Here is a 96,393-nt window from a genome sequence, read left to right on the forward strand (position 1 = left end):
GCGCTGTTGTCTGGCCCTGCGCGTAAGCGGGTTTGTAGCCGACCTGCACGCCGGCATTGCGCTTCAGCTCCCGGGAGACAGTCGATGGCGCGCGATCCAGAGCTGCCGCGATTTGCCGGATCGAGCGCCCTTCGGCGTAAAGCTGGGCAATCCTGTAGCGGTCATCCAGCGATAGCTGGGCGTAGGTTCCGTCCATCGCAACACCCTAATCTGGTGTTGCACTTCGTTTGAGAACTCAGGGGATCCATAGCGACGATCTAATTTGTTTCGCTCTGGATTAGACACGACCACCTTTCCGCATCATAACCCTCCCGTGTATGGATCCCCGCCTTCGCGGGGATGACGCCTGAGATTTATGAGCCGCGCTATGACCAAACCCCTCGCCTCCCGCATCGCCCTCGTCACCGGCGCCTCGCGCGGCATCGGCTATGCCACTGCGCTGGCGCTGGCCAAGGCCGGCGCGCACATCGTCGCCGTGGCGCGCACCCAGGGTGGCCTTGAAGAACTCGACGACGCGATCCGTGCCGAGGGCAGCAGCGCCACGCTGGTGCCGCTGAACATCACCGACCTCGACGGCCTGTCGCGCCTCGGCGCCGCGCTGCATGAGCGCCATGGCAAGCTCGACATTCTGGTCGGCAATGCCGGCGTCGCAGGCCCCTCGTCGCCGCTCGGCCATATCGAGCTGAAGGCCTGGAACGACACCATGGCCACCAACCTCACCGCCAACTTCCAGCTCATTCGCTGCATGGAACCGCTGCTGCAGCAGTCCGATGCGGGCCGCGCCGTGTTCGTCACATCCGGCACCGCCAGCAAGGCCTCCGCCTATCGCGGCCCCTATGCCGTCTCCAAGGCTGCGCTGGAAACGCTGGTGCGCGTCTGGGCCAATGAGACCGCCACAACCAATATCCGCGTCAACCTGTTCAATCCCGGCCCGGTGCGCACGCATATGCGCGCCATCGTGATGCCCGGCGAGGATCCCGAAACGCTCGACACGCCGGCGCAAGTTGCAGAGACCATCGTGCCGCTTTGCCTGCCGTCATGGACGGAGACCGGGAAGTTCGTCGACTACAAGACCGGCAAGGTGATGGGCTTCCACGCACCTGCCCCATAACTGCTTGCTGCGATCGAGGACCGGGCGCTCGCATTTCCTCAAAGATGCGTAGAACCTATAAGGTGAGAGACCCCGCAAACTGAGACGACATGGATCATCGCTTATGATCGAACTAGTGATCTTTGATTGCGACGGTGTTCTGGTCGATAGCGAGAGGATCGCTCTTGCGGTACTCGCTCAAGCAGCTACTGCTGAGGGGGCTGCGATTAGTGCGGAAGAAGCAATTCGGCTGTTTCGCGGAATGAAAATGGCAGACTGCGTCGCCGAAATTGAACGCAGATCGGGGCGCCGCGTTCGCAATCACTTTGTCGCGGACTTGAGGGAAGCCATAGCGATTGCGTTCGAGGCAAATTTGCAGGCTGTGGAAGGGATTCACGCGGCATTAGCATCAATCACGCTTCCAGTCTGCGTCGCATCAAACGGGCCAATGTCCAAACCTACGCACACTCTCGGATTGACCAAGCTTCTTCCACACTTCGAGGGACGCATATTCAGCGCCTATGAGGTTGGTTCATGGAAGCCGGACCCTGGGCTTTTTCTGCACTCCGCACGATCGCTGGGGGTCAACCCGTCGCGCTGCATCGTCGTTGAAGATTCACTGCCCGGAATTTGGGCGGCCAAGGCCGCCGGAATGCGCGTGCTCGGCTTTACAGCTGGTGACGCCGAAGTGGCGTTGGAACTGGGTACAGATTGCTCCGAACTGTTCGATAGCATGAGCGAGCTTCCGGCCCTGCTGGCAGGCTAGCGTCCTTTTGGGGAATTCGAACTGAGACACCAGCAATCACTGCCTCTCGGTTGACTCATAGCTAGCCGCGTTATTCACTCCCTCCCAAGCGGGACAACCCGCACCGACAATCAGGGAGGTCGTCATGGCGTCGCCAACTCATCGCGCGCGGTCACTGCGTGCACTTGCAACAGCAGCCCTCGCTTTCGCCACGCTGTCCCTCGCACCTCCCTCCTCCCGCGCCGCCGATATCCCCCGCTTCGAGGTCGACGCGTCCTGGCCGAAGCCGCTGCCGAACAACTGGATCCTCGGCCAGGTCGGCGGCATCACCACCGACAAGGACGGCCATATCTGGGTGATCCATCGCCCGCGCTCGCTGACCGATGACGAGAAAGGCGCGGCACTCAATCCGCCGCGTTCGAAGTGCTGCGTCTCAGCGCCGCCGGTGCTGGAGTTCGATGCCGCCGGCAATCTGTTGCGCTCATGGGGCGGTCCTGGCGAAGGCTATGAATGGGTCGGCCGCGAGCATGGCATCGAAGTCGACGAGAAAGGCTTCGTCTGGGTCGGTGGCAATCTCGACAACGACAATGCGATCCTGAAATTCACCACCGACGGCAAGTTCGTGATGCAGATCGGCAAGATCGCGCCGAGCAAGGGCAGCAACGACACCACCCAGCTCGGCAAGCCCGCCGAGACCGCCATCGACAAGGATGCCAACGAGATCTATGTCGCAGACGGCTACGGCAATCGCCGCGTCATCGTGTTCGACGCCACCACCGGCGCCTACAAGCGGCACTGGGGCGCCTATGGCAACAAGCCGAATGACGACAAGCAGGCGGCTTACGATCCGAACGCGCCGGTGGCACAGCAATTCGGCAATCCCGTGCATTGCGTGAAGCTCGCCAATGACGGCCTCGTCTATGTCTGCGACCGCATCAACAACCGCGTGCAGGTGTTCAAGAAGGACGGCAGCTTCGTGAAGGAGTGGTTCTACGAGAAGGCCACCCTCGGCAACGGCGCGGTGTGGGATCTCGCGGTGTGGCCCGATCCTAAGCAGAGCTGGCTGCTAACAGCGGATGGTGAGAACAACGAGATCCGCGTCATCAATCGCGACGACGGCAAGGTCGTCGGCACCTTCGGCCGTAATGGCCGTCAGGCCGGCCAGTTCCACTGGATTCACGCCATGGCAGTCGATACCAAGGGCAACGTCTACACGGCCGAAGTCGACACCGGAAAGCGCATCCAGAAGTTCAGGCTTGTCTCGGATGCGCTGAAGTAGCTGTCGCTACGAGTTATAGCCAGATCGTCTGTTTCCGGTCCCGACGATGCACGCCCCATGCTGGTGCATGCGAACAATGGAGCCGTCCATCATCTGGACAGCTCCATCGTTCGAGCGCCCGGTTGGAGAATTTGAATCACTGACGTTCGGCCAGGCGCAATGGCCCTGGCTCGGCTCTCGCCCTTCGGGACGACGCCGACAATACATGCTAGTCTCGCGCGCCATCAAACGGACGACGGGTGATAGCAATGCTGGAAACGGACAAGTTATTCGCGGGCTCGATTCCGGAAAACTACGACCACTATATGGTGCCGTTGATTTTCGAGCCCTACGCCGCAGATCTCGCACAACGCGCAGCGTCTTTCGCGCCAGGCGCCGTTCTGGAAATCGCCGCGGGCACCGGAGTTGTCACCCGCGCGTTGGCGCCAAGATTATCCCCCGGCGCAAGCTATATTGTCACCGACCTCAACCAGCCGATGCTCGACTACGCCGCGTCGCAACAAGCTCCGGACAATCGCATCACGTGGCGACAAGCGGATGCTCTGGCGCTCCCGTTTGAAAATGCGGCCTTCGATCTCGTGTGTTGTCAGTTCGGCGCGATGTTCTTTCCCGACCGCCCAGCCGCCTACCGCGAAGCAAAGCGAGTTCTGAAGCCCGGAGGGCATCTTTTATTCAATGTATGGGATCGCATCGAGGACAATGTATTTGCTGACGATGTGACGAATGCTCTCGCGAATATTTTTCCGGAAGATCCACCGCGCTTTCTGGCGCGCACGCCGCACGGTTACCACGATACGGCACTGATCCGTCGCGAGCTGGAGGACGCAGGTTTCTTCTACGTGACGATCGAGACGAGAGCCGAACAAAGCCGTGCATCCTCGCCGCACCTTCCGGCCGTTGCTTATTGTCAGGGAACTGTTCTTCGCACCGAAATCGAAGCCAGAGACGCGGGAAAACTGGAAGCTGCAACTGACTACGCAGCATCTGAAATTGCGCGCAGACATGGCAACGGCGAGGTTGCTGCTAAAATTCAGGCACACGTGATCGTGGCTGCGGCCTGAGTGTCGGAATATCCCGTGCCGGCACTTGGCATGGCCGGGCTTCCGTGAATTTCGAACCGTTCTATATCACGTCCTCATCAATAACTTGAGCTGGACAGTGGTACCGTCTATCTCTGCCGGACAATCAGGAATATCCTGACTACAGGAACCGGTGATGAGCGAGATTTCCGATAGCGACATTGGCGCCGTCGGTGACATGGTCGACGATCTCGTCATACAGACAACATATCGTTTGTATGGGTCAGCTATTGCCACGTTCTCAATGATCGCCGCAACGCATCGAAGCCCGTCTTGTTCGAACGCGTGACATCATGACCCTCTGGAAGAGCACAATCGCGAGGCTCTTTACGTCACATCGCGCTCATCTCGAAACGCTCGTGCGTCGCCGGGTCCGTGATCGTGAAGTGGCTTCGGAGATCGTCCAGGATGTCTTCGCCCGGGTGCTTGCCGCCGGGACTAACGGCTCGGATGAAGACAACAAGCGCGTACTCTACGCTGCAGCCCGGAACGCCGCGATCGACCATAACCTGACGGCATCGCGGCGGCATCATATGCTCGCCGACGTACTGCCTGAACAGCTCAGCCCCGGGCAGCCATCGGAAGATGCAGCATTGCAGGCGCGCGAAGCCGTCGCTGCACTGGATCGCGCGCTCGCGCAGCTCCCCACCCGAACCCGCGAGATTTTCATTCGCCGACGTGTCAATGGCGAATCCAATGCCGAGATCGGACAGCGGTTCGGCATTTCCGTGAGTGCCGTCGAAAAACATCTGCTACGCGCCATGCAACACTGCCGCGCCGCTGTGGATGATCATCTCAACCTCGCCAGCAAAGATTTCCGCTAAAATGGATGTGGGTTCTTTCTCGTCGCTCGTTGTAAAGGTAGGAGTAGCTGGAACGCTTCTAACGGCAGGAGCATTCCCGCGTCGCCTTTTCGATCGATCGAAGGAATTGCTGATGAAACCTGGCGACCGGCCAACGAAAGCACAGTGCGCCGCCGCTGATCTCTGGCTCATCCGACGCGACGGGACGACAACTGAGGCCGACGAAGCGTCCTTTCGGCAATGGCTCGATGAGGATCATCGTCATCAACTGGCCTATCGCGAAGCCGCGACGATCTGGCAGCAGCTTGAGGAGCCTGCCATTCGGCTGGCTGCATCCGGCCATCGTCGCGGCAACATCGCGGCCCGGCGCCAGATGAGATGGTGGCCGGCATTGCCCGCAGCGATCGCTGCAGCCTGCGTCATCTGGTTCGTCAATCCATCGATGGTCGAGAACTGGCAGGCAGATATTGTCACGGCGCGAGGTCAGGTGGTCGCCCGCGACCTGCCGGACGGCTCCCGCCTGAACATCGGTGCCGACACTGCCCTGGACCTAGACTTCAAGGATGGTCGACGCCGGGTCGTTCTGCGCCGTGGCCAGGCCTTTTTCGATGTAAAGCCCGACCAGACCGCCTTTACGGTCGACAGCGGCGCAGGCGAAATCCGCGTGCTCGGGACTGCCTTCAATATCGACCGGACGGCTGATGGTGTCGAGGTGACAGTTCAGCGCGGACTGGTGTCGGTCGCCGGCCAGGACCGCGATGCGACCGTCAAGCTATCGGCAAACCAGCATGTGCGCGTGTCCGACGGAAAACTCGGCACCGTGGAAACCGGAGACATTGACGCCAGGCTCGCGTGGATATCCGGCCGCCTGGTCTTCGACCGCGTTCCGCTATATCGGGTCGTCGAAGCGCTGCAGCGCCAGACATCAAGCCGCATCGTCATCCGCGGCCGCTTCAGCGATCTGCTCGTCTCCGGCACGTTTCCGACCACGAATGTTGATGAAAGCCTCACAGCCATTGCCGGCATGGTCGAGGGCAACGTGGCCCATCTCACCCCCTGGGTGACTGTGATCTACTGAACTCCTCCGCTTTTTACCGGAATTCTAAACCGCAACACCCACGGACCTGATGTGGGTTTGATTTCGTGACTCGTTGAACTGGATGAAGAGCAGAAGCTCTTCGCGGCGCTGGGGCGGCGCACAGCAAACAACGAGACAACGGAGTTCGTGCGTAATGCGGTTCGGGGGTAGACGGGGCGTCGCTCGCCATGTGGCGAGCGGGCTGATCGGCATGTTGCCGTTGATCACGACAATACCGGCCTTTGGCCAAGACAGTATCGAAGCAACAGCGACTGCCCGCACGACCTACCCGTTCAATATTCCCGCCAAGCCTCTTGCCACGGCAATTGCGGATCTCGGCGCCAGCAGCGGATGGCGTATTCTCTACACAATCCAGCTCGCGCCAGACATCCGCAGCCGGCCGTTGAACGGCAATTATACAGTGGCACAGGCGCTCGCACAGCTCCTGGCCGGCACCGGAATTACGTATCGCATCACCAGCCCGAAAGCAGCGCTGCTGATCGATCCGTCGCAGAGCCGTGCAGGTCCCGTCCCCTCCGGCGACGGCGTCCAGCTCGATACGATCGTCGTCGACGCGGCCAGAACCGATGGTGTTGGCTCCGGCTATCAGGGAACGCCGGACTGGGTCTATCAGCGCCCCGCAGCCGTCAGCGTGATTTCCCGGGAGGCGATCGAGAGCAGTCCGACGCGCAACGCGCGCGATCTCCTGGACAATGTGGCCGGCGTCTATGCCAATCGCTCGGCGGCGCAGAACCCCGGCATCAGCGTCAATATCCGCGGCCTGCAGGATCAGGACCGCATCGCCACCATGATCGACGGCGCGCGGCAGAACTTCCAGCGCAGCGGCCACGGTGCGACGCAGCGGACCTATGTCGACACCGCCTTCCTGCGCCAGATCGACGTGGAGAAGAGCACGACATCGGGCGTTGGAAGCGCCGGCGCGCTCGGCGGCCTTGTCAATTTCCGCACCTTCATCGCCGACGACCTGATCAAGCCCGGCAATCAATATGGCGGCATGGTGAATGCCACTACGGGTACCAATGCGTACAATTTCGACGGTTCGACGGCCGCAGCCGTCCGCGTGTCGGAGCGTTTCTCGGTGCTCGGCGGCGTCAGCTACAAGAACATCGGCGCCTACGATATCGGCAAGAACGGCACGATCGGTGGCGGCACCACGGCCTATGACGGCAATGTCTTCCTGTTCTCCGGCCAGGAGGTGTTCTCGACGATCCTCAAGGCCGAGGCACTGACGACCGAAGACGTCAAGATCACGATCGGCTGGCTGCATAACGATTCCCGGTACAATACCGGAAACTACGATGACACGATCGCACGCGGGGGCATCCTCAAGTCCAGCGAACAGGTCGCCAACGACACATTCACGTCAGCGCTCGACTGGAATCCGGGCAATGACATCGTCAATCTGAAAGCAAAGCTCTACTACAACCACCTCAAGAACGACACGGTCTCCGACGGCGCGTTTGCGCTGACCGGGCCTTCGAACTTCGTATTCTCGACGCTGGGCGGCAGCGTCGAGAACACCAGTCGCTTCGAGACGGGAATCGGCGCGCTGGCGCTCAATTACGGCCTGGAAGCGTTCAGTGACACCGGCAAGACGAAGCTGCAACGCGGCTTCACCGACGCCAACGGCGTCGACTATTCCAGCACCCTGACCGGCGGCACACCGAGCGGAGATCGCGACGTCGCCAGTGGCTTCGGCACGGCCACTCTCAAGCCAACGGAATGGGTGACCCTGATCGGCGGTGTCCGCTACGACTGGTATCATATCGCTGGCAATGCGACGATTTATGGCGATCCGAAGCCGCCGGTCATCGGTCAGAAGATGACCGACCCCGGTAAGCCGGCCGGCTGTAACCGGCGCGGCTGCTGGGACACTATTCTGCCGAAATATGAGCCGATCTACGGTCCCCCTGTCTATCCGAGCTATGATGTGGAGATCGATAAATCCGGCGGCGCCTGGTTACCGAGCTTCACGGTTGCCTTTCAGCCCACCGATTGGCTGCAGCCCTTCGCCAAATATTCCAAGAGCTATCGGCCCCCGACAATCATGGAATCGTTCCTGAATGGCGGCCACGACGCAAATGAAATCAATGGCTACGCGCCGAACCCGTTCCTGCGTCCGGAACGCGGCGACACCTACGAAGCCGGCTTCAATGTCCTGGCCAACGGCATCCTAACCGAGCGCGACACCGTCCGCTTCAAGACCGTCGGCTTCTATCGCGAGATCACGGATTATATCAGCTTCGGCCAGATCCGGAATGCGGAAGCCGCCAAACAATACCAGACCTACGTCAATCTGAATGGCGTCACCCGGATGAAGGGCGTCGAGATCGAGGCCAATTACGACGCGCGATTCCTCTATATCGGCGGGACAGTGACCCGCATCGACACCGATTTCGCCGACAGCTTCACGACCCCGTCGGGCAGAAACATGCCTATCAATAGCGGTCTCGGCGCCGCCGTCATCTTCGAACAGCCGAAGCTGCGCGTAACGCTTGATGCCGGCATCCGGCTGTTCGACGAGAAGTTGACGCTGGGCACACGCATCGTCGACGTCTCGAAGACCGTCCCTGCCCTCGGTTCGCTGCGCAGCGGCTACGAGATGCCGGGCTACCGCGTCTACGACATCTACGGATCCTACAGCTTCGACGAAGCGACCAAGCTGCGCTTCGCCGTGAACAACGTCACCGACCTTGCTTATGCGCCGGCGGTCGGCGCCAATTTCTACGCCGCGCCGGGCCGCACTGCGACGGTGTCGCTGAACTACAAATTTTAGGAATCCCCAAGCTCCCTCGCCGGGGATAGGTCGCTCGTCACACGACGGGCATAACAGCAGAGAAGGATATCCAGAATGACCTTAAATATTCAGCTCACGGCTGCGAGTAGCAATCTCGCGACTTATCTGGCGTCATACGATGCCAATTTCACCTACAACGGAAACGGCTGGTTCTCCACCTCGTTCACCGGCCAGGATCAGTGGTCGGCCGGCGTCGATACCGAAGGCACCGACAACAATCTGCCTTCCGTCATCATGAACATTCATGACTACACCTATTCGCCCGGTGCATTCAACGGTGACGTGGAATCGCTCACGCTTGGCCATAATCTTGAATATGTGCCGGCCACGGATCTGTGGGTGCAAGATCAGGAACTGATCATCACCAATAGCAGCGGCTACATGCCCGTCACCACCACCTTCAATCAGGCGATCTATTCGCTATCGCATGGCGGCCTGGTCGATGGTGGGACGTTCTTCGGTCAGTCGTTCGCGGGATTGACGGACTACTTCGCCGAGCAGGGAACGAACCAGACGGGCACCACGGGCGACGACGTTCTCCTCAGCTTTGCGGGCAACGACGTGCTGAGCGGCAACGGCGCCGTATCGGTGGATACATTCCGCTGGAGCGCTGATTATTACGACACTGCCGCGGGCACCACTGCCCAGGGCTGGGGCAACGACGTCATCACCGACTTCTTCGACGACGCCGATCAGATCCAGTTCTCAGGTTTCGGCTGGGCAAATGCCGCGGCATTCCAGAGTGCAGGCGGCAGCCTGTCCGGCAATGTCATCACCTATGCCGATGCAACGAACGGGCTGACCAGCACCATCACCGTGAACTTCGACGGCGGCGGCACACTGGACTGGAGCGATATTGCCTTCGTCTAACAGGCTTCGCTGCAACTCGCGGCCACGCGACCTGCTGACGCGACACTGATGTCGCGTCAGCCCCTTGCATCGGGATCGCCTGCAAGCTGGTCACGACGCGCCGCCGGATCACGACGTCCCGACAACCCAAATCTTGAGGAACGACAATGGCACTGACCGTCACCTACAGCGAAGCAAGCAGCAACCTGCCCGCTTATCTGGACAACTGGATCGACAATTTCGAATATCGCGGCACCGGAAATTTCAACGCCGTGAAGAACACCACCGACCAATGGTATGCCGGCACACGCATCGTCGGCGGCGTCGACAATGATAAATCGTCCATCATCGTGAGCGGCGATGACTTCTCCTATACGCCGGGCATCGTCGATGGCACGGTCACCAACCTGACACTCGGCAGCAATCTGGCTTATGTCTCATCGACCGACCTGTGGGTCCAGGATCCCGGTCTGTCGATCGGATTCAGCGGCGCAACGCTGACGTCGGCCTTCGATGCCGCGATCACCGATCTGTCGCAGAATGGCAGCCTGAACGGCCTTTACGGCTACTTTGCCGAACAGGGCACCATCCAGACCGGCACGGCCGGCGACGATGTCATGCTGAGCTTCGGTGGCAATGACAGCTTCACTGGCGGTCTTGGCAACGATACGCTCGTTTTCGCCGACGGGTGGGCCAATGACGTCGTGCTGGATTTTCACGCGGCCACCGGCGATTTCGACGTCCTCGACCTGCAGGGCGTGACCAACATCTCGAACTATGTCGACCTGTTCTTCAACCACAGCAACTGGTGGGACAATAGCAACGTGCTCACCATCACCGACGGCGCCAACTCGATCCAGCTCGATGGCTATGTCGGGACAGACATGCTTGGTCTGATCCTGGACGGCCACTTCACCGTCTGAGCAGAGCTGTCGTGGTGAAAGCTCCACAGCGTGTTCCGTCGCAGCCATTAGCTGCGGCGGCCATCTCGCCACTCAAGCCCGCGATCGCGGGGATCGCCGTGATCAGCGGCATCGTGAACGTGCTCGCGCTGACCGCGCCGCTGTTCATGCTGCAGGTCTATGACCGCGTGCTGGCCAGCCGCAGCGTTTCGACGCTGATCGGCCTCGGTGTGCTGGCGGCCACGCTCTACGCCTTTCAGTCCCTTTTCGACATCATTCGATCGCGCATTCTGCTGCGCATCGGCGAGCGCTTCGATCATCAGTTGTCCGGCCGCGTGCATGATGCCGTCGTCGGCCTGCCGCTTGAGATGCCTTTGCCCGGCGATGGCCTGCAGCCCTTGCGCGATCTCGACAATGTACGCGGCTTCCTGTCCAGCCCCGGTCCCACCGCCTTCTTCGACCTGCCGTGGATGCCATTCTACCTCGCCATCTGCTTCGTGTTTCATGTCTGGATCGGCATTACGGCCCTCGTAGGTGCCGTCATCCTCGTATCCCTCACCCTTCTCACCAATGCCCGCTCCAGGGGACCCGCCCGCGAGACCATCCAGCATGGCATGTTTCGCAACGCCCTGATGGAGGCCAGCCGTCGCAACGCCGAAGTGGTGCGCGCGATGGGCCTCGGCGGCCGGATGACCGCGCGCTGGCATCGTACCAACTCGGATTATCTGGCGGCCAATCGCCGGGCTGGCGATGTGGCGGGAGGCCTAGGCGGTGTAGCCCGCGCGCTGCGTGCGCTGCTGCAGTCGACCATGCTCGGTGTCGGCGCCTATCTCGTGATTAGGCAGGAAGCCAGCGCCGGCGTGATGGTGGCGAGTTCGATCATGATGGGCCGCGCGCTCGCGCCCGTGGATCTGGCCATCTCGACATGGAAGCCGTTCCTGATGGCACGGCAGAGCTGGGCACGGCTCGATGAATTGCTGACGTGCATGCCGGAAGCCACCAAGACGATGGCACTGCCGCGTGCCCATATCGATCTGCGCGTCGAAGCGATGACCATCGCGCCGCCCGGAGAGAAACGGCCGACGGTCACGGGGCTGAGCTTTGCCGTCTCCGCCGGAAGCGCTCTTGGCATCATCGGCCATAGTGGCAGCGGCAAGTCCACACTGGCACGCGCACTGGTCGGGGCCTGGCGACCCGCCAATGGCAAGGTGCGCATCGACGGCGCCAGCTTCGACCAGTGGGACCGCGAGATGCTCGGTCGCGATATCGGTTATCTGCCGCAGGGCGTCGAACTGTTCGATGGCACCATTGCCGAGAATATCTCCCGCTTCGAAGATGACCCGGACTCGGAGGCCATCGTCGCTGCCGCCAAGGCTGCCGGCGTGCACGATCTCATCCTGCGGCTGGAACATGGCTACCAGACGCGGATCGGCGAAGCCGGCTCCGCCCTGTCCGCCGGCCAGCGTCAGCGCATCGGGCTGGCACGCGCACTCTATGGCGATCCATTCCTGGTCGTGCTCGACGAGCCCAATGCCAATCTCGACGTCGAGGGCGAAGCGGCGGTCATCCGCGCCATCGCCGCTATCCGCGAGCGCAAGGGCATTGCCATTGTCATCGCTCATCGTCCGAGCGCAATCGGCGCCGTTGACCTCGTCCTGGTGATGGAAGGGGGTCGTGCCAAGGCATTCGGTCCGCGTGCGGACGTCCTCAGCAAAGCGCTGAAGGCTCCCGCCCCCGCAGCACACGGCAGCGGCACGATGACGGGCCATGCGGCCACCGCGCGGTCTCCGGCGCCGCTACGGGTGATCGCCAATCCCGCCGACAAGTCGGGAATGAGCACACATCCTCACGACGATATGGAAGATCGCGATGTCCGATAGCAATGTCTCGGCGGTCTCCCACTCGATCCTGCGCCACCTCGGCATCGCCACGCTGGCGGGTGTTGTGCTGGTGGGCGGCATCGGCGGATGGGCAGCGGCAACCAATCTGGCCGGTGCGGTCGTCGCCGCAGGACACTTCGTCGTGGATACCAACGTCAAGAAGGTCCAGCACCCGACCGGCGGCGTGGTCGGCGAAATTCTGGTCCGCGAAGGACAGCGCGTGACTGCAGGCGACATTGTAATGCGCCTCGACGCGACGCAGACGCGCGCCAATCTCGCCATCGTTACCAAACGGCTCGACGAATTCGCGGTCCGACGGGCCCGGCTCCGCGCCGAGCGCGACGAGGTCGGCGTCATCGCCTTCCCCGACGAAATCAGATCACGCGCCGCCGATCCGGAGATCGCACAGCTCATGGCAGGCGAAAGCAGACTGTTCGAACTGCGCCGCGACGCCCGGCTCGGCCAGAAGGCGCAGCTTCGCGAGCGCGGCCTTCAATACGGCAAGGAAGTGCGCGGCCTCGTGGCTCAGGAAGAAGCGAAAATTCGCGGCATCGGCCTGATCCAACGCGAACTGACAGGCGTGCGCGAACTCTGGGAGAAAGGGCTGGTGCCCATTCAGCGGATGATGGCGCTGGAACGCGAAGCGGTAAACCTCGACGGCGAACGCGGCCGGCTCGTTGAAGCTCAGGCGCAATCCGGCGGCAAGATTTCCGAAACACAGTTGCAGATGATTCAGATCGACCAGGATCTCCGCAGCGAGGTCGCCAGCAGCCTGCGCGACATCGAGGGCCAGACAGCGGAATATGTCGAACGGAAGGTGACTGCAGAAGATCAGCTCAAGCGGATCGATATTGTCGCGCCGCAAAGCGGACTGGTCCATGAGCTCGCGGTGCACACCGTTGGCGGCGTGATTTCGCCAGCCGACACCGTCATGCTGATCGTACCCGACAGCGACAGGCTGGCACTTGAAGTACAAATCAACCCGCAGGATATCGACCAGATACGGCTCGGCCAGCCTGCCGTGCTGCGCATGTCGGCCTTCAACCAGCGTACCACTCCCGAACTGAACGGCAGCGTCAGCCGCATCGCCGCCGACCTCACGCTGGATCAGAAGTCCGGGCTTTCCCATTACATCGTGCGGATCACCATCCCGCCGCAGCAACTGGCGCGCCTCGGCAAACTCGCTTTGGTTCCGGGGATGCCTGCGGAAGCCTTCATTCAGACCGGCGAACGCACAGTCCTGTCTTTTCTAGTCAAGCCCATCGGCGACCAGATCGCACGATCATTTCGCGAGGAGTAGCCGGTGTCGAGGTCAGCCGCTGCGCATGGGGCTCGGATACGGCTTCGCCGACTTCGCGCCGTCACGCCAGCGACCCGGCGCTATTCCGGTCACGCGCTTGAAGGCGCGATTGAAGGCCGCCTCGGAGTCGTAGCCGACATCGCTGGCGATGACAGCAAGACTGTCGCCACCCGTTCGCATGCGCTCCGCTGCCAACTGCATCCGCCAGCTGGTGACATATTCGATCGGAGCTTGGCCCAACACCTCGTTGAAGCGCTCGGCGAGCACCGTGCGCGACGTGCCGCATTCGCGGGCCAGATCGTCAACCGTCCAGCGATGACCGGGATTTCCGTGGACATGCCACATCGCACGTCCGAGCACGGGATCGTTCAGTGCTGCGAACCAGCCATGCGCGCTGGGCGGCAATCCCGCAGCGTAGCGACGCAGCACCTCGACGAATAGCAGCTCCATCAGTCGGCCGAGCATGATCTCGCTGCCGGGCGTCGCATCTTCGGTCAGTGAGAGAATTTCGCGCACCGTCGTGGCGAGAATCGCGCTCACCTTGTCGTCGCCGGCGCGATCGATGAGCATCGGCGGCAGGGTCCGAAAGACCGGAGAATGCAGCAGCTCCGACGATTCGATGAAGCCGCAGACCATGCGGGTCTCCCGCCCTCCGCCGCCATGCTCGATCGTCCACATGCCGGATAGTGGACCGGCCCGCACCAGTTCCATCGCGGAACACAACTCCGCGCCGTCGCCGCTGTAGAACCTGTGCGTGTCGGCAAACGGCATCAGCAGAACGTCGCCCGCAGCAATGGTGCCTCGCTCGCCACTGGCGAGTTCGACGGTGCATTCGCCCGCCGCGATCAAATGAAAAATGCTGACATGGCGCAAATGCGCCATCGGAGTGCGTTCGTCGAAATGTTTTGGGCTAATGAGGCCGAAGGGCTCGGTCAGGCTGGCGTTCAGAAATACCGATCCGCTGAGCCGGATCGACCGCAGCATATCTGCGAGCAAATCCCCACCGCGATCAATATCCGGCGTCGCTGCAAATGATGGCGGTGTCTCGATCATGCGAGGTCCTGAACCTCCGATCATCGTCCGCAGCCCCAACCATGCGCGGCATGTGGCGCATTGTATCCGATGGAGACGATGATGATCAAGAAACGGCTGTCCAAAGCCGCCGATCGTAGCTTCCGGTTGATTGCAGCACTGTTGATGCGGCGCGCCATTGCGCGGCTGATCAGCATCGACGACAACTCGCTATCCAAGGCAGGATTATCACGCGCCGCGGTGGCCGAGTTCCTCGAGAGTCCGCTTCAAACCGACCCGCACCGCTTCTTTGGTAGCAAGCATGCGCAGCGCGATGTGCAAGACGTCGATACCGCTCTTGAGTCGGGTCAAGTGTCGCTGCCCCAACCGGACCCGACTCAAAATCTCGCAGATGAATCGATCGCTTTCGACAGCCATCGCGCGCAGATCGATACGCTGCACCGGGAAACCATCATGCGTGCGATCCGACAAATGGTGAGCTTCCGCATTCGGATACTTACAGCTGGCGTGCTCGTCGCCGTCGGCGCCCTGAGCGCTTGCTCCGGCAGCCTGCCCGATCACAATGCGGCACAAATCCGCCGTGATCACCCCGCGCGTTGTCGGCTGCAGCCCGATGCCATTCCGTTAGCGCCGATCATGCGGCCGATCGTGCGCGTGGCCGAGGCATCCCTTCTCCCCGGGAAGCCGCGCGCCAAGCAACCCGAAGCGCGCGCGGGTCCTCCCGGACGGGCCAGCTGAGACAACGCTTACGCTTGGTTCAAATCGACAAGACAACCAGCAAAGGATAGTTCCATGACCCGCATCATTGCACTCCTCTACGGGCTCGCGTCCTACGCGATCTTCTTCATCACGATCCTCTATGCCATCGGTTTCGTCGACGGAATGATAGTACCAAAAGACATCAACACCGGAACGCAGGTTCCGTGGCTGGAAGCTGTGCTCGTCAATCTCGCTCTGATGTCGCTGTTTGCAATCCAGCACAGCGTCATGGCGCGGAAGTCGTTCAAACAGTGGTGGACGCAATATGTCCCGGCTTCGGTCGAGCGTAGCACCTATGTGCTGTTCGCCAGTCTGAGCCTTCTGCTGCTGTTCTGGCAGTGGCGCCCGATGCCGGCGATCGTCTGGCAGATCAGTAATCCACAACTGGTCATGGCGATGACAGGGCTTTCCCTGTTCGGATGGGTTCTCGTCTTCACCAGCACGTTCCTGATCAACCATTTCGAGTTGTTCGGCGTGCAGCAGGTGGTGCAGAATCTGTCTGACCAGAAGCCATCTGCGCCGGTGTTTCGCACGCCGCTCTACTACAAGTTCGTGCGTCATCCGATCTATCTCGGCTTCATCATCGCCTTCTGGGCGACGCCGCTCATGACGGTCGGACATCTGTTGTTTGCAGCCGTCACCACCGCCTACATCTTCGTCGGGATCTTTCTGGAAGAGCGCGATCTGGTCGAGCTGTTCGGCGACGACTATCGCCGCTACCGCGATCGGGTGTCGATGATCCTGCCGTGGCGCAAATCAGAGCGTCCGCCTACGCAGAGGCACGCCAATCCGTTCGGGCTCACCGGCGAGCGATAGGACACAAAATAAAAACGCCGGATCGCGTGCACTGCGATCCGGCGTTTTTTTGCTAGCTGATCAGTTCGGCCGCTTGCGCTTATGCGCGAACGGGTTCGCCTTCTCGCGCAACGTGATGCGGATCGGCGTGCCCGGCAGGTCGAAGGCTTCGCGCAGCGTATTGGTGAGATAGCGCAGATAGCTCGTCGGCACCGCATCGGCGCGCGAGCAGAACACCACGAAGCTTGGCGGCCGTGCCTTGTTCTGGGTGACGTAGTTCAGTTTCAGCCGGCGACCCGATACCGACGGCGGCGGATTCTTGTCGATTGCATCCTCGAACCAGCGATTGAGGCCGGCGGTGGGAATGCGGCGATTCCAGACCGCGTAGGCATCCTGTATCGCCTTCATCAGCCGTTCCACGCCCTCGCCCATCAGGCCGGAGATCGCAACGACCGGCACCCCCCTGATCTGCGGCAACAAGTGATCGGCATCGGTGCGCAGCGCGCCAATCTGGCCGCCCTGCTTCTCGACCAGATCCCATTTGTTGACCGCAAGCACCAGCGCGCGTCCCTCACGCTCGACCAGATCGGCGATGCGCAGATCCTGTTCCTCGAACTTGTTCTGCGAGTCCATCATCAGCACGACGACTTCGGCGAAACGCACCGCGCGCAGCGTATCGGCGACGGAGAGCTTCTCCAGCTTCTCCTCGATGCGCGAACGGCGGCGTAGACCCGCGGTATCGAAGATGCGGAAGTCGCGGCCCTTGTAGTTGAGCTCGACCGAAATGCTGTCGCGTGTGGTGCCGGCTTCCGGCGAGGTCAGCAGGCGCTCTTCGCCGAGCAGATAGTTGATGGTGGTCGATTTGCCGGCATTGGGGCGCCCGACGATGGCGACGCGGATCGGCCGCGTCTCGATCTCTTCTTCGGGAATGATGACGTCGTCGTCGTCGAATTCTTCCGGCTCTTCGACCGGCTCCGGCATCAGCACGCGCAGCGCGTCATAGAGCTCGCCGAGGCCTTCGCCGTGTTCGGCGGAGACCTGGATGGGATCACCGAGGCCCAGGGCATAGGATTCCATCGCGCCGACTTCGCCGTGCTTGCCCTCGCTCTTGTTGGCGAGCAGCAGCACCGGCTTGTTGGCGCGGCGTGCGAAATCCGCGAAGGCGCGGTCGTTCGGCGTCAAGCCCATGCGCGCATCGATGACGAAGAACAGCGCGTCTGCCAGCGCGATCGCCGTCTCGGTCTGTTCCTGCATGCGCGCGGTCAGTGAGCCCTTCGGGCCTTCATCGAGACCGGCGGTGTCGACCAGCGTGAATTCGAGATCGCCAAGCTTGCCCTCGCCCTCGCGGCGGTCGCGGGTGACGCCCGGGGTGTCATCGACCAGCGCAAGCTTTTGCCCGACCAGACGGTTGAACAGCGTGGACTTGCCGACATTGGGTCGGCCGATGATGGCAATGGTATAGGACATAGGTGATCCGTGCGCCCTTTACGGACAGCCTGTCAATGAGAGGGCGCGCGAACTCAGCGCGAGAAACTGCCCGACGGCACTGGTGCCGGGAATGGTGTGGTGGCCTGCTGGGCCGGCGCGGCTGCTGCCGGCTCATCCGGCGGCGGCGCGGTAGTGCTGCGACGGCGGGCGACCTTCTTGCCTTGCGGCGGAGGCGGTGCGGCAGCCGTGCTGCCTTCCTCTGTCGGCGCGGCATCCGGATCGGCGGGAGCTGCGCTGTCCTGACGGACGGTGCCGACCTGAACAGAGCCACGGCTCTTCGCCTTGCGGCCCTTCGGCTCCGGCGCGCCCGGCGGCGGCTGCAGTGGGGCGGCTGCGACGGGCGCAGCCTCCTGCGCGCGCTGGCGCTCGACATTCTCCTTGTAGAGATCGCGCGGCACACCCTGCTCAAGACCGGGGACGCCATCGGGGAATACCGGCTTGCGGTCGCCGGGCAGCTTCTTCTTGGTGTCCAGGAAGTCGAGCATGTCGGACGGGTCCCAGCCGGTCATGCTGCCGCAGCCCGTGAGCGCGCTGGACAGCGCGATCAGGACGGCGGCGGAAACGAGGCGTTGCATCGGGCGCATGGACGACTTCTCACTCAACTCGTGATCTGAACGATCGGCTTCAGGTCAACTCTAATTCGGCTCTTGTCTTGCTTAGCTTTTCGCGGCGGGCGGCAGCAGCGCCTGCAGTGCTTCGGCGCGGGTGCGCAGGCTCGCCGGCGTCTCCGCATCGTTGGACATCATGTCCAGCCACTGCCGCGTCGCCACGGCGTTGTTGGCCTTCCATGCCGACAGCGCCAGCAGCTCGCGCGCCGAATGGCGATAGGTGCTGGTATTGGTCGTCGCCGGCTCCAGGCGCGTCTGCATCGCCTCATAAGGCGTGGTCTCCAGCAGCAGGCTGCCAGCGCGGATGCGCGCGAGATCCTGCTCGGGTGCTGGAACGGTGCGGTCGGCGATGATGTCGTCATAGAGCTTCACCGCGGCCTGCGGGTCGCGCGAAGCAGCCTCAGCAGCGGCGCGCAGACGCGCCAGCGTGCGGTAGCCGGACGGCGCCTCGGCAGCGAGCTTGGTGAAGGCGGCTTCCGCCTCGGCATGCTTGTTCTGCTCGGCAAGCTCGACCGCGCGGTCGAACGCCGCACCGGCCACGGCGGCCTTCTTGGCCTCGAGATAACTGTAGCCACGCCAGCCGCCGACGCCGACCACGATCAGAATCGCGACTGCGATGATCAGGAGCGAATACTTCTCCCAGATCTTCTTGAGCTGCTCGCGACGCAGGTCTTCGTCGACTTCATTAAATAATTCAGACACTTAAAGGTATCCTGTCCCCGATGGGCCGCGCTCACCCCGAGCGGCGCCGGGCATATACGCTCCGGCATGGCGGCGGCGATACCCTAGCGTTATGGCGCTGGCAAGGCAAAGCCAGCGCGATCAAAGCGTTATCCCGAAATGCTTAATTTCGAACCGATGCCTTTTAGGCCCGTCAGTTCATGCCGCCAGCGCCGCCGCTGGTGCGGCCATTGGCATTGGACCCGGCGCTGTTGTCGCCAAAGGCTGAGTTGGCGTTGTTGCCGCCCAGCGCCGCATTGCCGCGGGTGTCGTTAAGCGGGTTTGCGACCGGACGCGGCTCCTCGACGCGATAATGGGGCTTCCGCTCCTTTTTGGCCGGCTCCGCGTGCGAAACCGCGGGAAGCAGCGCCAAAACGGCGACAAAGCTCAGGAATTTCAAGGCCTTCATCATCAACATCCTTCGCATTGCCCCTGCATTTCAACCCCGACCGGGCCGCAAAATTCCTGCGGAAATCCTGCGGCCGTCTTGCGTCAAACTTGCGTCAGCCCTTCGGCTTGCCGCCATAGACATGTTCCGGCCCCGGAAACGCGCGCGAACGCACATCGGTTGCGTAACCCTCGATGGCGGCCTCGATCATCGGTCCAAGATTGCCGTAGCGCTTGACGAATTTCGGCACCCGCGCCGACAGGCCGAGCATGTCTTCGAGCACCAGCACCTGACCGTCACAAGCCGGGCTCGCGCCGATGCCGATGGTCGGGATCGGAATCGTCTCGGTGATCTTTCGCGCGAGTGGTTCGGCGACTGCTTCAATGACGACGGAGAACGCGCCGGCTTGCGCGATAGCAATCGCATCGTTCTGAATCGGACCCGGCGCGTTATCGCCCCGCGCCAGTGCCTCGGCCTCGGCCTTACCTTGCGAACGGAACGAACCGAGCGCTGCGATCGACTGCGGCGTCAGGCCGATATGCGCCATCACCGGGATGCCGCGCTCGGTGAGGAAGGCGATGGTCTCGGCCATGCGCGCTCCGCCTTCCAGCTTCACGGCGCCGCAATGGGTCTCTTTCAGGATGCGCGCGGCAGAATGAAACGCCTGCTCTTTCGAGGCTTCATAGGAGCCGAACGGCATATCGACGACGACCAGCGACTGCTTGGAGCCGCGCATCACCGCATGACCCTGCAGGATCATCATCTCCAGCGTCACGGGGATTGTGGTCTCGAAGCCGTGCATCACATTGCCGAGCGAGTCGCCGACGAGGATCACGTCGCAATAGCGATCGACCAATGAGGCCGTATGCGCATGATACGAGGTGAGCATCACGATCGGCTCGCCGTTCTTGCGCGCGAGAATATCCGGTGCGGTCTTGCGCTTAATGGCCGACTGAACTGACATGAACTTAAGCTCCGAACACGGGAACGCCGATCACCACCGGATGGAAGGCGAAACCCAAAGCGAGATACGCGACGACGCCGACCGCGACCGCAATCGCATCATTCATCGGACCGCCCACCGGGATCGGCGGACCGCCGGCGTCAGCGCGATGTTTCATCGAGATGCGATCGATCACCGCCCAGGCCAGGAATGATCCGAACAGGATGATCGAGCCGAGATCGCCATTGGCGAGCAGATGCGCGGCGGCCCACAGCTTGATGCCGGCGAGCATCGGATGTTTCAGCGTGGTGTAGATGCGGCCGCGGATATAGGACGCAGTGACCATGATCACCGCCGGCAGCATCAGGGCGACGGTGATGTGCTTCATCGCCAGCGGCGGCGTCCAGACATTGATCCAGCCGGTCGCGCGATATTGCGCGAAGCCCCAGATGATCAGCGCGAGGCCGACGGCGGAGATCAGCGCAAAGCCGAGCTTGTAGACGCTCTCGCCCAGACGCGCGATCAACTGCGCGCGCGCCTCGCGCCTGATAATGAACAGGTGAATGCCGAGAAACAGCACGAGGCCGAGGATCATCACACTCAGTCCCATGATGTTCAGTCCTCTCGCCCGGGCGGTTGCGTGCCGGATGGGTTGCCCGCCCTGAAATTCCCACTATGGTCCCGCCCGGCCAGCGGATTTTAACCGCCTTTGGCGCCGGTCAGAGGGTTTCCGGGTATCACTTTTCAGGGGACGCACGCAATGCTGCGAAACGACACGACACCTACCCGCCTTCACCTTGCGCTCGCAGCGCTGTTGTTCGCGACGCTGCCCTTCGCAGCGCACGCGCAGGCGCCCGTCTGGCCGCCCAAGCTTGTTCGCATCATCGTGCCGTTCGGCGCAGGCGCGAGCCCGGACATCGTGGGTCGCGTGCTCGCCGACAGTCTGCAGACGCGGCATCCCGGCACCAATTTCGTCGTGGAGAATAAGCCCGGCGCCTCCGGCAATATCGGCACCGACGCCATCGCCAAATCCACGCCGGATGGTTCGACCATCGGCATCTCGCTCGGCGGCCCGCTCGCCATCAACACGCTGCTGTTTGCCAAGCTGCCCTACAATCCCGACACCGACATCGCACCGATCACTTTGCTGACGCAGCTCCCCAGCGTGCTCGCAGTGCCGACCAGCCTCGGCGTCAATACGGTCGCGGAATTCCTCGCCAAGGCCAAAGCCGATCCGAAGGGCCTCGGCTACGGCTCGATCGGCGTCGGCACGCTGTCGCAGCTCTGCATGGAAGCGATCGCGCAGAAGGCCGGCGCCAATATGGTGCACATCCCCTATCCGTCGTCACCCGCGGCGACCACCGCGCTGATCCGCGGCGATGTGCAGGTCGCATGCCTCCCCGCCATCGGCGTCACGCCGCAGCTCGCCACCGGCGCCGTGAAGATCCTCGCCGTCACCACCGCGAAGCGCTCGCCGTTCCTGCCGGATGTGCCGACACTCACCGAGAGCGGCATCGACGTGCAGTCCGACGCCTGGAATGCGCTGGTCGGCCCGGGCGGGCTATCGAAGGATGTGGTGGCGACGATCAATGCCGAAGTGACGCAGACGCTCGCCGAGCCTGCCGTGATCGAGAAGCTGAAGCTGCAGCTCATCACGCCCTCGCCGACCACGCCGGATCAGCTCCGCAGGCGCATGGCCGACGAGAAGGCGCTGTGGGCCGAGGTGATCAAAGCGGCGAAGATCAGGATCGATTGAGGTCTAACCTCTCCCCGTTCTTTACGGGGAGAGGTCGCCGCGTCTTCGCGGCGGGTGAGGGGCATGGCTCGAGGCCTGCCACAAACACGCTCCCTCAGGTTCCGCTGACCGACCCGCGAGTCCACGCTTGCCTTAACACCGTACAAGGCCCCTCACCCGCGCGCTGAGATGCGCGCGACCTCTCCCCGCAAATGCGGGGCGAGGTAAGAAGCACCGTCACACGAACCGGCAGTTTCGCGCGGTTTGCGCCATGCCGGACGACGACGAGGTCGGAATGCTGTAGCTCGCCTCGCTCGGCGTTTGGCCGCGTGCAGGCATGATCACCATGCCGTGGTCCTTCACCGAGCCCTTGGCGTTGGTTACCGTGACGTCGATGCCGCAGGCGATCTTGCGGGCGCAGTTGTTCTCGAAATCCATCTTGAACGAATACTTGCCGTTGTCCTGCCAGAACCCGACATACTTGTCGCCGACACAGGCCTTGGCTTCCTCGGTCCAGTTGTCGGGCTCGGGCCAGAACAACAAGGCGCTGCCGCCCGTGAGCGCGCCGACAGCGCAAACAATTGTCGCAATCAACACGAACCTGCGTCCAAACATCGCCGCCTCCGGAGTGGTTTCCCCTTCGTCGCGGCGGGTGGCGCAGTGGTTCACTCTCTTAACCTCTCCCCGCTCTGCGCGGGGAGAGGTCGAAACGCGTGCGCAGCGCGTGTTTCGGGTGAGGGGCATGGCACAAAGCCAGCCACGAAGAAGCACCCTCGGATCTCGATACTGCAGACCCGAGATTCCGCGTCCTCCCCCCGCCATTCAAGGCCCCTCACCCGGAGCCGTCGCTACGCGCCGACTCCGACCTCTCCCCGCAAATGCGGGGCGAGGTTAGGAAGCAGCTTACTTCCCGGACTGCTTCTCCAACTCCCGGTTATCGACATAGCGGATCATGATCGGCCGGCCGGCGATCGCGCCGCCGAGGCCTTTGGTCAGCCTTAGCGGCAAGCAGCTATGGAGCGAGGCATTGATGGCCTTGAGATAGGTGTCGCGCATGTCCTGCGGCACATCCTTGCTGGCAAAGGTCACGCGCGGCGGCGCGATGGGCGTACCGGCCGTGTTGAACGAGAACATCACCGACATCTGCATGCCTGCACGCGCAACGTCCGTCGCGGGCGGTGACCAGCACGACCGCAAGGCAGCGAACAGGTCGCCGATCGTATCGAGATCATGATCGGGCCGGCGATAGAGAGCCTGCTGATCGCCCGGCGGCACGCTCAGCACCGTGACCTGCAGGTTCTGGCCGATCGGATAATCGATCTCGGGAATGCACGGCCCGTGATCGAACACGCTGCAGGTGGACGGCGTACACGGCTCGCCATCGAGCACGCTGCACGGCCTGTGCGAGAAAGGTACTGCATCGCCCGCGCGCAGCCGCCGCGCCTCCGCCTGGCCAGCGAACGCCACCAACACGCTGACGATCAACAGTAACGTGAGGTTCCGTGTCATTCGGACACCCTTGCAAATGCGCCCTCACCTGAAATGATACAGGCGTGTGGCGTCATCAAGATCGGGATGGGTCACAACCGCACGAGCGGACCAACAAGCGGAACGCCGGCCAAACGACCGATTGCAGACATTGTTGCGCCTGCGCGCAGCCCGGCACCACACGTCGTCATCATTACACCCCGACCTCAGGAGACCGACATGAGCAGTCCCCAGGTGCATCGTGATACGTCCGTCACCATGAAGCTCGAAATCGTCGTCATTCCCGTGTCGAATGTCGACACGGCCAAAAGTTTTTACGCAAGCCTCGGCTGGAGGCTCGATGCCGACTTCGTGGTCGGCGACGACTATCGCGTGATCCAGTTCACGCCGCCGGGGTCGGATTGCTCGGTCATCTTCGGCAAGAACGTCACTGCTGCAGCGCCCGGTTCGGCGCAGGGCCTGTATCTGATCGTCTCCGACATCGAGGCCGCCCGCGCAGACCTGCTCAGCCGCGGAGTCAAGGTGAGCGACGCCTTCCACGCCGGAGATGTCAATGTCGGGCCGGACGAGCCTTATTTGTTCGGACGGCTTCGGGTGAATGGCCCGGATCCCGCGCGGGCCAGCTATCGCTCCTTCGCATCATTCAGCGACCCGGACGGCAACGGCTGGCTGTTTCAGGAGATCACCGCGCGACTGCCCGGACGCATCGATGCCAGTGCCACGACGTTCAACTCATCCACTGACCTCGCAGCCGCATTGCGGCGGGCGGCCGTCGCCCATGGCGCGCACGAGAAGCGCACCGGCGGCCAGCATGACGAGAACTGGCCGGACTGGTATGCTGATTACCTGGTGCGTGAGCAGACCGGCGAGCCGTTACCGACATAGTGACGCCATCGCGCTGCACATGGAATACGTTGCAACTGAATCGTCTGACGCAAAGCTGGATAACCCCCCCCCATCCTTGCGGAACCGAACTCGACGTCAGAGGCGGGCGCTATCCTGGCTCTGCAGCTGCGGGAGTGCGTATCCGGATCCGGCGACAGACGCGTCGGCAGAGGCGCTCAATAGCGCATGGGAAATCGTGCGGTTGCGGCCGGTCCGCTTCGCTTCGTAAAGTCGCCCATCGACCCGCTTGTACAGGCTCGGCCAGCTATCTCCCGGCCGCAGCGTCCCCACGCCGAAGCTCGCAGTGACCTGCCTCGCTCCACCCGGGACGGCAAAGCTGTTCTGCTCGATCGCGATCCTCAACCGTTCGGCATAATCAACCGCTTCCTGTTCGTCCGTATCCGGAAGGAACACCGCAAATTCCTCGCCGCCCAGCCGCCCGACGATGTCGCGTTTGCGCGACGCGTTGCGCAGCATGCGCCCCACCTCCCCAAGGACATCGTCCCCGACGTCATGACCGAGGGTGTCGTTGATGCTCTTGAAGTTGTCGATGTCGCACAAGGCGAGCGCAGCACGGCTCGGTCCGTGTTTGCGCAGATGGGCGGATACCCGTTCTTGAAAGCCGCGCCGGTTCAGGATGCCGGTCAACAGATCGAGATCGCGTTCGCGACGAAGATCGTCGATCATGTCGGACACCGCCGCGGCGAGGATGGCCAGCGCCAGGCCGGCGCCGAGCACGGCGAGCGAAAGCTGAAGTGCTTGCCAAAACATCGAATTGCTGAACGCGGTTCTGTCGACCGGCGCGGCAAATCCGACCGTGAGCAGGGTTCGCGGAAAAAAATGCAACCCGAACAGCAACAGCACCCAGAACAGAGCCCGATCGACATAAGGCCCGCGCGCCAATGCGGTGAGCCGCCCCGCTGCGATCAGCATCAGGAGGCCGTAGCCGAAATTCTGGATGTAGACCCGGGCGATGAGACTACGATCGATATAAAAGAAATAGGCGAGCAGAAGAACGAAGCCGGCAAGGATTGCCATGTCGATGACCGGGCCGAGCCCCTTCCCCGAACGCACCAGGATGCCCTCCACAGCGGCTATAACCGCCGACGTGTAGAGCGCGCCCGAGACGATGGCATTGGGCCCCGCGCCGGGCGGCCAACCCAAAATCTGCGACATCGCGCCGAGGGCAAACAGGACGCACGCGCCGGCCAGTAAGAGCAGGTAGTTGCGCTTCTTCTCGACGAGCCACGCGCAGACGAAGGCAGCCCCGAAGACGAACAATATTCCGGGCGTGATCAGTTGGAGCGTAGTTCTGACGATGACCCCATTCATCTCGCTCAAACTTTCCAAAAGGCCCAGGTCGTCGTGACGCACGGCTTGGGCACCGGTACCTCGTAGCCAGAGAACACTATCAAATTTGACCGGAAATGCCTCAAATGCGAGTCGATGACGGGAACCGGGTTCGTCACGCCCGATGTCAAAGGCCGCGAATACATCGTCAGTCGCCCGGCTCACAAGGGAAGATGGATGGCCGGGTCATCTCGCGAAGCCGCGCTTCGCGCTTTGCACAGCCAAGACGTGGGGAGAGTCTACCGCCCAACTCATACGTCATACACGGGCTTGACCCGCGTACCCATCTTCCCCGACAAAGCCTCCACACAATACGCAGCGCCGTTGCGCACTCATCAAGAACAAGACCGTTCACAACTGCGCGAACAGACCGCGGAGGAACTGCCAGCTATGACCACACCCAAGACACCGACGCATCCGTTCGAGCGCAGCCACTCCATCGTGATTGCGGCTGCGCCCGAAGCTGTGTTCGACTACGTCACCAATCCGAAAACATGGCCACAATGGCTGCCCTCCTCGCACGACATCGACTGCGAGGATCGCCCGATGCGGTTCGGCGACACGTTTCACGAACACTGGTCGACGCGGTCGGGCCCGGTTGCGCTGGACTGGCTGGTGATCGCCTGCGAACGTCCGCGGCTCTGGATCGGCCTGACACATATGAGCATCACCGGCCCGATTGTCGTGCAATATGTCTGCGATGTCGTGGATGGCGGGACGAAGTTCACGCGCACGGTGCGCAACCCGGCGCGGCCGAAGGCACCAACAGCGGAAATGATTGCGCGGATCGACGAGGAAGCGGAGTTGGGATTAGGGAACATCAAAAGGATTGTGGAATCCGGCACCTGAGGCTGTGCCTCAAGGTCGTACGAATTTCGTATCCAGTCCGCGACAACTATATTGGGGGCAGCGACCGATTGCGTTGCTTCATCCCACAAGATTTTCTGACACGCCTAGCGCGCAGGAATCTTTCTTTAAGAGTTCAGCGATACGGTTCTCTCAAGCGGTTCATGTATTGCGTACCGCTAGCAGGTCAAGATCCGCCGGAGCGACCCGGCGGATCGTCCTGATTCTGTCGGGAGACAACTGCGTCGGCCTACGAAAGGCCGAGGTCCAGCGCGCCGCCTCACCCCTGCTTCTTCACGTCCTTGATATCAGAGAACACAATCCCCTCGGCGCGTTCCTTGGTGTAGTTCAGATAGAAGTCGTTCTTCGCCAGGAACACCGGATCGCCGTCGACGTCGTCCGCGACGCCGGAATTGTTGTTGGACATGAAGGTCTCGAGCTTCTTCTTGTCCTCGGACGAGATCCAGCGCGCCAGCGAGAATTCCGAGACTTCGAAACTCACCGGCAACTGATACTCCGCATCGAGCCGTGCCTTGAGCACGTCGAGCTGCAGCGGGCCGACGACGCCGACCAGGGCCGGCGCACCGTCGCGCGGGCGAAACACCTGCACGACGCCCTCTTCCGACATCTGCTGCAAGGCTTCCTTCAGTTTCTTGGCCTTCATCGCATCGCCGAGACGCACACGACGCACGATTTCCGGCGCGAAGCTGGGCACGCCGATGAAGGTGATGTCCTCGCCGTCGGTCAGCGTGTCGCCGATGCGCAACGTGCCGTGATTGGGAATGCCGACCACGTCGCCGGCATAGGCCTCGTCCGCGATGGCACGGTCCTGCGCGAAGAAGAATTGCGGCGACGACAGCGACATGTTCTTGCCGGTGCGCACCAGCTTGGCCTTCATGCCCCTTGTCAACTTACCCGAGCACAGCCGCGCAAAGGCGATGCGGTCGCGGTGGTTGGGATCCATGTTCGCCTGGATCTTGAACACGAAGGCCGACATCCGGGGCTCGTCGGCCTCGACCTTGCGCAGGTTCGACTCCTGCGCGCGCGGCGACGGCGCGAAACGGCCGAGGCCTTCCAAGAGATCGCCAACGCCGAAATTGCGCAACGCGCTGCCGAAATAGACCGGCGTCATATGGCCTTCGCGGAACGACTGCAGGTCGAACGGCTTGGAGGCTTCCTTCACCAGTTCGAGTTCGTCGGCGACCTCGCTGGCGTCGAGATTCGGATTGCGACCGGCCAGATCGGCAATCTTGATCTTCTCGGCGGCACCCGTCTTGGCGCCGCCGCCCTCTAACAGGCGGATGCCGCCAGTCTCGATGTCATAAGTGCCCATGAAATCGCGGCCGCGGCCGACCGGCCAGTTGATCGGCGTGGTGTCGAGCGCCAGCGTCTTCTCGATCTCGTCGAGGAGATCGAACACGTCGCGGCTCTCGCGGTCCATCTTGTTGACGAAGGTGATGATCGGGATGTCGCGGAGGCGACAGACCTCGATCAGCTTCAGCGTGCGCGCTTCGATGCCCTTGGCGGCGTCGATCACCATGACAGCCGAGTCGACGGCGGTGAGCGTGCGATAGGTGTCTTCCGAGAAGTCCTCGTGGCCCGGCGTGTCGAGCAGGTTGAAGACGTGGCCCTGGAATTCGAAGGTCATCACCGAGGTGACGACGGAGATGCCGCGGTCGCGCTCGATCTTCATCCAGTCAGAACGCGTGTTGCGGCGCTCGCCCTTGGCCTTGACCTGGCCAGCCAGATTGATGGCACCGCCGAACAGCAGCAGCTTTTCGGTCAGCGTGGTCTTGCCGGCGTCAGGATGCGAGATGATCGCGAAAGTGCGGCGGCGGGCGACCTCAGTGGCAAGCGGGGAACGCGCGGCTGAGTCGGCGGAAAGGGCGATATCGGACATAAACGTGCCTGTGGCAGGGAAAACGGGCGCAATCAAGGGATTTTGGGCGGGAAACTGGCCGAAGTGGCGACCATCGGCCGCGTTGCGATCCGGCTGTGTGGGTCCCATATAACCCTTGCGAGGACGACCTCCAAATCATCATCATCCGGCAAAGGGAGACCTTTGCTTGCAGGGACGGCCCTGTATTTTTACCAGGAGGCCGTTCCATGGCTTGGTTGTTGCTGTTCATCGCGGGTTTGCTTGAAGTCGGCTGGGCCGTCGGGCTCAAATATACCGAAGGCTTCACCCGCCTCGTCCCCTCCGTCCTGACCCTGATCAGCATGACCGCGTCCGTCGGCATGCTCGCCCTCGCCCTCAAGGAACTGCCGATGGGAACCGCCTATGCGGTGTGGACCGGCATCGGCGCGGTCGGCACCGCAGCGCTGGGCATGTACCTGTTCGGCGACCCGGCCACCGTCGCGCGGATCACCTGTATCGGGTTGATCGTGGCGGGCATCGCCGGGCTGAAGCTGGTGTCCTGACCTGCGTCAGATAAAGCTCAGATGCAGCAGCTTCACGATCCACCAGGTCGCCGCGGCGACGATCGCCGCGGCCGGGATCGTGATCACCCAGGCATAGACGATCGAACTTGCCACGTTCCAGCGCACCGCTGATACGCGACGGGCTGCGCCGACGCCGACGATCGCGCCGGTGATGGTATGTGTGGTCGAGACGGGAACGCCGAGGAACGTCGCCGCGAATAGCGTCGCCGCACCGCCGGTCTCGGCGCAGAAGCCCTGCATCGGCGTGAGCTTGGTGATGCGCAGACCCATGGTGCGGACGATGCGCCAGCCGCCCATCAGCGTGCCCAGCGCCATCGCCGCCTGACATGACAGCACGACCCAGAACGGCACGGAAAACTCCGTGCCGAGATGGCCCTGCGAATAGAGCAGCACCGCGATGATGCCCATGGTCTTCTGCGCATCATTGCCGCCATGGCCGAGCGAATACAGCGAGGCCGAGACGAACTGCAGAATGCGGAAGGCGCGGTCCACGGCGAAAGGCGTCGAGCGCACCGAGGCCCATGACACGATGGCCACCAGCACCAGCGCCAGCAGGAAGCCCACCAGCGGCGACAGCACGATCGCCAGCAGCGCCTTGGACAGCCCGGTCCATAAGGCTGCCGAGAGTCCTGCCTTGGCGACACCTGCCCCGAGCAAACCACCAATTAGCGCATGCGACGAGCTCGAGGGAATGCCGAGGCCCCAGGTGATCACGTTCCAGACGATGGCGCCCATCAGGGCCGCAAAGATCACCGCGGGATCGATGACGCTGGGCTCGATGATCCCGGTGCCGATTGTGTTGGCGACATGCAGACCGAACACCAGGAAGGCGATGAAGTTGAAGAATGCGGCCCACAGCACCGCATATTGCGGCCGCAGCACGCGCGTCGAGACGATCGTCGCGATCGAATTGGCAGCGTCATGCAAGCCGTTGAGAAAGTCGAACAGCAATGCGATGGCGATGAGGCCGATCAGCACCGGAAAGGCGAGCGTGGCGTCCACCTGATGGCCCTGCCTTATACTTGTTCGATGACGATGCTGTTGATCTCGTTCGCGACGTCGTCGAAGCGGTCGGCCACCTTTTCAAGGTGCTTGTAGATCTCGGCGCCGACCACGAAATCCATGGTGTTGGCGTCGCGATGCTTGAGAAAGAGCTCCTTGAGCCCGATGTCGTGCAGATCGTCGACGCGGCCTTCGAGCTTGCCGACTTCCTCGGTGATCGCGGTGAGCAGGCCGACATTGTCGCCGATGGCGCTCATCAGCGGCACGGCGCGACCGACAAGGTTGGCGCATTCCACCAGCAGCGTGCCGATCTCGCGCATCGGCGGCTCGAACTGGCGCACCTCGAACAGCATCACCGCTTTCGCCGTCTGCTGCATCTGGTCGATGGAATCATCCATCGCCGTGATGAGGTTCTTGATGTCGACGCGATCGAACGGCGTGATGAAAGTGCGGCGAACGGCGGTCAGCACCTCGCGGGTGATGGCGTCGGCGTCGTTCTCGAACTGGTTGACGCGCTGACAGTAGACCGGCGTCTCGTCGCCGCCTTCCAGCATCCCCGCAAGCGCCTTGGAGCCCTCGACCACGGTCACTGAATGGCGGGCGAACAGGTCGAAAAACCTTTCCTCCCGGGGCAGAAAGGACCGGAACCAACGCAGCATCATCTCATCCAACTGTCAGGAAAACGCAGCGACCGGACCGCCAGATGGCGGACATGGTCCCGCGGGGCCACCGCCGGGCGGCCCTGTGTCACACGGATGTCATAAAGCATTTCCGGTCAAGGCGGGCAATCGCGCACCTTTTAGACCCGGTCATCCACCGCTTTATGACAGCCTGCTTTTCCTGAGGCAGTGCCTGGATTTAGAGCGACCGCTTGAAGTAATGCGCGATTTCGCCGATGACGCCGCGGCGGAAGGTCAGCACGCAGACCACAAAGATCACACCCTGGATCACCGTCACCCACTGGCCGAAGCCGGCGAGATATTGCTGCATGGCGATGATCACAAAGGCGCCCACCACCGGCCCGAACAGCGTGCCGAGGCCGCCAACCAGCGTGATCAGCACGATTTCACCGGACATGCTCCAATGCACGTCGGTGAGCGAGGCGTTCTGTGCCACGAACACCTTCAGCGCGCCGGCGAAGCCCGCAAGCGTGCCGGACAGGATATAGGCCAGCAGCTTGTATTGATCGGTCTTGTAGCCCAGCGACACCGCACGCGGCTCGTTCTCACGGATCGCCTTGAGCACCTCGCCGAACGGCGAGTTGATGGCGCGGTAGATAATCAGGAAGCCCAGCGTGAAGCCGGCGAGGATCACGTAATACAGCGTGATCGGCTTCGAGAGATTGAACAGGCCGAACAGCGTGCCCTGCGGAATGCCCTGGATACCGTCTTCACCATGGGTGAACGGCGTCTGCAGATAGACGAAGTACAGGAGCTGCGACAGCGCCAGCGTGATCATGGCGAAGTAGATGCCCTGACGACGGATCGCGATCAGGCCGGTGACGACGCTGAGCGCAGCGGCGGCGACGACACCGACGACGATGCCAAGTTCGGGCGTGAGGCCCCACACTTTCAGCGCATGCGCCGTGCAGTAGCCGGCGGTGCCCAGGAACATCGCGTGGCCGAAGGACAGCAGACCGCCATAGCCGATCAAAAGGTTGAAGGCACAGGCGAGTAGCGCGAAGCAGAGCGCCTGCATCACGAAGAACGGATAGACGCCAGTGAGCGGCACGACCAGCAACAGTGCGGTCATGATCGCAAAGGCGACCATCTCGTCTTTGACGGTGCGGCGGGGTGACGGAATGGCGTTTTCAGTGATCGTTGTCATATCAGGCAGCCCGTCCCGTCAGTCCGGAAGGTTTCACAAGGAGCACCAGCACCATCAGCACGAAGACGACGGTGTTGGAGGCCTCGGGGTAAAAATACTTGGTCAGACCCTCGATGATGCCGAGGGCGAAACCGGTGATGATGGAGCCCATGATCGAGCCCATGCCGCCGATCACGACGACCGCGAACACGACGATGATCAGGTCCGCGCCCATCAGCGGGCGCACCTGGTTGATCGGCGCCGACAGCACGCCGGCGAGTGCCGCCAGACCGACGCCGAGACCATAGGTCAGCGTGATCATCAGCGGCACATTGATGCCGAAGGCGCGGACCAGCGTGGGGTTTTCGGTGGCAGCGCGCAGATAGGCGCCGAGCCGTGTACGCTCGATCAGGAACCAGGTCGCAATACAGACCACCAGCGAGAAGATAACGACCCAGCCGCGATAGATCGGCAGGAACATGAAGCCGAGGTTCATGCCGCCCTTGAGCGCATCCGGAATCGCGTAAGGCAGACCCGACGAGCCGAAGTAATTCTGGAACACGCCCTGGATGATCAGCGCCAGACCGAAGGTCAGCAACAGGCCATAGAGATGGTCGAGATTGGCGATCCATTTCAGCATGGTGCGTTCCATCACCATGCCGAACAGGCCGACCGCCAGCGGCGCCAGGATCAGCGCCGGCCAGTAGCCGATGCCGGCCAGATTGAGCAGGAAATATGCCGCAAACGCGCCCATCATATAGACGGCGCCATGGGCGAAATTGATGATGTTCAGCATGCCGAAGATCACGGCGAGGCCGAGACTTAACAGCGCATAGAACGAGCCGTTGATGAGTCCGACCAGCAATTGCGCAGACAGGGCCTGTAGATTGATCGACATGTTGTTCTCAACTCTTATCGCAGGAAAGTCTTGGCCCGGCAGCGTGACGCCGCCGGGCCAACGATCTTATTTCTTCAGCAGCGCACAAGTGCTCTTCTCGATCGGTGTAAAGGCCTGATCGGCTGGCACCGTACCGGCAAGCTTGTAGAAATCCCACGGCGCCTTCGATTCCGACGGCTTCTTCACCTCGAACAGATAGCCTGGGTGAATCTTGCGGCCATTGGCTTCAATCTTGCCCTGCCCGAACAGCGGATCGTCGGTCGGCAATTCCTTCATCTTGGCAACGATCTTCGCGCCATCATGCGGATTGCTGCCGAGCGCTTCCAGCGCCTTGAAGTAGTGGATGAGGCCGGCATACACGCCCGCCTGCACCATCGACGGCGGAGCGCCGTTCTTCATGCGCGCTGCGAACTTCTTGGAGAAGTCGCGGGTCTTGTCGTTCAGGTCCCAGTAGAAAGTCTCGGTGAAGCTGAGGCCCTGCGCGGTTTCGAGACCGATCGCCTTGACGTCGGTGATGAACAGCAGCAATGCCGCAAGCTTCTGACCACCCTTGGCGATGCCGAATTCAGCCGCCTGCTTGATCGAGTTGGTGGTGTCGCCGCCGGCATTGGCCAGACCGATGACCTTGGCCTTCGACGACTGCGCCTGCAGCAGGAAGGAGGAGAAGTCCGCGGTGTTGAGCGGATGCTTGACGCCGCCGACCACCTTGCCGCCCGAGGATTTGACGACTTCCGAGGTATCGCGCTCCAGCGCGGCACCGAAGGCGTAGTCGGCGGTGAGGAAGAACCAGCTGTCACCGCCGGCCTTGACCATCGCCTGCCCGGTCGAATGCGCGAGCATGTAGGTGTCATAGGTCCAGTGCACGGTGTTCGGCGAACACTGCGCATTGGTGAGATCCGACGTCGCGGCGCCCGAATTGATGTAGACGCCGTTCTTCTCCTTGACGATGTTGTTCACCGCCAGTGCCACGCCGGAATTCGGCACGTCGACGATGGTGTCGACCTTGTCGACGTCGAACCACTGCCGCGCGATGTTGGAGCCGATGTCCGGCTTGTTCTGGTGATCGCCGGAGATGATGTCGATCTTCCAGCCCTTGGCCATCAGACCGGAATCCTCCGCCGCCATCTGCGCAGCCAGGGTCGAGCCCGGGCCGCCGAGATCGGCATAGAGACCGGACTGATCGCTGAGCGCGCCGATCTTGACAGTCTTGTCCTGGGCCATGACGACGCCCGCCATGGCCAGCGAAAGCGCCGTGCCGAGAAGTGCGGTCGAAATCTTGTTTTTCATGACTTCCTCTCAATGATTTGGACGACGGGCTTCTAAATTAGGTCTTCTTCAAAAGCGGACAAGCACTCTTGTCGAGCGGCGTGAAGGCCTGATCGGCGGGAATGGTCGCCACCAGCTTGTAGTAGTCCCACGGCCCCTTCGACTCCTCAGGCTTCTTGACCTCGAACAGATAGGCCGGGTGCAGCTTGCGGCCGTTCGGCTGGATCGTACCCTTGCCGAAGATGATGTCGTCGGTCGGGGTCGCCTTCATCTTGTCGACGATCTTCAACCCGTCATGGGAGTTGCCGCCCATCGCGTCGAGGGTCTTGAAGTAGTGGATCAGCGACGAATACACGCCGGCCTGCACCGTGGTCGGCATGGCCTTGTTCTTCATGCGCTCCTGGAAGCGCTTGGAGAACGACCGCGTGCCGTCATTGAGGTCCCAATAGAAGGTCTCGGTGAAGCTCAGTCCCTGCGCAACCGGCAGGCCCAGGGCATGGACGTCCGAAATGAACATCAGCAAGCCGGCAAGTTTCTGGCCACCCTTGATGATGCCGAATTCGGAGGCCTGCTTGATCGAGTTGATGGTGTCGCCGCCGGCATTCGCCAGGCCGATCACCTTCGCCTTCGAGGTCTGCGCCTGCAGCAGGAACGACGAGAAGTCGGCGGTGTTCAGCGGCGGCCGCACGCTGCCCAGCACCTTGCCGCCCATGGCGGTCACGGCGTTGGTGGTGTCGCGCTCAAGCGCCGAGCCGAAAGCATAGTCCGCGGTCAGGAAGAACCAGGTATCGCCGCCGCTCTTGACCATCGCCGAGCCGGTGCCGTTGGCAAGCTGATAGGTGTCATAGGCCCAGTGAATGGTGTTGGGCGAGCACTGTGCATTGGAGAGATCGGATGTGCCGGAGCCGGAGTTCAGATAGACGCCGTTCTTTTCCTTGACGACGTTGTTGACGGCGAGACCGACAGAGGACGTCGGCACGTCAACGATCACGTCGACCTTGTCGCGGTCGAACCACTGGCGCACAATGTTGACGCCGATATCCGGCTTGTTCTGGTGGTCGCCGACCACGACCTCGATCTTCCACCCTTTGGCGGCAAGCCCCGAATCCTCGACGGCCATCTGCGCGGCCAGCGTCGAACCGACACCGGTTACGTCGGCATAGAGGCCCGACTGATCGTTCAGCACGCCGATCTTGGCGGTCTTGTCCTGGGCGAACACAAGCGAGCTTGCGCTCATCATCAGCGTAAAACCCAGCAGCGACGTCGAAACGACTTTTTTCATTCTGTGCTCCCTACCCGTATTGATGGTTGTGTCTATCGTCGGACCGTTGGCTCGGTCCGTTATTCGATATTAGACGCCGAGATACGTATGCAGCTTGTCCATATTCGCCGAGAGCTCGGAATTGGCGAAGCCATCGATGATCTTGCCGTGCTCGACGATGTAGTAGCGATCCGCCACCGTGGCAGCGAAACGGAAGTTCTGCTCGACCAGCAGGATGGTGAAGCCTTCCGACTTCAGCCGCGCAATGGTGTGACCGATCTGCTGGATGATGACGGGCGCCAGCCCCTCGGTTGGCTCGTCCAGCATCAGGAAGCGCGCGCCGGTGCGCAGAATGCGCCCGATCGCCAGCATCTGCTGCTCACCGCCGGAGAGTTTTGTCCCTTGGCTGTTGAGACGCTCTTTCAGATTTGGAAACAGCTCGAAGATCTGATCCAGAGACAACCCGCCCGGCCGGATCGTCGGCGGCAGCATCAGATTCTCTTTCACGTCGAGGCTGGAAAAGATGCCACGTTCTTCCGGACAGAATGCGATGCCCTGCTTCGCGATCTTGTCCGACGAGGTCTTGATGATCTCGTTGCCTTCGAACTTTATCGAGCCGGTGCGCTTGCCGATGATGCCCATGATGGACTTCAGCGTCGTGGTCTTGCCGGCGCCGTTGCGACCGAGCAGCGTGACGACCTCGCCCGGCTTCACGTTGAAATTGATGCCGTGAAGAATGTGCGACTCGCCATACCAAGCTTCGAGATTCTCGATGCTGAGAATTGGATTGGCGGTTGCTGCAGTCGTTGCCGGTGCGGCCATTGTGATCTCAGCCATGCCCGGCTCCCAGATAAGCTTCCTTGACGCGCTCGTCCTTGGTCAGATCGGCGTAGCTGCCTTCCGCAAGAACCTTTCCGCGAGTCAGAACGGTAATGATGTCCGACAGATTGGACACGACGCTGAGGTTATGTTCGACCATCAGGATGGTATACTTCGCCGAGATGCGCTTGATCAGCGCTGCGATCTTGTCGATGTCCTCGTGGCCCATGCCGGCCATCGGCTCGTCAAGCAGCATCATCTCGGGGTCGAGCGCCAGCGTGGTGGCGATCTCCAATGCCCGCTTGCGGCCATAGGGCATTTCCACGGCGGGCGTATTGGCAAATTCGCTGAGGCCGACATCGTCGAGCAGTTCGGCCGCGCGTTGATTGTACTGATCCAGCACGCTCTTGGACCGCCAGAAGTCAAACGACGATCCATGCTGACGCTGCAGTGCAACACGGACATTCTCCAGCGCCGTCAGATGCGGAAACACCGCGGAGATCTGGAACGAACGTACCAGGCCAAGGCGCGCCACGTCGGCGGGCGCCGTCGCGGTGATATCCTTGCCCTTGTAGAAAATCTGGCCAGCGGACGGCTGCATGAACTTGGTCAGCAGATTGAAACACGTCGTCTTGCCGGCGCCGTTAGGGCCGATCAATGCGTGAATGGTGCCGCGGCGAACTTTGAGACTGACATCGCGGACTGCGAAAAAGCCCGCAAATTCCTTGGTCAATCCGTTGGTTTCGAGAATGAACTCATCGGTCAAGCAAATTTCCCCCATCGACCTTCCCAGCGCGTGTCTTCGCCAGTGGCCAACTTTTTGCGCAGCCGCATTTCGGGGAAAACTGAAAGTCATCCCCGCACGGCCACATCGAGTGGCGCGAATATGCCGTCAACGCGACGGCGAACGCAAGGTGCAATGCGGCAGAATTGGGTGGACTGCCTGTCGCACCGACTTCGCCCTTAGTCGTAGGCAGTTAGCCCCCTGCGCATGCAGAAAGCAGAGTCCGCCTGCGACCGGTCCACCGTGCAGAACGCACCATCCGTTTGCGCCGCAAGGAGCTCTGAAAATCGCTCGTTAATTGTATTGCGAGGCGACTTCCCGCGTTCATTGATTATTTGCTTGCTGTACTCATACTACCCTCGATCGATATCAGGGGGATCATTGCCGTGGACTTCCAGAGCGCCGACGCGTCCGTGGTGAAGTCCATTCGGCAGCGCGATCTGCTGAACTGCTGGCTACGGCTCTATGCGCCGCAACAGGCCCTGCCCGATATCACCAACTATCGCCCGGATCGGATGGACGACGAACGTCCCGATCTCGTCGACTACATTGTTGATCACAGCACCGCACCGCCGCGGCTCATCATCGACAGTAACGGCACCCGCATGGCGAGCGCCTATGGTACCACCGGCAAGGGACGCTATCTCGACGACTATCTCGGCCCGATCCTCGGCCCGGTCGTGCTGCCGGCCTATCATGAATGTATCGCACGCGAGCTGCCGACTTATACCGTCTCGATGATCGACGATGTCAACGGTCGTGTTGTCGCCTATGAGCGGATGCTGATGCCGTTCTCATCAGGCGATGGCGTCACCCATATCATCGCGTCGCTCAAGACGATCAGCGAGGACGGTGGATTCGAAATCAAAAATCTGATGCGCGGCCATCACAGCGTGCCGGTGCCGAAACTCCGCGCGGTGATCGATCGCAGCCTGTCCTATCGTGCGCCGCACCGGCTCGCAGCCGGCGACGTCGTCGAGATCGACTGATCGCTATTTTACGTCTTTTGCGTAAATCTCCGGCTTGAAGCCAACCACAAGCTTGCCGCCAAGATCGAGCACAGGCCGCTTGATCATCGAGGGCTGCTCGAGCATCAGCGCGATTGCCTTGCTCTCGTTCAGACCTTCCTTGGCAGCGTCATCCAGCTTGCGAAACGTGGTGCCGGCGCGATTGAGCAGCGTCTCCCAGCCGACCTCCTTGGCCCAGCGCTGCAGCCGCGCCTTGTCGATGCCCTCGGCCTTGTAGTCGTGGAAGCTGTAGGCGACGCCATGGCTATCGAGCCAGACGCGCGCCTTCTTCATCGTATCGCAATTCTTGATGCCGTAGATGGTGATGGCCATGAGATGTCGCCGTGCCTGCCAGGAGTGATCGTCGTTCTCACCTGACTAGCAGATCAGGCAGCAGCGGCTGACAGCAAATCCGCGATCATCCACAGAGGCGGCCGATGATGCCGGGGCCGACATCATCGGTTTGTCCTCAGATCTCAGGCCGTACGCCCGCGGTTCGCGAAGATCAACCACAGCGCCGACACCAGGAAATAGAAGGCGCCGAAACCGGCATAGGGCGCGATATCCACGATCGTCGGCACTGTGGCGCCGCCCGCCTGCTTGACAAAGAACAGGCCGGCCGCGGTCGACTGCGCGCCGCTCAGGATCATCGCCCACTGCGCACCGAATGCGCGCCAGCGTCGAACGCCGGTCACGAGTTGCGCGAGGCCCGCCAATGCCGCCCAGACGCCGAACACCGCGAGTACGGCATTCATCCCCGTGCGCAAGGCGATGGCCACGGCCAGTGCGGCAATGAGGCTCACCCCCACATTCAGCGCCTGCGAGGGATTGGCCAGCAAGCCGCCGCTGCCCTGGGCATCGAACCAGTTCGCAAGTGCATCCCAGGCGGGGTAACTGACCAGCAGGATGGCCGCCGCTCCCGGAGATGACGCGCCGATGGTGAAGGCGGCTGCCACCCAGGCTGCCGCGACGATGCCGCGCACAAGGTAATAACGTGCGAGGTCTCCGCTCGCTACGGCCGGCAGGCTGGCGGTTCCCTGTGGGACGGTCATGCTGGTCTCCATCGAAGCTTGCGCCGGGCGCTCTCCACCGGGCTGGCGGAAGGACCTCGGTCATATTACATATTACGATAATTAATATCGCGATATGGTTATTGGCTCGAGCAGATCGCCTTGTCGAGATTTATTTATCGCGATATACGTTATTGTGATATTGACTTGAGGAGAATTGCCGTGGTGCCCGCCGACATTCCGCTGGATCACCAGCTCTGTTTTTCGCTCTACAGCGCCAGCATGGCCATCGGCCGCGCCTACAAGCCGCTGCTCGACGCGCTTGAGATCACCTACCCGCAATATCTCGTGCTGAGCACATTGTGGGAGGGCGGCGCACAGAGCGTCGGCGGCATCGCCGACCGGCTGGCGCTGGAATCGAGCACGGTCACGCCGCTGGTGAAGCGGCTCGAACTGGCCGGCTTCGTCGCGCGCAAGCGCAATCCGGACGATGAGCGGCAGGTCGTCGTCAGCCTCACTGCCAAAGGCATGGGTCTGCGCGAAAAATCCCGCTGCCTTGGCGAGACGTTGTTCGCCGCGGCCGGCATGACGCCGGAACGGCTGATCGCCCTGAACAGCGAGGTCCATGCCTTTCGCGATGCCGTGACCAATTATACTGGCAAGACAAGTGTGACCGTGGCGGAGACCGCCGACTGACGCAGAAGACACACGACAGGGCGCCAGCGAATCTGTCGTAAGGTACCGGACACATTCAGCGCCGGAGCGACCATGGAGTTCACCGCACTTTTCCTGGCGATCGCCATCACCATGCTCGTCGCATGGTATGGCAGCCGCACGCTCGCGCTGTCGCTGTTCGCCGTGGTGCTGATCGCCTGCGTGGCGACCTTCCTGCACCACGCCACCGACGCGCTGAAACTGTCGTTCTGAGGCCATCATGACCCCACAGCGCGCTATCGCCCTCAACGTCCTCGCACTCTACGCCCTCGCCGCGCTGCTGGCGGCCGCCTTTGCCGCGCAGTTCATTTTGGGCGAACTGCCCTGCCCGCTATGCCTACTGCAGCGGATCATGTTCGCGCTGCTCGCCATCGGCCCGATCCTCAACATCCGCTTTGGCCCGCGTCCCAGCCATTACGCGTTGTCGCTGCTCGCCGCCGTGGTCGGCGCCATCGTCTCGACGCGGCAGGTTCTGCTGCACATCATGCCCGGCGATCCCGGCTTCGGCACCGCGCTGTTCGGCTATCGCTATTACACCTGGGCACTGATCGGCTTCATCGCAGCCATCGTTCTATTGTCGCTAGTGCTGCTGTTCGACCGGCAATTCGAGAAGGACCCCGCTGCCCACTCGGCGCCCGGTGTCATCGCGCATGTTGCCGTCTGGCTCGTGATCGGCCTCACGGCTGCGAACGTCGCATCGACCTTGCTCGAATGCGGCTTCAAGGCCTGTGCGGATGATCCCGTGGTGTATGAGCTACTGAAGCGATAGCGGCGTCCCGCGGGTGCGAGCGACCTTACAAATGCGTTGAGCTGGCACGTCAGGACGACCAACCCGCATTGTCGTAAATCTCTCCGAACGTCTGAACCGCGATACAGTTGACTCCCATCGACTCCAAGAAAAAGAGCTTTCCGGCCTGCCTCTCGTCGGACATATCGTTTTTGTAAACATACCAAGCTGGATGAAAGCGCTCGCGAAACTTCTTGAAGTACTTGGCACGCTCAATCAGAAGCCAGCGGAGAAAGACTTCGTTTTCTTCAAGAGCCAAACCAAAGATGAGCAAGGGTTTATTGAATACAACATGAATCCAGGTATTCGCACCTGCCCAAATGCGACGATCCTTTGCTCCAAAGAGAGGGGCGGCGCCGCTGCGATGAAGCCAAGTCCGGGCTCGCTGAACCGACCCCATATAGTGGCTAAGTCCCAAGCGAATGCTTCGCTTGTATTTTACCATCCCGTTAATGTGCCAAACGCCGAAAGAAGCGCACGGATCAGTGATAGCTGTTTGGCTAAAGTGACACTCCCACGGGTAGTAGCTCGTAAATTTCGGATTTTGCGGACGCCAGAACTGTGCATTGACGGCATCGCTCAACACTTGATCGAAGTTCGTCGTGAGCACTGGAGTACAGTGTCGTACTGCCCAGTTCATGATCTTCCGGTGATGTGGGAGTACATCCCAACCGTCCAGGAGCGCACAAAATTGCTCCTGCAGAGCACCGATCTTACTCCCAGACAAGAGCTCCAGCACATCATAAAATTCTGTAAGCGTCGTGCCAGGTGGCACCTCGACAAGCCCGGGCGAGCACTCTTGAGCAATCTCGACGAGCAGCTGATCCCAGGAATTTACACGTTTCGATTCTACGTATCGGTGGATGCCGTTTCCGATGATCAGAGCCAAATTATCGCTGCTCTGCTCAAGCAAGGCGCTAAGGCTGTTGACGGGGTTATTGGCCACAATTCCTCATGATGCTGCTTCGGCGATAAAACGGCATACACACTCAGCCTTGCCGCCTGAGTTCTACCCGTTCGCAATCCGAATCTAATGACATCAAAACACGCTTGGCAACGCCCGGCGGCCAATCTAACAACGACGCCATGACTGAGATCACCGGTATCGCTGCCGCCTTCGCTCCGTTCGAAACGCTGGCCTCTTCACTTCTGCATCACGTCAAGACCGATGATGGATCGCATGACGTCGCGCATCTGGCGCGCGTCTGGTCCAACGTCCGCACCATCCAGCAAGCCGAAGGCGGCGATCCCGAGATCCTGGCGGCAGCGACGCTACTGCACGACTGCGTCGCCGTCGAGAAGAGCTCACCGCTCCGCGCCAATGCCTCGCGCCTCGCCGCCGAACATGCGGTCACCTTGCTGGCGCCGCTGGGCTGGGCGAGCGATCGCCTGGACCGTATCGCCCATGCCATCGCGGCCCACAGTTTCTCGGCAAAGATCGCGCCAGAGACGGTCGAGGCGAAGATCCTGCAGGATGCCGACCGGTTGGATGCCATCGGTGCCGTGGGCATCGCGCGCTGTTTTTACACCGCCGGGCGGATGCAGTCCTTTCTGTACGATCCCGAAGATCCCGCTGCGCGCCATCGCGCGTTTGACGATCGCAATTTCGCGATCGACCATCTGCCAGCGAAACTGCTGACGCTCGCGGAAGGCTTCAACACCGTCACCGGCCGACGCATGGCGCAAGAACGCCACGCGCGGACCGAGGCTTTCCTGACGGCGTTTCTGGCCGAGGTCGGCGTCTCGTGAAGTGGGCGCTTATGGCGCCCACTTCGTAAACACGTAATCCCGCTCCTTCACGCGTGCCTCGTGACACGCAAAGCAGGTTTCGTGCTGTGCCTGATCCACCGGCTTGCCGTTAATGAAGCGGCCGAACCCCCAGCCGCCTGACGCGGCATACTTCTTCGAATCCTTCACCATCACCTGAACCGTTGTGGCGGCACCGGGGATCGAGGCGGATTCGAATTCAGGCAACTGGGTGTGCTTCCAGGCGAGTTTCACCAGCACCGTGCCATCGGGGAACGGCAGCTTGCTATCCCGATAGGCCTTGACCGCGATGTCGTTGCCGACCACCGCGCGCAGCTCATTCAGAGGCTCGGCCTCCTGCGCCGGCGCGATCAGCTCCCATTTGCGGTAGCCATCGGGAATCGTGACGCCGTAGATCGGCGACGCATTCACCGGATTGGCGGTGTTGGCGGCAAAGGCCGCCACCACCACGGATGACACCACACCTGCCGCGAGGCTCGCTGCAAGAATCCATCGCATCGCGGATCTCCCTCAGCGTGCCATCGCGTCGGCGTCGATGATGGCCTGGGCGAATTCACGCGGCGCTTCCTGCGGCAGGTTGTGACCGATGCCACCATTCACCGTGCGATGCTCGTACTTGCCGGAGAACTTCTTCGCATAGGCCTTGGGGTCAGGATGCGGCGCGCCGTTGGCGTCGCCTTCCATCGTAATGGTCGGCACCGAAATTACCGGCCCCTGCGCCAGCCGCTTCTCCAACTCATCATATTTCGCCTCGCCCTGGGCGCGTTCGAGCCGCCAGCGATAGTTATGGATGGTAATGGCGACGTGATCGGGATTCTCGAACGCCTTGGCCGAGCGGTCATAGGTGGCGTCGTCGAAATTCCACTTCGGCGAGGCCAGCTTCCAGATCAGCTTGGCGAAGTCGTGCCGGTACTTGTCGTAGCCCAGCCGGCCGCGCTCCGTGGTAAAGTAGAACTGGTACCACCATTCCAGTTCAGCCTTCGGCGGCAGCGGCATGCGGTTGCCCTCCTGGCTGCCGATCAGATAGCCGCTGACGGCGACCAGCGCCTTGACGCGCTCGGGCCAGATCGCAGCCAGAATGTCGGCGGTGCGGCCGCCCCAGTCATAGCCGCCGACCACCGCCTTCTCGATCTTCAGTGCGTCCATGAACGCGACGATGTCGGTGGCGAGCGCCGCCGGCTGGCCATTGCGCACCGTCGCGTCGGACAGGAAGCGCGTGCCGCCATAGCCGCGCAGATACGGGATGATGACGCGGTAGCCGGCGGAGGCCAGCAGCGGCGCGACATCCACATAGCTATAGATGTCATAGGGCCAGCCGTGCAGCAGCAGCACAACGGGGCCGTTGGCCGGGCCGTCCTCGGCATAGGCGACGCTGAGGTCGCCGGCATTGATCTGCTTCAGCGGCTTGAACGACGTATGCGTGCCGCGCTTGATGGCCGGGAGCTGCTTGCCGGCCTTGGCGGCCTGCGCCGCGGCGGAGCCGATGCCGCCGAACTGAGCCGCGGCGATGCCCATGAGCGCCGCGCCCAGCAGGCTGCGGCGGTTGAAGTGACTGGTGTCGCGCTTGTCATTCGTCATGGTGCAGGTCCTCCGGGCAATGACGGTTGAGGCCGTCGATGTGCGGACCATGCCGCGGTACCGGCATCCTCGCTTGAAGATTTCTCCGATTTTCTCTTGAGAAGGCCATGATTTATCGTTGAGACGGGGTGTGCTAGGGGACGCTCCTGCGCACAAAGCCTTGGCGCGACAACAGGTATTGGACCCCCTATCTTGCTGTTCCGGTTCGACGAATTCGTCCTCGACACTGACCGGCGGGAGCTAAGGCGGGGCACGGACACGGTGGCGGTGGAGCCGCAGGTGTTCGATGTGCTGGAATTCCTGATCCGCGCGCGGGACAAGGTCGTCAGCCGTGACGATCTGCTGGCCGAAGTCTGGCACGGCCGCATCGTGTCCGAGGCGACGCTCAGCAGCCGGGTCAACGCGGCCCGCACGGCCATCGGCGACAATGGCGAGCAGCAGCGGCTGATCCGCACTTTACCGCGGAAGGGGTTTCGCTTCGTCGGCGAGGTCATCGAACAGACCGACAGCCCCTCTCCGCCCGTGGTGACAACGCCCGCAACTGCACTCCTGCCCGCTACCGCCGATCCCGCAGGTCTGTCGATCGCGGTGCTGCCCTTCACCAATATGAGCGTCGACCCCGAGCAGGATTATTTCGGCGATGGTATCGCCGAGGAGATCATCACGGCGCTGTCGCGCTGCAGCGGGCTGTTCGTGATCGCGCGCAACTCGTCCTTCACCTACAAGTCCAAGCCGGTCGACATCCGCGAGGTCGGCCGCACGCTTGGCGTCAACTACGTGCTCGAAGGCAGCGTCCGCCGTGCCGGCGAGCGGCTGCGCATCATCGCGCAATTGATCGACGCCCGTTCCGGTGCGCATCTATGGGCCGACAAATTCGACGGCGATCGCAGCGATGTATTCGACCTGCAGGACCACATCACCGAACAAGCCGTCGCCGCCATCGAGCCGACGCTACGCATCGCTGAAATCGAACGGCGCAGGCACAGCCGTCCGAACAAGCCCGATGCCTACGACCTGCTGCTGCGCGCCTCCGGCTACCAACACGATTTCACGCCCGAAAGCATGACCGCGGCGCTGGATTGCCTACGTCAGGCTCTGGCCATCGATCCGACTTACGCGCCCGCGATGGCAGCAGCGGCCTATTGCCATGCGCAGCGACACTTCCAGGGCTGGATCACCCCGGACGATACCCATCGCGGCGAAGGCCTGGCACTCGCACAGCGCGCCATTGAGCGGATGCCGAACGATCCGCAGATCCTCTGGATGGCTGCGTTTGCGATCTGGAATCTCGCCGAGCCACAGACGGCGAAGGACGCGGCCATCGAATTGTTCAGCCGCTCCCTCGCGATCAATCCAAACTCCGCCACTGCACTCGCACTGGCTGGATGGATCGAGACCATGCGCGGCCAGCAGCAGGCCGGCCGCTCTCTGCTCGACCGTGCGCGTCGCCTGAACCCGCTCGATCCACACGGCTGGTTCGTCTCCGGTGCGCTGGCCATCGCCGCGATCATCGACGAGAACTATCCCGAAGCGATCAACTGGGCCGACAAGGCGCTGCTGCAGAATCGGCGTTTCGCCGTCGCGCTGCGCGCGCTTGCCGTGGCGCTCGTCAAAACCGGCGCGCACGAACGCGCCGCGCAGGTGGTCGAGGAACTGCTCACCATCGAGCCGGAGCTGACGGTGTCTGCGTTCTTCGCGCGCATCCCGGTCCCCGTCGAATCCATGGCGAAGACCTATGCGGATGCGCTGAAGGCCGCGGGGCTGCCGGAATGACCATCCGCCCGATCGTCCGCTATCCCGACCTGCGCCTCACGCAGCCGGCCGCACCCGTCACAGTGTTCGACGATGCGCTGCGCGCGCTCACCGACGATCTCCGCGACACCATGCATGCCGCTCCCGGCATCGGCATCACCGCGCCGCATATCGGCGTGCTGCTGCGCGTGGTCGTGCTCGATCTCGATCCCGTCAATGGCGCCCACACCTACGTCAATCCGGAGATCGCATGGGCCTCGCCCGAACTGATCATGCATCAGGAAGGCAGTGTTTCGATGCCTGGCGTGACTGACGACATCCAGCGCCACGCCCGCGTACGGATCAGCTATCAGGATCTCGACGGCAATACGCAGACAGAAGAGTCCGACGGCCTGCGTGCGGTTTGCCACCAGCACGAGATCGACCAGCTCAACGGCATGTTCTGGATCCAGCGCCTGTCGCGCCTCAAGCGCGAGCGGCTGATCAAGCGGTTCGAGAAGTTGTCGCGCGCCTGAAGCGCGCGACGACCGTCACGTCCGCCACTGCGATTGGCGACATCGGCCGGATATCAGCCTGAGCCAAGGCACGGTATGGAACAAGCTCATGAAGGTATACATCACCGCCATTCCACTCCACGGCGATGCGCGCGACGCCGAACAGAGCAGGTCCGGCGAACTGCCATCGAGCACACCCGTCAGCAGCGCCATCAATGCGAAGGCCGGTGCGGCCGCAAGGCATAGCCAGTCGGCGGCCGGCGCAAGACCACCCATTTTCCAGCGATAGGCCTTCGCACGATCCATGATATCGTCGATGGCGCTACTCATCGGTCTTCCGAAACGTGGCCTCTCCGGCGGCCGAGACCTCGACCCATTTCTTGTCGGGTGCAGCGCCAGCGACATAGTTGTCGTGCCAGTTCCACCATTTGTAGGTCGGAGTCTGCGGATAGCCTTCGGGCGAATCCTCCCAGACCTCCTGGCGGCCGAGCGGCGTCGCGTCGAGATAGCTCCAGGTGGTCCCCATCGCCTCGTCGCCGCGACTGTTGATGAAATAGGTGCGGAACACGCGGTCGCCCTCGCGGAAGAACACGTTGTGGCCGTGCCACTCGTCGACACCGAAGTCGGCGTCGAAACTGTCTGTGATGGTGACCCAGGGCATCTCCCAGCCCATCCGCGCCTTCAAACGCGCGATATCCGCCTGCGGTGCCCGCGAGGCATAGACGAGCGTAGTATCGCGGGCATTCAGATGCGCGAGGTGGGCAACCTGATCAGCCCCTAGCGAACAGCCGCGGCAGGCGTGATCGGGCCAACCGAACACACCGGGCTCAAAGAAAGCGCGGTAGACGATCAACTGGCGGCGACCGTCGAACAGGTCGCGCAGGCTTGCCGTTCCATCAGGCCCCTCGAATGCATAGGTCTTCTTCACTTCCATCCATGGCATCCGCCGGCGCTCGGCAGCGAGCGCGTCGCGCGCCCGCATGACAGCCTTCTCCTTCACGAGCATGTCCGTTCGCGCCGCCTCCCATGCCTGCGGTGACACAATCGGTGGTGTTTTCATCGGTGCCGTCATGGTCTTCTCTCCACTTTCGTCCATCGTCATGCGCTGCCGACACGACTTGCCGGTTGATCGTCGTGAGGTAGATTAGGATCCGGCAATGGGCGGGTGGGAGTGACAAGTGTGGCGGGATTTGAATGGACTCCCKGATCACCGCCGCAGGTCATGCGCTCGCGGCGGGTGATCCGCTGGGTGCGTTGAAGCGTGTTGCGTTGCGTGATGACGCGCCGGCACTCGCGCTGCGCGGCATCGCAATGGCGCAGCTCGGCGATTTCGCACGCGCGAAGGAGCTCGTGAAACGGGCCGCGCGCGCCTTCGGTGCGAAGGAACCCGTGGCGCGTGCGCGGTGTATCGTCGCCGAGGCCGAGATCGCCCTCGTCTCGCGCGATCTGAACTGGCCCAGCAAGGCGCTCGACGCCGCGCGGCTCGCACTCGCCGCCCATGGCGACCATGTGAATGCGGCCTATGGCGGCTATCTCGACGTCAGGCGCCTTCTGCTCATCGGGCGTCTTGACGAAGCCGAGCGAAAGCTCGGCGCGCTCGATCCCGCGCCTCTGCCGCCCGCCTTGCGTACAGCTCATGCGCTGGTCGTCGCCGGCATCGCGATGCGCCGCCTGCAGGCGAAAAAGTCCCGCGCCGCCCTTGCCGACGCGCAGCGCGCCGCCAAGCTCGCTGCAATCCCGGCACTCACTGCCGAGGTCGACATGGCGTCCCGACTTCTCGATGCTCCCGCTGCGCGTCTGATCGCACGCGGCGGCCAACGCGTGTTGCTGCTCGACGATGTCGAGGCGCTGCAGAATTCGAAAGCCATCGTCATCGATGCGTGCCGGCATGTCATCCGCTGTCAGAAAACAGAGCTGTCGCTGGCGACCCGGCCCGTCCTGTTCGCCCTCGCCCGCGCACTCAGCGAAGCATGGCCTGCGGATGTTTCGCGCGAAACGCTGCTGGCGCGCGCATTCCGCGCCAGACATGCCGATGACTCCCATCGCGCGCGGCTCCGCGTCGAGATGGGACGACTGCGCAAACTGCTTGCGCCGCTGGCCGAGGTGAACGCGACCAAGCCCGGTTTTGCGCTGGTACTGCGCCGCGCCCGCGACGTCGTCGTGCTGGCGCGGCCCGTCGAGGAAGAACACGCCGCAGTGCTCGCACTTCTTGCCGATGGAGAAGCCTGGTCGAGCTCTGCATTGGCGCTGGCGCTCGGCACCAGCCAGCGCAGCGTTCAGCGGGCACTCGACGAACTGGCGGTGGAGAATAAGGTGCAGCCGCTCGGTCGCGGTCGAGCACGCCGCTGGACGTCGCCATCCCTGCCAGGACTCGCGACGATGTTGTTACTCCCGCCGCCGCTGCCGGATCACTAGGGTCATCGTCACATCATCAGGGAGAGTTACATGACCAACTCAGCAGCCGAAATCATCCGCGAATATGGCCCCTTCGAGGGTGTCGACGGCGTGCACGGCGTCACCTATGACGGCACGCAGGTCTGGTTCGCATCCGGCGACAAACTCCACGCACTCGATCCCGCAAGCGGCAAGACGGTGCGCTCCATCGACGTCGCCGCTCATGCCGGCACGGCATTCGACGGCAAGCATCTGTTCCAGATCGCCGAGGACCGAATCCAGAAGATCGATCCGGCGACCGGCCGCGTGCTGAATACCATCCCTGCGCCCGGCGGCGGTGCCGACTCCGGCATGGCCTGGGCCGAAGGCACGCTGTGGGTGGGACAATATCGCGAGCGCAAGATTCACCAGATCGATCCCGACACTGGAAAGATTCTGCGCACCATCGAGAGCAACCGCTTCGTCACCGGCGTCACCTGGGTCGACGGCGAACTCTGGCACGGCACCTGGGAAAACGACGAGAGCGACATCAGGCGCATCGATCCGCAAACCGGCGAAGCGCTTGAGAAGCTCGCACTGCCGGCAGGCAGCGGCGTCTCCGGCCTCGAGTCAGATGGTGCCGATCAGTTCTTCGCCGGCGGCGGAGCCAGCGGCAAGGTACGCGCGATCAGGCGGCCGAAGCGGAAGTGAAAAGCAACGAGTGACGCCACTTCACTTTCTGGTTTGCGGATAGATCGTCTCGCCCTTCTTGAGCATCTCGACGAAGGCCGCAATCCGCTTCTTGCGGCCGGCTTCGGTCTTCATGTTGTGCACCCGAAATGCCAGTGAGAAGCGGTTCTGGGCGCTGAGCTTGGCCAGCATCGCACGGGCTTTCGGTTCGGCATCGATCGCTTCCTGCAGATCGGCGGGGATCGCCATGTCCTTGCCGCTGCCATAGGCGCGATCCCAGCGGCCATCGGCCTTCGCCGCCTCGACATGGACAAGGCCGTGCTCGGTCATGCGCTCCTCTGCGACGAGGCGCGCAACATTGTCGACATTGATCTTGCTCCACACGCTCTTTTTGCCGCGCGGCGAATAGCGTTGCAGAAAGCTGGTCTCGTCCAGCCCCTTGCGGATACCGTCGATCCAACCCCAGCACAACACGACATCGATCGCCTCTTTCGGTGTGATCGAGGCGAGACCAGATTTCAGCTTGTGAATCTTGATCCAGACCTCACCGGCCTTGTCGTGGTTCTTGCCGAGCCATTTATAGAAGGCGTCGGCGCTCTTGAACTCGCGCACATTCGCGGGATCGACTTTGACGGGTGCCATGCTCTGTCCTGACCGCTGCGCGTCGCACTAGCGCGCGTCCAGCCCCATCTGCCAGAAATCGGCTTCCAAGCGCGACGCCTGACCGAACAGTTTTGCGAGCTCCGTAAAGCGCCGCTCGGTCATCGCACGCGCGGCGAGATCGTCGAGATGGCGGCGTGCTTTCATCGCGATATCCTGATAGGCGTCGCCGGCATATTCGCCGATCCATTCGCGATACGGATGATCTCCGAGCGCGTCGGCACCGTCAGGCGCAAGCTTCCTGCCTATCTCGGCATAACCGATCACGCAGGGCGCCAGCGCCACATGCAGATCGAGCAGATCCCCGGCAGCGCCGCAATCCAGTACGAAGCGCGTATAGGCCACCGTCGCCTGCAACTCGGGCGCAGCCTCGATATCGGCCGGCGACAATCCCCACCTTCCGCACAGTTTTACGTGAAGCTCCATCTCGCCGAGGATGGACGCAAGTCCGCCTTGGGCCGCCTTCATGTCGTCAAGCGAGCGGCTCTTGTACGTCGCCAGCGCATAGGCGCGCGCGAACTGAATCAGGAACAGATAGTCTTGCACCAGATAGGTGCGAAACGCGGGCTCAGGCAGCGTGCCGGCGCCGAGTTGGCGGACGAAACTATGATCGACATAGCTGGACCAGTCATCGGCCGCAGCTGATTTGAGACGATCAAAAATATCCATGCGCATTCCAATTCACGCGTTCATTCGTCGACTGTCCGGCGTTGCTCTACGCCACTTTGCGGTATAGGGCAGCACGAACATATAGAGACCGCTGAACATCAACAGAAACAGCGGTGGCAACGGCGAGAAGGTCACCCAGGCTGGCGGCTCGCCAAATCCGCGGACAGCGAAATTGGCGATGACCGTCCCGGTAAAGGCCAGCGACAGCCAGCGGTGTGCGTATCTGATCCATAGGCTCATGTTGAGCGACCCTCAGTGCAATGCGGAAGTGGCGTGAGATTCTGTGTCGGCCGAATTCAGTCCAGTCGCGACAGAAGCTGCTCCATCGACGCCAGGAATCGCGGCCATCCGAACTTGGCGCCCTGATAGGCCTGCTCCTGATCCGGCCGGAAGCCGACCTGCTCCATCCGCAGCAGTGTCCCGTTGCTGGAAGGCGTAAGGGTCCAGGTCACGACACTCTCGAGACCCAGGGCCTCCCACGTGTAAGCGAGCTTTTGGTTCGGCTCGACTTCCGTGACCCGGCAAGCGACCACGCCCCAGTTTGCGCTCAGATCAAAACGATGCCCGAGGACGGGCTGGAAATCGTTTTTCATCAGCCACTCGGCGATCAGATGCGGCTGGGTCAGCGCGCGCCAGAGCTTTTCCGGCGCATGGCCAAATTCCCGCTCGACGACGACAGAACGTGTTTCGGCTGCAGTATTGGTCAATTGTCCATCCTCTTCAGCAGTTGTTCGAGATCGTCGAACCGGCTCTCCCAGAACCCAGCCATCTGACTGGTCCAGTCGAGCAGCGGCGCCAGGGCCGCCGGTTGCGATCGATAATGTGTCTGACGGCCGCTCTGACGATCGAGCACCAGCCCCGCCTGCTTCAGCACGCCGAGATGTTTGGAGACCGCCGGCTGCGAAACCCCGGCTTGCGCGGTCAGTGCCGCGACGGTCTGCTCCCCGTCACGGCAGAGCCGTTCGAAGATCGCGCGCCGGGTGGGATCGGCGAGTGTCTTGAAGAGCACATCGAAGGTGGTCGGCATCGCCATCCATAACCCATCAGTTATCGATTAGATCAATAACCAATGAGTTATGGGTTGGTCAAGCGTGAAATGGATGGGAGGGAGTTTTTCGGGATAGCGGAAGCACGATCGTCGCCTCTACTTGCCGTCGTCAAGGCTCACCAGCACCGCCGCATTTGCAATGAGAATGCCGTCGCCGCCGCTCTCGGCCGGGATGTCGAGGCCGCCTTTGACCGCGGTCACGGTCACAGTGCCGTAGGGCAATTCCTTTGCGACCGCCGCCGTGTCGACGTCGTCCGGATTCGGCACCGCGACGGTCACATCGACAAACATGTCATGCGGCGTCTTGCCGACCATCCGGAAGAAGCCAACGCTGGAATGGCGGATTGCATCGGAGACCGCGCGCTTCGCAGCCTTGGTGGCGTCGCGGCCGTGGACGTCGACGCCCATGCCCATCTCGGTGATACAGCGCACCTTTGCCATCTGTTGTCGTCTCCACTTATTCCCAATTGCATTGCGGCGAACTTAAGCAATCTCCTGCAGCGCGCGCCAGTCCGTTGCCGTCACACCCATGCGATCAGCGACCGGCCATGGTGCAACCGGGCTGCGGCGCGATCTCGCCCAGTCCGCGGACGGAGACGAGCTCCTGCCCCTGCGTCTTGGCGATGAACATGCTCATGGTCGCATAGTGGTTCGCATCGATGGTGACCGTTCCAGTCGGCGACGGGATGGTGAGCCCTGCCAGTGCATCCACGATCGCTTCCTTGTCGACACGGCCTGCCTTCTCGATCGCAGCCTTGAGCGCGATCAGCGTGTTGTAGTGGGTCATGACATAGTTCGACACCAGCACGTCATTGCCGGCTGAGGCCCGCACCCTGGCGACGAACGCCTTCATCTCCGGCGCGTCGCTGGTCGCCAGCGACGGCACGACGGTGATCATGTTTTGACCCTTGCCCTTGAAAATGCCGAGATCGATCTCGGACAGTCCCAGGAACGCAACCGTCGTGTCCTTGAACAATCCCTGATCGTCGGCCTGCCGGATGAAATCTATGCCGTCACCCTTCAGCGCGAACAGCAGCACCTTTGGTTTGGCCGCCGCCACCTGCTTGATCAGCGGCGTGAAGTCCATCTCGGTCCCCTGCGTATATTGCGTGCCGACGATTTTGCCGCCGAGCTTCTCGATCAACGGCTTGGCAATATCGAACATCTGGTGCGGCCAGACGCGATCGGCGCCGAGCAGGAAGTAGGTGTTGCCGACAGCCTCGTTCACATAGGGCAGCAACTGGCCGAGATCCTGATTCGGCACCGTGCTGAACGAGAAGATGTAGCGGCTGCATGTGCCGCCTTCGAAATTGGTGGCGTAGAGCAGCGGCGTCTTCGTGCTCTCGGCAAGCGGCCTGATCGCATTGAAGTTGGCCGAGGTGACAGGGCCGATAACCGCCACGACGCCGCTGTCGATCACCGACCGCATCGCGCTCTCGGCGGAGGCCGGCCGGGTCTTGTCATCGACATAGATGACCTCAAGCGGCCTGCCGAGAATGCCACCCGCCGCGTTGATCTCCCTGGCAGCGAGATCGAGCCCGAGTTTTGCTTGCTCACCATAAAGTTCGACACCGCCGGAAAACGGTAGCACCGCGCCGACACGGATGGGATCCGCCGCCAGCGCTGCGGAGCCAAGCGCCAAAGGCCCTAGCAGGAATGCGAGCGTGATGACTCGTGCGACAAGTAACTTCATGCGCGCTTCCCTCTGCCATGAGCCGCGCTGTCGGCGCATCTGGACTCGCACTCATGATTGCCCTGGAAAGATCGCAGCGCGCAAGAGGCGATCAAGACTCTGCCTGTTCAGGGCAACGCGGTCGACCTGGGCACGGGTACAGCAGGCGCGGGAGCGTCAGTGACTGGCGCGACAGGCAGCGGGGTTTCAGTTACGTCCGTTACGGGAGCGGCAGCCACGGGCGCGACACTATCAGGGACAATCGACACCGGTGCTCCAGCAACGGGAGCCGGCGTAATTGCCACTGGCGCGCCTGCTGCAGGAGCGTCCCGAGCCACAGGGACAGGAGCAACCACCGGCGGCACCGCGGCATCGATCATCGGCTTGCAGAGCATCACTGCCGCGGCCGCTGAGGTCAATGCCGCTAGACTCTGGAGCTCCGGCGCTTGTCGGGGGTCCCCTGCCACGGCGGTCGCTTCGTCGCGAAGCCTGGCGTTGCAGTCGCAGTTAGGAATGCCGCTCGCCGGTGTGCAGGCATCGTGATTCATGCAGGCGAGATCGAGGGCATCGATGGGCGGTTTGCCCGGCCGGTTGCCGGCACCGCAGTAATTGCCATGAATCAGCGTCGCGCCGTCAGTGGCGACAGCCGGATTGCTGCGCGCGGCCCGGGCGCCAGACGCCCGCTCCTGCGCATGCAGAGGCGTCGTTGCGACGACGGTGCATGACATCAACAGCGCCGCACACCAGCAGCGCAGCCACGGAGCGATGGACAAGGGTTTTATCATTCTTGAGGGGTCCGCCTGGCGCCGACGGAAGATGTCGGCCGCCAAGCATACGCCCAACCTGCCCCAAGGTTCCCGACCGGGTTCCCTCGGGTTCCACGAACCCTGATGGTCAGCCCGCCATCAGTTCCTTCGCCAGCGCCATATAGGCCGGCAGCGTCACCGGATCGTTGGCGGCATTGCCGGCGACCGGATGCGACGCATAGCGCGCGATCACCATCTCGGCCTTCGGATCGATATAGAGCCCCTGCCCGTAGACGCCGCGCGCCATATAGGCGCCGTGTTCATTATGGGTCACCCACCACTGGTTGCGATACGACGCGCCCGGCAGCGTGGCGTAGCCGGCCGGCTTGAATTTTGCGGGATCGGCGCCGCGTTCGATGTCCTCGACCACTGCGCTAGGCACGATCTGGCGGCCATTGAAGCGCCCGTGATTGCGCATCACCTCGCCGAAGCGCGCGAGATCGCGCAGCGTCGTCGACAGTCCGCCGCCACCGCTCTCAGTGCCGATGCGGTCGACGTGATAATGCGCGTCCTCCTCCGCCCCCATCGGCGCCCAGATGCGCTCCGACAACAGATCGGACAGCGTCATGCCGCTGGCACGGCGGACGATCCAGGCCAGCACGTCGGTGTTGACGGTCTTGTAGGCGAAGACCTTGCCATGCTCGCCCTGCTTCTGCTGCGTGCAGAGAAAGGCGAAGATGTCGCTCGCGCCTTCGTAATCCGGAGGGATCGGCGCCATGCCATTGGCGCGCCGCAGCCCCCACACATCGGAATTCTTGTCGGTATAGACCTCGGTATATTTCAGCCCCGTGGTCATATCCATGACTTCATGCACATCAGCATCGCCGAAGGCGGTGGCCTTCAACTCCGGCACATAATCGGTCACCGGCGCCTGCGGATCGATCTTGCCTTCCGCCACCAGAATGCCCGCCAGCGTGCCGGTGAACGACTTGGTCACCGACATCGCGATATGCGGCTTGTGCGGCTTCAGCGCGCCGGCATAGCGCTCGTAAATGAGTTTGCCCTTGTGCAGAACGGCAATGCCGTCGGCATAGGTTTCATCGAACATGCGGGCAAAGGTCATCGGCCGACCATCCATGGTCGTCGATTGCGACCCGCCGATATCACGCTCCGCGCGCGGCAGCGCCGATGCCGGCCCCGCGCCGCGCCAGACATTCACCGTCGGCACCAGCTGGCGGACATTGCTCCAGGCCCAGCGCAGCTCGGGAAAGTTGCGGAACGAGCCATCGTGAAATTGGATGGTCTTGTCCTGCGCAGGCGGAAAGCCCTTCATCCAGCCGAGCGTGTTCGGATCGGTCTCGGCGGCGGTGGGGGCTTGGCTCGGTGCAGGTGCGTCGGACATGAAGGCTCTCCGGGAGGATGGTGAGCCAGTCGTAACATCGCGGAGAATGACGCACATCCCGCGTTTGAGCGGGGGTGCATTGAAGCGAAGGCGCGGACGTAGCACACAATGGCGAAGCGTATTGCACCCGACTGGCCGAACGCCAGCGATCTGGTAGATGTCCAGGACTCCGACGAGTAACACGAACTACTCAACCATTGCGCGTCCCGTCTGACCCGATATTCTGGGCCCTCAATTAACCGGTTCTGCGACGCAGCGGGCGCAAATGACAAGGAACGGCAACACACATGGTGCCAATTAAAGATCTTGAGCCGCTAATCACCGAACCGCGCGAAGATTTAAGCGTTGAGTACAAAGACTGGCTTGATCTAACAGCGAACGAACACAGAGCGATCCTAGCAAAAGCCGCAATAGCGCTGGTCAATCATGGTGGGGGATTCATCATGTTGGGGATGGCAGACGAACCCGTCGGCCTCGTTTCCAGAGTGCGTCCTGCGGAGATTCCCGAGATAACTCAGGACGCAGTCAACGCAGCGATCAGGCGCTATGCCACTCCGGAATTTCACGCTGAGGTCTATGCTGTTCCGCATCCGCTCTCGGGAGCGATTCATCCGGTAATCTCACTGCCTGGGACCTTAACCGAACCAGTCATGAGCAAGCGCGACTGCCAAGGGGTTCTTCATCAAGCTCGATGTTATATCCGCAAACCCGGACCACGTAGCGAAGAACCTCAAACGCCAGAAGAATGGCGTACTCTGCTCAATCGCTGCGTCCGCGCCGGTCGCGACGACATGCTTGAAGCGATTAGATCAATCGTGTCGGGACGTGTTCAGCAACACGAGATGCCTCCCGGAGCTCTAGAAGTTCTTCGCGTCTTTTGCGACCAAGCCTATCAACGTTGGCAGGCTCTGACATCGAACGAGCCAACCGATGCACCACCGCGTTTCCCGCACGGATTCTATGAGATGGGTTTTTCGTTGGTCGGTGCGACCCCTGCAAATGGCCTTGCTGATCTGCAAGATCGCTTGCGCTTAGCACGCAGAATTAAGCTGACGGGATGGACGCCGTTTCTGGATATGACGACGCCGGAGTGGGCTCCCTACCCGCATGACAATTTTGTAGAAGCTTGGGTGGGACGGTCAGCAGCTAACCGTGACCCACGCACACCCGCACACAGTGACTTCTGGCGCGCATCGCCAGCTGGGCAGCTTTACACAATTAGGGGCTATGCTGAGGACGAACTCAGCAATCGTCCCGCCGGCCAAGCGTTTGATGTCACACTGCCGGTCTGGCGAATCGGAGAAGGAATTCTATTTGCTGCGCGTTTCGCTGAATCTTACGGTGACGTGGAAGCTATCGCTATCCGATGCCGTTTCACCGGCCTAAACAGACGCGCGCTAGTTAGTATTTCGGGTGACCGCGCCGTCTTCGGAGACGACACTAGTCAGACTGATGAAATAATTCTTGAGGCGCAGGTAACACTGACGCAATTGCAGGATAATTTAGCGGAGATTCTACATCAACTGTTGGCTCCACTCTATGAACGCTTCGCTTTTTTTCAGCTGCCAATCGTTTTGGTCGAGCAAGAACTTGAACGGATGTTAGGGAGATCACTTTAGGCGGCAGCAACGCAGCGACAAAGTCACGCATAGGTGGGGACGTTGGGCCCGCGATCACGCACTACCTACCGGTTCCTCACTCCCACTCGATCGTCCCCGGCCGCTTCGACGTAATGTCATACACCACGCGATTAACGTCCTTTACCTCGTTGATGATCCGCGTCGCGGTCTCGCCGAGGAATTTCATGTCGAAGGCGTAGAAGTCCGCGGTCGTGCCGTCGGTGGAGGTCACCGCGCGCAGGCCGACGACGTATTCATAGGTGCGACCATCGCCCATGACGCCAACGGCCTTCACCGTGTCGTAGAGACCCGCCTTGCGGATCTGGTCGATATAGACGGCATCCGCCTCGCGCAGGATGTCGAGTTTTTCGCGTGTAATCTCGCCGCTGCAGCGGTCCTAGAAAGCCGCCCTGAGGGATTCCTATCAGTCGCCCGACGCGGCGGTGAAAACCGCCAATTGAGCGGCGAAAGCACGCTTGTAGGCAGGCCGGGCTTCGCCGCGGGCGACATAGGCGGAGAGGTTGGGATATTCATCCAGTAGGCCGGACGCCCCCAACCTGAGCAGCACCGACACCATCAGCAGGTCACCGGCACTGAACGCACCGTCGAGCCAGTCGGCATCGCCAAGGTGCTTGGAAAGTTCGCCCAGCCGCCCGCGGATGCGGTCCTTGACCATCGCTAGGCGCTGCTCATACCAGGTCTTGTCGCGTTCCAGGAGCGTGACGATGAGGAGATCGACGGCCGGCGGCTCGACCGTATTGAGTGCGGCAAACATCCACGTGACTGCCCGCGCCCGGGCGTTCGCATCATCTGGCAGCAGGCCTGCATGGCCCTCTGCGATATGGAACACGATCGCTCCTGACTCGAACAGGACAAGATCGCCCTCCTCATACGTCGGAATCTGCCCGAAAGGATGACGCGCCCGATGCGGAAGTCCCTTCATCTCATCGAACGAAAGAAGTCGAACGTCGTAGAGCTGATCCACTTCTTCGAGCGCCCAGCGAACGCGCATGTCCCGGGCCAATCCCCTGCCGCGATCGGGCGACCGTTCAAAGGCGGTAATGGTGGGGTTCATAGGCAAACTCCCGGCAAATGCATGACGCTGTCCAGTGTGACTTGGGCCACGACGATAGTCTTCCGCATCGTCTCTCTCGGCTCTTCGTCTCCCGAGGACGCATGACGGGCGGACTTCCCGACATATGCAGGCATTTTTCTCGCGGGTGGCAGCCGTCTGGACGGTGAAGCTGGACTATCCTCGCGAGCGGCTGCGGATTGCCAGGCCGGTCCGGGGAATGGGTACCGCCCAACGAACACCTCCGGCAGACGGCTTCATAGACCTACTGCAACACCATCTCGACGCGGCGGTTGCGGGCGCGGCCATTTTCATTGGCATTGCTGGCAAGCGGCGCGTAGTTCGCCACGCCGGATGCAAACAAGCGCTTGCCATCGATCTTGTAGTTGCGAGTCAGGTCATCGATCACCGCCTGCGCGCGCGCCTTCGACAGCGCGAGGTTCGCATCCAGCGCACCCTGATTGTCGGTGTGACCGACGATGAACACATTCGCACCGGCATTGGCTTGCAGCACGCGTGCCATTTCGTCGAGTTGCGGTTTGGACTCGGGCTTGATGGTCGCCTTGCCGGTGTCGAAGAACAGCCCGTAGAGCGCCACCTTCCCCTCCGCCTGCAGGCCCTTCGCGAGCGCCGCCGCATCCACAGTCACCTTGCCGCTATCCATCGCCTTCGGTTCGACGATCTCCACAACTGTCGCGAGGTATTTGTTGGCAAGCGCGATGGTGCCTGGCTTCGCTGATAGGACCGCCACATGCAGCGTAGTGCCGGATGCGTTCAACGTTCCGTACCAATAGCGCTCGCTGCCAGTCTCCTGCCATTGTTGCAACAGCGTGATCGGAGTCCAGCCTTCCAGCGACACCTTGGCCAGCTGCGGATTGGCAGGCAGGTCGCGGAGCGGTTTGAAATTCCGCCGACCGCAGTTGTCGGCGCACGCATCCAGCTTCGATGCACCGGCGCGCTCAAGCGCCTGCTCATAGTTGCGCTGCACTTCGAGCACCGACTTGCCGGCGGGCGCGAGATAGAACAGCCGCGTCACTCGTCCCTCAAGCTTGACGGCATCAGTGTCTCCGGAGGGAATGCTGGCCTGATCGAAGGTCTTCGCATCCTGGGCGACGAGCCACGATCCGGCATAGCGGCTGAGCACGGCATGATCGCGCGCATTCGGCGCGTCGGCAGGCATGCTCTGCGCCATGGCAAGGGAAGCTGAAACAAGGAGACCAGGAACAGACAGCAGACGGACAAGGCAGGCACGCATCGGGACCCTCTCAGGCCAGCATGTAAGTGGAATGCAGATTGCTGCGGAGTTATGCCAGAGACGCCGTTTTCGGAACAGCCGTTTGCCCCGTCACTCCCACTCGATCGTCCCCGGCGGCTTGCTCGTGATGTCATACACCACGCGACTGATGCCCGCTCGCGTACCAGCCCCGCGGCGCGGCAGGCATTCACCTGCCAACGCCGATCTTTGAACAGCCCTCGTTACCCGCCCTTAGTAGTGGACGGACGCCCCCATCGAACCGATCTTGGGCGGCGCGAACTTGGTCAGGTCGATGCCTTCGACGGCGGCCTTGTATTCCTCGGCGCTCGGCGTGCGACCAAGGATCGCCGACAGCACCACGACCGGGGTCGAGGCCAGCAGCGATTCACCCTTCTTCTCGGCGGTGTCTTCCACGACGCGGCCCTGGAACAGACGGGTTGAGGTTGCCAGAACGGTATCGCCCTTCTCCGCCTTTTCCTGGTTGCCCATGCACAGGTTGCAGCCCGGGCGCTCGAGATACAGGATATTCTCGTAGGCGGTGCGGTTCGCGGTCTTCGGCTTCACATCGTCGAATTCGAAGCCGGAATACTTCTGCAGGATTTCCCAATCCCCTTCGGCCTTCAGCTCGTCGATGATGTTGTAGGTTGGGGCGGCGACGACCAGCGGCGCGTTGAACGCGACCTTGCCTTCAGCCTTCTCGATGTTCTTGAGCATCTGGGCGACGATCTTCATGTCGCCCTTGTGCACCATGCACGAGCCCACGAAGCCGAGGTCCACCTTCTTGGTGCCGCCGTAATACGAGATCGGACGGATCGTGTCGTGGGTGTAGCGGCGCGAGACGTCGGCATTGTTCACGTCGGGATCGGCGATCATCGGCTCGTCGATGATATCAAGATCGACGACGACTTCGGCGAAGTATTTCGCATTGGCGTCCGGCGTCAGCGCGGGCTTCTCGCCCGAACGAATCTCGGCGATGCGCGCATCGGCCTTGGCGATCAGGCCCTTCAGCGTGCCCGCGGCATTGTCCATGCCCTTGTCGATCATGATCTGGATCCGCGACTTGGCGATCTCCAGCGACTCGATCAGCGTGTCGTCCTGCGAGATGCAGATCGAGGCCTTGGCCTTCATCTCGGCCGTCCAGTCGGTGAAGGTGAAGGCCTGGTCGGCGAGCAGCGTGCCGAGATGGACCTCGATGATCCGGCCCTGGAAAACATTGTCGCCGCATTGCTTGAGCATCTGCGCCTGGGTCGCATGCACCACGTCGCGGAAGTCCATATGCGGCTGCATCGCGCCCTTGAAGGTCACCTTGACCGATTGCGGGATCGGCATCGTCGCCTCGCCGGTCGCCAGCGCCAGCGCCACGGTGCCGGAATCGGCACCGAAGGCGACGCCCTTGGACATGCGGGTGTGGCTGTCGCCGCCGATGATGATCGCCCAGTCATCCACGGTGATGTCGTTCAGCACCTTGTGGATGACATCGGTCATCGCATGATAGCTGCCCTTGGGATCGCGCGCGGTGATCACGCCGAAATTGTTCATGAAGCTCATCAGCTTCGGAATGTTGACCTGCGCCTTCTTGTCCCACACCGATGCCGTGTGGCAGCCCGACTGATAGGCGCCGTCGACGATCGGCGAGATGACGGTGGCCGCCATCGCTTCCAGCTCCTGCGCGGTCATCAGGCCGGTGGTGTCCTGCGAGCCGACGATGTTGACCTTGACGCGCACGTCCGAGCCCGCATGCAGCACCTTGCCGCCGAGCACGCCCACGGCATTGCGGTTGAAGATCTTCTCGACCGCGGTCAGGCCCTGGCCTTCGACCGAAATCTCCTTGTTCGGAGCGAAAACCGGGGTCGGCTCGACGGCGAGCGTTTCGGCGGCAAAGGTCTGCAGCTTCTTGCCGAACACGATGGCATAGGAGCTGCCGGCCTTCATGAACTCCATCTTCTGCGGCGTGAAGGCGGCAGCGACGTCGACCAGTTCCTTGCCGTTTTCGTCGCGCAGCTTCTTGCCCTTGGCATCGAGCGTCAGGACGGTGCCGGTATCGACCGCAAATTTCTGTTCGAGGACCGGGTTGCCGTCGTTGTTCAGGATCGGCTTGCCGTCCGCGTCGAATTTCTTGACCCAGTTCTTGAGATTGACGCCGATGCCGCCGGTGACGTCGACGGTGGTCGCAAAAATCGGCGAGATGCCGTTGGTGCCGGCGACGACCGGGGCGAAGTTGACGAAGGGCACATAGGGGCTGGCCGGCTTGCCGGTCCACAGCGCCACGTTGTTCACACCGGACATGCGCGACGAACCCACGCCCATTGTGCCCTTTTCGGCGATCATCATCACGCGCTTATCGGGATGCTGCTTCTGCAGCGCCACGATTTCCTGCTGCGCCTGCGGCGTCATCATGCACTGGCCGTGCAGCTCACGGTCCGAACGCGAATGCGCCTGGTTGCCGGGCGACAGAAGGTCGGTCGAGATATCGCCTTCGGCGGCGACGTAGGTCACGACTTTGATCTCGTCTGCGACGTCCGGGAGCTTGGTGAAGAACTCGGCCTTGGCATAGCTCTCGAGCACGCCCTTGGCGACGGCATTGCCCGCCTTGAAGGCATCGCGCAGCCGGAACATGTCGGCGTCGTAGAGGAAGAACTGGGTCTTCAGAACTTCACCAGCCTGCTTCGCAAGCCCGGTATCACTGCCGAGCGTGACGTCGAGCAGCACGCCGATCGAGGGGCCGCCCTTCATGTGCGACAGCAGTTCCAGCGCGAAGGTCGGCGTGATTTCCGGGACGATCGCCTCACCGAGGATAATCTCCTTCAGGAACGCGGCCTTGACGCCTGCGGCGCTCGTGGTGCCCGGCAGGGTGTTGTAGATAAAGAATTTCAGGGCGTCGGCGCGGTATTCGCTGCCGGTGTCCTTGATCAGGGCGATGATTTCGCCGGTGAGCGCGCCGTCGTCGATCGGTTTGGGAGCGAGGCCTTGAGCTTTTCTGCTTTCGATTTCAGCGAGGTAATCTGAATAGAGGCTCATCGTCATCCCAACGTCATGAGGTGGTTGACGCTGGAAACGCAGCGCCACCAACCGTTATTGTTAAAACCGGTCTAAAGGCGAATTCGGCTTCGAGTACGTCAATCGCGACCGACTGACAAGATACTGCATTGCAGTAAAAATAGCCCTTTAAATTCAGCGTTCAACGGTCAAAACATGACGGCAGGCATGCTTGCCGGGCTGAAATGCTGGTTCTCACCCGACCTGTCGCAAAGAAACTCCCCGAAGACACGTCCGAAAGGTCGGTCTGACCCGCCACCATTGGCAAATTGGTGGTCGGCGACCCGCCCCGCGTCAGTTGTGCGATACGGACAGCCCCGCGAGCAGCGGCGCGTAGGCGGCGAGCCTGCCGGATACGAACTCAGTAAAGAGCCGCACGCGCTTCGTCTTGCGTGTCTCCCCCTGTGTAAGAAGCCAAACCGTTCCGTACATGTGCAGGTCGGTGCCCGGCACCCTCACCAGCAGGGGGTCGGCATCGCCAACGAAGCACGGCAGTGTCGTGATCCCGAGCCCTTGCCGTACAGCAACGATCTGCGCTGCGGCGTCCGTAGTCCTGAACGGAACCCCCGTGGCGCGAACGTCACCCTCAGTCGCCCAATCCGGAATTCCATGAACGCTGATGACGATCCACCGGATGGGATCAGGTGCGCCCGCGCGCCAAGCGGCGAGTCGATCGCGGGACATGTAGACGCCTCCGAACAGCTCCGGTCCCTTCTGGCCGTGAAGATTGAGCGGCAGGGTTTTGCGGTCGTAGACGACGCGGATCGCCACGTCGGCCTCCCGGTTGGTCAGATTTGCCAGCTCGCCGAACGACAGGATGTCCATCTCGATGTCCGGATGCAGACGCGCGAAATCGGCGAAGTCCGGCATCAGCAGATGTGTCGCGAGGGGTGGCGCCAGCGTCACCCGCAGACGCCCGCGCACGCTCTGGTCGCGGCCGAAGACGCGCGTCTCCAGCTGATGCGACGACGCTTCCATCTGGTCCGCGAATTCGAGGACCTCCTCGCCCGCAGCCGTCAGGCGGTAGCCGGAAGGCAGTTTTTCAAACATCTGAACCCCGAGGCGTTCCTCGAGCTGGGCGATACGTCGCAGCACGGTCGCGTGGTTCACACCGAGGCGCTCGGCGGCAGCCCGCACCGAGCCTCCGCGCGCGACGGCAAGAAAGTAGCGAACGTCATCCCAGTCGATCATGGTGCAATCTCGCACCGCGCGGCGCGCCTTCCAAGCCCGTATCCAAACATGGTGCAACAATATGGGCTGTCATCATAGCCTACGGCGACGAGCGCCGTCCAATTCCGACCGGCGGACACCGATCGCCGCGGCTAGCGTTAGTCGTCCAGCCGGATCGATTTCGCACCACCGATGTGCGCGCTTCCGCACTCAACGCCTGACGCCGGCAGACCCATCTCCAGGTTCTCGGGGGCAGTCCCGACACCACGACAGGAGAAGTTATGGGAAAGCTAGACGGTAAGGTTGCAGTCATCACGGGTGGATCGAGCGGCATGGCGCTCGCGAGCGCCAAGCTGTTCGTCGAAGAAGGCGCCTATGTGTTCATCACGGGCCGGAGGCAGGAGACGCTCGATGAGGCCGTCAAGCTGATTGGCCGGAATGTGACCGGCGTACGCGGCGACGCGGCCAATCTCGACGACCTCGACCGCCTGTTCGATACGGTCAAGCGGGTCAAGGGTAACATCGATATCCTGTACGCGAGCGCCGGCACGGGCGAAGCCGTGCCATTGGGCGAGATCACCGAGCAGCATTTCGATGCGACCTTCGGCTTGAATACGCGCGGCACGCTGTTCACCGTGCAGAAGGCGTTGCCGCTGTTCAACGATGGCGGATCGATCTTCATGACCGGGTCGGTCGCGTCGCTGAAAGGTTTTCCCGGTTACAGCGTGTATGCGGCGAGCAAGGCGACGCTGCACGCATTCGCACGCGGATGGCTCAACGAACTCAAGAGCAGGAATATCCGGGTGAACGTGCTGCACCCGGGACCGATCGCCACACCGATGCAGGACCAGGTTCTCACCCCAGAGGCGAAGCAGATGTTCGAATCCCTGATCCCGCGGGGAACGATGGGTCGCCCTGAGGAAATTGCGGCGGTCGCACTGTTTCTTGCGTCAGACGATTCAAGCTTCGTGAATGGGCTGGAGTTGTCTGTCGACGGCGGCTTCTCGGCGATCTGAAATCGCGCCGGATCGCGCGAAGCGTCTAACCGGCGGGAACTAGCGTGTCCATGCTGGATGACTTCCGCGCCGAACGGTCAGTCCGGCCGCGCGGAAGTCCTTCACGGCGAGACGCCTACGCGAAGGTCGCCACGCAGCGAAAACGGATCGCCCGGCGCCCTCGAAGGCCGTGAATCAATATCAAAACAAATCGGAGAAACATTATGAGCTACGCAATTATCGGCTTCGGCAAGATAGGCCAGGCCCTCGCCCACGCCTTCGCCCGCAAAAACATCGACGTGACCGTCGCGAGCCGTCGGCCCCCCGAGGCATTGGCGCCACAGGCCCGGGCGATCGGACCCGGGGTCGTCGCCAGGTCGCTGCGGGATGCGCTCGAGGCCGACACCATCATCCTGGCGGTCCCTTTCGGCGAGCATCGCGAGGTTGCGAAGATCCTGCCGAGCTGGGACGGCAAGACGGTCATCGACGCGATGAACCTGTTTCCGGGCCCCGACGAGCCGGACGGTCTCGCGGGCTCCGCCGTCGTCGCGAAGGCATTCACCGGCGCCAAACTCGTGAAAGGTTTCAATCACCTGGGCGCAGCCACTCTGGCGACCGATCCGATCGTCGCGGGCGGGCATCGGGTCGTCTTTCTGTCTGCTGACGACGAGGACGCGATCGCTCCCGTGGCGGCCCTGGCCAAGCAACTCGGCTTCGCACCCGTCAAGCTGGGAAAGCTCAACGAAGGTGGCGCGCTGGTGCACGCACGCGGTCGCACGTGGGGCCAGCTGATCTTCCAGGATTTGTTCAAGAAGGAGCAGTAATCGATCTGCGACCGTGTGATCGACGCGGAGAACTGGTCGCGCGCTGACGTCTTCGAGCAGCGCGCGACCGATTATTTGAAGGCCACAAAGTCGCGAAGGTTGGGGTGGGCCTGACGGCGTATGGGCGCCGTTCGAAGAGCGGAGAGACGCCCGACTGAGCGTCAAATCTGCGGGTCGCTTGGAATCTATCGACTGCTATCGATGGCCTAGGATTCGTGCGCGTGTCCTCTGCTATCCGATACTACTCCACGATACTCCCCTTCACTCCCACTCGATCGTCCCCGGCGGCTTGCTCGTGATGTCATACATCACGCGGTTGACGCCCTTCACCTCGTTGGTGGTCCGCGTCGCGGCTTTATCTCAGAAACGGCTGCAGCGCGTCGATCAATTCGGTAGTGCCATATCGAATCTCGCCGGCATTTGGCTCGACGTCGATCAGGCCGCCCCTGTTGTGAGCCTCGTTGGCTTTGATCAGGAGTTCGGCGAGGCTGCCGGGCATGTTTCGCTCAAAGGTCTCTTTCCATTGCGAGCGAGGCACGACCCGTGCGTGAATGGTGCGCCCCGATAGCTCGGTCAGCGCCGTCGCCACGTCGTTGGCACTATACCGGCGTGGCCCTTCGGCGTGGACAACATCCAGGTCATTCTCGCCGGGCCGCAACAACAGGTCGGCGGCGATCAGGCCGAGGTCTGCAGCTGCAATCGTGGGGAACACCATGTCGACGACGTTGTGGAAGGTTGGCAAGTTGCCGGACGCCATGGCCACGGGAATAACACGGGCCCAATTGTGCATATGTTCCGCTGATCGCAGGACCGTCCTGGGGACATTGAGTTGGCCCAGCCGCTCCTCCAGTCCATGGAAAATAGTGGGCATCCCGATGTCATCCGTGACGTGCGCGCCGTAGTCGGAAATGGCCAGCACCCGTTTTGGGGACGCCTGTGCGAGCGCCCTGGCGATGCTGTCGATCGATTGCCGCAGCTCTTCAGCAGGATCCCTTACCTTGAGTGCTACCGGGACGATGATCTGTACGGCATCCGCGCCTGCGATCGCCTTGGCTAGGGCCTCGGCATCCTGCAGATCAGCCAGAGCGATCTCGCACCCGAACTCTTTGAGCGCCGCCGCCTTTGCCGCGTCGCGTAGAATCGCTCTGACCGGCACGCCAGCCTTGCGCAGGGCCATCGATGTCGAATAGCCGACGTTTCCGGCGGCGCCAACGATTGCAAACATGTCCAATTCCTCTCTTGCGATATGCAAGACTTAAGGAATGCAAGAGTTGGCTTCGCTCAGATTCAGACAGATCTTAGCAATTTCGGGCCGATTTCGCGTGCCGGCCGCGTAATATCGCCAGGGGTCTGGCCGAGGATGCGGCGCATCGTCGAGGCCATATGACTCTGATGGGAAAAACCGGCGACAAAAGCAATCTCACTTGCAGGCATCGTCGTCGTGGCGATCAAAGCGCGTGCGTATTCCGTGCGGCGGCGTATCACATATTGATGCACGGACATCCCCGTGCTGTTACGGAATAGCGTCTTGAGACGCGTGACGCTGACCCCGGCAACTTTCGCCAGATCGGCGAGATGAAGTTGCTGACCCAGATTCATCTCGATGAACTCGGTCAGCAGTTTCAGATGACGCGCAGACATCCTTGACGCACCGTCAGCTCCCGGGAGCGGACGACCGTCAGTGGCGGTTTCGAACAGCCGGACCGCCAACGCGCTCGCCAGATGATCGATGTAAAGCGGATCAGACGGTGTGTCTGCCTCGAGATCCGCCTTTATGGCCCAGCCGATTGCCTCCATGCGGGCGTCACGGAGTTGAAGACGCGGGACGAATTCGATTTTCGCAGCATCCCTTCCGAGGTCCTCGGCGACCTGTTCCATAAGCGATGAGTGAAGACGCAGCCGGAGAATCTGGCAATCCGCATCGTCCTCCCAGGAGCCATCCATTCCCGCCGGAATGAAATCGATGTCGCCCGACTTCTGCACACGCCGCATCCGCTTGCCACCAACGGAACAATCTGCGTTGACGGGCGGACCGAAATGCATGCCTAGCGTATGCAATCCGCCAGCCGGTGCTCGCAACAAGCCACGCGGGATATTGATAAGAACGGCATCGAGCGCACTCCACGCTCTTCCGGCACTTGAAAAGAGGACCTGAGGCGACGGCTGCGGAGAAGGAAGTGCCATGGTCCGACGCCCTTTTACCTAGCGATCAATGACAATGTGGATCAGGCCACAAAGATCAAATCTGCAATCCTGTTAAATCCCCCGCCAACTACGCCAGACGACGCGCCCCTACTCCCACTCGATCGTCCCCGGCGGCTTGCTCGTGATGTCATACACCACACGATTCACGCCCTTGACCTCGTTGATAATCCGCGTGGCCGTTTCGCCGAGAAACTTCATGTCGAAGGCGTAGAAGTCTGCGGTCATGCCGTCGGTGGAGGTCACGGCGCGCAGGCCGACCACGTATTCATAGGTGCGGCCATCGCCCATTACGCCGACGGTCTTCACCGGCAATAGGACAGCGAAGGCCTGCCAGATGGTGTCGTAGAGATCGGCCTTGCGGATCTGGTCGATATAGACGGCGTCGGCTTCGCGGAGGATGTCGAGCTTCTCGCGCGTGATCTCGCCGGGGCAGCGGATTGCGAGGCCGGGACCGGGGAACGGATGACGGCCGACGAAAATATCCGGCAATCCCAATTCGCGGCCGAGATCGCGGACCTCGTCCTTGAACAATTCGCGCAGCGGCTCGACCAGCTTCATGTTCATGCGTGCCGGAAGACCGCCGACATTGTGATGCGACTTGATGGTCACCGAGGGGCCGCCGGTGAAGGAGACGCTCTCGATCACGTCGGGATACAGCGTGCCCTGCGCCAGGAAATCCGCGCCGCCGATCTTCTTGGCCTCGGCGTCGAACACGTCGATGAACAGACGGCCGATGGTCTTGCGCTTCACTTCGGGATCGGTGACGCCTTCGAGCTCGCCGAGGAACGTCTTCGATGCATCCACATGCACCAGCGGGATATTGTAGTGATGCCGGAACAGGTCGACGACGGTCTTGGCCTCGTCCTTGCGCAGCATGCCGTGATCGACGAATACGCAAGTGAGCTGATCGCCGATCGCCTCATGGATCAGCACGGCCGCAACGGCAGAGTCGACACCGCCGGAGAGACCGCAGATCACCTTGCCCTTGCCGACCTGCGCGCGGATCTTCTCGATGGCTTCCTCGCGAAACGCGCGCATGGTCCAGTCGCCGGTGAAACCGGCGATGTTGCGCACGAAGTTGCGGATCAGTTTGGCGCCGTCGGGCGTATGCGCCACTTCGGGGTGAAACTGCATCGCGTAGAATTTTCTGACATCGTCGGCGATGATCGAGATCGGCGAGCCTGGCGCCTTGGCGACGGCGCGAAAGCCGTCGGGCATCTTGGTGACGCGGTCGCCATGGCTCATCCAGACGTCGTATTTGCCGCCCACTTCCCAGACGCCGTCGAACAGCGCGCAGGTGTCGGTGATCTCGATCGCGGCGCGGCCGAATTCGCGATGATGGCCGGCCTCGACGGTGCCGCCGAGCTGCTGCGCCATGGTCTGCTCGCCGTAGCAGATGCCGAGTACGGGAACGCCCGCGGTGAGGATCGACAACGGCGCCGACGGCGCGTTGTCGTCGAGCACCGAGGCCGGACCGCCGGACAGGATCACGGCCTTCGGTTTCATCTCGGCGAAGGCGGCTTCGGCCTTGTTGAACGGCACGATCTCGGAATAGACGCCCTCCTCGCGGACACGCCGCGCAATCAGCTGCGTCACCTGGGAGCCGAAATCGACGATCAGAATCTTGTCATGCGCCGCGGCCACATGGGGTGACGGATCGGCGGGCGAAACGGAGCTTTTGCTGGGGGCTGTCATAGCGAGGAATTACGCGACTCACGGCGGGGTCGCAAGGCTGAAAAGGCTGTCATGGCAGCCCTGCACCGGCCTATCCCCGTCATTGCGAGGAGCCCTTGCGACGAAGCAATCCAGTCTTCGCTTGTGGCCTTCTGGATTGCTTCGCTGCGCTCGCAATGACGGCGGAGGGGTCTCAGCCTACCGGCTGGCGCTTCATCACCGACACGAAAAACCCGTCCGTTCCGGTCCGGCGCGGGGTCATCAGCAGGCCTTCCGGGCTCTGATAGGTCGCGGCGGCGAAATCCTCGGCTTTGTCCCACAGGACCGACATCACCTGCGCCGGCGGCACCACCGAAAATTCCGGCTGGCGGGCGGTAAAGGCGCGGATCTGGTCGCGGTTTTCCTGCGGGAGTACCGAACAGGTCACATAGGCGATCCGACCACCCGGCTTCACCAGCGCCACCGCGCGGTCGAGGACCTCGGCCTGGTCCTTGATCCGGACCTCGAGGGCGCCCGGCCGCATCCGCCATTTGGCGTCGGGATTGCGACGCCAGGTGCCGGTGCCGGTGCATGGCGCGTCGATCAGCACGAGGTCCGCGGAGTTGTGAATGTCGCTGAGCGTGTCGTCGGGGCCCTTCGGGGTGCGGATATCGGCATTGTGGATGCCGGCACGCGACAGCCGCTCGTGGATCGGTGCGAGCTGGCGCTTGTCGGCGTCGGTGGCGATCAGCCGGCCCTTGCCCTGCATCATCGCCGCCAGCGCCAGCGTCTTGCCGCCGGCACCTGCGCAGAGATCGATCACCTGCTCGCCGGGCTTGGCGCCGGACAGCAGCGCCGCAAGCTGCGAGCCCTCGTCCTGCACTTCGATGCCGCCCTTGATGAAATCCTCCTCGGCATGGATGCCGGGATTGCGCGCATCGGCACCGAGCTCGATCCGCAGCCCCAGCGGCGACCAGGGCGTCTCGGTGGCGCCGAGATGGCGCAGCGAGCCCAGCACCTTGTCGCGCTTGGCCTTCAGCGTGTTGACGCGCAGGTCCAGCGGCGCACGGCTGGCCATGGCGGTGGCTTCCGCCACGCGATCGTCGCCAAATACATCGGCCAGCTGGCCATCGAGCCATTCCGGATAATCGCCGGCGATATACGCCGGTGCATCCGCCACCGTGCGCGACGCCAGAGCCGAACGCTCCGCGTCAGACAGCGGCGCCGGCGCAAAACCGCTGCCGTCACAGAGCGCGGCAATCGTATCGACATCCATCCTGCGCTCGGCCTTGAGCATGCCGAGCAGCCGCGCCCGCGACGTGTCGTCGTCCATGATCCAGGCGCTGGAGGCGCGCCGCCGCAGCACATCCCAGACCAACCCGGAAATCCCGGCCCGGTCGCCAGAGCCGGCAAAGCGGTGCGCGGTGCCCCATTCCTTCAGCGCCTTGGCGGCGGGGACACGCTGGGTGTCGATGGCCTCGATCACTTCGATCGCGGCGGAGAGGCGTGCGGCGGGAGTCATGGCAATCTTTCGACGGAGAGAGGCGCGACGCCGCCCCCGATCAGATCAGGAGAAGCATCCGTAGCGCGAAGTAGAACCACATCGCCAACAACACAAGCGCGCTGGCGAGCCAGGCCTGCGATCCCCGGCTATTGGCAATGAATCCGGCGCCCACGAAGCGGGCGATGACGAAGATCCAGGACAGGCAGACCAGCACCAGATCGATCTTGCGCAGCGGCAGGCCGATGGCGATCAGCGCGTAGAACAGCAGATCGAGCTGCGGAGCGGTATTCGGCAGGTCGCTGGTATCCTTGCGGCTCAGCAGGCCGCCGCGCCGGCCGGTCCAGAAGAACATGCCTAGCGTAATCGCCACCAGCACGAAGACCGGCAACAAAACCCATTGAATCGACATTGAAATTTCCTCAGCCATGGGAATTCAGGGCCGGAATTCAGAGCCGTGCGGCACCCCGCTCGCGCTACAGACCCGCCCCTTGGAACATGACGATTAACCGGCCCAAGAGTTCCATATGAGTTCCATGCAGGTTCCATTGAACCGGCTAGGCGGCCCTCGACACCCATTTAAAGGCGCTGCCCGGGGGCGCGCCAGCCTCAAGAGTTCTGCCCGTGAGCACTGCCATGGCTTATCTCGATGCCCTCTTTGCGATGCTGACGCCCGGCGACCCGGACAGCTGGGCCGGCCTCATGATGTCCACCCTGGCTGGCGCCGCCGCAGCGCTCGCGGTGGCCATCCTGCTGAATCTCTATTTCCGAGCCCGGTATCGCTCGGTCCATGACGTGGTCCACCACGGCGTCGCGGCGCTGGCCGTGCTGGGCCTCCTGGCCTTCGCCGCCACCGACATGCGCCACACGGCACTGGGCTATCTCGGCATCAACCCGACCAGGCCCGCTGTCGAATTCGAAATCCGCCTGCCCGACGCGGTCGCGGCGAAGATCATCGCGGAAGCCACGCAGATCGAATTGCATACCGACCGCAACCAGGCCCTCGCCGCCATCAGCGAAGGCCCGACTTTCACAAACAAGGGCGAGAGCATTCTCAGGGGTACGGTGCCACTGAAATTTCGCACCGCGCAGCGTGTGATGATCGTGAACGTGCCGGGCGAAGCACCGCTGATCTTCAAACTGCGGCTGGCCGCAAGCCCGAGCCACTCCGCCGAATTCAGCCCGTGGCATCTGGTCGATCAGGTGAGCGCCTCCGCCCGCGCGGGCAAGACGGCCCGCACCAACGACGGCTATGCGATCAGATATCGCGTGATCTAATGTTTCGGTCGCCCGAGCCATCTGACTGACATCCGAGATGGCTACACTCCCCGCCAGAGGAGTTCCCGCCATGTCCGAATTCCGCTTGATCCAGATCACCGATACGCATCTCGGCGCAGGCTTTCCGCAATTCGTCGCAAATTTCCAGCGCGTCTGCGCGTTCATCGACGCGGCAAAGCCAGACCTCGTCATCAATAGCGGCGACCTTGCCTTCGACGGCCCGGGCCATCCCGATGACCTCGCCTTCGCCAGGTCACAGCATGACGCCCTTCCCGTCGCCTGCCGCTATCTGCCGGGCAATCACGACATCGGCGACAACCCGACTCTGGTCGCCCCGCCGCCAAGCCAGCTGATTTCCGAGCAGAACCGGCAGGCATTCGTGTCGGTCTTTGGACACGACCACTGGCGCTTCAACGCGGCTGGCTGGTGTTTCATCGGTCTGAACTCGTTGATCATGAATAGCGGGCTCGCCTGCGAAGAGGAGCAGTTCGACTGGCTCGCCTCGCAACTGGCGGGCCTGAACGGACGACCGCTGGCGCTGTTCATCCACAAACCGCTATTTCTGAATGCCCCGGACGATCCGGAACTGGCCGCGACGTCGATCCGCTATGTCCCGATGCCGGCGCGCCGTCGTCTCATCGATCTGCTTGACCCTGTCGATCTGCGGCTCGTCGCCTGTGGTCATGTGCACCAGCGGCGCGACTACATATGGCGCGGCGTCAGGCACATCTGGGCGCCTTCGAGTAGTTTCATCATTGGTCCGGAGGACAGGCAGGAGACGATCGGCGTCAAGGAAGTCGGGCTCGTGGAATACAGTTTCCAGCCCGACGGCTTTGAAGTTCGCCACCGCCGCGCGCCGGGCCAGACCGACATCGATCTGTTCACTGTCATCAATGCGGACGGCACGGTGCGCCCGCAGTGATGACAGCCTGAAGGCGTATTCGCCTTACGCTTTGTCGGCGCCGACACGCACGAGCTGCTTGCCGAAATTCGCGCCCTTCAGCAGCCCCATGAACGCCGTCGGCGCATTGTCGAGACCTTCGGTGACGTGCTCCTTGTACTTCACCTTGCCCTCGCGCACCCATTGCGACATGTCGCGCAGGAAGTCGCCATGCATCGACGCGAAGTCGCGCACGATGAAGCCGCGGAAGTTGAGGCGCTTGGTGAGCACGTTGCGCATCATGGCGCCGGCCCATTTCGGCGCTTCCGAGGTCGTATCGTTGTATTGCGCAATCAGCCCGCATACCGGAATGCGTGCGAAGAAATTCAGCAGCGGAAACACCGCTTCGAACACAGCGCCGCCGACATTCTCGAAATACACGTCGATGCCGCCCGGGCATGCAGCTTTCAGCTTCGCCGGAAAATCCGGATCGCGATGATCGAGGCATTCGTCGAAGCCGAGTTCTTCCTTCACATAGCGGCACTTGTCAGCACCGCCCGCGATACCGATGGCACGTGCGCCCTTGATCTTCGCAATCTGGCCAACTGCAGAGCCCACGGCACCTGACGCCGCGGCAACGACCACAGTTTCGCCGACCTGCGGATTTCCAATGGCAAGCAGGCCCGTATAGGCGGTCATGCCCGGCATCCCAAGAATGCCGACCGCGGTCGAGATCGGTGCCAGCTTCGGATCGAGCTTGCGCAGGCCCTTGCCGTCGGAGATCGCATGGGTCTGCCAGCCGGCATGGGCGAGCACGATATCGCCCTTGGCAAAACCCGGATTGTTCGAGGCGATCACCTCGCAGACGGTGCCGCCCTCCATCACGCCATCCACCGGCACCGGCGCGGCATAGGAGGGGCCGTCATTCATGCGGCCGCGCATATAGGGATCGAGCGACAGCCAGATCGTGCGCAGCAGCACTTCGCCCTCACCCGGCGTCGGCACCGCATAATCCTCGATACGGAAATTCGATGGGCCGGGCTCACCGTGTGGGCGCGATGCGAGAACGACGCGTTTGGCTGCTGACATGGGATTTCTCCGTTTCTCTTTCTTGATCGCAAAAAAATGCGGCGCGCGATGATCGCGCGCCGCATTCAAAACGTAAACCGGCAAATATCAGGCCGTGATCTTCGCCAGCACCTTGTCGAATGCTGCAGCTGCGCTGTCGAGATCCTTGAAGGACAGACCGCCATCGGCCGACTGCTTCTGCGCCGCCGTTGCCGTCGGACGGATTTCAGCCACGGGCTTGCCGCCGTCGAGCATCGTCAGCGGCGCGATGACCTGAAATTCATGCGCCTCGATCGGCTGATCCTTGAGCAGGAACACGCTGAGCGACGCGATATCCGTGCCGCGGCGATAGGAGATATAGCGATCGACGGCGACAGAACCGTCGCGCTGCATGCCGCCGAGCTTGGCATGGCCATCGGAGCCGAGCAGCTTGTGCGCCTTGAAGCCCTTCACGCCTTCGGACTTCGCCTTGGCGGTCGCTTCGGAGAGATCGTATTTCTCGGCCATCGCCTTGCCAACCGTGGCGAGCTCCGCCGACATGTCATGCTCGAACTGCTTGGCCTCGCTGCGCGGCTGGCCGATCCTGCGCGGCTTGTCGGCGTTACGCTTCGCGAGCTCGGTGGTGCAAAGCTCAACCAGCGCCGTGACCTCGCGGCGTGTGGCGTTCTCACGCAGGTTTTTCAGTTGCGCGGTGTCGAGAGCCGCAATGCGTTCGTCCGTCCATTCAATGGCCATAGTATCCAACGTTCTTTTCTGCGGGTGTTACTTCGACGCGTGACGAGGTCATTGTCGAAAATGAGCATCACAACGCGGCGCGGAGCCAAGCTCCGCGGCCGGGTTCGTCCGGCCCTGGAAATCCATAACCGGACATCCATGGCCGACATCGCACGTGACGCGCGAACAGTAGCGCGTTTTCGCCGATCTGTGGGGCTCAATTTAGGCAGCGATGCCTATGCGGCACCGCAATAGTGCCCGGTATAGTTAAGCTCCGCCCGGATAGTTCGGGCTTTCGCGGGTAATCGTCACGTCATGCACGTGGCTTTCGCGCAGTCCGGCGCTGGTGATGCGGACGAATTCTGCCTTGTCGTGGAATTCGGTCAGCGTCTTGGCACCGACATAGCCCATGGCAGCGCGCAGGCCACCGGCGAGCTGATGCATCACATTGGCCACCGGGCCCTTATAGGGCACCTGGCCCTCGATGCCTTCCGGCACCAGCTTGAGCGTGTCCTTGATGTCCTGCTGGAAGTAGCGATCCGCCGAACCGCGCGCCATGGCGCCCACCGAGCCCATGCCGCGATAGGCCTTGTAGGAACGGCCCTGCCACAGGAACACTTCGCCGGGGGTCTCGTCGGTGCCCGCGAGCAGCGAGCCGACCATGGCGATGTCAGCGCCGGCAGCGAGCGCCTTGGCGAGATCGCCCGAGAATTTGATGCCGCCGTCGGCGATGATCGGAATGTTGTGCTTCTTCGCGGCTTCCACCGCATCCATGATCGCGGTGAGCTGCGGCACGCCGACGCCGGCGACGATGCGCGTGGTGCAGATCGAGCCCGGGCCGATACCGACCTTGATCGCATCCGCGCCCGCATCGATCAGCGCCTGCGCGCCTTCGGTGGTGGCGATATTGCCGGCGATCACCTGCACGGAGTTCGAAATCTTCTTGATGCGCGTCACGGCTTCCAACACGCGCATGGAATGACCATGCGCGGTGTCGACGACGACGACATCGACGCCGGCATCAATCAGACGTTCGGTGCGCTCGAAACCACCCTCGCCCACAGTGGTTGCGGCAGCTACACGCAGACGTCCCTGCGCGTCCTTGCTGGCAAGGGGATGCGCAACAGCCTTGTCCATGTCCTTCACGGTGATCAGGCCAACGCAGCGATACTGATCGTCGACGACGAGCAGCTTCTCGATGCGATGCTTGTGCAGCATGCGCTTGGCTTCGTCCTGGCTGACGCCTTCGCGCACGGTCACGAGATTCTCGTGCGTCATCAGTTCGGAAATCTTCTGGTTCGGATTGCTGGCGAAGCGCACGTCGCGATTGGTGAGGATGCCGACCAGCTTGCCAGGGACGTCCTTGCTCGCACCGGTGACGACGGGAATGCCGGAGAAGCCGTGTTCGCTCATCAGCGCCAGCGCTTCGGCCAGCTTGGCATCGGGGCCGATGGTGAGCGGATTTACCACCATGCCGGACTCGTACTTCTTGACCTGGCGCACCTGGGCAGCCTGGCCTTCCGGATCGAAGTTGCGGTGGATCACGCCGAGGCCGCCGGCCTGCGCCATGGCGATCGCCATGCGGGCCTCGGTGACGGTATCCATCGCCGAGGCGATGATCGGAATATTGAGCGGAATGGCACGGGTGGCGTGGGAGCGGATATCGGCGTCGGAAGGCAGGATGTCCGACAGGCCGGGCTTCAGCAGAACGTCATCGAACGTGTACGCTTCGCGGATCTTCTGAACGACTGCCATTGCCAACTCCATGCGGCGACCTCGGGATCGCGGTAGAAACCTCTGGATGCACCAATTCGACGGCGGCGCAGGACACCGTCGTCGAATCTGAACCCATAAGTAGGATTGGCGGTGGTCGATAGCATGCTGCTGCGCGAAATCAAAGCGTTTGGCTGCCATGCACAGGGATTTTAGGCGTTTTCGGCCTTCAGCCGGGCGGCCGCAGTCACGGATGATTTAGGAGGTATTCGGCCTCTCGCAATAGCCCACGCCCCGGCAGGATGTTAAAGCGCCCGCAGCTTGGGCACTCGTAAGAATCATCAATAATTTCATGAATAAAGAACGCCTGATCCCGCTGATCGTCGCCTCCGCCTTGTTCATGGAGAACATGGACTCCACGGTGATCGCGACCTCGCTGCCGGCGATTGCCGCCGATATCGGCACCAGTCCGCTGACGTTGAAGCTGGCGATCACCTCCTACCTGCTCTCGCTCGCGGTATTCATTCCGGCGTCCGGCTGGACCGCCGACCGGTTCGGCGCACGCGCCGTGTTCTCCATCGCCATCGGCGTGTTCATGATCGGCTCGATCGGCTGCGCGCTGTCGCAATCGGTCACGCATTTCGTCATCGCCCGTATCATCCAGGGCCTCGGCGGCGCCATGATGACCCCTGTGGGACGCCTCGTGCTGCTGCGCTCCATCGACAAAAGCGCGCTCGTCAGTGCCATGGCGTGGATGACGGTGCCGGCGCTGATCGGCCCGGTGATCGGACCGCCGCTGGGTGGTTTCATCACCACCTACTTCTCGTGGCACTGGATCTTCCTGATCAATATCCCGATCGGCTGCCTCGGCATCTATCTTGCGTTGCGCTTCATCGATCCGATCCGCTCGGAGGATCCGGAGCGCTTCGATCTGCTGGGTCTGGTGCTGGCCGGCGTCGGCCTCGCCGGCATTGCCTTCGGCCTCTCGGTCGCGGGCCTCAATCTGCTGCCATGGCCGATCGTCGCCGCACTGGTCGGCATCGGCACGGTGTCCATGACCCTCTACGTGATCCACGCCCGGCGCACCGCGTCCCCGGTGCTGGACTTCTCGCTGATGCGGCTGGTGACCTTGCGCGCCGCCATCATCGGCGGCTTCCTGTTCCGGCTCGGCATCGGCGCATTGCCGTTCCTGCTGCCGCTGTTGATGCAGGTCGGCTTCGGCCTGTCGCCGTTCCAGTCGGGCATGGTGACCTTCGGCTCGGCGGTGGGCGCCATGGGCATGAAGACATTGGCGGCGCGCATCATCCGCGCCTTCGGCTTCCGCAATGTGATGACCGTCAACGCCGTGGTGAGTTCGGTATTCCTCGCCGCCTGTGCGCTGTTCACGGTGACCACGCCGCTGATGCTGATCCTGATCATCCTGGTGGTCGGCGGCTTCTTCCGCTCGCTCGAATTCACCGCCATCAATACGGTCGCCTATGCCGAGGTGGAGACGGCGCAGATGAGCCGCGCCACCACGCTGGTCAGCGTCAATCAGCAACTGTCGATCTCCGCCGGCGTCGCGATCGGTGCATTCTCTGTGGAATCCACCATGCTGATGCGCGGCATGACCGAATTGTCGGCCGCCGATTTTGCACCGGCCTTCCTCGTGGTGTCCGTGATCTCGGCAGCCTCGGCCTGGTTCTTCTGGCAGATGCCGGACGACGCCGGCCATGAAATCTCCGGCCGCAAGGTGATTGATATTGCGAGCCGCAAGGGCGAGGCAAAAGCCGCCGTCAAGGCGGCCAGCGAAGGCACCGCGGATGCCAGGGATCAAAAGCTGGGGTGAGTTGTGACGCGCTCGCAATGGGCCATAGGTCTCGCCACGATCGTCCTCACGATCATCGCGGGCGTCATTTCATTCGATTATGTGAACAGGCGATTTCCGCCGAAGCCCGCGCCCGTTGAGCAGGTGACCGCGCAGGATGCCAAAGAGCAGCCCGATCCGGCTGCCGCTACAACACTGCCGGCCTGTGTCGAGCGCGATGGATCATGGCGCAACTGGTCGTGGCCCAATGTGCCGATGTTGTCGCCGAAATGCGAGAGCGCGAAGTAAATCATCCGACCGCAAGATGACGAGAGCCGACAGATCGCCCAAAGCGCGCCCTGTCATAAACTCCCCGCGCCCATCACCTTAAGCTGTCATTTGCAATTCACGACCAATCGGTCCATATATCACTAATGGAACATCATTCCCCTGTGCGGTTGCCGCGCGGCCGCCCCCGAGGTTTCGACACGGAAGCTGCTATCGAGCGCGCCATGAACGTGTTCTGGTCGCGCGGCTATCATGCCACGGCGCTTCCGGACCTTCTTCAAGCGACGAACCTCTCGCGTGGCAGTCTCTACGCCGCCTTCGGTGACAAGCGCGGACTCTTCCTGCGTGCGCTCGATCGCTACATTTCCGACGCCCTGCTACGAATCGACATCGAACTCGACCCGCGTGGCGCGCCAGTCGCTGGCCTGCGAGCCTACCTTGCTGGTTACGTCGATCGGACGAGTGGCGCCAATGGTCGTCGCGGATGCCTGCTGGTCGCGACAGCCATGGAGTTGGGTGGCCGCGACCCGGAAGTCGATCGCCGCATCGGCAGCTTTTTCAAAGCTATGGAGGCCAAAGTAGCCAATGCGCTGTCGCGCGCGAAGGCCGCAGGCGAGTTGGCTCATGGTGTCGAGCCTGCAAGCGCGGCGCGACTGCTGGTCTGCTTCGTTGAGGGCCTGCGTGTCGTAGGTAAAACGCGTCCGACACGAAGCACATCGCAAGCCACCGTTGACGCTCTTCTCGAACGCTTCAGCAGGTAACGCGTCAAGGCGCTGCTGGTTGAACGCACCTATATCTGGACTGAACAGTCTTGAATGGAAAGTGTCATGTCGCTCATCCAGATTGTCTGCGCGGTGATGGTGCCCTTGCTTTGGGGTTATCAGTTCGTGGTCATCAAGGTGGGCATTGTGGAATTTCCGCCACTCTTCTTCCTTGGCCTGCGCTTTCTAGCTATGGCATTGCTGCTCGTTCCGTTCGTCAAAAAGCCTGCACGTCAGGAGCTCAGCCCTGTCGCCGCGATCTCGGTCTTTCTTGGTGGGCTGAACTTCGGCCTCTTCTATGTCGGCCTCGGGCTCGGCTCTGGAAGTATTTCGGCCGTCGCATATCAACTCGCCACGCCCTTCACCATCCTGTTGGCTTGGCCGCTGCTCGCGGAGAGACCGTCTCTCGTAACGTCTAGTGGGGTGTTGCTGGCATTTCTCGGCGTGGTCGTGCTTGCAGCGGGGCCTGGTCTGTCTGCAAACGCTATCCCGATTCTGCTGGTGGTCGGGGCAGCACTCGCCTTCGCGGTCGCCAACGTCTTAACGAAGCGGCACGGACCCTTTGATCCCCTGATGTTGACGGGGTGGTCCTCTCTCTTCACGGTGCCACAGGTGATGCTGATGTCGTTTGTCCTTGAAGATGGACAATTGACGTCCCTCGTCACGGCGGATGAACATGGTTGGCTCGCGCTCGCCTACACCGTTTTCATCGGAGGAATTGTTGGATTTAGCCTTTGGTTCTGGCTCATCGCTCGCTGCACCATGGGCCGCGTGGCGCCATTCGGTTTGCTTCTTCCGGTCTTTGCCCTGATTTCAAGCGCGCTGTTCCTTGACGAGCATATCACTCCAACGTTGATTGTCGGGGCGCTGCTCGCCATCTCCGGCGTTGCCATCACACAAGTGAGATCGAGCGCTCTACCAAATCGGACTTAGAGTCGCGTATGCGCTCACGGCCTAGTTGTCGTGCTCACCGAGCCGATGATCACCTGCCACACCACGAAAACCCATCGCCAGCACATAGCGCTCCGACGAGTCCTTGCGGCTCGCGGCCGGCTTCACATGTTTCACCGTCGCGAAGTCGCGCTTCAGCTGCGTCATCAGCGTGGCGTCGGCGCCACTCTGGAACACCTTGGCGACGAAGGTGCCGCCGGGCTTGAGCACGTCAGCGGCGAAGGCCGCCGCGTCCTCGACGAGGCCGACGATGCGGAGCTGATCGGTCTTGCGATGGCCGGTGGTGTTTGCCGCCATGTCGGACATCACCACGTCGGCGAGGCCGCCCATCATCGCCTTCAATCTGTCGGGCGCATCATTGTCGAGAAAGTCCATCTGGGCGAAGGTCACGCCGACGATCTCCGGCATTTCCAGGAGATCGATGGCCACCACCTGCCCCTTGCCCTCGGCCGAGCCGACGCGCCGCGCCGCGATCTGGCTCCAGCCGCCAGGCGCAGCGCCGAGATCGACCACCGACAGGCCGGGCTTGAGAAAGCGGTACTTGTCGTCGATCTCGATGATCTTGTAGGCCGCGCGCGACCGCAGGCCGTCCTTCTTGGCCTGCTGCACATAGGGGTCATTGAGCTGGCGGTCGAGCCAGAGCTTCGACGACAGTTTCATTCTGCCGGCGCTCTTGACCTGGATCCGCAGGCGTCCGGTGGTGTCTTTGGCCATGGTCTCGTGCTTGCTTTCAGCTATTCGCGTTTCCCTTAGCACGGCATGGCGGGAAACCCGAATATTCGCCCTGAATCGGGAAAATCAGGCTCAGGAGGCGCGGATCGCGCCATCCTCGCGCATCATTTCCACCAGCATGCCCTCGCGCAGCCCCCGATCCGCCACACGCAGCCGCGGCAGCGGGAACGCATTGCGGATGGCGTCCAGAATGGCACAGCCACACAGCACCAGATCGGCACGGTCGGGGCCGATACACTGGTTGGCGGCGCGTTCCGCGTAGGTCATGTCGAGCAGCCTGGCGATGGTCTCGTCGAGCTCGGCATTGCTGAGCCAGATGCCGTCGATGCGGCGGCGATCGTAGCGCGCCAGCCCCTGATAGACGCCGGCCAGCGTGGTCACTGTGCCCGAGGTGCCCAGCATGTGCATGCCGTCGAGATCGCCGGCATGTTCGGCGGCGAACGGCGCCACGTGCCGGGCGACCTCCGCAATCATCTGCGTGTAGCTGTCCCGGGTCACGTGCTTGCCGCCGAATTTCTCGGCCAGCGTCACCACGCCGAGCGGGATCGACATCCACGCCTTGATCAGCGGTTTGCCCTTGGGATCCGTGGGATCACGCTCGATGCGCACCAGTTCCGACGAGCCGCCGCCGATATCGAACAGGATGGCACCGCGGCCCTGCGGATCGATCAACGGCGAGCAGCCGATCACAGCCAGCGCCGCTTCGGTCTCGCGATCGATGATCTCCAGCGTGATGCCGGTTTCGCGCGCCACCTGGTCGAGAAACGCGTCCGAATTCGAGGCCGCGCGGCAGGCCTCGGTTGCGATCAGCCGCAGCCGCTGTGCGTCCCGCGCGCGGATCTTGTCGCGGCAGATGCTGAGAGCCGAGATCGCGCGGGCAATCGCGGCGTCGCTGATCACGCCGGATGTCGAGACGCCCTCGCCCAGCCGGATGATCCGTGAAAACGAATCGACCACGCGAAAACTGTCGCCCGTAGGACAGGCGATCAGGAGACGGCAATTATTGGTTCCGAGATCGAGCGCGGCATAGGTGTTGGCGCATGCGGCTTCGCGCCCGCCGTCGGCCAATGCCGCAACCAATCCCTGCACACCCTCGCCCGGCCCATGGCCGCCGCGAAGCCGCGTGTCATCATCCATTCAATCTGTCTTTCCGCGACCGTTCCGGCCGGCGTGGAAACCTTCTTGGAAATATCTTTCACGGAAAGTTTAGCAGGGCACAGGATCAGCGCAACCTTGGCGCACCCCCATGCCCAATCGTCCGTTGTCGTACAGGTCACGCTGCCTTATCTCAGGGACTTACAGGGGCGCGCGCCCGCGCCAAATCCTGGAATCATCCACATTTGATGGATTCATCATGCAAGATTTTACCGGCTCGCCCGTCGATAACGCCATCGCCATGCAGAAATACGGGGTCGGCCAGCCTGTCCGCCGTAAGGAGGACGACACCCTCGTCCGCGGCAAAGGCAAATATACCGACGACATCAACCTGCCCGGCCAGCTCTATGCCTGGATCGTCCGCAGTCCCCATGCCCATGGCGTGATCCGCGGCATCGATTCCGAGGCTGCTAGGGCGATGCCGGGTGTCCGCGGCGTCTGGACCGGCCGGGACCTCGAAGCCGCCAATTACGGCCCCTTCACCTGCGGCCTGCCGCTGAAGAGCCAGGACGGCACCCCGCTGTTCCAGACCAACCGCCATGCATTGATGACCGACAAGGTGCGCTATGTCGGCGACCCCGTTGCCTTCGTGGTGGCTGAAACAGTCGCGCAGGCCCGCGATGCCGCCGAAGCCGTCGTCCTCGACATCGACGCCCTGCCCGCCGTCACCGATTGCGAGGCCGCAACGAAGCCCGGCGCGCCTGTTCTCTACGACCACATCCCGAACAATGTCGCGCTCGACTATCATTATGGCGACACCGGCGCCGTCGAGGCCGCCTTTGCTTCCGCCGCGCATGTCACCAAACTCGACATCGAGAACACCCGCGTCGCCGTGGTATCCATGGAGCCGCGCTGCGCGCTCGCGACCTTTGAGAAATCCGGCGGCCGCTACGTGATCCAGGTGCCGACCCAGGGCGTCGCCGGCAACCGCAACACACTCGCCAAGCAGCTCAACGTCGCGCCCGACAAGGTCCGCATCCTCACCGGCAATGTCGGCGGATCGTTCGGCATGAAGAACATCAGCTATCCCGAATATATCTGCCTGCTGCATGCGGCGAAGGAACTGGGCAAGCCGGTGAAGTGGCTCGACGAGCGCTCCTCTAGCTTCCTGTCCGACAGCCAGGGCCGCGCCCAGGATATCCATGCCGAACTCGCCCTCGACAAGGACGGCAAGTTTCTCGCGGTGCGCCTGAAAGGCTACGGCAATCTCGGCGCTTACATCACCGGCGTATCGCCGAGCCCGTTGTCGCTCAACACCGGCAAGAACCTCGCCAGCGTCTACAAGACGCCGCTGCTGTCGGTGGACATCAAATGCGTGCTTACCAACACCACGCTGATGGGCGCCTATCGCGGCGCCGGGCGCCCCGAAGCCAACTACTTCATGGAGCGCCTGATCGACCGCGCGGCCGACGAGATGGGCATCGATCGCTTCAGCTTACGCAAGCGCAACTTCATCAAGCCGTCGCAGCTGCCCTTCGCGGCCGCCTCCGGCGTCACCTATGACAGCGGCGATTTCCAGGGCGTATTTGAGAAGGCGCTGGCAATTTCCGATCACGCCGGCTTCGCCAAGCGCAAGAAGGACAGCCGCAAAAACGGCAAGCTGCGCGGCATTGCCGTCGGCTCCTATCTCGAAGTCACCGCGCCGCCGTCAGGCGAACTCGGCAAACTGACCTTCGGCGATGACGGCACCGTGACGCTGACCACCGGCACGCTGGATTACGGCCAGGGCCACGCCACGCCCTTCGCGCAGGTGCTGTCGGCACAGCTCGGCGTGCCGTTCGACGCCATCCGGCTCGAGCAGAACGACAGCGATCTCGTCCGCATGGGCAACGGCACCGGCGGCTCGCGCTCAATCACCGCATCGGGCCAGGCCATCGTCGAGGCCTCGGACCTTGTCATTGCCAAGGGCAAGGCTGCCGCTGCGCACCTGATGGAAGCCTCCGAAGCCGACATCGAATTCAAGGCCGGCCGCTTTACGATTGCCGGCACCGACCGCTCCATCGACATCATGGAACTGTCGCAGCGTGTGCGCGAGGGCAAAATGCCGGACGGCGTGCCCTCCTCGCTCGACGTCGATCACACCTCATCGGACGTGCCCTCGACATTCCCGAACGGCTGTCATGTTGCCGAAGTCGAGATCGATCCCGACACCGGTGTGCTGACCATCGTCAATTACGCGGCGGTCAACGACTTCGGCACCATCGTCAATCCGATGATCGTCGCCGGCCAGTTGCATGGCGGCGTCGCTCAGGGCATCGGCCAGGCGCTGATGGAGAAAGTCAGCTATGACGCGTCGGGCCAGCCGATCACCGGCTCGTTCATGGATTATGCGATGCCCCGCGCCGGCGACATTCCGCTGATGCTGGTCGGCGATCATCCCTCGCCTGCAACCACCAACCCGCTGGGCACCAAAGGCTGCGGCGAAGCCGGCTGCGCCGGCTCGCTCTGCACCATCGTCAATGCGGTGGTCGATGCGCTCAGCGATTACGGCGTCACGCATATCGACATGCCGCTGACGTCCGAGCGCATCTGGCGTGCGATCCAGGACGGCAAGCAGAGCAAGGCGGCGTAAGGTCGACTATCTCAACAAGAAGCCCCGCGATCACATCGCGGGGCTTCTGTGTCGTCTACGCTAACGCGTCGTGGCCGGCAGGACCCCTAGCTCTTCGTCCCGTATTTCCGCGCGAAATCCCGCCCGGAGCGCGCAATGCAGATCGCGGCCTGACTCTGATACATCGAGCCCTCGTTCTTCTCTGCGATCTTATCGCATTTCGCACGCGCCTTTTCATAGGCGGCCTTGGTCGCGGGGAGCGCCTTGGGGAGAAAGCGCGGTTCGCATTTCGACAGCACGATGCTGGAGAATGCATTATCACCGGACGAACCAAGCTGGCAGAGTTCGAGAATCCGGTATGCGCCTTCGCAGCTGAACTCGGTCTTCATCGCGGCGATGATCGCCTGGTGGAGACCGCCGGCTTTCGAGATCGCAGCCTCGGAGACCGGGCATTGCTCGGCGGCCGAGGCCGGTGCGCTGCAGGCCACAAACAGTCCGATGGCTACGAGACTATGACGAAAACGAACCCGACCATGGGGCAACGGCTGCATGTGGTCCTACCTGATCAAACGTAGAAAGAAAAATCCCGCGGCTTGCGCCGCGGGATTTTTGCATTCGTGCTCTCGGCCGTCTAGTGCGCCAGGATCGCCAGCAACAACAGCGCCACGATGTTGGTGATCTTGATCATCGGGTTCACCGCGGGGCCCGCCGTGTCCTTGTAGGGATCGCCGACGGTGTCGCCGGTCACCGCGGCCTTGTGGGCGTCGGAGCCCTTGCCGCCGAAGTGACCGTCTTCGATGTACTTCTTGGCGTTGTCCCAGGCACCGCCGCCCGAGGTCATCGAGATCGCCACAAAGAGACCCGTGACGATCACACCGAGCAGCATGGCGCCGACCGCCGAGAACGCCGCCGACTTGCCGACCGCACCACCGCCAGCGATGGCGTAGATGATGAAGTAGACGACGATCGGTGACAGCACCGGAAGCAGCGACGGGATGATCATTTCCTTGATCGCGGCCTTGGTCAGCAGATCCACCGCGCGGCCGTAATCCGGCTTGTCGGTGCCCTGCATGATGCCCGGCTTCTCGCGGAACTGACGACGCACTTCCTCGACGATGGCGCTGGCCGCGCGGCCCACGGCCGTCATGCCCATCGCACCGAACAGGTATGGCAGCAGACCGCCGAACAGCAGGCCGACCACAACATAGGGATTGGTCAGCGAGAAGTCGGGCAGCACGTCCTTGAAGTACGGATACTTCGCGGCATTGGCGATGAAGAATTTGAGGTCTTCATTGTAAGCCGCGAACAGCACCAGTGCGCCGAGGCCAGCCGAACCGATGGCATAGCCCTTGGTGACCGCCTTGGTGGTGTTGCCGACCGCGTCGAGCGCGTCGGTGGCCTTGCGGACCTCCTTCGGCAGACCGGCCATTTCGGCAATGCCGCCGGCATTGTCGGTGACTGGACCGAAGGCGTCGAGCGCCACGATCATGCCGGCCAGCGCCAGCATCGTCGTGGTGGCGATCGCGATACCGAACAGGCCGGCAAGGCTGTAGGTGACGAGAATGCCGGCGATGATGACGATTGCCGGACCCGCCGTCGACTCCATCGAGATCGCCAGGCCCTGGATCACATTGGTGCCGTGGCCGGTGACCGACGACTGCGCGATGGACTTCACCGGCCGATAGTCGGTGCCGGTGTAGTATTCGGTGATCACGATGATCAACGCGGTGACAACGAGGCCGGCGACGCCGCATTCGAACAGCGCCAGACCCGTATACTTCACGCCTGCCAGCGGACCGAAACCGATCAGCCAGTAGATCACGGCGGCAACGCCGAACAGTGACAACACGCCGGTGGCGATCAGGCCCTTATACAGCGCACCCATGATCGACTGGCTGGCACCGAGCTTGACGAAGAACGTGCCGGCAATCGATGTCAGGATGCAGATGCCGCCGATGGCGAGCGGCAGTGTCATCATGTTCACGAGGAGTGGCGAACTCGCGAAGAAGATCGCGGCCAGAACCATGGTGGCGACCGCGGTCACCGCATAGGTCTCGAACAGGTCGGCGGCCATGCCGGCGCAGTCGCCGACATTGTCACCCACATTGTCGGCGATCGTTGCCGGGTTGCGCGGATCATCCTCGGGAATGCCGGCTTCGACCTTGCCGACAAGATCGCCTCCGACGTCAGCGCCCTTGGTGAAGATGCCGCCGCCGAGACGTGCGAAGATCGAGATCAGCGACGCGCCGAAGCCGAGCGCCACCAGCGCATCGATCACGGTGCGGCTGTTGGCAGCGAGGCCGAGGGCGTGCGTCAGATAAGCGAAGTAGATGGTGACGCCGAGCAGCGCCAGACCCGCCACCAGCATGCCGGTGATGGCACCCGCCTTGAAGGCGAGTTCGAGGCCGCCGGCCAGCGAGATCGTCGCCGCCTGCGCGGTGCGGACATTGGCACGCACCGAGACGTTCATGCCGATGAAGCCGGCTGCGCCCGACAGCACAGCACCGATCAGGAAGCCGAAGGCAACGAGCATGCCGAGGAAGTAAGCCAGCAGCGCGAAGATCACGACGCCGACGATGCCGATGGTGAGATATTGTCGCTTCAGATAGGCCTGTGCGCCCTCTCGCACGGCCTCTGCAATTTCCTGCATCCGTGCGTTACCCGCATCGGCCTTCAACACAGAACTCGTCGCCCAGATCGCGTAAACGATCGACAGTGCCCCGCAGAGCACGATCACCCACAATGCTGTCATGGAATCTGCCTCAGTCCTTCCTGCCCGGCGCCTTGTTAGTTGGCGCATAAAAAGGAGGCCTGCCCAGCACGTGAGGACGGCCTCTCGTTTGATGAGCATGGCAAAATCGGTATCGCCGTGCAACGCTGCCAATGGGCTAATGCAGGATTTTTGGAGGGGATGTAGGGGGAAGAAGAACGTTGGCCTTTCAGGTGTCATCCCCGCGGAGGCGGGGATCCATAACCTCAGGCCCCTCAATTAAAAGGAAGGCCTCTCCGTCCTGCGCTGAACAGCTCTCAAGAGTGTATGGGTCCCGCCCCGCGCACGCCTTCGGCGTGCTAGGCCGGGACGACACGGAGATTGCTTCCAGAGCTGTTCCTAGAAGTGGCTGTAGGACAGGCGCTTCAACACGATGTCCCTGCCCGCCGGATCGACGAAGCGCGGCGATGACGCACCTGCAACAATCGTCCCGATGACCGCGACCCGCACGCCCGCCTGGTGCGCGGCCTGCACGAAACCGGTCGTGCGATTCTCGGGGATGGTGCAGAGGACTTCGTAATCGTCGCCGCCGGCAACAACCGTTTCGAGACCAATCACACCGCGATCCAGCAGTGCTGCCGCCGGATCCGACAGCGGAATAGCCGATGCATCGATGACGGCAGAGACGCCCGACACCGCACAGAGCTTGGCGAGATCGCCGGCCAATCCGTCGGAGACATCCATCGACGCCGTCGCGAAATCGCGCACCGCCGATGCCAGCGCGTTGCGAGGCTGCGGCACGCGATAGCGTGCCACGAGCGCCTCACGCGCGTTACTGTCACCCGCCAGCGCCGTCGCGACCGCGCCGCCTTTCAGCGCCGCAAGGCCAAGCGCGGCATCACCGATCGTGCCACTCACGACCACCCGGTCCCCCGCCGCCGCGCCGTGGCGGCGGACCATCTTGCCCACCGGAACGCGTCCGAAGGCGGTGACTGAGACCATCAGCGGCCCCGGCGTCGAGACCGTATCGCCGCCGAGCAACGCACAGCCGAATGTTGCGATGTCTTCGCCGAGACCGCGCACGAATTCGGTGAGCCACGTTTCATCGTGACTCCGAAGTGCCAGCGTCAGCACAAAGCCGGCCGGCGCTGCGCCCTTGGCGGCGAGATCCGAGAGGTTCACCCGCAGCGCCTTGCGTGCGATGGTGTCCGGGGGATCATCGGGGAGAAAGTGCACGCCTTCGACGATGGCGTCGGTGTTGACGACGATATCCTCGCCGTCGGCCTTGAGCACCGCGGCGTCGTCGGTCAGGCCGAACGCGCCAGGATCAGTCGCGAGCGGCTTGAAGTAGCGCGCGATCAGGGTGTCTTCGCCGGATGCGTTGGACCCGGCTGACATGATCAGTGTCCCGCGCGCGAAAACTCTTCCGCGCGAAACTGCCGGGCGATCTGGTCGAGCACCGCATTGACCATGCCGGTCTCGTCGCCTTCCACGAAGGCATGCGCGACATCGACATATTCCGACACCACGACGCGGCCGGGAATGTCCTTGCGATGTTCCAGCTCATAGGCACCGGCGCGCATCACCGCGCGCAGGATTGCCTCGATCCGCTGCAACGGCCAGCCCCTGGAGAGCGCGTCGTCGATCAGCGGATCGAGCTTGTTCTGATCGCGCACCACGCCGGACACGATGTCGCGGAAGAACGCCTCCTCGGCGGGGAGATATTGGTCGCCCTCAATCTCGCTGCCGAGCCAGAAGCTCTCGAACTCGGCGAAGACGTCGTTGATGCCCGCGCCGCCGACATCCATCTGATATAGCGCCTGCACGGCGGCGAGACGCGCGGCGCCGCGCCGGTTGGCCTTGCGATCGCCCTTGGGGACCGGCTTCTTGAGGTCGGCTTTCTTGTCGGACGATTTCTTGTCAGCCGTTTTCTTCTCAGACATCGGCTCAGGCCTTCGCCAGACGGCGCTTGATGCGCAGCACGGACAGTGCCGCACGGGCCGCATCGCCGCCCTTGTTCAATTCGCCGGCGCGCGCGCGCGCCCAGGCCTGCTCGTCGGTATCCACCGTGATGATCCCGTTTCCGAGGGGCAGCCGCAGATCGACGGACAAATCCATCAGCCCGCGCGACGACTCCATCGAAACGATCTCGAAATGGAACGTCTCGCCACGCACCACGCAGCCTAGCGCGATTGCCGCTTCATAAGGCTTGCCGCTTTTCGCGGCAGCATCGACCGCAATCGCGATGGTCGAAGGAATTTCCAGCGCGCCCGGCACCGTCAACACGTCATGGGTGACGCCGGCTGCTTTCAGCTCAACGATCGCGCCTTCTAGCAGTGCATCCTGGATGTCGTCATAGAACCGCGCCTCGACGATCAGGACGCGCGCGCCCGTGATGTCGGTCTGGTCCTGCAAATGAGCGCGTCGCGCGTCTGCCATATCTCAACCTGTTAAAAACGTTGAACATCTCCAAGAATGAAGATTGTCAACAACGCGTGTTTGTAGTCGTCGCGGGCAGTGAAGCCAAGGGCAATACTTGGCAATTTAGCGCCGTCATGCCCGGCGCATGCCGGGTATCCACGTCTTGGCCGAGCACGAAGACGTGGATAGCCGGGACAAGCCCGGCCATGACGGCCGAGAGGTCGGAGCCTTAAACCGGCATTTCGCTCAGCCGCGCCGCATAGCGGGCCATCAGGTCGACCTCGATATTGATCTCGGCGCCTGCTTCCCACGCCTTGCCCAGCGTGGTGACGCTCAGCGTGTGCGGAATGATCAACACGGCGAACTGCACGTCATCGACGGTATTCACCGTCAGCGACACGCCATCCAGCGTGATGGAGCCCTTGGTGGCGATGAAACGCGCCAGTTCGCGCGTGGTGCGGAAGGTGATCCGCGCCATGTCCGGCAGGTTCTCGCGCGATACGATGGTCGCGATGCCGTCGGCATGGCCGGCGACGATATGGCCGCCGAGCTCATCGCCGATCTTCAAGGCGCGTTCGAGATTGAGGCGGGTGCCGAGCTTCCAGTGCTTCGCCGTGGTCATGCCCAGCGTCTCGGCGGCAGCGTCAACGTCGAACCAGGTTTTGCCATTGGCCACGCCGGAGCCGACCACTGTGAGGCAGACGCCGTTGCAGGCAATCGAGGCGCCATCGGCGATGGTGGTCTGGTCATAGTCGCAGAGAACGCGCAGCCGGTGGAGCTGGCCCTGCGCCACTTGCGTAAGGCTCTCGATCTCGCCGATGTCGGTGACAATGCCGGTGAACATGTTTTTAGTCTCTCAATCTCGCACGCTCTCTCATTTCGTCATGCCCGGCGAATACCGGGTATCCACGCCTTGCCCACGAAGGAAGGCGTGGATGGCCGGGACAAGCCCGGCCATGACGGAGCTAGGCAGTGGCCCGCTCGTAAATCGTCAGAGTGTCGCTCTCGATCGTCTCGCTAGCACGCTGCACAAAGTCCGGCGACCCAGTGATCGCCGATAGCGGCAATGCATCCAGCGCGGCGATGCCACCCTCGCCGATCTCCTTCGGCCCGCGAAACAGCCAGACCTCGTCGACCAGTCCCGCCGCCACGAAAGACGCCGCAACTTTCGATCCGCCTTCCACCAGCAGCTTCGTAATGCCCTTCTCCGACAAGCTATGCAGCACGGCGAGCAAATCCAGCCCCGGCGGCGGCGAGGTCGTGGTCGGCACGCGCAGCACCTGCGTGCCGGCAGCGCCCAGCGCCATCGCGGCGGGCGCTTCCGACAGGCTGGAGGTCATCACCCAGAGTGGCGTCGTACGCGCCGAATGCACGAGCTTGCTGTTACCGGAAATGCGCAGCGCGCGGTCGAGCACCACGCGCACCGGCGAGCGCTTCATCATGCCCGGCAAGCGACAGGTCAGTTCGGGATCGTCGGCCAGCACAGTGCCCATGCCGACCAGCACGGCGTCGCATTGCGCCCGCAAGAGATGCACGCGCGACCGCACCATCTCGCCGGTGACGGCGACCGGCTTGTGACCGGCTGCCGCGATCTTGTCGTCCGGCGACACCGCGAGCTTCAGCACGACATGCGGGCGCTTGTCGCGCACGCGGCGGAAATGCCCGGCGTGATCGCGTGCGGCCTGTTCGGCACAGAGCCCGACATCGACCCTGATGCCAGCGGCACGCAGCCGTGCATGGCCTTGGCCCGCCACGTCCGGATTGGGATCTTCAATTGCCGCAACGACGCGCGCGATGCCCGCGGCGACGATCGCATCGGCACAAGGGGGTGATTTGCCGAAATGCGAGCATGGCTCCAGCGTCACATAGAGCGTGGCACCGCGTGCGGCCTCGCCGGCCTGCGCAAGTGCGACAGGCTCGGCATGGGGACGGCCGCCGGGCTGGGTCCAGCCGCGGCCGAGGATCACACCGTCCTTCACGATGACCGCGCCGACCGCGGGATTGGGCCATGTCCGGCCCTGCCCGCGCCGGCCGAGCGTCAGCGCCAGCTGCATGAAGCGCAGGTCGGTTGCTTTCGCGTCAGCAGATTTTTGAGCGTATTGATCTTCCAGGATCCGGAAGATCATTTTCGGACCACCACCGGCCGGCCGTCGTCATCGGCATGCAATTCGCCGAGCACGGCCTCGAAGTCCTTGGCCTCGCGAAAATTGCGATAGACCGAAGCGAAGCGCACATAGGCGACGTCATCGAGCCCGCGCAGATGCTCCATCACGATCTCGCCGATGGTCTCCGACGAAATCTCCGCCTCGCCGCCGCTTTCCAGCTCGCGCACGATGGCCGAGACCATGGTCTCCACCCGCTCCGGATCGACCGGGCGCTTGCGCAGACTGATCGACAGCGAACGCACCAGCTTGTCGCGGTCGAACGGCACGCGGCGGCCATTGCGCTTGATCACCGTGAGTTCGCGCAGTTGCACGCGCTCGAAGGTAGTGAAGCGGAAGTTGCAGGTGACGCAGACGCGCCGCCTGCGGATCACGGCGGAATCTTCCGCGGGACGCGAGTCCTTCACCTGCGTATCGAGGCTATTGCAGTTCGGACAGCGCATTCCAAAGAACCTTCCAAAGAGCCATTCCTGCGCGACCTTCTGACCGCGCAGGTCTCCGCCTCGTAGCAGGCCTTACTGATAGATCGGGAAACGATCCGTCAGCGCCTTGACCTTCTCCTTCACGGCCGCTTCGACCAGCGGCGCACTGCCGTCGCCGGACTGCGCCACCGCGCTCAGCACTTCGGCGATCATCTCGCCGGTTGCCTTGAATTCGGCAATGCCGAAACCGCGCGTGGTGGCGGCGGGCGTGCCGAGACGGATGCCCGAGGTGATCCACGGCTTTTCCGGATCGAACGGCACGCCGTTCTTGTTGCAGGTGATGCCGGCGCGGACCAGTGCCTTCTCCGAGACGTTGCCCTTCAGGCCCTTCGGCCTGAGGTCGACGAGCATCAGGTGGTTATCGGTGCCGCCCGAGACAATGTCGTAGCCCTGCGCACGAAGCGTTTCGGCCAGCGCCTTGGCATTCTCGACAACGTTCTTGGCATAGACCTTGAAGTCCGGCTGCAGCGCTTCCTTGAAGGCCACGGCTTTCGCCGCGATGACATGCATCAGCGGGCCGCCCTGCAGACCCGGGAAGATCGCCGAGTTCAGCTTCTTGTACAGCGCCTCGTCATTGGTGAGGATCAACCCGCCGCGCGGGCCGCGCAGCGACTTGTGCGTGGTGGTCGTGGTGACATGGGCATGCGGCACCGGCGAGGCATGGACGCCGCCGGCAACCAGGCCAGCAAAGTGGGCCATGTCGACCAGCAGATACGCGCCCACGCTGTCGGCGATCTCGCGGAAGCGCTTGAAGTCCCACGAGCGCGAATAGGCCGAGCCGCCGGCGATGATCAGCTTCGGCTTCACCTCTTCCGCCTGCTTGGCGATCGCATCCATGTCGAGGATCTGGTCGTCCTTGCGCACGGTGTAGTGCACCGGCTTGAACCACTTGCCGGACATGTTGACGGGCGAGCCGTGGGTGAGATGGCCGCCGGCTGCGAGGTCGAGACCCATGAAGGTATCGCCCGGCTGCAGCAGCGCCAGGAACACCGCCTGGTTCATCTGGCTGCCGGAGTTTGGCTGCACATTGGCGAACTGGGCGCCAAACAGCTTCTTGGCGCGTTCGATGGCGAGGTTCTCAGCGATATCGACGAATTCGCAGCCGCCATAATAGCGCGCGCCCGGATAGCCCTCGGCATATTTGTTGGTCATCACCGAGCCCTGCGCTTCCATCACGGCGCGGCTGACGATGTTTTCCGACGCGATCAGCTCGATCTCGTGACGCTGGCGACCGAGTTCACCCTTGATCGCCTCGGCAATCTCGGGATCGGCCTGGGCAAGCGTGGCGGAGAAGAACGAGTCGGGCGCGGAGCCGGTTTTGGCCGAAGTGGTCATAGGGCAATATCTCCACCGCCGCGGCCTTCTTTCGGCGTGCGGACGGTCACGAGTGGCGATCAGGAAACGGTGCCCCGAATACCATATCTGGCCGGCGGGGCCAAGGTTTTGCGCCTCAGGGCGCGATATTTAGGCAGCGGGGTAAATGCGGCGATTGCACATGCCGATTGCCTACCGCCCGAAGTAAACGGCGATTCCCCCTATCGCTTGACGCCCGCCGCCTTACGCAGGACCTCGTCGATCTTCGATTGCCAGCCCGGCCCTTTGGACTTGAAATGGGTCAGGACATCCGGACTCAGTCGCAGTGAGACGAGCGTCTTGGTCGGCGCCTTATTGGGACCGCGCCCTTTGCGGATCGATTTGGCCAGATCCGGCAAGGCTTCAGCAAAGGGCTTAGCCTTGGCAAAGTCGTCCTTCGTCAATTCCGGGGTGTCGCTGACCTCTCGCATATCTTTGGCACCATAACCCCGCTTTTTAACGGTCATTGTAGAGCCTCCTCTCATTCTTACTGGCGGGACGCATGCTAATCACGCTCAAGGCCTCTTTTCCGAGAACCACGAACACCACCACAATGACGCCGCGGATATTCCGGCCGATGCCAATCCAACGCTTGGCTTTCACCTGTGACGGCAGAACCAGAGCGCCTTCGAAAAAGGCCTCATCGAGATCGGCGAAGTCCAACCCGTGCTTGTCCAGGTTGGCGAGACGCTTCGGCTCGTCCCAGAGGATTTTCATGATTATAATGTAGATACATTATAATCATCGGTCAACGTCCGAAGCGCTCCGTACCTATTTCGCCAGCCGGTATGCCCCGCCCTTCTCTACGCTGCGCTGGAACGCCGGGCGGGCATGCATCCGGCCAATCCAGGCGGCCAGGTCGGGATAGGCCTTGAGCCGGTCGAAGCTGCCGGCAACCTCGGCCACGAAACTCATCTGGATATCCGCGCCGGTCAGGCTGTCGCCAACGAAGAACGCGCGGCCCTGCAGCGCGCGGTCGGCATGACCGAGATGCCGGGCTATCTCGCTGTCGATCCGCGGCTGCAGCGGCGCGCCGGCCTCCTTCAGGCGGGACACGTAGAGATTGAGCATCAGCGGCAACATCGCCGAGCCCTCGGCATAATGCAGCCATTCGAGATAGGCCTCGTACTCAGCGCTGCCTTCCATGGGCCGCATTGCGCCCTTGCCGTAGCGGCGGATGACGTAGTCGACGACGGCTGCGGATTCCGCGATGGTCACATCGCCGTCGACGATGACCGGCGACTTGCCGAGCGGATGCACAGCCTCCAATTCCGGCGGCGCCAGCCGCGTCTGCGCATCGCGCTGATAGGTTGTCAGATCATAGGGCGCGCCGAGTTCTTCCAGCAGCCAGATGATCCGCTGCGAGCGGGAGTCGTTGAGATGATGAAGCGTGAGCATGGGCGTGTCCTTGTGTTGTCCCCGGACCGATCTGTAGACCGTCGGCGTGAGAGAAGTCTTCGAGGATTATCGCGCGAAAACAGCGAACAAGAAAATCTTCGCGAGCTTTTCCATGCTAGTTTGCCGGTAAGGCGACTGTCTGTCGTTGTGGAGAGGTTCGGCTCTCCTTCCCCTCTGCACCAAGCCAAGCCGCCAACCTGAGGCCTATCGCAGGAGGTTGAGATGGACGATGTACGGGCCGCCCTGGAGCGTCATTGGACTGCATCGGACGCGAACGATTTCGATATCGAACATGACATCTACCATGAGGATGCGATGCTTTATTATCCCCAATCGGGGGAACGCATCCGCGGTCGGCACAACATTCAGATGAGCCGACTTGTCCAGCCAAATGAGAAACGTTTTACGGTTCGGCGGATTATCGGCAACGGCGAATTATGGGTCACCGAATTCATCCTGACCTATGACGGTGTACCATCCTACGCGGTGAGCATCATGGAGTTCCGCGACGGACGGGTGGCCAACGAAACGCAGTATTTCGCCGATCGGTTTGAACCTGCAGTCTCGCGCGCGCATCTTGTCGAGCGATAGTTCGAGTAGCAGAACCGCGATGACAGTGCTTCGATGAGCACGCGTGTGATGAGCGCATCGCGTCCCGCTCGTCATTCCCCACCAACTGGTGTGCCCGAGGGCAGTCCGGACTGCGAAGCGGTCGGCATGAGCCGGCATCCCGATGTGTTCAGCCACCATCGTCATTCCGGGGCGTGCGTCGCCGGCGAAGCCGGCAGAGCGCGAACCCGGAATCCCGACGTGTTTGGCACGATCAGAAACTCCCATGCTGGGATTCCGGGTTCGCGCGCGCAAAGATGCACGCACGCCCCGGAATGACAGCTTGGGGCCGCAAGACAGCACGCAAACATTTTTTCCTATCCATCATTGACAACATCCCTACATTGATTATATTCCCCTCCGTCCTGCCCCACCGAGAGGGGCGATCGCGATCGTCACGTTCGCGGGGTGGGATGCGGTGGACGCCGGAGATGCGGCGTCACGCGGTTCATGGGGGAACGTCTGTCTTCGGGCAGGACGGATCTACGCCAGCACTGCCACTGGCAAGGACACGGCCGACCTTGAGATGGAAAGAGCCCTGGAC

100 protein-coding genes and 2 pseudogenes are annotated in these 96,393 nt (G+C 62.3%); 37 read left to right on the forward strand and 65 right to left on the reverse strand.

The window, feature by feature from the left end; translation table 11 throughout:
• On the reverse strand, positions 1–196 hold a 196-nt coding region (locus AC1DUY_RS29895), incomplete at its 3' end, for a helix-turn-helix domain-containing protein (protein ID WP_478115900.1).
• Between the two features lie 171 nt (positions 197–367).
• Here AC1DUY_RS29895 and AC1DUY_RS29900 point away from each other — a divergent pair.
• From AC1DUY_RS29900 to AC1DUY_RS29950, 11 genes are all read left to right on the forward strand, one after another.
• Positions 368–1,111: an SDR family NAD(P)-dependent oxidoreductase gene (locus AC1DUY_RS29900; protein WP_439061686.1), complete on the forward strand. Its 744-nt coding sequence runs from the start codon at positions 368–370 to the stop codon at positions 1,109–1,111.
• A 103-nt stretch (positions 1,112–1,214) separates the two neighbouring features.
• Positions 1,215–1,856: an HAD family hydrolase gene (locus tag AC1DUY_RS29905; protein WP_478118993.1), complete on the forward strand. Its 642-nt coding sequence runs from the start codon at positions 1,215–1,217 to the stop codon at positions 1,854–1,856.
• A 124-nt stretch (positions 1,857–1,980) separates the two neighbouring features.
• Entirely contained in the window at positions 1,981–3,114 is a 1,134-nt protein-coding gene (locus tag AC1DUY_RS29910; protein WP_478118995.1) for an NHL repeat-containing protein, read from the forward strand.
• A gap of 248 nt (positions 3,115–3,362) precedes the next feature.
• Positions 3,363–4,175 carry a class I SAM-dependent methyltransferase gene (locus tag AC1DUY_RS29915; RefSeq protein WP_478118997.1) on the forward strand — a complete coding sequence of 271 codons (813 nt, stop codon included), beginning with the start codon at positions 3,363–3,365 and terminating at the stop codon, positions 4,173–4,175.
• A 311-nt stretch (positions 4,176–4,486) separates the two neighbouring features.
• Positions 4,487–5,017, forward strand: a complete 531-nt coding sequence (locus tag AC1DUY_RS29920; protein WP_478118999.1) for an RNA polymerase sigma factor — start codon at positions 4,487–4,489, stop codon at positions 5,015–5,017.
• Between the two features lie 112 nt (positions 5,018–5,129).
• Complete coding sequence (locus AC1DUY_RS29925) at positions 5,130–6,074, forward strand: FecR family protein (protein ID WP_478119001.1); 945 nt, start codon at positions 5,130–5,132, stop codon at positions 6,072–6,074.
• A 211-nt stretch (positions 6,075–6,285) separates the two neighbouring features.
• Positions 6,286–8,871 carry a TonB-dependent receptor gene (locus AC1DUY_RS29930; RefSeq protein ID WP_478119003.1) on the forward strand — a complete coding sequence of 862 codons (2,586 nt, stop codon included), beginning with the start codon at positions 6,286–6,288 and terminating at the stop codon, positions 8,869–8,871.
• A gap of 75 nt (positions 8,872–8,946) precedes the next feature.
• Positions 8,947–9,762 (forward strand): hypothetical protein, encoded by an 816-nt coding sequence (locus tag AC1DUY_RS29935; protein WP_478119005.1) that lies wholly within the window; start codon positions 8,947–8,949, stop codon positions 9,760–9,762.
• Positions 9,763–9,908: 146 nt separating this feature from the next.
• Positions 9,909–10,664, forward strand: a complete 756-nt coding sequence (locus tag AC1DUY_RS29940; protein ID WP_478119007.1) for a hypothetical protein — start codon at positions 9,909–9,911, stop codon at positions 10,662–10,664.
• Positions 10,665–10,675: 11 nt separating this feature from the next.
• Complete coding sequence (locus AC1DUY_RS29945; protein ID WP_478119009.1) at positions 10,676–12,523, forward strand: type I secretion system permease/ATPase; 1,848 nt, start codon at positions 10,676–10,678, stop codon at positions 12,521–12,523.
• Positions 12,513–13,823 carry an HlyD family type I secretion periplasmic adaptor subunit gene (locus AC1DUY_RS29950; protein ID WP_478119011.1) on the forward strand — a complete coding sequence of 437 codons (1,311 nt, stop codon included), beginning with the start codon at positions 12,513–12,515 and terminating at the stop codon, positions 13,821–13,823. Before AC1DUY_RS29945 ends, AC1DUY_RS29950 begins: the two co-directional genes overlap by 11 nt.
• 12 nt (positions 13,824–13,835) lie before the next feature.
• On the opposite strand, the gene AC1DUY_RS29955 is transcribed toward AC1DUY_RS29950, so the two are convergent.
• On the reverse strand, positions 13,836–14,876 hold the full coding sequence (locus AC1DUY_RS29955) for an AraC family transcriptional regulator (protein WP_478119013.1): 1,041 nt from the start codon (positions 14,874–14,876) through the stop codon (positions 13,836–13,838).
• Positions 14,877–14,957: 81 nt separating this feature from the next.
• Here AC1DUY_RS29955 and AC1DUY_RS29960 point away from each other — a divergent pair, with 81 nt between their 5' ends.
• On the forward strand, positions 14,958–15,593 hold the full coding sequence (locus AC1DUY_RS29960) for a hypothetical protein (RefSeq protein ID WP_478119015.1): 636 nt from the start codon (positions 14,958–14,960) through the stop codon (positions 15,591–15,593).
• A gap of 54 nt (positions 15,594–15,647) precedes the next feature.
• Positions 15,648–16,430: a methanethiol S-methyltransferase gene (gene mddA / locus AC1DUY_RS29965; protein WP_478119017.1), complete on the forward strand. Its 783-nt coding sequence runs from the start codon at positions 15,648–15,650 to the stop codon at positions 16,428–16,430.
• 60 nt (positions 16,431–16,490) lie between these two features.
• Here mddA and der read toward each other — a convergent pair whose 3' ends face one another.
• The 6 genes from der to AC1DUY_RS29995 all read right to left on the reverse strand — a co-directional run bounded on the left by der (position 16,491) and on the right by AC1DUY_RS29995 (position 21,166).
• Complete coding sequence (gene der / locus AC1DUY_RS29970) at positions 16,491–17,876, reverse strand: ribosome biogenesis GTPase Der (protein ID WP_089263911.1); 1,386 nt, start codon at positions 17,874–17,876, stop codon at positions 16,491–16,493.
• A gap of 53 nt (positions 17,877–17,929) precedes the next feature.
• Entirely contained in the window at positions 17,930–18,481 is a 552-nt protein-coding gene (locus AC1DUY_RS29975) for a hypothetical protein (RefSeq protein ID WP_478119019.1), read from the reverse strand.
• A gap of 72 nt (positions 18,482–18,553) precedes the next feature.
• Entirely contained in the window at positions 18,554–19,207 is a 654-nt protein-coding gene (locus AC1DUY_RS29980) for a tetratricopeptide repeat protein (RefSeq protein WP_068731023.1), read from the reverse strand.
• 172 nt (positions 19,208–19,379) lie between these two features.
• On the reverse strand, positions 19,380–19,640 hold the full coding sequence (locus tag AC1DUY_RS29985) for a hypothetical protein (protein WP_175366173.1): 261 nt from the start codon (positions 19,638–19,640) through the stop codon (positions 19,380–19,382).
• 88 nt (positions 19,641–19,728) lie between these two features.
• Positions 19,729–20,577, reverse strand: a complete 849-nt coding sequence (gene panB / locus AC1DUY_RS29990) for a 3-methyl-2-oxobutanoate hydroxymethyltransferase (RefSeq protein WP_120292267.1) — start codon at positions 20,575–20,577, stop codon at positions 19,729–19,731.
• Positions 20,578–20,581: 4 nt separating this feature from the next.
• On the reverse strand, positions 20,582–21,166 hold the full coding sequence (locus AC1DUY_RS29995; RefSeq protein WP_478119022.1) for an NnrU family protein: 585 nt from the start codon (positions 21,164–21,166) through the stop codon (positions 20,582–20,584).
• A 150-nt stretch (positions 21,167–21,316) separates the two neighbouring features.
• Between AC1DUY_RS29995 and AC1DUY_RS30000 the strand changes: the two genes are divergently transcribed.
• Positions 21,317–22,312 carry a Bug family tripartite tricarboxylate transporter substrate binding protein gene (locus tag AC1DUY_RS30000; RefSeq protein WP_478119024.1) on the forward strand — a complete coding sequence of 332 codons (996 nt, stop codon included), beginning with the start codon at positions 21,317–21,319 and terminating at the stop codon, positions 22,310–22,312.
• A gap of 216 nt (positions 22,313–22,528) precedes the next feature.
• Here the strand turns inward: AC1DUY_RS30000 and AC1DUY_RS30005 are convergent, their stop codons facing one another.
• Both AC1DUY_RS30005 and AC1DUY_RS30010 read right to left on the reverse strand, forming a co-directional pair.
• Positions 22,529–22,906: a hypothetical protein gene (locus tag AC1DUY_RS30005; protein ID WP_478119026.1), complete on the reverse strand. Its 378-nt coding sequence runs from the start codon at positions 22,904–22,906 to the stop codon at positions 22,529–22,531.
• 288 nt (positions 22,907–23,194) lie between these two features.
• Complete coding sequence (locus AC1DUY_RS30010) at positions 23,195–23,800, reverse strand: hypothetical protein (protein ID WP_478119028.1); 606 nt, start codon at positions 23,798–23,800, stop codon at positions 23,195–23,197.
• Between the two features lie 198 nt (positions 23,801–23,998).
• Here AC1DUY_RS30010 and AC1DUY_RS30015 point away from each other — a divergent pair, with 198 nt between their 5' ends.
• A complete protein-coding gene (locus tag AC1DUY_RS30015) occupies positions 23,999–24,664 on the forward strand; it encodes a VOC family protein (RefSeq protein ID WP_478119030.1) in 666 nt (221 codons plus the stop codon).
• Positions 24,665–24,760: 96 nt separating this feature from the next.
• Here AC1DUY_RS30015 and AC1DUY_RS30020 read toward each other — a convergent pair whose 3' ends face one another.
• On the reverse strand, positions 24,761–26,038 hold the full coding sequence (locus AC1DUY_RS30020) for a GGDEF domain-containing protein (RefSeq protein WP_478119032.1): 1,278 nt from the start codon (positions 26,036–26,038) through the stop codon (positions 24,761–24,763).
• A 366-nt stretch (positions 26,039–26,404) separates the two neighbouring features.
• Between AC1DUY_RS30020 and AC1DUY_RS30025 the strand changes: the two genes are divergently transcribed.
• Positions 26,405–26,863: an SRPBCC family protein gene (locus AC1DUY_RS30025; protein WP_478119034.1), complete on the forward strand. Its 459-nt coding sequence runs from the start codon at positions 26,405–26,407 to the stop codon at positions 26,861–26,863.
• Positions 26,864–27,140: 277 nt separating this feature from the next.
• Here AC1DUY_RS30025 and AC1DUY_RS30030 read toward each other — a convergent pair whose 3' ends face one another.
• Complete coding sequence (locus tag AC1DUY_RS30030; protein WP_478119036.1) at positions 27,141–28,760, reverse strand: peptide chain release factor 3; 1,620 nt, start codon at positions 28,758–28,760, stop codon at positions 27,141–27,143.
• Between the two features lie 206 nt (positions 28,761–28,966).
• Here AC1DUY_RS30030 and sugE point away from each other — a divergent pair, with 206 nt between their 5' ends.
• Positions 28,967–29,281: a quaternary ammonium compound efflux SMR transporter SugE gene (sugE, locus tag AC1DUY_RS30035; protein ID WP_068731015.1), complete on the forward strand. Its 315-nt coding sequence runs from the start codon at positions 28,967–28,969 to the stop codon at positions 29,279–29,281.
• A gap of 6 nt (positions 29,282–29,287) precedes the next feature.
• Here sugE and AC1DUY_RS30040 read toward each other — a convergent pair whose 3' ends face one another.
• From AC1DUY_RS30040 to AC1DUY_RS30075, 8 genes are all read right to left on the reverse strand, one after another.
• Positions 29,288–30,304 carry an inorganic phosphate transporter gene (locus tag AC1DUY_RS30040; RefSeq protein WP_089263901.1) on the reverse strand — a complete coding sequence of 339 codons (1,017 nt, stop codon included), beginning with the start codon at positions 30,302–30,304 and terminating at the stop codon, positions 29,288–29,290.
• A gap of 14 nt (positions 30,305–30,318) precedes the next feature.
• Positions 30,319–30,963, reverse strand: coding sequence for a DUF47 domain-containing protein (locus tag AC1DUY_RS30045; protein ID WP_089264630.1), 645 nt, complete (start codon positions 30,961–30,963; stop codon positions 30,319–30,321).
• A gap of 199 nt (positions 30,964–31,162) precedes the next feature.
• Positions 31,163–32,131, reverse strand: a complete 969-nt coding sequence (locus AC1DUY_RS30050; protein ID WP_093758258.1) for a branched-chain amino acid ABC transporter permease — start codon at positions 32,129–32,131, stop codon at positions 31,163–31,165.
• A gap of 1 nt (position 32,132) precedes the next feature.
• Entirely contained in the window at positions 32,133–33,008 is an 876-nt protein-coding gene (locus AC1DUY_RS30055) for a branched-chain amino acid ABC transporter permease (protein ID WP_089263899.1), read from the reverse strand.
• A gap of 66 nt (positions 33,009–33,074) precedes the next feature.
• Entirely contained in the window at positions 33,075–34,295 is a 1,221-nt protein-coding gene (locus AC1DUY_RS30060) for an ABC transporter substrate-binding protein (RefSeq protein WP_089263898.1), read from the reverse strand.
• 37 nt (positions 34,296–34,332) lie between these two features.
• Positions 34,333–35,556 carry an ABC transporter substrate-binding protein gene (locus tag AC1DUY_RS30065; RefSeq protein WP_478119040.1) on the reverse strand — a complete coding sequence of 408 codons (1,224 nt, stop codon included), beginning with the start codon at positions 35,554–35,556 and terminating at the stop codon, positions 34,333–34,335.
• A gap of 69 nt (positions 35,557–35,625) precedes the next feature.
• Positions 35,626–36,372, reverse strand: a complete 747-nt coding sequence (locus AC1DUY_RS30070; RefSeq protein WP_309945468.1) for an ABC transporter ATP-binding protein — start codon at positions 36,370–36,372, stop codon at positions 35,626–35,628.
• A complete protein-coding gene (locus AC1DUY_RS30075; RefSeq protein ID WP_089263895.1) occupies positions 36,365–37,120 on the reverse strand; it encodes an ABC transporter ATP-binding protein in 756 nt (251 codons plus the stop codon). Before AC1DUY_RS30075 ends, AC1DUY_RS30070 begins: the two co-directional genes overlap by 8 nt.
• A gap of 404 nt (positions 37,121–37,524) precedes the next feature.
• Between AC1DUY_RS30075 and AC1DUY_RS30080 the strand changes: the two genes are divergently transcribed.
• Positions 37,525–38,127, forward strand: a complete 603-nt coding sequence (locus tag AC1DUY_RS30080; protein ID WP_309945466.1) for a PAS domain-containing protein — start codon at positions 37,525–37,527, stop codon at positions 38,125–38,127.
• A 3-nt stretch (positions 38,128–38,130) separates the two neighbouring features.
• Here the strand turns inward: AC1DUY_RS30080 and AC1DUY_RS30085 are convergent, their stop codons facing one another.
• A complete protein-coding gene (locus tag AC1DUY_RS30085; RefSeq protein ID WP_120292243.1) occupies positions 38,131–38,478 on the reverse strand; it encodes an ArsC family reductase in 348 nt (115 codons plus the stop codon).
• Between the two features lie 143 nt (positions 38,479–38,621).
• A complete protein-coding gene (locus AC1DUY_RS30090; RefSeq protein ID WP_478119043.1) occupies positions 38,622–39,197 on the reverse strand; it encodes a DUF308 domain-containing protein in 576 nt (191 codons plus the stop codon).
• 180 nt (positions 39,198–39,377) lie between these two features.
• Here AC1DUY_RS30090 and AC1DUY_RS30095 point away from each other — a divergent pair, with 180 nt between their 5' ends.
• From AC1DUY_RS30095 to AC1DUY_RS30105, 3 genes are all read left to right on the forward strand, one after another.
• Positions 39,378–39,851, forward strand: coding sequence for a MarR family winged helix-turn-helix transcriptional regulator (locus AC1DUY_RS30095; protein ID WP_478119045.1), 474 nt, complete (start codon positions 39,378–39,380; stop codon positions 39,849–39,851).
• Between the two features lie 72 nt (positions 39,852–39,923).
• Positions 39,924–40,082, forward strand: coding sequence for a DUF5993 family protein (locus AC1DUY_RS30100; RefSeq protein WP_478119047.1), 159 nt, complete (start codon positions 39,924–39,926; stop codon positions 40,080–40,082).
• A gap of 7 nt (positions 40,083–40,089) precedes the next feature.
• Positions 40,090–40,638: a disulfide bond formation protein B gene (locus AC1DUY_RS30105; protein ID WP_478119049.1), complete on the forward strand. Its 549-nt coding sequence runs from the start codon at positions 40,090–40,092 to the stop codon at positions 40,636–40,638.
• Between the two features lie 49 nt (positions 40,639–40,687).
• Here the strand turns inward: AC1DUY_RS30105 and AC1DUY_RS30110 are convergent, their stop codons facing one another.
• Positions 40,688–41,602 carry an SIR2 family protein gene (locus AC1DUY_RS30110; protein ID WP_478119051.1) on the reverse strand — a complete coding sequence of 305 codons (915 nt, stop codon included), beginning with the start codon at positions 41,600–41,602 and terminating at the stop codon, positions 40,688–40,690.
• 140 nt (positions 41,603–41,742) lie between these two features.
• On the opposite strand from AC1DUY_RS30110, the gene AC1DUY_RS30115 reads away from it, so the two are divergent.
• Positions 41,743–42,405, forward strand: coding sequence for an HD domain-containing protein (locus AC1DUY_RS30115; protein ID WP_478119053.1), 663 nt, complete (start codon positions 41,743–41,745; stop codon positions 42,403–42,405).
• Between the two features lie 9 nt (positions 42,406–42,414).
• Here AC1DUY_RS30115 and AC1DUY_RS30120 read toward each other — a convergent pair whose 3' ends face one another.
• Together AC1DUY_RS30120 and AC1DUY_RS30125 are read right to left on the reverse strand one after the other, a co-directional pair.
• Complete coding sequence (locus AC1DUY_RS30120) at positions 42,415–42,921, reverse strand: cytochrome P460 family protein (protein WP_478119055.1); 507 nt, start codon at positions 42,919–42,921, stop codon at positions 42,415–42,417.
• 12 nt (positions 42,922–42,933) lie between these two features.
• Positions 42,934–43,938, reverse strand: coding sequence for an alpha/beta fold hydrolase (locus AC1DUY_RS30125; protein WP_478119129.1), 1,005 nt, complete (start codon positions 43,936–43,938; stop codon positions 42,934–42,936).
• A gap of 255 nt (positions 43,939–44,193) precedes the next feature.
• On the opposite strand from AC1DUY_RS30125, the gene AC1DUY_RS30130 reads away from it, so the two are divergent.
• Together AC1DUY_RS30130 and AC1DUY_RS30135 are read left to right on the forward strand one after the other, a co-directional pair.
• Positions 44,194–45,774 carry a winged helix-turn-helix domain-containing tetratricopeptide repeat protein gene (locus tag AC1DUY_RS30130; protein WP_478119057.1) on the forward strand — a complete coding sequence of 527 codons (1,581 nt, stop codon included), beginning with the start codon at positions 44,194–44,196 and terminating at the stop codon, positions 45,772–45,774.
• Positions 45,771–46,268, forward strand: a complete 498-nt coding sequence (locus AC1DUY_RS30135) for a peptide deformylase (RefSeq protein ID WP_478119059.1) — start codon at positions 45,771–45,773, stop codon at positions 46,266–46,268. The genes AC1DUY_RS30130 and AC1DUY_RS30135 overlap by 4 nt, the downstream gene beginning before the upstream one ends.
• Positions 46,269–46,283: 15 nt before the next feature.
• Here the strand turns inward: AC1DUY_RS30135 and AC1DUY_RS30140 are convergent, their stop codons facing one another.
• Together AC1DUY_RS30140 and AC1DUY_RS30145 are read right to left on the reverse strand one after the other, a co-directional pair.
• On the reverse strand, positions 46,284–46,577 hold the full coding sequence (locus AC1DUY_RS30140) for a hypothetical protein (RefSeq protein ID WP_478119061.1): 294 nt from the start codon (positions 46,575–46,577) through the stop codon (positions 46,284–46,286).
• Positions 46,570–47,319: a DUF899 domain-containing protein gene (locus AC1DUY_RS30145; RefSeq protein ID WP_478119063.1), complete on the reverse strand. Its 750-nt coding sequence runs from the start codon at positions 47,317–47,319 to the stop codon at positions 46,570–46,572. The genes AC1DUY_RS30140 and AC1DUY_RS30145 overlap by 8 nt, the downstream gene beginning before the upstream one ends.
• A gap of 122 nt (positions 47,320–47,441) precedes the next feature.
• Between AC1DUY_RS30145 and AC1DUY_RS30150 the strand changes: the two genes are divergently transcribed.
• Both AC1DUY_RS30150 and AC1DUY_RS30155 read left to right on the forward strand, forming a co-directional pair.
• Positions 47,442–48,662, forward strand: a complete 1,221-nt coding sequence (locus AC1DUY_RS30150) for a helix-turn-helix domain-containing protein (protein ID WP_478119065.1) — start codon at positions 47,442–47,444, stop codon at positions 48,660–48,662.
• A gap of 30 nt (positions 48,663–48,692) precedes the next feature.
• On the forward strand, positions 48,693–49,331 hold the full coding sequence (locus AC1DUY_RS30155; RefSeq protein WP_093761512.1) for a Vgb family protein: 639 nt from the start codon (positions 48,693–48,695) through the stop codon (positions 49,329–49,331).
• Between the two features lie 21 nt (positions 49,332–49,352).
• Here AC1DUY_RS30155 and AC1DUY_RS30160 read toward each other — a convergent pair whose 3' ends face one another.
• The 9 genes from AC1DUY_RS30160 to AC1DUY_RS30200 all read right to left on the reverse strand — a co-directional run bounded on the left by AC1DUY_RS30160 (position 49,353) and on the right by AC1DUY_RS30200 (position 55,507).
• Positions 49,353–49,952, reverse strand: a complete 600-nt coding sequence (locus tag AC1DUY_RS30160; protein ID WP_478119067.1) for a YdeI/OmpD-associated family protein — start codon at positions 49,950–49,952, stop codon at positions 49,353–49,355.
• Positions 49,953–49,979: 27 nt separating this feature from the next.
• Positions 49,980–50,639, reverse strand: coding sequence for a TenA family protein (locus AC1DUY_RS30165; protein WP_199712118.1), 660 nt, complete (start codon positions 50,637–50,639; stop codon positions 49,980–49,982).
• Between the two features lie 12 nt (positions 50,640–50,651).
• Positions 50,652–50,879: a hypothetical protein gene (locus AC1DUY_RS30170; RefSeq protein WP_478119069.1), complete on the reverse strand. Its 228-nt coding sequence runs from the start codon at positions 50,877–50,879 to the stop codon at positions 50,652–50,654.
• A 56-nt stretch (positions 50,880–50,935) separates the two neighbouring features.
• Positions 50,936–51,346, reverse strand: coding sequence for an SRPBCC family protein (locus AC1DUY_RS30175; RefSeq protein ID WP_120292216.1), 411 nt, complete (start codon positions 51,344–51,346; stop codon positions 50,936–50,938).
• The gene (locus AC1DUY_RS30180; RefSeq protein ID WP_315842545.1) at positions 51,343–51,666 is read right to left on the reverse strand and encodes an ArsR/SmtB family transcription factor; all 324 of its coding nucleotides are present in this window, start codon (positions 51,664–51,666) and stop codon (positions 51,343–51,345) included. The genes AC1DUY_RS30175 and AC1DUY_RS30180 overlap by 4 nt, the downstream gene beginning before the upstream one ends.
• 117 nt (positions 51,667–51,783) lie before the next feature.
• On the reverse strand, positions 51,784–52,128 hold the full coding sequence (locus tag AC1DUY_RS30185; RefSeq protein ID WP_439084913.1) for a Lin0512 family protein: 345 nt from the start codon (positions 52,126–52,128) through the stop codon (positions 51,784–51,786).
• A gap of 94 nt (positions 52,129–52,222) precedes the next feature.
• Positions 52,223–53,380 carry a substrate-binding protein gene (locus tag AC1DUY_RS30190; protein WP_478119072.1) on the reverse strand — a complete coding sequence of 386 codons (1,158 nt, stop codon included), beginning with the start codon at positions 53,378–53,380 and terminating at the stop codon, positions 52,223–52,225.
• 107 nt (positions 53,381–53,487) lie between these two features.
• Positions 53,488–54,132 carry a hypothetical protein gene (locus AC1DUY_RS30195; protein ID WP_478119074.1) on the reverse strand — a complete coding sequence of 215 codons (645 nt, stop codon included), beginning with the start codon at positions 54,130–54,132 and terminating at the stop codon, positions 53,488–53,490.
• Between the two features lie 121 nt (positions 54,133–54,253).
• Complete coding sequence (locus tag AC1DUY_RS30200; RefSeq protein ID WP_478119076.1) at positions 54,254–55,507, reverse strand: serine hydrolase domain-containing protein; 1,254 nt, start codon at positions 55,505–55,507, stop codon at positions 54,254–54,256.
• Positions 55,508–55,794: 287 nt separating this feature from the next.
• Here AC1DUY_RS30200 and AC1DUY_RS30205 point away from each other — a divergent pair, with 287 nt between their 5' ends.
• A complete protein-coding gene (locus AC1DUY_RS30205; protein WP_478119078.1) occupies positions 55,795–57,126 on the forward strand; it encodes an RNA-binding domain-containing protein in 1,332 nt (443 codons plus the stop codon).
• Positions 57,127–57,202: 76 nt separating this feature from the next.
• On the opposite strand, the pseudogene AC1DUY_RS30210 reads toward AC1DUY_RS30205, so the two are convergent.
• The 6 genes and pseudogenes from AC1DUY_RS30210 to AC1DUY_RS30235 all read right to left on the reverse strand — a co-directional run.
• Positions 57,203–57,520, reverse strand: a pseudogene (locus tag AC1DUY_RS30210) (GMP synthase (glutamine-hydrolyzing)); the annotation flags it as partial.
• A 30-nt stretch (positions 57,521–57,550) separates the two neighbouring features.
• Positions 57,551–58,201 carry a glutathione S-transferase family protein gene (locus AC1DUY_RS30215; protein ID WP_478119080.1) on the reverse strand — a complete coding sequence of 217 codons (651 nt, stop codon included), beginning with the start codon at positions 58,199–58,201 and terminating at the stop codon, positions 57,551–57,553.
• Between the two features lie 262 nt (positions 58,202–58,463).
• Complete coding sequence (locus tag AC1DUY_RS30220; RefSeq protein WP_478119082.1) at positions 58,464–59,378, reverse strand: OmpA family protein; 915 nt, start codon at positions 59,376–59,378, stop codon at positions 58,464–58,466.
• A gap of 165 nt (positions 59,379–59,543) precedes the next feature.
• A complete protein-coding gene (locus AC1DUY_RS30225; RefSeq protein WP_478119084.1) occupies positions 59,544–59,651 on the reverse strand; it encodes a GMP synthase (glutamine-hydrolyzing) in 108 nt (35 codons plus the stop codon).
• 33 nt (positions 59,652–59,684) lie between these two features.
• Positions 59,685–62,471 carry a bifunctional aconitate hydratase 2/2-methylisocitrate dehydratase gene (locus tag AC1DUY_RS30230; protein WP_478119086.1) on the reverse strand — a complete coding sequence of 929 codons (2,787 nt, stop codon included), beginning with the start codon at positions 62,469–62,471 and terminating at the stop codon, positions 59,685–59,687.
• Between the two features lie 312 nt (positions 62,472–62,783).
• Complete coding sequence (locus AC1DUY_RS30235; RefSeq protein ID WP_478119088.1) at positions 62,784–63,680, reverse strand: LysR family transcriptional regulator; 897 nt, start codon at positions 63,678–63,680, stop codon at positions 62,784–62,786.
• A gap of 260 nt (positions 63,681–63,940) precedes the next feature.
• Between AC1DUY_RS30235 and AC1DUY_RS30240 the strand changes: the two genes are divergently transcribed.
• Both AC1DUY_RS30240 and AC1DUY_RS30245 read left to right on the forward strand, forming a co-directional pair.
• Entirely contained in the window at positions 63,941–64,675 is a 735-nt protein-coding gene (locus AC1DUY_RS30240) for an SDR family NAD(P)-dependent oxidoreductase (RefSeq protein WP_478119090.1), read from the forward strand.
• Positions 64,676–64,878: 203 nt separating this feature from the next.
• Entirely contained in the window at positions 64,879–65,478 is a 600-nt protein-coding gene (locus AC1DUY_RS30245; RefSeq protein ID WP_478119091.1) for an NADPH-dependent F420 reductase, read from the forward strand.
• Positions 65,479–65,739: 261 nt separating this feature from the next.
• On the opposite strand, the pseudogene AC1DUY_RS30250 reads toward AC1DUY_RS30245, so the two are convergent.
• The 6 genes and pseudogenes from AC1DUY_RS30250 to AC1DUY_RS30275 all read right to left on the reverse strand — a co-directional run.
• A pseudogene (locus tag AC1DUY_RS30250) lies at positions 65,740–65,835 on the reverse strand (GMP synthase (glutamine-hydrolyzing)); the annotation flags it as partial.
• The gene (locus tag AC1DUY_RS30255; protein WP_478119093.1) at positions 65,834–66,703 is read right to left on the reverse strand and encodes an NmrA family NAD(P)-binding protein; all 870 of its coding nucleotides are present in this window, start codon (positions 66,701–66,703) and stop codon (positions 65,834–65,836) included. The gene AC1DUY_RS30255 and the pseudogene AC1DUY_RS30250, both read right to left, overlap by 2 nt.
• Positions 66,704–66,765: 62 nt before the next feature.
• Positions 66,766–67,662 carry a helix-turn-helix transcriptional regulator gene (locus AC1DUY_RS30260; protein ID WP_478119095.1) on the reverse strand — a complete coding sequence of 299 codons (897 nt, stop codon included), beginning with the start codon at positions 67,660–67,662 and terminating at the stop codon, positions 66,766–66,768.
• 108 nt (positions 67,663–67,770) lie between these two features.
• Positions 67,771–69,378, reverse strand: coding sequence for a glutamine-hydrolyzing GMP synthase (guaA, locus tag AC1DUY_RS30265; RefSeq protein ID WP_439077450.1), 1,608 nt, complete (start codon positions 69,376–69,378; stop codon positions 67,771–67,773).
• 172 nt (positions 69,379–69,550) lie between these two features.
• A complete protein-coding gene (locus AC1DUY_RS30270; protein ID WP_478119098.1) occupies positions 69,551–70,858 on the reverse strand; it encodes an RsmB/NOP family class I SAM-dependent RNA methyltransferase in 1,308 nt (435 codons plus the stop codon).
• A gap of 40 nt (positions 70,859–70,898) precedes the next feature.
• A complete protein-coding gene (locus AC1DUY_RS30275; protein ID WP_093761480.1) occupies positions 70,899–71,249 on the reverse strand; it encodes a hypothetical protein in 351 nt (116 codons plus the stop codon).
• A 224-nt stretch (positions 71,250–71,473) separates the two neighbouring features.
• Between AC1DUY_RS30275 and AC1DUY_RS30280 the strand changes: the two genes are divergently transcribed.
• Positions 71,474–72,115 carry an acriflavin resistance protein gene (locus tag AC1DUY_RS30280; protein WP_478119100.1) on the forward strand — a complete coding sequence of 214 codons (642 nt, stop codon included), beginning with the start codon at positions 71,474–71,476 and terminating at the stop codon, positions 72,113–72,115.
• Positions 72,116–72,185: 70 nt separating this feature from the next.
• Positions 72,186–73,037 carry a metallophosphoesterase family protein gene (locus AC1DUY_RS30285; protein ID WP_478119102.1) on the forward strand — a complete coding sequence of 284 codons (852 nt, stop codon included), beginning with the start codon at positions 72,186–72,188 and terminating at the stop codon, positions 73,035–73,037.
• 24 nt (positions 73,038–73,061) lie between these two features.
• Here AC1DUY_RS30285 and AC1DUY_RS30290 read toward each other — a convergent pair whose 3' ends face one another.
• The 3 genes from AC1DUY_RS30290 to guaB form a co-directional block, all read right to left on the reverse strand.
• On the reverse strand, positions 73,062–74,084 hold the full coding sequence (locus tag AC1DUY_RS30290; protein ID WP_478119104.1) for an NADP-dependent oxidoreductase: 1,023 nt from the start codon (positions 74,082–74,084) through the stop codon (positions 73,062–73,064).
• An 87-nt stretch (positions 74,085–74,171) separates the two neighbouring features.
• A complete protein-coding gene (locus AC1DUY_RS30295) occupies positions 74,172–74,798 on the reverse strand; it encodes a hypothetical protein (protein WP_089263866.1) in 627 nt (208 codons plus the stop codon).
• 246 nt (positions 74,799–75,044) lie between these two features.
• Positions 75,045–76,532 (reverse strand): IMP dehydrogenase, encoded by a 1,488-nt coding sequence (gene guaB / locus AC1DUY_RS30300; RefSeq protein WP_089263865.1) that lies wholly within the window; start codon positions 76,530–76,532, stop codon positions 75,045–75,047.
• A 310-nt stretch (positions 76,533–76,842) separates the two neighbouring features.
• On the opposite strand from guaB, the gene AC1DUY_RS30305 reads away from it, so the two are divergent.
• From AC1DUY_RS30305 to AC1DUY_RS30320, 4 genes are all read left to right on the forward strand, one after another.
• Positions 76,843–78,318 carry an MFS transporter gene (locus AC1DUY_RS30305; protein ID WP_115029190.1) on the forward strand — a complete coding sequence of 492 codons (1,476 nt, stop codon included), beginning with the start codon at positions 76,843–76,845 and terminating at the stop codon, positions 78,316–78,318.
• 3 nt (positions 78,319–78,321) lie between these two features.
• Positions 78,322–78,585: a hypothetical protein gene (locus tag AC1DUY_RS30310; protein ID WP_089263863.1), complete on the forward strand. Its 264-nt coding sequence runs from the start codon at positions 78,322–78,324 to the stop codon at positions 78,583–78,585.
• A gap of 203 nt (positions 78,586–78,788) precedes the next feature.
• Positions 78,789–79,325 (forward strand): TetR/AcrR family transcriptional regulator, encoded by a 537-nt coding sequence (locus AC1DUY_RS30315; protein WP_478119107.1) that lies wholly within the window; start codon positions 78,789–78,791, stop codon positions 79,323–79,325.
• Between the two features lie 66 nt (positions 79,326–79,391).
• Complete coding sequence (locus tag AC1DUY_RS30320; RefSeq protein ID WP_478119109.1) at positions 79,392–80,258, forward strand: DMT family transporter; 867 nt, start codon at positions 79,392–79,394, stop codon at positions 80,256–80,258.
• 21 nt (positions 80,259–80,279) lie between these two features.
• On the opposite strand, the gene AC1DUY_RS30325 is transcribed toward AC1DUY_RS30320, so the two are convergent.
• Complete coding sequence (locus AC1DUY_RS30325) at positions 80,280–80,990, reverse strand: RlmE family RNA methyltransferase (RefSeq protein ID WP_068730972.1); 711 nt, start codon at positions 80,988–80,990, stop codon at positions 80,280–80,282.
• A gap of 90 nt (positions 80,991–81,080) precedes the next feature.
• Positions 81,081–82,145: a Ppx/GppA phosphatase family protein gene (locus tag AC1DUY_RS30330; protein WP_478119111.1), complete on the reverse strand. Its 1,065-nt coding sequence runs from the start codon at positions 82,143–82,145 to the stop codon at positions 81,081–81,083.
• Between the two features lie 217 nt (positions 82,146–82,362).
• Between AC1DUY_RS30330 and AC1DUY_RS30335 the strand changes: the two genes are divergently transcribed.
• Positions 82,363–84,735 (forward strand): xanthine dehydrogenase family protein molybdopterin-binding subunit, encoded by a 2,373-nt coding sequence (locus AC1DUY_RS30335; protein WP_478119113.1) that lies wholly within the window; start codon positions 82,363–82,365, stop codon positions 84,733–84,735.
• Positions 84,736–84,821: 86 nt separating this feature from the next.
• On the opposite strand, the gene AC1DUY_RS30340 is transcribed toward AC1DUY_RS30335, so the two are convergent.
• The 12 genes from AC1DUY_RS30340 to AC1DUY_RS30395 form a co-directional block, all read right to left on the reverse strand.
• Positions 84,822–85,265, reverse strand: a complete 444-nt coding sequence (locus AC1DUY_RS30340; RefSeq protein ID WP_320444484.1) for a hypothetical protein — start codon at positions 85,263–85,265, stop codon at positions 84,822–84,824.
• Positions 85,266–85,345: 80 nt separating this feature from the next.
• Positions 85,346–87,466: a sodium-translocating pyrophosphatase gene (locus AC1DUY_RS30345; RefSeq protein ID WP_120292179.1), complete on the reverse strand. Its 2,121-nt coding sequence runs from the start codon at positions 87,464–87,466 to the stop codon at positions 85,346–85,348.
• A 357-nt stretch (positions 87,467–87,823) separates the two neighbouring features.
• Entirely contained in the window at positions 87,824–88,822 is a 999-nt protein-coding gene (gene thiL / locus AC1DUY_RS30350; protein WP_478119116.1) for a thiamine-phosphate kinase, read from the reverse strand.
• 2 nt (positions 88,823–88,824) lie between these two features.
• On the reverse strand, positions 88,825–89,367 hold the full coding sequence (gene nusB / locus AC1DUY_RS30355; protein ID WP_093761462.1) for a transcription antitermination factor NusB: 543 nt from the start codon (positions 89,365–89,367) through the stop codon (positions 88,825–88,827).
• 4 nt (positions 89,368–89,371) lie between these two features.
• The gene (gene ribH, locus AC1DUY_RS30360; protein ID WP_089263855.1) at positions 89,372–89,863 is read right to left on the reverse strand and encodes a 6,7-dimethyl-8-ribityllumazine synthase; all 492 of its coding nucleotides are present in this window, start codon (positions 89,861–89,863) and stop codon (positions 89,372–89,374) included.
• 211 nt (positions 89,864–90,074) lie between these two features.
• Positions 90,075–90,689: a riboflavin synthase gene (locus tag AC1DUY_RS30365; protein ID WP_478119118.1), complete on the reverse strand. Its 615-nt coding sequence runs from the start codon at positions 90,687–90,689 to the stop codon at positions 90,075–90,077.
• A 121-nt stretch (positions 90,690–90,810) separates the two neighbouring features.
• A complete protein-coding gene (gene ribD, locus AC1DUY_RS30370) occupies positions 90,811–91,971 on the reverse strand; it encodes a bifunctional diaminohydroxyphosphoribosylaminopyrimidine deaminase/5-amino-6-(5-phosphoribosylamino)uracil reductase RibD (RefSeq protein ID WP_478119120.1) in 1,161 nt (386 codons plus the stop codon).
• Entirely contained in the window at positions 91,968–92,450 is a 483-nt protein-coding gene (gene nrdR / locus AC1DUY_RS30375; RefSeq protein WP_068732542.1) for a transcriptional regulator NrdR, read from the reverse strand. Before nrdR ends, ribD begins: the two co-directional genes overlap by 4 nt.
• 72 nt (positions 92,451–92,522) lie before the next feature.
• A complete protein-coding gene (glyA, locus tag AC1DUY_RS30380; protein WP_478119123.1) occupies positions 92,523–93,824 on the reverse strand; it encodes a serine hydroxymethyltransferase in 1,302 nt (433 codons plus the stop codon).
• 200 nt (positions 93,825–94,024) lie between these two features.
• Positions 94,025–94,309: a BrnA antitoxin family protein gene (locus tag AC1DUY_RS30385; RefSeq protein WP_441229919.1), complete on the reverse strand. Its 285-nt coding sequence runs from the start codon at positions 94,307–94,309 to the stop codon at positions 94,025–94,027.
• Positions 94,299–94,559 (reverse strand): BrnT family toxin, encoded by a 261-nt coding sequence (locus tag AC1DUY_RS30390; RefSeq protein WP_478119125.1) that lies wholly within the window; start codon positions 94,557–94,559, stop codon positions 94,299–94,301. The genes AC1DUY_RS30385 and AC1DUY_RS30390 overlap by 11 nt, the downstream gene beginning before the upstream one ends.
• Before the next feature lie 54 nt (positions 94,560–94,613).
• Complete coding sequence (locus tag AC1DUY_RS30395; protein WP_478119127.1) at positions 94,614–95,240, reverse strand: glutathione S-transferase family protein; 627 nt, start codon at positions 95,238–95,240, stop codon at positions 94,614–94,616.
• A 222-nt stretch (positions 95,241–95,462) separates the two neighbouring features.
• On the opposite strand from AC1DUY_RS30395, the gene AC1DUY_RS30400 reads away from it, so the two are divergent.
• On the forward strand, positions 95,463–95,831 hold the full coding sequence (locus AC1DUY_RS30400) for a nuclear transport factor 2 family protein (RefSeq protein WP_309945383.1): 369 nt from the start codon (positions 95,463–95,465) through the stop codon (positions 95,829–95,831).
• Positions 95,832–96,393 lie beyond the last annotated feature (562 nt).

The organism is Tardiphaga sp. P4_G1, from assembly GCF_056401215.1.

Excerpts from the sequence above, each read along its gene's own strand:
- AC1DUY_RS30365 (WP_478119118.1), bottom strand. The coding sequence starts at position 90,689 with ATGTTCACCGGCATTGTCACCGACATCGGCGAGATCGAGAGCCTTACG.
- AC1DUY_RS30330 (WP_478119111.1), bottom strand. The coding sequence starts at position 82,145 with ATGGATGATGACACGCGGCTTCGCGGCGGCCATGGGCCGGGCGAGGGT.
- AC1DUY_RS30160 (WP_478119067.1), bottom strand. The coding sequence starts at position 49,952 with ATGGCACCCGTCAAAGTCGATCCCGCGAATGTGCGCGAGTTCAAGAGC.
- AC1DUY_RS30270 (WP_478119098.1), bottom strand. The coding sequence starts at position 70,858 with ATGACTCCCGCCGCACGCCTCTCCGCCGCGATCGAAGTGATCGAGGCC.
- AC1DUY_RS30070 (WP_309945468.1), bottom strand. The coding sequence starts at position 36,372 with ATGGCTGAGATCACAATGGCCGCACCGGCAACGACTGCAGCAACCGCC.
- AC1DUY_RS30295 (WP_089263866.1), bottom strand. The coding sequence starts at position 74,798 with ATGGCCATTGAATGGACGGACGAACGCATTGCGGCTCTCGACACCGCG.
- ribD (WP_478119120.1), bottom strand. The coding sequence starts at position 91,971 with ATGATCTTCCGGATCCTGGAAGATCAATACGCTCAAAAATCTGCTGAC.
- AC1DUY_RS30240 (WP_478119090.1), top strand. The coding sequence starts at position 63,941 with ATGGGAAAGCTAGACGGTAAGGTTGCAGTCATCACGGGTGGATCGAGC.
- AC1DUY_RS30170 (WP_478119069.1), bottom strand. The coding sequence starts at position 50,879 with ATGAGCCTATGGATCAGATACGCACACCGCTGGCTGTCGCTGGCCTTT.
- mddA (WP_478119017.1), top strand. The coding sequence starts at position 15,648 with ATGACCCGCATCATTGCACTCCTCTACGGGCTCGCGTCCTACGCGATC.
- AC1DUY_RS30305 (WP_115029190.1), top strand. The coding sequence starts at position 76,843 with ATGAATAAAGAACGCCTGATCCCGCTGATCGTCGCCTCCGCCTTGTTC.
- AC1DUY_RS30115 (WP_478119053.1), top strand. The coding sequence starts at position 41,743 with ATGACTGAGATCACCGGTATCGCTGCCGCCTTCGCTCCGTTCGAAACG.
- AC1DUY_RS30065 (WP_478119040.1), bottom strand. The coding sequence starts at position 35,556 with ATGAAAAAAGTCGTTTCGACGTCGCTGCTGGGTTTTACGCTGATGATG.
- AC1DUY_RS29905 (WP_478118993.1), top strand. The coding sequence starts at position 1,215 with ATGATCGAACTAGTGATCTTTGATTGCGACGGTGTTCTGGTCGATAGC.
- AC1DUY_RS30190 (WP_478119072.1), bottom strand. The coding sequence starts at position 53,380 with ATGAAGTTACTTGTCGCACGAGTCATCACGCTCGCATTCCTGCTAGGG.
- AC1DUY_RS30255 (WP_478119093.1), bottom strand. The coding sequence starts at position 66,703 with ATGTTTGCAATCGTTGGCGCCGCCGGAAACGTCGGCTATTCGACATCG.
- AC1DUY_RS30235 (WP_478119088.1), bottom strand. The coding sequence starts at position 63,680 with ATGATCGACTGGGATGACGTTCGCTACTTTCTTGCCGTCGCGCGCGGA.
- AC1DUY_RS30285 (WP_478119102.1), top strand. The coding sequence starts at position 72,186 with ATGTCCGAATTCCGCTTGATCCAGATCACCGATACGCATCTCGGCGCA.
- AC1DUY_RS30135 (WP_478119059.1), top strand. The coding sequence starts at position 45,771 with ATGACCATCCGCCCGATCGTCCGCTATCCCGACCTGCGCCTCACGCAG.
- AC1DUY_RS30280 (WP_478119100.1), top strand. The coding sequence starts at position 71,474 with ATGGCTTATCTCGATGCCCTCTTTGCGATGCTGACGCCCGGCGACCCG.
- AC1DUY_RS29995 (WP_478119022.1), bottom strand. The coding sequence starts at position 21,166 with ATGGGACTGAGTGTGATGATCCTCGGCCTCGTGCTGTTTCTCGGCATT.
- glyA (WP_478119123.1), bottom strand. The coding sequence starts at position 93,824 with ATGACCACTTCGGCCAAAACCGGCTCCGCGCCCGACTCGTTCTTCTCC.
- AC1DUY_RS30145 (WP_478119063.1), bottom strand. The coding sequence starts at position 47,319 with ATGACGGCACCGATGAAAACACCACCGATTGTGTCACCGCAGGCATGG.
- AC1DUY_RS30010 (WP_478119028.1), bottom strand. The coding sequence starts at position 23,800 with ATGACACGGAACCTCACGTTACTGTTGATCGTCAGCGTGTTGGTGGCG.
- AC1DUY_RS29925 (WP_478119001.1), top strand. The coding sequence starts at position 5,130 with ATGAAACCTGGCGACCGGCCAACGAAAGCACAGTGCGCCGCCGCTGAT.
- AC1DUY_RS30100 (WP_478119047.1), top strand. The coding sequence starts at position 39,924 with ATGGAGTTCACCGCACTTTTCCTGGCGATCGCCATCACCATGCTCGTC.
- guaB (WP_089263865.1), bottom strand. The coding sequence starts at position 76,532 with ATGGCAGTCGTTCAGAAGATCCGCGAAGCGTACACGTTCGATGACGTT.
- AC1DUY_RS30165 (WP_199712118.1), bottom strand. The coding sequence starts at position 50,639 with ATGGATATTTTTGATCGTCTCAAATCAGCTGCGGCCGATGACTGGTCC.
- AC1DUY_RS29960 (WP_478119015.1), top strand. The coding sequence starts at position 14,958 with ATGATCAAGAAACGGCTGTCCAAAGCCGCCGATCGTAGCTTCCGGTTG.
- AC1DUY_RS30030 (WP_478119036.1), bottom strand. The coding sequence starts at position 28,760 with ATGTCCGATATCGCCCTTTCCGCCGACTCAGCCGCGCGTTCCCCGCTT.
- AC1DUY_RS30185 (WP_439084913.1), bottom strand. The coding sequence starts at position 52,128 with ATGGCAAAGGTGCGCTGTATCACCGAGATGGGCATGGGCGTCGACGTC.
- AC1DUY_RS30345 (WP_120292179.1), bottom strand. The coding sequence starts at position 87,466 with ATGACAGCATTGTGGGTGATCGTGCTCTGCGGGGCACTGTCGATCGTT.
- AC1DUY_RS30395 (WP_478119127.1), bottom strand. The coding sequence starts at position 95,240 with ATGCTCACGCTTCATCATCTCAACGACTCCCGCTCGCAGCGGATCATC.
- AC1DUY_RS29950 (WP_478119011.1), top strand. The coding sequence starts at position 12,513 with ATGTCCGATAGCAATGTCTCGGCGGTCTCCCACTCGATCCTGCGCCAC.
- nusB (WP_093761462.1), bottom strand. The coding sequence starts at position 89,367 with ATGTCTGAGAAGAAAACGGCTGACAAGAAATCGTCCGACAAGAAAGCC.
- AC1DUY_RS29975 (WP_478119019.1), bottom strand. The coding sequence starts at position 18,481 with ATGCGCCCGATGCAACGCCTCGTTTCCGCCGCCGTCCTGATCGCGCTG.
- AC1DUY_RS30155 (WP_093761512.1), top strand. The coding sequence starts at position 48,693 with ATGACCAACTCAGCAGCCGAAATCATCCGCGAATATGGCCCCTTCGAG.
- AC1DUY_RS30320 (WP_478119109.1), top strand. The coding sequence starts at position 79,392 with ATGTCGCTCATCCAGATTGTCTGCGCGGTGATGGTGCCCTTGCTTTGG.
- AC1DUY_RS30400 (WP_309945383.1), top strand. The coding sequence starts at position 95,463 with ATGGACGATGTACGGGCCGCCCTGGAGCGTCATTGGACTGCATCGGAC.
- AC1DUY_RS30045 (WP_089264630.1), bottom strand. The coding sequence starts at position 30,963 with ATGCTGCGTTGGTTCCGGTCCTTTCTGCCCCGGGAGGAAAGGTTTTTC.
- AC1DUY_RS30215 (WP_478119080.1), bottom strand. The coding sequence starts at position 58,201 with ATGAACCCCACCATTACCGCCTTTGAACGGTCGCCCGATCGCGGCAGG.
- guaA (WP_439077450.1), bottom strand. The coding sequence starts at position 69,378 with ATGACAGCCCCCAGCAAAAGCTCCGTTTCGCCCGCCGATCCGTCACCC.
- AC1DUY_RS30180 (WP_315842545.1), bottom strand. The coding sequence starts at position 51,666 with ATGCCGACCACCTTCGATGTGCTCTTCAAGACACTCGCCGATCCCACC.
- AC1DUY_RS29935 (WP_478119005.1), top strand. The coding sequence starts at position 8,947 with ATGACCTTAAATATTCAGCTCACGGCTGCGAGTAGCAATCTCGCGACT.
- AC1DUY_RS29930 (WP_478119003.1), top strand. The coding sequence starts at position 6,286 with ATGTTGCCGTTGATCACGACAATACCGGCCTTTGGCCAAGACAGTATC.
- AC1DUY_RS29910 (WP_478118995.1), top strand. The coding sequence starts at position 1,981 with ATGGCGTCGCCAACTCATCGCGCGCGGTCACTGCGTGCACTTGCAACA.
- AC1DUY_RS30325 (WP_068730972.1), bottom strand. The coding sequence starts at position 80,990 with ATGGCCAAAGACACCACCGGACGCCTGCGGATCCAGGTCAAGAGCGCC.
- AC1DUY_RS29900 (WP_439061686.1), top strand. The coding sequence starts at position 368 with ATGACCAAACCCCTCGCCTCCCGCATCGCCCTCGTCACCGGCGCCTCG.
- AC1DUY_RS30290 (WP_478119104.1), bottom strand. The coding sequence starts at position 74,084 with ATGTCAGCAGCCAAACGCGTCGTTCTCGCATCGCGCCCACACGGTGAG.
- AC1DUY_RS30005 (WP_478119026.1), bottom strand. The coding sequence starts at position 22,906 with ATGTTTGGACGCAGGTTCGTGTTGATTGCGACAATTGTTTGCGCTGTC.
- AC1DUY_RS30340 (WP_320444484.1), bottom strand. The coding sequence starts at position 85,265 with ATGCAGCCGTTGCCCCATGGTCGGGTTCGTTTTCGTCATAGTCTCGTA.
- der (WP_089263911.1), bottom strand. The coding sequence starts at position 17,876 with ATGTCCTATACCATTGCCATCATCGGCCGACCCAATGTCGGCAAGTCC.
- AC1DUY_RS29940 (WP_478119007.1), top strand. The coding sequence starts at position 9,909 with ATGGCACTGACCGTCACCTACAGCGAAGCAAGCAGCAACCTGCCCGCT.
- AC1DUY_RS30335 (WP_478119113.1), top strand. The coding sequence starts at position 82,363 with ATGCAAGATTTTACCGGCTCGCCCGTCGATAACGCCATCGCCATGCAG.
- AC1DUY_RS30275 (WP_093761480.1), bottom strand. The coding sequence starts at position 71,249 with ATGTCGATTCAATGGGTTTTGTTGCCGGTCTTCGTGCTGGTGGCGATT.
- AC1DUY_RS30050 (WP_093758258.1), bottom strand. The coding sequence starts at position 32,131 with ATGACAACGATCACTGAAAACGCCATTCCGTCACCCCGCCGCACCGTC.
- panB (WP_120292267.1), bottom strand. The coding sequence starts at position 20,577 with ATGTCAGTTCAGTCGGCCATTAAGCGCAAGACCGCACCGGATATTCTC.
- AC1DUY_RS30140 (WP_478119061.1), bottom strand. The coding sequence starts at position 46,577 with ATGAGTAGCGCCATCGACGATATCATGGATCGTGCGAAGGCCTATCGC.
- AC1DUY_RS30260 (WP_478119095.1), bottom strand. The coding sequence starts at position 67,662 with ATGGCACTTCCTTCTCCGCAGCCGTCGCCTCAGGTCCTCTTTTCAAGT.
- AC1DUY_RS30200 (WP_478119076.1), bottom strand. The coding sequence starts at position 55,507 with ATGTCCGACGCACCTGCACCGAGCCAAGCCCCCACCGCCGCCGAGACC.
- AC1DUY_RS30085 (WP_120292243.1), bottom strand. The coding sequence starts at position 38,478 with ATGGCCATCACCATCTACGGCATCAAGAATTGCGATACGATGAAGAAG.
- AC1DUY_RS30390 (WP_478119125.1), bottom strand. The coding sequence starts at position 94,559 with ATGAAAATCCTCTGGGACGAGCCGAAGCGTCTCGCCAACCTGGACAAG.
- ribH (WP_089263855.1), bottom strand. The coding sequence starts at position 89,863 with ATGGCAGACGCGCGACGCGCTCATTTGCAGGACCAGACCGACATCACG.
- AC1DUY_RS30060 (WP_089263898.1), bottom strand. The coding sequence starts at position 34,295 with ATGAAAAACAAGATTTCGACCGCACTTCTCGGCACGGCGCTTTCGCTG.
- AC1DUY_RS30000 (WP_478119024.1), top strand. The coding sequence starts at position 21,317 with ATGCTGCGAAACGACACGACACCTACCCGCCTTCACCTTGCGCTCGCA.
- AC1DUY_RS30025 (WP_478119034.1), top strand. The coding sequence starts at position 26,405 with ATGACCACACCCAAGACACCGACGCATCCGTTCGAGCGCAGCCACTCC.
- thiL (WP_478119116.1), bottom strand. The coding sequence starts at position 88,822 with ATGTCAGCCGGGTCCAACGCATCCGGCGAAGACACCCTGATCGCGCGC.
- AC1DUY_RS30015 (WP_478119030.1), top strand. The coding sequence starts at position 23,999 with ATGAGCAGTCCCCAGGTGCATCGTGATACGTCCGTCACCATGAAGCTC.
- sugE (WP_068731015.1), top strand. The coding sequence starts at position 28,967 with ATGGCTTGGTTGTTGCTGTTCATCGCGGGTTTGCTTGAAGTCGGCTGG.
- AC1DUY_RS30090 (WP_478119043.1), bottom strand. The coding sequence starts at position 39,197 with ATGACCGTCCCACAGGGAACCGCCAGCCTGCCGGCCGTAGCGAGCGGA.
- AC1DUY_RS30220 (WP_478119082.1), bottom strand. The coding sequence starts at position 59,378 with ATGCCTGCCGACGCGCCGAATGCGCGCGATCATGCCGTGCTCAGCCGC.
- AC1DUY_RS30385 (WP_441229919.1), bottom strand. The coding sequence starts at position 94,309 with ATGACCGTTAAAAAGCGGGGTTATGGTGCCAAAGATATGCGAGAGGTC.
- AC1DUY_RS30125 (WP_478119129.1), bottom strand. The coding sequence starts at position 43,938 with ATGGGCATCGCCGCGGCTCAGTTCGGCGGCATCGGCTCCGCCGCGGCG.
- AC1DUY_RS30105 (WP_478119049.1), top strand. The coding sequence starts at position 40,090 with ATGACCCCACAGCGCGCTATCGCCCTCAACGTCCTCGCACTCTACGCC.
- AC1DUY_RS30205 (WP_478119078.1), top strand. The coding sequence starts at position 55,795 with ATGGTGCCAATTAAAGATCTTGAGCCGCTAATCACCGAACCGCGCGAA.
- AC1DUY_RS30245 (WP_478119091.1), top strand. The coding sequence starts at position 64,879 with ATGAGCTACGCAATTATCGGCTTCGGCAAGATAGGCCAGGCCCTCGCC.
- AC1DUY_RS30120 (WP_478119055.1), bottom strand. The coding sequence starts at position 42,921 with ATGCGATGGATTCTTGCAGCGAGCCTCGCGGCAGGTGTGGTGTCATCC.
- AC1DUY_RS29915 (WP_478118997.1), top strand. The coding sequence starts at position 3,363 with ATGCTGGAAACGGACAAGTTATTCGCGGGCTCGATTCCGGAAAACTAC.
- AC1DUY_RS29955 (WP_478119013.1), bottom strand. The coding sequence starts at position 14,876 with ATGATCGAGACACCGCCATCATTTGCAGCGACGCCGGATATTGATCGC.
- AC1DUY_RS30055 (WP_089263899.1), bottom strand. The coding sequence starts at position 33,008 with ATGTCGATCAATCTACAGGCCCTGTCTGCGCAATTGCTGGTCGGACTC.
- nrdR (WP_068732542.1), bottom strand. The coding sequence starts at position 92,450 with ATGCGCTGTCCGAACTGCAATAGCCTCGATACGCAGGTGAAGGACTCG.
- AC1DUY_RS30315 (WP_478119107.1), top strand. The coding sequence starts at position 78,789 with ATGAACGTGTTCTGGTCGCGCGGCTATCATGCCACGGCGCTTCCGGAC.
- AC1DUY_RS30230 (WP_478119086.1), bottom strand. The coding sequence starts at position 62,471 with ATGAGCCTCTATTCAGATTACCTCGCTGAAATCGAAAGCAGAAAAGCT.
- AC1DUY_RS29920 (WP_478118999.1), top strand. The coding sequence starts at position 4,487 with ATGACCCTCTGGAAGAGCACAATCGCGAGGCTCTTTACGTCACATCGC.